The organism is Vibrio sp. R10-SF1-ISO8, assembly GCF_059833805.1.
Map to the genome: position 1 here is coordinate 113,732 of NZ_JCBDHL010000018.1, position 115,343 is coordinate 229,074.

General features: G+C 45.0%; 103 protein-coding genes, 1 tRNA gene and 1 riboswitch (1 of these 105 cut by a window edge). Of the genes, 46 read left to right on the plus strand and 58 right to left on the minus strand.

Annotated features, from left to right (window positions below):
* The first annotated feature begins 335 nt into the window (after positions 1-335).
* The 4 genes from AC6R00_RS13840 (at position 336) to AC6R00_RS13855 (ending at position 5,638) form a co-directional block, all read left to right on the plus strand.
* On the plus strand, positions 336-2,237 hold the full coding sequence (locus AC6R00_RS13840) for a PTS fructose transporter subunit IIABC (RefSeq protein ID WP_500640782.1): 1,902 nt from the start codon (positions 336-338) through the stop codon (positions 2,235-2,237).
* Positions 2,238-2,416: 179 nt separating this feature from the next.
* Positions 2,417-3,580 carry a mannose-6-phosphate isomerase, class I gene (gene manA / locus AC6R00_RS13845; RefSeq protein WP_500640906.1) on the plus strand — a complete coding sequence of 388 codons (1,164 nt, stop codon included), beginning with the start codon at positions 2,417-2,419 and terminating at the stop codon, positions 3,578-3,580.
* Positions 3,581-3,784: 204 nt separating this feature from the next.
* A complete protein-coding gene (locus AC6R00_RS13850) occupies positions 3,785-4,225 on the plus strand; it encodes a PTS sugar transporter subunit IIA (RefSeq protein WP_500640783.1) in 441 nt (146 codons plus the stop codon).
* 12 nt (positions 4,226-4,237) lie between these two features.
* A complete protein-coding gene (locus tag AC6R00_RS13855; RefSeq protein ID WP_500640784.1) occupies positions 4,238-5,638 on the plus strand; it encodes a PTS fructose transporter subunit IIBC in 1,401 nt (466 codons plus the stop codon).
* A 59-nt stretch (positions 5,639-5,697) separates the two neighbouring features.
* Here AC6R00_RS13855 and AC6R00_RS13860 read toward each other — a convergent pair.
* The 3 genes from AC6R00_RS13860 to AC6R00_RS13870 all read right to left on the minus strand — a co-directional run bounded on the left by AC6R00_RS13860 (position 5,698) and on the right by AC6R00_RS13870 (position 9,042).
* Positions 5,698-5,785, minus strand: a tRNA-Ser gene (locus AC6R00_RS13860).
* A 145-nt stretch (positions 5,786-5,930) separates the two neighbouring features.
* Positions 5,931-6,380 (minus strand): L-alanine exporter AlaE, encoded by a 450-nt coding sequence (locus AC6R00_RS13865; RefSeq protein ID WP_500640785.1) that lies wholly within the window; start codon positions 6,378-6,380, stop codon positions 5,931-5,933.
* A 223-nt stretch (positions 6,381-6,603) separates the two neighbouring features.
* Positions 6,604-9,042 (minus strand): ATP-binding protein, encoded by a 2,439-nt coding sequence (locus AC6R00_RS13870; RefSeq protein WP_500640786.1) that lies wholly within the window; start codon positions 9,040-9,042, stop codon positions 6,604-6,606.
* Positions 9,043-9,169: 127 nt separating this feature from the next.
* On the opposite strand from AC6R00_RS13870, the gene AC6R00_RS13875 reads away from it, so the two are divergent.
* On the plus strand, positions 9,170-9,739 hold the full coding sequence (locus AC6R00_RS13875) for a UPF0149 family protein (protein WP_500640787.1): 570 nt from the start codon (positions 9,170-9,172) through the stop codon (positions 9,737-9,739).
* 46 nt (positions 9,740-9,785) lie between these two features.
* On the opposite strand, the gene AC6R00_RS13880 is transcribed toward AC6R00_RS13875, so the two are convergent.
* The 19 genes from AC6R00_RS13880 to AC6R00_RS13970 form a co-directional block, all read right to left on the minus strand.
* The gene (locus AC6R00_RS13880) at positions 9,786-10,820 is read right to left on the minus strand and encodes a potassium channel family protein (RefSeq protein ID WP_272786761.1); all 1,035 of its coding nucleotides are present in this window, start codon (positions 10,818-10,820) and stop codon (positions 9,786-9,788) included.
* A gap of 101 nt (positions 10,821-10,921) precedes the next feature.
* The gene (gene nadA / locus AC6R00_RS13885; protein WP_004749750.1) at positions 10,922-11,983 is read right to left on the minus strand and encodes a quinolinate synthase NadA; all 1,062 of its coding nucleotides are present in this window, start codon (positions 11,981-11,983) and stop codon (positions 10,922-10,924) included.
* Between the two features lie 131 nt (positions 11,984-12,114).
* Positions 12,115-12,885, minus strand: a complete 771-nt coding sequence (gene ybgF / locus AC6R00_RS13890; RefSeq protein ID WP_004743340.1) for a tol-pal system protein YbgF — start codon at positions 12,883-12,885, stop codon at positions 12,115-12,117.
* Positions 12,886-12,900: 15 nt separating this feature from the next.
* The gene (pal, locus tag AC6R00_RS13895; protein ID WP_004743339.1) at positions 12,901-13,428 is read right to left on the minus strand and encodes a peptidoglycan-associated lipoprotein Pal; all 528 of its coding nucleotides are present in this window, start codon (positions 13,426-13,428) and stop codon (positions 12,901-12,903) included.
* A 34-nt stretch (positions 13,429-13,462) separates the two neighbouring features.
* Positions 13,463-14,776 (minus strand): Tol-Pal system beta propeller repeat protein TolB, encoded by a 1,314-nt coding sequence (tolB, locus tag AC6R00_RS13900; protein WP_425666843.1) that lies wholly within the window; start codon positions 14,774-14,776, stop codon positions 13,463-13,465.
* Positions 14,777-14,825: 49 nt separating this feature from the next.
* Positions 14,826-15,896: a cell envelope integrity protein TolA gene (gene tolA / locus AC6R00_RS13905; protein WP_500640788.1), complete on the minus strand. Its 1,071-nt coding sequence runs from the start codon at positions 15,894-15,896 to the stop codon at positions 14,826-14,828.
* A gap of 11 nt (positions 15,897-15,907) precedes the next feature.
* Entirely contained in the window at positions 15,908-16,351 is a 444-nt protein-coding gene (gene tolR, locus AC6R00_RS13910) for a protein TolR (RefSeq protein WP_004743336.1), read from the minus strand.
* Between the two features lie 5 nt (positions 16,352-16,356).
* Positions 16,357-17,055 (minus strand): protein TolQ, encoded by a 699-nt coding sequence (tolQ, locus tag AC6R00_RS13915; RefSeq protein ID WP_004743335.1) that lies wholly within the window; start codon positions 17,053-17,055, stop codon positions 16,357-16,359.
* Entirely contained in the window at positions 17,045-17,464 is a 420-nt protein-coding gene (gene ybgC, locus AC6R00_RS13920) for a tol-pal system-associated acyl-CoA thioesterase (RefSeq protein WP_500640789.1), read from the minus strand. Before ybgC ends, tolQ begins: the two co-directional genes overlap by 11 nt.
* A 158-nt stretch (positions 17,465-17,622) precedes the next feature.
* Positions 17,623-17,925 carry a cyd operon protein YbgE gene (gene ybgE, locus AC6R00_RS13925; protein ID WP_500640790.1) on the minus strand — a complete coding sequence of 101 codons (303 nt, stop codon included), beginning with the start codon at positions 17,923-17,925 and terminating at the stop codon, positions 17,623-17,625.
* Entirely contained in the window at positions 17,918-18,025 is a 108-nt protein-coding gene (cydX, locus tag AC6R00_RS13930; RefSeq protein ID WP_000270284.1) for a cytochrome bd-I oxidase subunit CydX, read from the minus strand. Before cydX ends, ybgE begins: the two co-directional genes overlap by 8 nt.
* Before the next feature lie 12 nt (positions 18,026-18,037).
* Positions 18,038-19,174 (minus strand): cytochrome d ubiquinol oxidase subunit II, encoded by a 1,137-nt coding sequence (gene cydB, locus AC6R00_RS13935; RefSeq protein WP_500640791.1) that lies wholly within the window; start codon positions 19,172-19,174, stop codon positions 18,038-18,040.
* Positions 19,175-19,187: 13 nt separating this feature from the next.
* Entirely contained in the window at positions 19,188-20,774 is a 1,587-nt protein-coding gene (cydA, locus tag AC6R00_RS13940) for a cytochrome ubiquinol oxidase subunit I (RefSeq protein WP_500640792.1), read from the minus strand.
* Positions 20,775-21,232: 458 nt separating this feature from the next.
* The gene (ruvB, locus tag AC6R00_RS13945) at positions 21,233-22,237 is read right to left on the minus strand and encodes a Holliday junction branch migration DNA helicase RuvB (protein WP_171322695.1); all 1,005 of its coding nucleotides are present in this window, start codon (positions 22,235-22,237) and stop codon (positions 21,233-21,235) included.
* 14 nt (positions 22,238-22,251) lie between these two features.
* Entirely contained in the window at positions 22,252-22,869 is a 618-nt protein-coding gene (gene ruvA, locus AC6R00_RS13950) for a Holliday junction branch migration protein RuvA (protein ID WP_004744293.1), read from the minus strand.
* A 78-nt stretch (positions 22,870-22,947) separates the two neighbouring features.
* Positions 22,948-24,399 (minus strand): methyl-accepting chemotaxis protein, encoded by a 1,452-nt coding sequence (locus AC6R00_RS13955; RefSeq protein WP_500640793.1) that lies wholly within the window; start codon positions 24,397-24,399, stop codon positions 22,948-22,950.
* A 138-nt stretch (positions 24,400-24,537) separates the two neighbouring features.
* On the minus strand, positions 24,538-25,059 hold the full coding sequence (ruvC, locus tag AC6R00_RS13960) for a crossover junction endodeoxyribonuclease RuvC (RefSeq protein WP_004744295.1): 522 nt from the start codon (positions 25,057-25,059) through the stop codon (positions 24,538-24,540).
* Between the two features lie 54 nt (positions 25,060-25,113).
* Positions 25,114-26,853, minus strand: a complete 1,740-nt coding sequence (locus AC6R00_RS13965; protein WP_500640794.1) for a glycoside hydrolase family 36 protein — start codon at positions 26,851-26,853, stop codon at positions 25,114-25,116.
* A 258-nt stretch (positions 26,854-27,111) separates the two neighbouring features.
* The gene (locus AC6R00_RS13970) at positions 27,112-28,083 is read right to left on the minus strand and encodes a porin (RefSeq protein WP_500640795.1); all 972 of its coding nucleotides are present in this window, start codon (positions 28,081-28,083) and stop codon (positions 27,112-27,114) included.
* 358 nt (positions 28,084-28,441) lie between these two features.
* Between AC6R00_RS13970 and AC6R00_RS13975 the strand changes: the two genes are divergently transcribed.
* Entirely contained in the window at positions 28,442-29,185 is a 744-nt protein-coding gene (locus AC6R00_RS13975; RefSeq protein WP_239855275.1) for a substrate-binding periplasmic protein, read from the plus strand.
* Positions 29,186-29,248: 63 nt separating this feature from the next.
* On the opposite strand, the gene torA is transcribed toward AC6R00_RS13975, so the two are convergent.
* From torA to torE, 3 genes are read right to left on the minus strand one after another with little or no spacing between them, the layout of a single operon-like run.
* Positions 29,249-31,711 carry a trimethylamine-N-oxide reductase TorA gene (gene torA, locus AC6R00_RS13980; RefSeq protein WP_500640796.1) on the minus strand — a complete coding sequence of 821 codons (2,463 nt, stop codon included), beginning with the start codon at positions 31,709-31,711 and terminating at the stop codon, positions 29,249-29,251.
* A 24-nt stretch (positions 31,712-31,735) separates the two neighbouring features.
* Complete coding sequence (gene torC / locus AC6R00_RS13985; RefSeq protein WP_272786751.1) at positions 31,736-32,920, minus strand: pentaheme c-type cytochrome TorC; 1,185 nt, start codon at positions 32,918-32,920, stop codon at positions 31,736-31,738.
* Positions 32,921-32,970: 50 nt separating this feature from the next.
* On the minus strand, positions 32,971-33,150 hold the full coding sequence (gene torE / locus AC6R00_RS13990) for a trimethylamine N-oxide reductase system protein TorE (RefSeq protein WP_004744302.1): 180 nt from the start codon (positions 33,148-33,150) through the stop codon (positions 32,971-32,973).
* Between the two features lie 440 nt (positions 33,151-33,590).
* Between torE and AC6R00_RS13995 the strand changes: the two genes are divergently transcribed.
* The gene (locus AC6R00_RS13995; protein WP_500640797.1) at positions 33,591-34,385 is read left to right on the plus strand and encodes an ABC transporter permease; all 795 of its coding nucleotides are present in this window, start codon (positions 33,591-33,593) and stop codon (positions 34,383-34,385) included.
* A 216-nt stretch (positions 34,386-34,601) separates the two neighbouring features.
* The gene (locus AC6R00_RS14000; RefSeq protein WP_239855279.1) at positions 34,602-34,742 is read left to right on the plus strand and encodes a hypothetical protein; all 141 of its coding nucleotides are present in this window, start codon (positions 34,602-34,604) and stop codon (positions 34,740-34,742) included.
* A 43-nt stretch (positions 34,743-34,785) separates the two neighbouring features.
* On the opposite strand, the gene focA is transcribed toward AC6R00_RS14000, so the two are convergent.
* The gene (gene focA / locus AC6R00_RS14005) at positions 34,786-35,631 is read right to left on the minus strand and encodes a formate transporter FocA (RefSeq protein ID WP_239855281.1); all 846 of its coding nucleotides are present in this window, start codon (positions 35,629-35,631) and stop codon (positions 34,786-34,788) included.
* A gap of 501 nt (positions 35,632-36,132) precedes the next feature.
* On the opposite strand from focA, the gene AC6R00_RS14010 reads away from it, so the two are divergent.
* Positions 36,133-36,366, plus strand: coding sequence for a TIGR02647 family protein (locus tag AC6R00_RS14010; protein WP_004744307.1), 234 nt, complete (start codon positions 36,133-36,135; stop codon positions 36,364-36,366).
* Here the strand turns inward: AC6R00_RS14010 and AC6R00_RS14015 are convergent.
* Positions 36,359-37,138, minus strand: a complete 780-nt coding sequence (locus tag AC6R00_RS14015; protein ID WP_500640798.1) for a substrate-binding periplasmic protein — start codon at positions 37,136-37,138, stop codon at positions 36,359-36,361. The two genes, AC6R00_RS14010 and AC6R00_RS14015, sit on opposite strands and share 8 nt — an antisense overlap.
* Positions 37,139-37,204: 66 nt before the next feature.
* Entirely contained in the window at positions 37,205-37,624 is a 420-nt protein-coding gene (locus AC6R00_RS14020; RefSeq protein ID WP_500640799.1) for a PACE efflux transporter, read from the minus strand.
* 89 nt (positions 37,625-37,713) lie between these two features.
* Between AC6R00_RS14020 and AC6R00_RS14025 the strand changes: the two genes are divergently transcribed.
* Genes AC6R00_RS14025 through AC6R00_RS14035 form a run of 3 tightly spaced genes read left to right on the plus strand, consistent with a single transcriptional unit; the run spans position 37,714 to position 40,075 of the window.
* The gene (locus AC6R00_RS14025) at positions 37,714-38,604 is read left to right on the plus strand and encodes a LysR family transcriptional regulator (RefSeq protein WP_500640800.1); all 891 of its coding nucleotides are present in this window, start codon (positions 37,714-37,716) and stop codon (positions 38,602-38,604) included.
* The gene (locus AC6R00_RS14030) at positions 38,601-39,422 is read left to right on the plus strand and encodes an NAD(P)H-binding protein (RefSeq protein ID WP_500640801.1); all 822 of its coding nucleotides are present in this window, start codon (positions 38,601-38,603) and stop codon (positions 39,420-39,422) included. The genes AC6R00_RS14025 and AC6R00_RS14030 overlap by 4 nt, the downstream gene beginning before the upstream one ends.
* Before the next feature lie 17 nt (positions 39,423-39,439).
* Positions 39,440-40,075: a YdcF family protein gene (locus tag AC6R00_RS14035; RefSeq protein ID WP_500640802.1), complete on the plus strand. Its 636-nt coding sequence runs from the start codon at positions 39,440-39,442 to the stop codon at positions 40,073-40,075.
* 79 nt (positions 40,076-40,154) lie between these two features.
* On the opposite strand, the gene clpA is transcribed toward AC6R00_RS14035, so the two are convergent.
* On the minus strand, positions 40,155-42,425 hold the full coding sequence (gene clpA / locus AC6R00_RS14040; protein WP_004744314.1) for an ATP-dependent Clp protease ATP-binding subunit ClpA: 2,271 nt from the start codon (positions 42,423-42,425) through the stop codon (positions 40,155-40,157).
* A gap of 42 nt (positions 42,426-42,467) precedes the next feature.
* On the minus strand, positions 42,468-42,788 hold the full coding sequence (gene clpS / locus AC6R00_RS14045) for an ATP-dependent Clp protease adapter ClpS (protein ID WP_004744315.1): 321 nt from the start codon (positions 42,786-42,788) through the stop codon (positions 42,468-42,470).
* Between the two features lie 464 nt (positions 42,789-43,252).
* Here clpS and cspD point away from each other — a divergent pair, with 464 nt between their 5' ends.
* Positions 43,253-43,474, plus strand: coding sequence for a cold shock domain-containing protein CspD (gene cspD / locus AC6R00_RS14050; protein WP_004744316.1), 222 nt, complete (start codon positions 43,253-43,255; stop codon positions 43,472-43,474).
* 86 nt (positions 43,475-43,560) lie between these two features.
* Here cspD and AC6R00_RS14055 read toward each other — a convergent pair whose 3' ends face one another.
* Entirely contained in the window at positions 43,561-45,786 is a 2,226-nt protein-coding gene (locus AC6R00_RS14055; protein ID WP_494505261.1) for an NADP-dependent isocitrate dehydrogenase, read from the minus strand.
* Between the two features lie 558 nt (positions 45,787-46,344).
* On the opposite strand from AC6R00_RS14055, the gene AC6R00_RS14060 reads away from it, so the two are divergent.
* Positions 46,345-47,037: a pseudouridine synthase gene (locus AC6R00_RS14060; RefSeq protein WP_500640803.1), complete on the plus strand. Its 693-nt coding sequence runs from the start codon at positions 46,345-46,347 to the stop codon at positions 47,035-47,037.
* A gap of 18 nt (positions 47,038-47,055) precedes the next feature.
* Here the strand turns inward: AC6R00_RS14060 and AC6R00_RS14065 are convergent, their stop codons facing one another.
* Positions 47,056-48,090: a GGDEF domain-containing protein gene (locus AC6R00_RS14065; RefSeq protein ID WP_500640804.1), complete on the minus strand. Its 1,035-nt coding sequence runs from the start codon at positions 48,088-48,090 to the stop codon at positions 47,056-47,058.
* Positions 48,091-48,217: 127 nt separating this feature from the next.
* Positions 48,218-49,996, minus strand: coding sequence for an aspartate--tRNA ligase (gene aspS, locus AC6R00_RS14070; RefSeq protein WP_500640805.1), 1,779 nt, complete (start codon positions 49,994-49,996; stop codon positions 48,218-48,220).
* 275 nt (positions 49,997-50,271) lie between these two features.
* Between aspS and AC6R00_RS14075 the strand changes: the two genes are divergently transcribed.
* From AC6R00_RS14075 to AC6R00_RS14100, 6 genes are all read left to right on the plus strand, one after another.
* The gene (locus tag AC6R00_RS14075; protein ID WP_500640806.1) at positions 50,272-51,138 is read left to right on the plus strand and encodes a DUF72 domain-containing protein; all 867 of its coding nucleotides are present in this window, start codon (positions 50,272-50,274) and stop codon (positions 51,136-51,138) included.
* Positions 51,139-51,246: 108 nt separating this feature from the next.
* Positions 51,247-51,984, plus strand: a complete 738-nt coding sequence (gene cmoA / locus AC6R00_RS14080) for a carboxy-S-adenosyl-L-methionine synthase CmoA (RefSeq protein WP_500640807.1) — start codon at positions 51,247-51,249, stop codon at positions 51,982-51,984.
* 120 nt (positions 51,985-52,104) lie between these two features.
* Positions 52,105-53,076: a tRNA 5-methoxyuridine(34)/uridine 5-oxyacetic acid(34) synthase CmoB gene (cmoB, locus tag AC6R00_RS14085; protein WP_500640808.1), complete on the plus strand. Its 972-nt coding sequence runs from the start codon at positions 52,105-52,107 to the stop codon at positions 53,074-53,076.
* A 227-nt stretch (positions 53,077-53,303) separates the two neighbouring features.
* A complete protein-coding gene (locus AC6R00_RS14090) occupies positions 53,304-54,047 on the plus strand; it encodes an ATP-dependent zinc protease family protein (RefSeq protein ID WP_239826190.1) in 744 nt (247 codons plus the stop codon).
* Between the two features lie 17 nt (positions 54,048-54,064).
* The gene (locus AC6R00_RS14095; RefSeq protein WP_500640809.1) at positions 54,065-55,570 is read left to right on the plus strand and encodes an inactive transglutaminase family protein; all 1,506 of its coding nucleotides are present in this window, start codon (positions 54,065-54,067) and stop codon (positions 55,568-55,570) included.
* Positions 55,571-55,572: 2 nt separating this feature from the next.
* A complete protein-coding gene (locus AC6R00_RS14100; RefSeq protein ID WP_500640810.1) occupies positions 55,573-56,562 on the plus strand; it encodes an alpha-L-glutamate ligase-like protein in 990 nt (329 codons plus the stop codon).
* 59 nt (positions 56,563-56,621) lie between these two features.
* Here AC6R00_RS14100 and AC6R00_RS14105 read toward each other — a convergent pair whose 3' ends face one another.
* The 3 genes from AC6R00_RS14105 to AC6R00_RS14115 are packed head-to-tail and all read right to left on the minus strand — an operon-like array spanning position 56,622 to position 61,326.
* Entirely contained in the window at positions 56,622-58,256 is a 1,635-nt protein-coding gene (locus tag AC6R00_RS14105; RefSeq protein ID WP_500640811.1) for a GMC family oxidoreductase, read from the minus strand.
* On the minus strand, positions 58,243-59,808 hold the full coding sequence (locus AC6R00_RS14110) for a long-chain-fatty-acid--CoA ligase (RefSeq protein ID WP_500640812.1): 1,566 nt from the start codon (positions 59,806-59,808) through the stop codon (positions 58,243-58,245). The genes AC6R00_RS14105 and AC6R00_RS14110 overlap by 14 nt, the downstream gene beginning before the upstream one ends.
* Positions 59,809-59,847: 39 nt before the next feature.
* The gene (locus tag AC6R00_RS14115; protein WP_500640813.1) at positions 59,848-61,326 is read right to left on the minus strand and encodes a coniferyl aldehyde dehydrogenase; all 1,479 of its coding nucleotides are present in this window, start codon (positions 61,324-61,326) and stop codon (positions 59,848-59,850) included.
* A 182-nt stretch (positions 61,327-61,508) separates the two neighbouring features.
* On the opposite strand from AC6R00_RS14115, the gene AC6R00_RS14120 reads away from it, so the two are divergent.
* Entirely contained in the window at positions 61,509-62,543 is a 1,035-nt protein-coding gene (locus AC6R00_RS14120; protein ID WP_500640814.1) for an AraC family transcriptional regulator, read from the plus strand.
* A gap of 45 nt (positions 62,544-62,588) precedes the next feature.
* Here AC6R00_RS14120 and mukB read toward each other — a convergent pair whose 3' ends face one another.
* The 4 genes from mukB to cmoM are packed head-to-tail and all read right to left on the minus strand — an operon-like array spanning position 62,589 to position 69,877.
* Complete coding sequence (gene mukB, locus AC6R00_RS14125; RefSeq protein ID WP_500640815.1) at positions 62,589-67,046, minus strand: chromosome partition protein MukB; 4,458 nt, start codon at positions 67,044-67,046, stop codon at positions 62,589-62,591.
* The gene (gene mukE / locus AC6R00_RS14130; protein WP_500640816.1) at positions 67,043-67,768 is read right to left on the minus strand and encodes a chromosome partition protein MukE; all 726 of its coding nucleotides are present in this window, start codon (positions 67,766-67,768) and stop codon (positions 67,043-67,045) included. Before mukE ends, mukB begins: the two co-directional genes overlap by 4 nt.
* Positions 67,749-69,083, minus strand: coding sequence for a chromosome partition protein MukF (mukF, locus tag AC6R00_RS14135; protein WP_500640817.1), 1,335 nt, complete (start codon positions 69,081-69,083; stop codon positions 67,749-67,751). Before mukF ends, mukE begins: the two co-directional genes overlap by 20 nt.
* Before the next feature lie 2 nt (positions 69,084-69,085).
* The gene (gene cmoM / locus AC6R00_RS14140; protein ID WP_239826198.1) at positions 69,086-69,877 is read right to left on the minus strand and encodes a tRNA uridine 5-oxyacetic acid(34) methyltransferase CmoM; all 792 of its coding nucleotides are present in this window, start codon (positions 69,875-69,877) and stop codon (positions 69,086-69,088) included.
* A 113-nt stretch (positions 69,878-69,990) separates the two neighbouring features.
* Here cmoM and elyC point away from each other — a divergent pair, with 113 nt between their 5' ends.
* The gene (gene elyC / locus AC6R00_RS14145) at positions 69,991-70,794 is read left to right on the plus strand and encodes an envelope biogenesis factor ElyC (RefSeq protein ID WP_004744333.1); all 804 of its coding nucleotides are present in this window, start codon (positions 69,991-69,993) and stop codon (positions 70,792-70,794) included.
* Positions 70,795-70,889: 95 nt separating this feature from the next.
* Here elyC and torR read toward each other — a convergent pair whose 3' ends face one another.
* Entirely contained in the window at positions 70,890-71,603 is a 714-nt protein-coding gene (gene torR, locus AC6R00_RS14150; RefSeq protein WP_004744334.1) for a two-component system response regulator TorR, read from the minus strand.
* Between the two features lie 237 nt (positions 71,604-71,840).
* Here torR and torD point away from each other — a divergent pair, with 237 nt between their 5' ends.
* The 5 genes from torD (at position 71,841) to AC6R00_RS14175 (ending at position 75,811) form a co-directional block, all read left to right on the plus strand.
* Positions 71,841-72,488, plus strand: coding sequence for a molecular chaperone TorD (gene torD, locus AC6R00_RS14155; protein ID WP_500640818.1), 648 nt, complete (start codon positions 71,841-71,843; stop codon positions 72,486-72,488).
* Positions 72,489-72,699: 211 nt separating this feature from the next.
* Positions 72,700-73,707, plus strand: coding sequence for an HTH-type transcriptional repressor PurR (gene purR / locus AC6R00_RS14160; RefSeq protein WP_500640819.1), 1,008 nt, complete (start codon positions 72,700-72,702; stop codon positions 73,705-73,707).
* A 144-nt stretch (positions 73,708-73,851) separates the two neighbouring features.
* A riboswitch (cyclic di-GMP riboswitch) is annotated at positions 73,852-73,938 on the plus strand.
* A 133-nt stretch (positions 73,939-74,071) separates the two neighbouring features.
* Positions 74,072-74,662, plus strand: a complete 591-nt coding sequence (locus AC6R00_RS14165; protein ID WP_500640820.1) for a TfoX/Sxy family DNA transformation protein — start codon at positions 74,072-74,074, stop codon at positions 74,660-74,662.
* Positions 74,663-74,813: 151 nt separating this feature from the next.
* Positions 74,814-75,506: a TVP38/TMEM64 family protein gene (locus tag AC6R00_RS14170; RefSeq protein WP_500640821.1), complete on the plus strand. Its 693-nt coding sequence runs from the start codon at positions 74,814-74,816 to the stop codon at positions 75,504-75,506.
* Positions 75,506-75,811 carry a putative signal transducing protein gene (locus AC6R00_RS14175; protein ID WP_500640822.1) on the plus strand — a complete coding sequence of 102 codons (306 nt, stop codon included), beginning with the start codon at positions 75,506-75,508 and terminating at the stop codon, positions 75,809-75,811. The genes AC6R00_RS14170 and AC6R00_RS14175 overlap by 1 nt, the downstream gene beginning before the upstream one ends.
* Here the strand turns inward: AC6R00_RS14175 and AC6R00_RS14180 are convergent.
* The 5 genes from AC6R00_RS14180 to topA all read right to left on the minus strand — a co-directional run bounded on the left by AC6R00_RS14180 (position 75,808) and on the right by topA (position 84,330).
* Positions 75,808-76,620: an alpha/beta fold hydrolase gene (locus tag AC6R00_RS14180; RefSeq protein ID WP_500640823.1), complete on the minus strand. Its 813-nt coding sequence runs from the start codon at positions 76,618-76,620 to the stop codon at positions 75,808-75,810. The genes AC6R00_RS14175 and AC6R00_RS14180 overlap by 4 nt on opposite strands.
* A 153-nt stretch (positions 76,621-76,773) precedes the next feature.
* Entirely contained in the window at positions 76,774-78,237 is a 1,464-nt protein-coding gene (glgA, locus tag AC6R00_RS14185) for a glycogen synthase GlgA (RefSeq protein ID WP_500640824.1), read from the minus strand.
* The gene (gene glgC, locus AC6R00_RS14190) at positions 78,227-79,444 is read right to left on the minus strand and encodes a glucose-1-phosphate adenylyltransferase (protein ID WP_500640825.1); all 1,218 of its coding nucleotides are present in this window, start codon (positions 79,442-79,444) and stop codon (positions 78,227-78,229) included. Before glgC ends, glgA begins: the two co-directional genes overlap by 11 nt.
* Before the next feature lie 387 nt (positions 79,445-79,831).
* The gene (locus AC6R00_RS14195) at positions 79,832-81,502 is read right to left on the minus strand and encodes a GGDEF domain-containing protein (protein WP_500640826.1); all 1,671 of its coding nucleotides are present in this window, start codon (positions 81,500-81,502) and stop codon (positions 79,832-79,834) included.
* Between the two features lie 194 nt (positions 81,503-81,696).
* The gene (gene topA, locus AC6R00_RS14200) at positions 81,697-84,330 is read right to left on the minus strand and encodes a type I DNA topoisomerase (RefSeq protein ID WP_500640827.1); all 2,634 of its coding nucleotides are present in this window, start codon (positions 84,328-84,330) and stop codon (positions 81,697-81,699) included.
* 408 nt (positions 84,331-84,738) lie between these two features.
* Between topA and AC6R00_RS14205 the strand changes: the two genes are divergently transcribed.
* A complete protein-coding gene (locus tag AC6R00_RS14205) occupies positions 84,739-84,987 on the plus strand; it encodes a YciN family protein (protein WP_004744345.1) in 249 nt (82 codons plus the stop codon).
* 405 nt (positions 84,988-85,392) lie between these two features.
* Here the strand turns inward: AC6R00_RS14205 and aroA are convergent, their stop codons facing one another.
* Complete coding sequence (gene aroA / locus AC6R00_RS14210; protein WP_500640828.1) at positions 85,393-86,673, minus strand: 3-phosphoshikimate 1-carboxyvinyltransferase; 1,281 nt, start codon at positions 86,671-86,673, stop codon at positions 85,393-85,395.
* A 155-nt stretch (positions 86,674-86,828) separates the two neighbouring features.
* Positions 86,829-87,284, minus strand: coding sequence for an outer membrane lipoprotein (locus AC6R00_RS14215; RefSeq protein WP_500640829.1), 456 nt, complete (start codon positions 87,282-87,284; stop codon positions 86,829-86,831).
* 20 nt (positions 87,285-87,304) lie between these two features.
* Between AC6R00_RS14215 and aat the strand changes: the two genes are divergently transcribed.
* From aat to infA, 3 genes are all read left to right on the plus strand, one after another.
* Entirely contained in the window at positions 87,305-88,027 is a 723-nt protein-coding gene (aat, locus tag AC6R00_RS14220; protein WP_500640830.1) for a leucyl/phenylalanyl-tRNA--protein transferase, read from the plus strand.
* Positions 88,024-88,722 carry an arginyltransferase gene (locus tag AC6R00_RS14225; RefSeq protein WP_500640831.1) on the plus strand — a complete coding sequence of 233 codons (699 nt, stop codon included), beginning with the start codon at positions 88,024-88,026 and terminating at the stop codon, positions 88,720-88,722. Before aat ends, AC6R00_RS14225 begins: the two co-directional genes overlap by 4 nt.
* Before the next feature lie 80 nt (positions 88,723-88,802).
* A complete protein-coding gene (infA, locus tag AC6R00_RS14230; RefSeq protein WP_001040192.1) occupies positions 88,803-89,021 on the plus strand; it encodes a translation initiation factor IF-1 in 219 nt (72 codons plus the stop codon).
* Positions 89,022-89,112: 91 nt separating this feature from the next.
* Here infA and AC6R00_RS14235 read toward each other — a convergent pair whose 3' ends face one another.
* Both AC6R00_RS14235 and cysS read right to left on the minus strand, forming a co-directional pair.
* On the minus strand, positions 89,113-89,691 hold the full coding sequence (locus AC6R00_RS14235) for a thymidine kinase (protein WP_004744350.1): 579 nt from the start codon (positions 89,689-89,691) through the stop codon (positions 89,113-89,115).
* Between the two features lie 81 nt (positions 89,692-89,772).
* Positions 89,773-91,155: a cysteine--tRNA ligase gene (gene cysS, locus AC6R00_RS14240; protein WP_239826213.1), complete on the minus strand. Its 1,383-nt coding sequence runs from the start codon at positions 91,153-91,155 to the stop codon at positions 89,773-89,775.
* A 202-nt stretch (positions 91,156-91,357) separates the two neighbouring features.
* Here cysS and AC6R00_RS14245 point away from each other — a divergent pair, with 202 nt between their 5' ends.
* The 4 genes from AC6R00_RS14245 (at position 91,358) to AC6R00_RS14260 (ending at position 94,445) form a co-directional block, all read left to right on the plus strand.
* Positions 91,358-91,852 (plus strand): peptidylprolyl isomerase, encoded by a 495-nt coding sequence (locus AC6R00_RS14245; RefSeq protein WP_500640832.1) that lies wholly within the window; start codon positions 91,358-91,360, stop codon positions 91,850-91,852.
* A 43-nt stretch (positions 91,853-91,895) separates the two neighbouring features.
* Positions 91,896-92,624, plus strand: a complete 729-nt coding sequence (lpxH, locus tag AC6R00_RS14250) for a UDP-2,3-diacylglucosamine diphosphatase (protein WP_500640833.1) — start codon at positions 91,896-91,898, stop codon at positions 92,622-92,624.
* A gap of 82 nt (positions 92,625-92,706) precedes the next feature.
* Positions 92,707-93,924 carry an EAL and HDOD domain-containing protein gene (locus AC6R00_RS14255; RefSeq protein WP_500640834.1) on the plus strand — a complete coding sequence of 406 codons (1,218 nt, stop codon included), beginning with the start codon at positions 92,707-92,709 and terminating at the stop codon, positions 93,922-93,924.
* Between the two features lie 11 nt (positions 93,925-93,935).
* Complete coding sequence (locus tag AC6R00_RS14260) at positions 93,936-94,445, plus strand: YchJ family protein (protein WP_500640835.1); 510 nt, start codon at positions 93,936-93,938, stop codon at positions 94,443-94,445.
* Between the two features lie 45 nt (positions 94,446-94,490).
* On the opposite strand, the gene AC6R00_RS14265 is transcribed toward AC6R00_RS14260, so the two are convergent.
* The gene (locus tag AC6R00_RS14265; RefSeq protein WP_004749720.1) at positions 94,491-94,772 is read right to left on the minus strand and encodes a YeaC family protein; all 282 of its coding nucleotides are present in this window, start codon (positions 94,770-94,772) and stop codon (positions 94,491-94,493) included.
* 105 nt (positions 94,773-94,877) lie between these two features.
* On the opposite strand from AC6R00_RS14265, the gene AC6R00_RS14270 reads away from it, so the two are divergent.
* Positions 94,878-95,702, plus strand: a complete 825-nt coding sequence (locus tag AC6R00_RS14270; RefSeq protein ID WP_500640836.1) for a DUF2989 domain-containing protein — start codon at positions 94,878-94,880, stop codon at positions 95,700-95,702.
* 47 nt (positions 95,703-95,749) lie between these two features.
* Here AC6R00_RS14270 and msrB read toward each other — a convergent pair whose 3' ends face one another.
* Positions 95,750-96,178 carry a peptide-methionine (R)-S-oxide reductase MsrB gene (msrB, locus tag AC6R00_RS14275; RefSeq protein WP_500640837.1) on the minus strand — a complete coding sequence of 143 codons (429 nt, stop codon included), beginning with the start codon at positions 96,176-96,178 and terminating at the stop codon, positions 95,750-95,752.
* Positions 96,179-96,489: 311 nt separating this feature from the next.
* Between msrB and gap the strand changes: the two genes are divergently transcribed.
* From gap to AC6R00_RS14325, 10 genes are all read left to right on the plus strand, one after another.
* Positions 96,490-97,485 (plus strand): type I glyceraldehyde-3-phosphate dehydrogenase, encoded by a 996-nt coding sequence (gap, locus tag AC6R00_RS14280; RefSeq protein WP_004748683.1) that lies wholly within the window; start codon positions 96,490-96,492, stop codon positions 97,483-97,485.
* A gap of 108 nt (positions 97,486-97,593) precedes the next feature.
* Positions 97,594-98,478: a D-hexose-6-phosphate mutarotase gene (locus AC6R00_RS14285; protein ID WP_500640838.1), complete on the plus strand. Its 885-nt coding sequence runs from the start codon at positions 97,594-97,596 to the stop codon at positions 98,476-98,478.
* Positions 98,479-98,722: 244 nt separating this feature from the next.
* A complete protein-coding gene (locus AC6R00_RS14290; RefSeq protein WP_500640839.1) occupies positions 98,723-100,759 on the plus strand; it encodes a methyl-accepting chemotaxis protein in 2,037 nt (678 codons plus the stop codon).
* A gap of 128 nt (positions 100,760-100,887) precedes the next feature.
* Entirely contained in the window at positions 100,888-101,715 is an 828-nt protein-coding gene (rlmA, locus tag AC6R00_RS14295; protein WP_500640840.1) for a 23S rRNA (guanine(745)-N(1))-methyltransferase, read from the plus strand.
* 75 nt (positions 101,716-101,790) lie between these two features.
* Complete coding sequence (locus AC6R00_RS14300; RefSeq protein WP_500640841.1) at positions 101,791-102,732, plus strand: ChaN family lipoprotein; 942 nt, start codon at positions 101,791-101,793, stop codon at positions 102,730-102,732.
* Between the two features lie 176 nt (positions 102,733-102,908).
* Complete coding sequence (locus AC6R00_RS14305) at positions 102,909-103,265, plus strand: hypothetical protein (RefSeq protein ID WP_500640842.1); 357 nt, start codon at positions 102,909-102,911, stop codon at positions 103,263-103,265.
* A gap of 118 nt (positions 103,266-103,383) precedes the next feature.
* Positions 103,384-105,276, plus strand: a complete 1,893-nt coding sequence (locus tag AC6R00_RS14310; RefSeq protein ID WP_500640843.1) for a BCCT family transporter — start codon at positions 103,384-103,386, stop codon at positions 105,274-105,276.
* 148 nt (positions 105,277-105,424) lie between these two features.
* The gene (locus AC6R00_RS14315) at positions 105,425-105,727 is read left to right on the plus strand and encodes a ribbon-helix-helix domain-containing protein (protein ID WP_500640907.1); all 303 of its coding nucleotides are present in this window, start codon (positions 105,425-105,427) and stop codon (positions 105,725-105,727) included.
* Between the two features lie 84 nt (positions 105,728-105,811).
* A complete protein-coding gene (locus AC6R00_RS14320; protein WP_500640844.1) occupies positions 105,812-106,207 on the plus strand; it encodes a VOC family protein in 396 nt (131 codons plus the stop codon).
* A 24-nt stretch (positions 106,208-106,231) separates the two neighbouring features.
* A complete protein-coding gene (locus AC6R00_RS14325) occupies positions 106,232-106,525 on the plus strand; it encodes a putative quinol monooxygenase (protein WP_500640845.1) in 294 nt (97 codons plus the stop codon).
* A 43-nt stretch (positions 106,526-106,568) separates the two neighbouring features.
* Here AC6R00_RS14325 and AC6R00_RS14330 read toward each other — a convergent pair whose 3' ends face one another.
* The 6 genes from AC6R00_RS14330 to vasI all read right to left on the minus strand — a co-directional run.
* Positions 106,569-108,239, minus strand: coding sequence for a mechanosensitive ion channel family protein (locus AC6R00_RS14330; RefSeq protein WP_500640846.1), 1,671 nt, complete (start codon positions 108,237-108,239; stop codon positions 106,569-106,571).
* Between the two features lie 131 nt (positions 108,240-108,370).
* A complete protein-coding gene (locus tag AC6R00_RS14335) occupies positions 108,371-108,808 on the minus strand; it encodes a YcgN family cysteine cluster protein (protein WP_004748671.1) in 438 nt (145 codons plus the stop codon).
* A gap of 124 nt (positions 108,809-108,932) precedes the next feature.
* Positions 108,933-110,189, minus strand: coding sequence for a type VI secretion system ImpA family N-terminal domain-containing protein (locus tag AC6R00_RS14340; protein WP_500640847.1), 1,257 nt, complete (start codon positions 110,187-110,189; stop codon positions 108,933-108,935).
* 59 nt (positions 110,190-110,248) lie between these two features.
* The gene (tssM, locus tag AC6R00_RS14345; protein ID WP_500640848.1) at positions 110,249-113,791 is read right to left on the minus strand and encodes a type VI secretion system membrane subunit TssM; all 3,543 of its coding nucleotides are present in this window, start codon (positions 113,789-113,791) and stop codon (positions 110,249-110,251) included.
* Between the two features lie 15 nt (positions 113,792-113,806).
* Positions 113,807-115,219 carry a type VI secretion system protein TssA gene (tssA, locus tag AC6R00_RS14350; RefSeq protein WP_500640849.1) on the minus strand — a complete coding sequence of 471 codons (1,413 nt, stop codon included), beginning with the start codon at positions 115,217-115,219 and terminating at the stop codon, positions 113,807-113,809.
* Positions 115,220-115,221: 2 nt separating this feature from the next.
* A protein-coding gene (gene vasI / locus AC6R00_RS14355) for a type VI secretion system-associated protein VasI (RefSeq protein ID WP_500640850.1) crosses the window boundary here: on the minus strand, positions 115,222-115,343 show its 3' portion. The gene runs 523 nt beyond the window's last position; 122 of the gene's 645 nt are visible here — the last part of the coding sequence; its start codon lies beyond the right edge, outside the window; the stop codon is at positions 115,222-115,224.

The following is a 115,343-nucleotide window of genomic DNA, read 5'->3' on the forward strand; positions in this document are numbered from 1 at the left end:
CGCGCATAGGTATACCGCTAGTAGAGACTTTACGCTATTGAGCAAAATCACAATTTAAGATTAATGGTACAAAAATCCAGCTATGGCAATAAATTTATAGTTATCCAACTTCTAATCGATGGAGTACATAAGCCAACAAACCTTCACAAACCATTGTTTTAAATGGGCTATACCTTCTCAATTCAGTGTTATACCTGACTCATCCGGCGATCTAAATCACACCTCGAAAATACAGTTACAATCTTCTAGTAAATGCATTTTTTCTTCACTACAGACTCTTTCTCACAGCTTCCAAAATACCCCTGATACAACAATAAAATTATTAGGGGTTCACAATGATCACCAAACTCATCAATGAGAATTTGATTGCGCTCGATCTTAAAGCGCAATCCAAAGAAGAGGTTTTTCACGAGCTAATCGAGGTACTTTATTCACAAGGTAGAATCACCGATAAGCAACAATTTCTCGCCGATATCAAGGCTCGCGAAGAGCTAGGCAATACAGGTTTTGAAGAAGGCGTTGCCCTCCCTCATGCCAAAAGTGCTGCGGTTATCGAACCTGCTGTCGTTATTGGCGTTCACCGTACAGGTATCGATTACGGCGCAGAAGATGGATTGCCATCGAAACTCTTTTTTATGATCGCCTCTCCAGATGGCGGTGACAATCATCACATCGAAGTGCTGGCAGAACTCTCTTCTAAGTTGATTGAAGAAGGCTTTATTGAGCATTTTTTAAACGCGACATCAAACCAACAAGCGTTAGAACTTCTGCTGCAGAAACAAACTCAAGACGACGTAGTTGGCGATACCTCCAATGGCTTTGTGATTGGAGTGACAGGATGTCCGGCAGGCGTTGCACACACCTACTTAGCAGCAGAAGCTCTGGAGAAAGGAGCGGCAAAGTTAGGCTACGAAATCAAAGTCGAAACGAATGGCTCTATCGGCGTAAAGAACAGCCCGACAGCAGAAGAGATTGCCCGAGCAGACGCCATTATTGTTGCCTGCGATAAACAGGTTGATATAGCGCGCTTTGCAGGGAAACGCGTTGTAAAAACCAATGTAAAAGCACCGATTAAAGATGCACAGGGCTTGATCACACAGGCGTTAGATGCGCCGACTTATCACGCTGACACTCAAACCAATGAATCTTCTGTCGCAGATAAAGCTTCTCAGGCTCGCTCTGACTTGTACCGCTTTTTGATGAATGGCGTGTCTCACATGATCCCATTTGTTGTCACTGGCGGCCTATTGATCGCGCTAGCCCTAGCAATAGGCGGTGAGCCAACTGAATCCGGTATGGCGATTCCTGCCGGCAGCATGTGGAACCAAATCCTAGAAGTGGGTGTGGTCGCCTTTACGCTAATGATCCCGATTCTTGCCGGCTATATCGCTTACGCTATTGCAGACCGCCCAGCTCTTGCTCCAGGTCTTATCGGTGGCTGGATTGCCAATAATGGCTCTTTCTATGGCGCAGAAGCCGGAACTGGATTCATCGGTGCGATTGTTGCTGGCTTACTTGTCGGCTACTTCGTTAAATGGGTCACGTCGATCAACTACCACAAGTTTATCCAACCACTTGTGCCTATCATGATCGCTCCCATCACTGGCTCGTTATTTATTGCTGGCTTGTTCATCTTTGTTATTGGCGCGCCGATTGCCGGACTGATGGATAGCTTAACTGCCCTTCTGACCTCAATGAGCACAGGAAACGTGGTATTGCTTGGCATTGTATTAGGTGGCATGGCTGGCTTTGACATGGGCGGCCCATTCAACAAAGTCGCGTTCCTATTTTCTGTCGGCATGATTGCCAGTGGTCAAACTCAGTTTATGGGTGCGATGGCTTGTGCAATCCCTGTCGCACCTCTTGGTATGGCATTGGCAACTGTTCTGGGTCGCAAATTCGAGCTGTTCGAATCTTCAGAAATTGAAGCAGGTAAAGCAGCTGGCGCGATGGGCTTAGTTGGTATCTCTGAAGGCGCGATTCCATTTGCGGCTCAAGATCCAATGTCGGTCATCCCGGCCAACGTTCTTGGCTCTATGGTCGCCGCTGTTATGGCGTTCTCGTTTGGCATCACCAACAGCGTCGCACACGGCGGTCCGGTCGTCGCGCTTCTTGGTGCAATGAACTACCCGCTTCTTGCACTCGTGAGCATGGCGGCTGGTACTGCTGTCACCGCACTGACGTGTATCACGCTTAAAAAGCTACGCAAAGAAAAGCTGGTTACCGCAGCAGCTTAACCCTTCTCCTTTAACGCCAAGTGGCTTGAGATCCTTCAAGCCACTCTTTCCCTATGGTGAATGCAATGCCAGAACTCACTACATCTGTTGCCAGTGAACAGTACACTTCAACCACAGCGGTTCCTGCTTTTGACCAGACTGAAAATCTTGACTTAGAGCCGCGCCAAGCCTTCTTTCCAATGAAGAACGTGATTCAAAACTACGCTTGGGGCAGTAAAACGTCACTGAATCAGCTGTTTGGAATCAGCAACCCAGAATCTGCTCCGCAAGCGGAAATGTGGATGGGCGCTCACCCAAATGGCTGCTCGTTGGTTACGAGCCAAAGTATTTCAGTCAAACTTTCTGAACTTATCGCCAATAACCCACAACACTACCTCGGGGAACAAACCGCCAACACATTTGGCGAGCTGCCGTATCTATTTAAGATCCTAGCGGCAGAGCAAGCTCTATCAATACAAGTCCACCCGAGCAAAGCCCAAGCACAATCTGGATATGCTAAAGAGCAACAGCTAGGGGTACCATTGAGCGCGAGCCATCGTAATTACAAAGATCCCAACCACAAACCAGAATTGGTGTACGCCCTTACCCAATACCAAGCGATGAATGGCTTTAGATCAATCGAAGAGATCATTGAGAACTTCACCCAGTTAGCCATTCCAGAGCTTAATTGGTTACTTGAAGCGCTCACCGAAGAGCCAAATTCACACGGATTGGCAAGCTTCTTCTCTGGGATACTGTCCTTACAAGGTGAACAAAAAGAGATGGCACTCACCATGTTGATGGTCAAAGCCAAGCTCTCTAGCAAACCTGTGTATGCGCTCATCACCGAACTAGAAAAACAGTACCCGAACGATGTTGGGCTATTTGCACCCTTGATGCTTAATGTCATTACCTTACAACCAGGAGAGGCGATGTATCTAGACGCGCAGACGCCTCACGCTTATTTGCATGGCACTGGGCTAGAGATCATGGCGAACTCTGACAATGTACTTCGAGCAGGTCTGACACCTAAGCATATCGATGTCAAAGAGCTTGTCTTGTGCACGCAATTTGTTTCGAAACCAAAGAGTAGCCTAAAACTTGCGCCCTCAGTTGACGCAGGAATTGAAAGCTTTGAGGTGCCAGTTGATGACTTTAAGTTCTCGATCCTTCATAACTCTAACAACCGTCACCTAACAGCGACCAGTGCTGAGATTCTTCTACCACTAGACGAACCGATGACCTTAACGCATACCAATGGAGAAACATGCCAAATAGCTATTGGGGACTCGGTGTTTGTTGCGGCGAATACAGGCAATTACACGCTCTGCTGCCAAGGACGAGTAGCACGAGCATACAGCTAAATTAATCCAATCACTTTATTGAGCCTCACCATCGTGAGGCTTTTTTCTATCTGGAGAAATAGTCATGTATCGAAATAATAATGACGCTAATCACACTTAAATTTAGCCGATACAAAAGTATAGCTATAGCCTTATTTTTGCTATTTCGACGATATCAGCAATGGATTAATTTTAACTCATCGAAAAGCATTCGTGAGTTTAAAAATGATTACACAATTAACTAATGTCAATTTAATAAAAAAACAATTATCTGCGACAAATAAACAACAAGTATTCGAAGAGCTTGCTGAACTACTGGCTGACAACCAGCGCATTAATAATCTCGATAACTTCCTAGCAGATATCAAAGCTCGCGAAGCACTGAGCGTCACATCGATGGATGGCATCGCCTACCCTCACGCGAAAAGCAGCGCTGTGTTGGAGCCTGCCATTGCTGTTGGCATCAAACCGGCTGGCATTGATTACGATGACGAAGACGGTATTAACCCGACCCTATTTTTTATGATTGCCTCACCAGATAATGGTGCTGACCATCATATCTACGTTCTTCAAGAGCTATTTGGCAAGTTCAGCGAAGAATTTATAGAAAATATTATAAAAGCAAAAGATGAACATCAGATATTAGATATTTTAATTAATTCATAAGGTAAATTAGATATGAGTACAATAACCGCTCAAGCTGCTAATAGTAGCGATCTTAAAAAAAACCTCAGTACCCTAAAGCAACACCTTCTATTTGGTACTTCACATATGTTGCCATTTATTGTCGCGGGAGGTGTCTTGCTCGCGTTGGCAGTAATGGCATCTGGTAAAGGGGCAGTACCAGCAGAGGGCTTACTCGCTGACATTTCAAACATCGGCATTAAAGGTCTCGTCCTATTCCCAATTATTCTCGGTGGTTTCATTGGTTATTCTATTGCTGATAAACCAGCACTTGCGCCTGCGATGATCTCTTCTGGCATCATGGCGGATATGGGCGGTGGTTTCTTAGGCTGTATTGTGGCAGGATTTATCGCAGGTGGCGTGGTTTTCCAACTTAAGAAAATCCCTCTTTCTGCCAATATGACCGCGCTAGGTGCCTACTTTATCTACCCTCTTATCGGCACATTAATCTCTGCGGGTATTGTTCTTTGGGGCATTGGTGAGCCAATCAAGATCTTTATGGCTTCAATGAACGAGTTCTTGGCATCAATGGCGGGCGCTTCTAAAGTTGTACTTGGTACCATTCTTGGCGGTATGACGGCGTTTGATATGGGCGGCCCAATCAACAAAGTGGCAACCCTATTTGCTCAAACTCAAGTAGACACTCAGCCATGGCTAATGGGTGGTGTGGGCATCGCAATCTGTACGCCTCCTCTAGGTATGGCGCTAGCAACGTTCCTATTCAAGAAGAAGTTCACTAAGCAAGAACAAGAAGCAGGTAAAGCAGCAGCAATCATGGGCTCTATCGGTATCTCTGAAGGTGCGATTCCATTTGCAGCAAACGACCCAATGCGCGTTCTTCCTTCAATCGTTGCCGGTGGTATCGTAGGTTGTGTATTCGGCTTCCTGACTGACGTACTACTACATGCACCATGGGGCGGTCTAATCACTGCGCCAGTTTCAAGTAACATCCCAATGTATGTAGTGGGCATTGCTCTTGGTTCATTAACAACAGCGCTAATTGTCGGCTTCTGGAAGCCAGTAGCGGCAGAGTCCGAAGACGATATCGAACAAGAAGCACCAGCTCAAACTCAAATGGCTCCACCAGTAGCAGGCGAAGGCGAATACGATATTGTTGCTGTCACTTGCTGCCCATCAGGTGTTGCGCATACCTTTATGGCAGCCAAGGCACTAGAAAAAGCAGGCGCTGCGGCAGGTATTAAGATTAAGGTAGAAACTCAAGGTCAAAACGGCATTCAGAACCGCATAACAGACCTAGACGTTGCTAATGCTAAACTGGTTATCTTAGCTCACGACATTCAAGTAAAAGATGCCCATCGTTTTGCCAACACTAACGTGGTGGAATGCTCAACAAAAGAAGCAATGAAGAAAGCGAGCGAACTTATTCAAAACTAAATGATTTGTAAAAATCAGAAACGAAAAAGCCCCAGCATTTCTGCTGGGGCTTTAGAATGTGGCGGTGAGTGAGAGATTCGAACTCTCGATACGTTGCCGTATACACACTTTCCAGGCGTGCTCCTTCAGCCACTCGGACAACTCACCGAATCAAATTGTGGTTGGTTTCGATAACCAACGAGGCGCTAATTTAATGATTCTATTAGGTTAGGTCAAGTCTAATCCCTAAAAAAACCGCACCATCGAGACTGTTTGGTTACTAACTGGCTAATTCGATCATGAATCAGTCAGTTTAGGCTTCTTGATAGTAGCCAGGAACGCGGAACCACTTACGGCACATATCTAAGAAGTAGCCGTACAAAACACCCATTCCGCATGAAACAACCGCGTTAGAGGTCACCGCAGTAATGATCTGATCAGTCGATGCACCCACAACCAATAGAATTGCTGCATACACCGGAGACTGAAACAGGACATAAGCAACAAGATCAGAGATGTTTTTCATAACGCCAGTGTCAGATAAGCGAGCGCCTTGGCGTAATACGTAGTCACGGAACAAACCGTATGGCCACGCGATGGCAATGTTAACTGGGATTGAAAGCGTTCGTGAAGCTAGAGATTGCTCGAAAGTCATACCGGACACAAAAATTTCAATGAACATTCCGGAAATAAAACAAAACACAACCATTGCAAACGTATCAGCAGCAGCGTTACGAATACAGAAAGGCCCACGAGACTTCATTCTTACCTCAACATAAATAACTAGAAATAAAACCAATAAGCAAAATGAAAAACCAGCCAAACAGCAATAAGCCAGTCAATATCGCCATTAAAACATTATTTTTACAGTTTTAGATTTCAAAGTTATTGAGAAAAGGTAAATAAACAACCAGATTTCGTAGTAAAACTAGATTATGTCGCTAAAATTCAAGCCAAAGGACGATTTTTAAACAAATTAACGTAATTTAGTTACAGTAATCTTTGACTTGTACGGCAAGTAGATCCAACTCTTCTTGTTGAGGGAACTCCCCAGCCATCAATCTAGATTCAATATTAAATAAGTTATCGTCCAGAATCGGTGTCTGAATGCCATCGAGATTTTGCTTTATCTGCGCAAACTTGTTTTTGGCATGGGGTAAGTCTTCGTTTTCTATTGCCATAAAGAACATCATCAATGGCTCTTCCAGCTCTATCTTGAGCTCATTTGAGTTCGCAGAGCTGCTTAGAAGGTGAGGCTGAAATTGATACAGCTTGTCGGAATAATTGACCAATGCGTCATCGAGTTCCGTTTCATCGATCGGCTTCGAGATAATGTAATCAACACCCGCCCCCAACATTCGCTCTCTGGTATCTCTGAACACATCAGCGGTACAACCAAAAATCAGCATATTGGCTCTCTCATCAGCCAAGCTACGAATTGCTGTTGTGGCTTCTACACCATCCATCACGGGCATGTGGTTATCCATCAAAACAAGATCAAACCCACCTTGAGCAATAGCCTCAACGCCAAGCTCTCCATTTTCAACACACTCACAAGAGAAACCTTTATTGGTCATAAACGTATTCAGAATAATCGCATTAGTTCGGTTATCTTCAACGATCAAGACTCTTAAACCGTTATAGTTGAGCTTTCTGAGCTCGCGATATTCAGCAAAAGCAGGTTGGCTAATTTCAGTGCGGATGGCGGCTTCAAAGCTCGAGCCAATTCCGAGCTCACTTTTTACCGTTACGGTGCCTCCCATTAGCTCACATAGCTGCTTTACAATCGCAAGGCCCAATCCGGTTCCACCAAAACGGCGCGTTGTAGAAGACTCAGCCTGTTCAAATGGCTTAAATATCTTGCTTTGGGCTTCACGGGCAATCCCTATACCGGTATCTCGCACGCGAATAAGCAGGTAGTTTTCTTCGCCTCGTTGTTCTTCTTTGAAATAGACTTCCACATAGCCACGAGAGGTAAACTTGACGGCATTGTTAAGAAGGTTAAACAGAATCTGTCTTAATCGCGCTTTATCACATAGGTACCAACGCTCATGGGGTACTTCAGAGTAGACCTTAAACTGCAACCCTTTCTCAGAGCAGAGCGTAAAGTAAACACTGTTGATACTGCCGATAATCGACTCTAACGGGAAAGGTGATGATTCCAGCTCTAAATGCCCTTGCTCTACTTTCGAGAAGTCGAGAATCTCATTGAGCAGCGTCATCATATGCTCGCCAGATTCATACAATGTTTTAAGATGCTTTCTCTGCTCTTCACTTAAATCGGTTTTTAAAAGTATTTGCGCGGTCCCCAGTACCCCATTCATTGGTGTACGGATCTCGTGAGATAAAGTGGCAAGGAATGCACTTTTTGCTTTCGTCGAAGCCTGAGCTTTAACCTTTTCTTCTTCAAGATAAACCGTTTTTTCATTTAAAGAGTCGATGAGGTATTTGATTTCATCTTGGCTATTGTAATCAATCTCTATTGCCCCTCCCTCTTTGGATTCATCAAGGCTACGTGCAATGACAACAATCGGAGAAATCAGAAAACGGTTAATCAAAAAATAGCCTAGCATTACACAAGCAAGCATGATCGGTACGATGACGGCTTCGACTTTAGAGACCAGATCATACACCTGTTCGGCTACCAACCGTTTGGCGTTCACAACGTCAACACTCCAGTTAAAATCACCAAAGCTGTTTTGACTGATATAGATATTTTTAGCGAGCTGGAAGTTGTGCTCTGTGATGACATCTCCGTAACCGTCACGCAGTATCACGCCTAAGTCGTACTCTTCCGCATGCAGGCGAACAAACGAAACCAAGGTTTCAAGTGAGATATCAATGGTTGCTACGCCAGCAAACTCACCATCAATGTAGTAAGGTGATGAGGCGGTGATCATCTGCACATGGGTAAAGGGGTCTATGTATACCGGAGACCAAGACACAGTTCCGCTTGGTTTTTTCACAACAGAGGTATACCAAGACTCTTTGTCGTATCCCCCTGACTCAGGGTTATCCCATGAGAGCACCCTGTCGATCTTGCCATCACTTGCTCGGTTAAAGAATAGGCTTTTATAAGGGACTTGCTGATCAATCGAGTAAGGCGTCGGCCAAAGACCACCACTCACCGCAACCCCTTCAACAAGTGAAAAAAGCTTATGCAGCAAAACCGCTTGGTGTTCTTGAGTTTCGTGGTTACTACCGATACTGACCACGGCTTGCAAGATCCCGACGGAGCTATTTATCGGCTCTTCTATCTGAACAGAGATAAGCTCAGTTCGAAGATCGAGGTTTCTTTCTAGCTGCGCTCTGGTCGGCGGTTCAACGATCAAGTAGCTGACAGTACCGATAAGGGCGACAGCCATAGCTAGATAAATAGCTAAAGCAAAAATGCTCTTCCTTTTTAGCGATGAACGAATATCCATAAATCTTTGAATTTTGACCGTTTATAAAAAATTATAGCGAATATATCTGAGCAGCAACCTTTTTCTCACTTCTGTTGGCTGTTACCATTGCGATATCACAACTCCTGATTTACATAGGATGTCTATTTTGACCCTACAAGAACTTCTGTCCTTGCCTGAGCTTGAAGGTAAGTTGATTAACGAAGCCAAGACTCATGGTTTCGTTACCGCTATGGCTGCAGCGCCTCACACGTTGACTCCTCACGAATGGCTTCCATTCCTTTGGGGTGGTGAAGAAGTTGCCCCTTTTGCAGATGGCGAACAGTTAGAGACATACATTGAGCATATCATTGCCATTTGGAATGAGTCGCGTCCTGCCCTACTGGAAAATCGTTGGCAATGGCCAGAAGGTTGCGCTCTAGATGAAGAAGAAATCGTGACAGAAGCAACGCGCGACTTCTGTGAAGGAGTTCTCCAAGGTTGGCAGCTTGCACGTGACGATTGGGAAACCATCATGCCAGAAGATAGCGAAGATAACGCCCTATTAGGCGGTGTGTTGCTATCTGTGAGCATGCTTTATGATCCTGAAACCTCAATCGCAACGCTCGCTGAACAAGGTATTGAGGGTCTTGAACAGTTTGAAGAGATCTTTAATGCAATGCCAACCATGCTATGTGGCTTGACGATGCGTGGTTCAATGCTGGCAGATCAAGAATAACAAAATAAAAAATCGCAGCTCAGGCTGCGATTTTTTGTTGTCAGGTTCACTCAATTTTTTGCCAATTAAAATCTTCAATACGCTCATCCGCAATATAGAATATCTTAGCGCTAGGTAAAATCTCCCTATCGAGTTCTGGGTTGAGTTCAATCCCTTGCCCTACATCCAATGCGATCAGCGTTGCTTGATAGTCTCGCTTCATAAACTGAAAAGCATCTTCCACTTTTATTGTTTTCTGCTCACTCGGATAAGTCGTCGAATACTGAGTCATGCCCCGTGTAGAAGCCAATAACTCCTGATGCAAAGCGCTTGAACCCGGGTCTACCGCGGCTTTAGCGAGCATTTCAGCCCCTACTGCCGGAATACACTCGGCATTTGGGCAATGCTGGCTTAGAAGGTTACTGAGAGCCTCATCTTTAAAGTAAGCGAGCAGATGGGCACTTGGGTTGATGTTGGCACTGTATAGCGCAGCTGACAACGTAATGTCGTCTTCTAGGTTATCGACGACAATACAACTGGCCCTTTCAATTGCGGCTTTTTCCATCTCTTGTGAGTCGGTATAGCTGTTTACTTTTACGAATCCAATTTCGCCAGGAAGCGGGTTTTCAATATCTGAACGACTGCATAGTACAATTGGACGTTTGCCCTCTTCTTCATGCTGTAACATGCGAATCAAATGCATGGTACGTTGCCCATTCCAACCTAATAGTACGATATGATTTTCCACACCAATTCTCCGCTTTCCTAAAATACCTGCGCGCCAATACTCGACCATCCCTGCTGCAAGTCGACCAATCAAAGCCGCAAAAAGTGATAAGCCCCCTGGGATGACAAACAAGATAACTACCCATTTTCCCATTGAAGTTTCAGGCGAATGATCACCGTAACCAACGGTTGATGCCGTCACCATCAAGAAATAGAGAAAAGTTGAGAGGTCATCGGTAAGCGCGTGCTCACTACTCGCTCTCAGTAGAATCCAAGAGGCGGCAATATAGATAACCAACAGCAAAGCTAAGTTACGATTACTAAGATTAAATATATTTGAGTTCAACCACTTTCTAAATGTTAGCCAAATAGACATAGTGCTCCTTCACTTGTTCGCTTAAGGGTATTTAAGCCTAAGAGCTAATACAAAAAAACCAGCCAATGAGGCTGGTCTTGATAACTGTGACAAATATCCGCTTAAGCGTTGCCTTTTACCTGCATGTTTAGTTGCTCAGCAAAATCTAGCATGCGGTTCAACGGGATAAGAGATTTAACACGTAGCTCTTCATCAACAAAGATTTCGTGCTCTTCACCACCATCACGTAGCGCAGCTTCAATCGCTTTTAGGCCGTTCATTGCCATCCAAGGGCAGTGTGCACAGCTACGACAAGTTGCACCTGCACCCGCAGTTGGCGCTTCTATCAGCTCTTTTTCTGGAACAAGCTGCTGCATTTTAAAGAAGATGCCTTTATCAGTCGCAACAATCATTTTCTGCTGTGGCAGCTCTTTTGCCGCCTTAATTAGCTGACTTGTCGAGCCGACAGCATCTGCTAATTCAACAACGCTAGCAGGTGACTCTGGGTGAACAAGGATGGCTGCGTCTGGATATAAACCTTTCATCTTACGCAGGGCATCCGCGGAAAACTCATCGTGAACCACACATTCACCTTGCCATAACAGCATGTCTGCGCCAGTTTGGTTAGCAATGTACGAACCTAGGTGGCGATCAGGGCCCCAAATAATTGGCGTATCTTCAGAGTCTAGGTGTTCAACGATTTCTAATGCGATGCTCGATGTTACAACCCAGTCAGCGCGTGCTTTTACTGCAGCAGAGGTGTTTGCGTACACAACAACTTTGTGATCAGGGTGGGCATCACAAAACTCAGAAAACTTGTCAGCAGGACAACCAAGATCTAGAGAACACTCCGCCTCTAGAGTTGGCATAAGAATACGCTTTTCAGGTGTCAGGATCTTAGCTGACTCACCCATAAAGCGCACACCACCGATGATCAGTGTGCTTGCAGGGTGGCGGTTACCAAACTTTGCCATTTCAAGTGAATCACCGACAAAACCGCCAGTCTCTTCTGCCAAAGCTTGGATCTCAGGATCTGTGTAATAGTGAGCAATCAATACCGCGTCTTTTTCTTTAAGCAACACTTTGATGTTGGCAATGTGTGCTTGTTTTTCTTCTTCTGTTAGCGGAATTGGTTTTGGTGGGAATGGGTAAACTGTCTCAATTGTGTCTAATATGTGGCTCATTGCTTTTGCGCTACGCTACTTCCAGTAATCCGAGTATTGTAACCTTAACGCTATTGTAGATTCCAGCGTCGACACAAAGGAAAACAAAAAAGGAGCGCTTTGCACTCCTCTTCACTACAAATTATGAACGGTTAAAGACGCTCTTTTGCCAACTTAGCTGAAGCACTATTTGGATACTCATCAACCACTTGCTGATAGTACTTTGTCGCTTGAGCTTGGTTATTATTGCGAGCTGCGATATCACCAAGTTTCACCAAAGCATCTGCACGCTTGTTGGATTCTTTATAAGTGATCACGGCGGCAAAACTCTTCACTGCTTCTTTATCTTGCTTCTTGGCAAAATAAAGTTGGCCTAGCCAATAATGCGAGTTTGGCGTGAAGCTTGAGTCCGGGAAGTCTTTCTGAAACTGCTGGAATGCAGCAATTGCACCCGTATAGTCACGCTTCTTAAGGATTAAGTCTACCGAGTTCTGATACGCAGTCTGCTCATCTACATTGGAACTAAAAGTCCCACCTGCAGGTTTCGCTGAGTCTTCCGGTGTCGTTTGAGCAACAGGCGTTGATGCTTGGCTGCGAACCTTATCTAACTCAATGAAGAGCTCTCTTTGACGCTGCAACATCTGCTGCATGTCATAAGTGCTTTTTTCTAATTGACCGCGAAGCTCACTGATTTCAAGAGCCATGTCATCGAGCTGTTGCTGCATTTGCAACTGGACGCGATTGCGGTTTTCCAATAGGCGCTCTAAGCGCTGAACATCAGTTTCGTTACCACGAACTGACGATGAAGAAGTGGCAGTATTGCTACCGCTTAGATCGGATACTGGAGCTGGTGCAGCGAGTACACTACTCGCTGCACTTGCCAGTAACGTAAGCGTAACAACGCGCTTAAGGTTACTGAACATGAGGCAATTCCTCAATTAGTACACTAGAACTGCGCGGCGGTTCTTAGCGTAAACATCTTCTGATTGACCTAGAAGAAGTGGCTTCTCTTCACCGTAGCTTACAACTTCGATTTGATCCGCTTGAACACCTAGAGCTTGTAGATATTTCGCTACAGCTTCTGCACGGCGCTCGCCTAGTGCGATGTTGTACTCTGGAGTACCACGCTCATCTGCGTGACCTTCGATCTTAACTTCTAGAGATGGATCTTTGCTTAGGTAAGCTGCGTGAGCCGCTAGCATCTCTTCGTAGTCACCCGCGATAGTAGAGTTGTCGAAAGCAAAGTAGATTGTTGAAGTTTCGCGTAGTGCTTGCTCTTTAAGCTCTTGCTCAGAAAGCTGGCCATTTGCTTCTAGTGGAGAAACAGCTGTGTTATCTGTCGTTTGAACTTGGTTAGTTTCAGTTGAACCAGTAGAGTTCGCTGCGTCATCACTTGAGCTACATGCTGTAACCGCTAGAACTGGTAGCGCAATTAGAAGCCCTTTAAGAACTTTATTAAGTTGCATTGTTATAGTTTCCTTTGTTATTGATACTTACTTGCTACAAAAACGGTGACCATGCAGGTGCACGAACTCGACCATTTGTTGCCGGTAACCTTGCTTTAAAGCGTCCATCAATGGAGACCATTGAAAGAACATTGGTCTTGTTATAGATCGAGCTATAAATGACCATACCACCATTTGGCGCAATACTTGGAGATTCATCCAACAATGTTTTGGTTAGAATCTGCATCGCTCCGGTTTCCATATCTAGCTTGGCTAGATTGAACCCTGTATTGCTGCGATTCACCATCACTAAGAAGCGGCCATCTGGTGTAATTTGCCCACCAAGGTTCTGGCTGCCTTGCCATGTTAAACGCTTGGTCGAATTACTTGCCAAATCTACTTGATAAATTTGAGGTTTTCCACCCCGATCCGAGGTAAAGATCAGAGATTTACCATCTGGATGCCAAAATGGTTCAGTATTATTCGATCTACCGCGGGTAATTTGAGTCAGTTTTCTAGTGTTCAGATCCAACGTATAAACTTGCAGGCTACCGGTTTTTGATAAAACCAAAGCGAGCTTACTGCCGTCTGGAGAGAATCTTGGCGCACCATTGTGACGAGGATATGACGTCAACTTCTCACGTTCGCCCGTGTAGATATTCATAATGAAGATCTCAGCTTGGCCGTTTTGGAAGCTCACATAAGCAAGTTTTTTACCATCGGGAGACCAAGCTGGAGACATCAATGGCTGCTTAGAACGCAGTACTAGGCGCTCATTGTAACCATCATAATCAGATACGCGTAGCTGGTATGGGAAATTGTCTTTGTCATTGACAACAACGTAAGCAATACGTGTTAAAAACGCACCTTTTTCACCAGTTAATGCTTCATAGACTAGATCTGAGATTCTGTGCGCATATTCTCTAAGTCGCTTACCCGGTACTGTCGCTCGTTTGTTAAAAATCACATGATCTTTAGACAGAACTAGCTGACCATCGCCACTTAAAGACTTACTCTGGCCTTGAGTCAACTGACCTCTCACTACGTCTACCAGCTGATAGTTAATAACGTAGTTACCCTCTGCATTTTGGGAAATTGAACCTGTCACTAGAGCATCAACACCCAACCCAGTCCAAGCATTGAAATCAACTTCCGCTTCGCTGTATGGCGTTTGTGGCATTTTACTCGTTGCTACAGGGCTAAATTTACCACTGCGCTGCAAATCTGAAGCAATCACTTTTGATACATCTTCAGGAAGTTGTGTATTGCCTTCCCATTTAAATGGCACGATCGCGATTGGTCGCGCCGAGTCAATACCATCTGTAATCACTAGTTCCAACGCCGCATTCGCCGTTTGGAACACGCTCATTACAGTGAGCACACATCCTATTACTAGTCGCTTTAACACAAGCTTTTCCTTATAACTCAGGTACTACGGTTAAATTGATATTCTTAATTTTGTTCACAACGTCTGGATCTTTAGGCAGAGGAAAACTGTTCACTTGCGCCACAGCACGCTTGGTTGCCGCGCATAAACGGCTATCACCATCCAGAACGGAAAGATTGCCAACAATTGCGTCTGCTCCCGTAGGGATCAAACGCAGGTTAACTCGACAAGACTTTCCCCGAAAACTGTCCTCCAGCAATAAATTTTGCTGAATGAGCTGAGTGTAAATTGCGCCATAACGGTCAGCCTCGCTAGAGACGTGGCTAGAACGCGCCGAGGTGTTCGCCTCAGCTTCCGTTTCTAAGCCTGCAAAGATATCGTTAAGCGCTGCTTCTTGCTCTTTACGCTCGCGTTCAATCCGCTCTAAGCGTTCTTTCTCTTTGCGCGCCTTCTCAGCCGCCTCTTTGGCCGCTTTCTCTTTCGCTATACGTTCTTTCTCAGCTTTCTCTGCCGCTTCACGTTGACGTCGCGCTTTCTCTTCCGCTTCTTTTGCCGCTTTTTCACGGGCAATACGCTCTTGCTCTGCTTTGGCAATCGCCGCTTCTTTCGCTAAGCGTTCTTGTTCAGCCTTCTTAATCGCTTGCTCTTTCGCTTTTCGCTCCGCTTCAAGTTTGGCTACGCGTTCTTTTTCTTTTTTCACACGAGCTTCTTCAGCTTTGCGCTCTTTCTCTTTAGCAATGCGTTGTTTTTCCGCTTCACGTGCCGCTTTAGCCTCTTTGGCTTGCTGCTCTTTGAGCTTACGAATGCGTTCTTCTTCGGCTTTACGGTTTTTTTCAAGCTGTTCGCTTTCACGGCGGAGCTTATCTAAACGATCTTGCTCTTTCTTCGCCGCTTCTTCACGCTTGCTACGAATCTGTTGCGCTTGCTGCCTGACAAGATCTGGATCGATGACGACTGCTTGAACCATACGCCCAGTCGGCTCCGGCTTAGACATTGTAAAGTCAGTGCCCCAAATTAAAGCCGCAATAAGAAGTCCATGCAAAGCAGCCGATATGATGATCGGCTTTTTGTAATCGTTCTTTTTAGGTTTGTTCTCTTTCATCGCAGCGACGATTATTCCTTAATATCTGTCAGCAAACCGACTTTCGGAATGCCTGCACGACTCAATTCGTCTAATACCAAAACGACTTCTGCATAAGGGGTAGCGGCATCACCACCGACTGCAACAGGTGAATCAGGCTTTAAAGACAGTTCTGCTTTAACACGAACAATCACGTCTTGTAGTGAGATACCACGTGATACCTCTTCGTCATTGACGCTAAGACCAAGGTTTCCGTCTTTGTCGATTTCAACAATGATAAAGCTTGCGTCACTGTCGCCCGCCAGTTCAGAAGCTGGCTTGGCTGTGGCAGTTTTTGGCAGTTCAACGTCGACCCCTTGTGTGACAAAAGGTGAGGTCACCATGAAAATGATCAGAAGAACCAGCATAACGTCGATATAAGGTACAACGTTAATTTCAGCAGTCATCTTGCGCTTTTTAGGTTGGTAGCCAGCCATAGCAACTATTCCTTACTTGCAGTATCGCGGCCAGCCATTGCTTGACGGTGCAAAATACTGTGGAACTCTTCTGAGAAGGTTGCGTAGTTGTGCTCTAGCTTACCCACTTTACTGCTGAATCGGTTGTATGCCATTACCGCGGGAATTGCAGCAAATAGACCCATCGCCGTTGCAACGAGTGCTTCGGCGATACCAGGAGCAACCATCGCGAGCGTCGCTTGTTTTACTTCACCTAGCGCAATGAAAGCATGCATGATGCCCCAAACGGTACCAAATAGACCAATGTAAGGACTGATTGAGCCGACAGTTGCTAGGAATGGAAGATTGGTTTCAAGCTCATCCACTTCTCGCGCCACAGCGACACGCATCGAGCGGCCAGTCCCTTCCATAATGAAATCTGGAGAGTCAGCGTTAGACTTACGTAGACGAGCAAACTCAGTGAAACCGGAGTAGAAGATCTCTTCTGTACCCGCTAAGTCGTCCTTACGCTTTTTGGCATTTTGATAAAGAATCGACAGATCAGTACCTGACCAAAACTTATCTTCGAAGGTTTCTGCATCTTTTGATGCCTGAGAAAGCACCTTACTGCGCTTAATGATCATTGCCCAAGAAACAATCGACATGCCTAAAAGGATCAGCATAACCATTTTTACTAGCAGGCTCGCCTGCAAGAAAAGGTCTAGCATCGAAATATCAGCGGTCACTATCAGTTAACTCCATAACTATTGATTGAGGCATTGCTTTTGGCCTCATTTTTATATTGTCGATACATGCTACCTTAACCATTGCCTTACACAATGACTTACCCTCAGGATTAACGATCTCCTGACAGAAAGTGAGTGAAGCTTTTTTAAGGTCAGCAATTTTTGTCCTTACAGTGAGATGATCGTCAAGGCGAGCACCCTGCAAAAAATCGATATCCATGTGTCGGACTACGAAACCGATGTTTTGTTCCAAAAGGACTTGTTGAGACACACCGATAGTGCGAAGTAGTTCAGTTCTTGCCCGTTCAAAGAATTTGAGGTAGTTGGAATGGTACACCACGCCACCAGCATCAGTGTCTTCATAATAAACCGTTACCGGCCACTCAAATGTCTTTGTCTGCTCTTGCACTATAGCGCCCAAACTTGTTTTTCTAGACGGTTACTATAACGCAACTCATTACTATCTATGCAAGACTTAATAAGTGAATTCAAAGCTTGAAACAAAAAAAAGCGCAACCCATTCAATGAGTCGCACTTTTTTTAGACAAAATGAGCGGAGTTTAGCCCTTAGATCAGACGAACTACCGTGAGGTATATAAGAATCGTCAATGAGCAGTACGGACTGAACAGCACCTGCCAATACCAATTACGAGGTTTAAAACCCAGACCAGACACCATGCTAGAGCAAATTGCCCAAATCAGCAGTGGTGAAATAATGGCATTGAAACCGCCGATTGAAGCGGAATACAGTTCTGGGTCCCACATAACCATAGCTACGTGATAAAAACCAAGAACCAGTGATAAGGCTCGGAACAGAGTCTTATCAACAGGTGCATGTAGCTTAGCTACCTGCGCAGCGAGATTACTCACTGTCTTTGTCCATCATTTCAGAGTGCTCTAACCAAAGAGCGTTGATGATGCCGAATGCACAAGCGAGTAATACACCCAGAATCCATGCGAAATACCACATAATCGTTGCTCCTTAGTAAGCTGAAACGTCGTTGTCTTCGATGTGTTTCTTATCAAGACGACCAAACATTTTGTAGTATGTCCAAGTCGTGTAGCCAAGAATCACAGGCACCATTACCGCAGCAACTAGTGTCATCAGACCAAGTGTCAGTTCACTTGCCGTTGAGTCCCACATCGTTAAGCTATGGCTAGGTACTAGGCTTGAAGGCATTACGAATGGGAACATCGCAAAACCTGCCGTTAGAATCACACCTGCGTTAGCAAGGCTTGAGAACAAGAAAGCAAATCCACCGCGCTCAATGCGAGAAGCAAATACAGCCAGTAGCGGCATTAACACACCAATAACTGGTGCTGCCCACATTGCTGGGTAAGTTTCAAAGTTCTGCATCCAAGCACCTGCCTGAATCGCCACTTCTTTGTTCAGTGGGTTAGATGCAGCCATTGTATCGATAGCGCTTGTGATGACGTAACCATCGATAGACTGAACCCAGAAGCCACCAATTACAAACAGTACTGTAGCAATCAGACCCGCGATTTGAGCCACATTACGTGCACGTAAGTGCAGTGCTTCTGTTGTCTTCATTTGAAGCCAAGTTGCACCTTGTAGAACAAATAGCATCAGGCTAAGTACACCACAAAGCAACGCAAATGGGTTGAGTAGTGCAAAGAACGAACCCTTGTATTGCGACATCAGCAGATCATTCAACTCAAATGGTACGCCTTGAAGCAGGTTACCAAATGCGACACCGAAGATGATTGGCGGAACTGTGCCACTGAAGCAAAGTGCGTAGTCCCAAGCCTTACGCCATTTTGGCTCTTCAATTTTAGAACGGTAGTCTAGTGCAAGTGGACGTAGCCAAAGCGCAGCTAAGGTCACATACATTGCTAAATAGAATCCAGAAAACGACGTTGCGTAAACTAGAGGCCATGCTGCGAACAGTGCACCACCCGCTGTGATCAACCAAACTTGGTTACCATCCCAGTGAGGAGCAATTGTGTTGAGCATAATACGACGTTCAGTGTCGCTTTTACCGATAACAGGTGACAGCGCAGCAACGCCCATATCAAAGCCATCAGTGACGGCGAAACCAACTAGCAGAACACCAATCAGAACCCACCAGATAAGTCGTAAGATTTCGTAATCAAACATAATATTCCCTCACTTAAACTTCGACTGAGCGACCAACTTTGTCTTCAACAGAGTCAGCGTTTTGTTCGAAGTGGTAGCGACCAGTTTTCAGGCTGCTAGGACCTTTGCGTGCAAATTTAAGCATTAGGTAAACTTCAGCAATCAAGAACACTGTGTACAGTGCAAGGATCGCGAATAGAGAAGTCCAAAGCTCACCAATTGTCAGCGCTGAAGCTGCAACATGCGTCGGAAGGATTTCACCTACCGCCCATGGCTGACGACCATACTCGGCAACAAACCAACCTGCTTCAATTGCAATCCAAGGAAGAGGAATACTGAATAGCGCCGCCTTGAGAATCCAAGGTTTTTGCTCGATTTTCTGGCGACATGTTTGTACGAATGCAGCACCGAATACGAATAGCATAATAAAGCCACACGCAACCATGATACGGAACGACCAGAATAGAGGCCAAACCGTTGGGATAGAATCATCCGCTGCCGCTTGAATTTGCTCTTCTGTCGCATCGACAACATTTTCAGTGTAACGCTTCAGAAGTAGGCCATAACCGAGGTCGCCTTTCACTTCATCAAACGCTGCCATGTTTTCTTCTGATTTATCACCCGCACGTAGCTTCTCTAGAAGCTCATACGCGTACATACCAGTACGAACACGTTCAACATGGTCATCACGCAGATCACGGAGACCTGTTACCTGCTCATCTAGAGAACGCGTCGCGATAATACCCATAACGTAAGGGATCTTAATCGCGTAATCGGTGTGCATTGTCTCTTGGTTAGGTAAACCAAACAGCGTAAACGCGGCAGGAGCTGGCTCTGTGTGCCATTCAGCTTCAATCGCAGCAAGTTTCACCTTCTGCACTTCACCTAGCTCGTAACCGGATTCATCACCAAGAATGATAACCGATAAGATAGCAGCCATACCGAACGAAGCCGCGATAGCAAATGAACGACGAGCGAATGCGATGTCACGACCTTTTAATAGGTAGTAAGAGCTGATGCCTAGAATGAACATTGCGCCAGTCGTGTAGCCAGATGCTACGGTATGAACGAATTTAACCTGAGCAACTGGGTTTAGAACAACCTCAGCAAAGCTCACCATTTCCATACGCATGGTTTCAAAGTTAAATTCAGCGCCAACTGGGTTTTGCATCCAGCCGTTTGCTACCAAGATCCAAAGTGCAGAGAAGTTAGAACCTAGCGCAACTAACCAAGTAACAACAAGGTGTTGACGTTTTGAGAGACGATCCCAGCCAAAGAAGAAAAGACCAACAAAGGTGGATTCTAAGAAGAAGGCAACTAGGGCTTCAATCGCCAAAGGTGCACCGAAAATATCACCTACGTAATGCGAATAGTAAGACCAGTTAGTACCAAACTGGAACTCCATGGTAAGGCCGGTAGCCACACCAAGTGCAAAGTTAATACCGAATAGCTTACCCCAGAACTTTGTCATGTCCTTATAGATTTGCTTGTTCGTCATTACGTACATTGATTCCATGATAGCCAGTAAGAAGGCCATACCTAGAGTCAACGGTACGAATAGGAAGTGATACATCGCTGTCAGTGCAAACTGCAACCGCGATAGATCAACAACATCGATCATGATTACTCCTATGTGTCGGCTGAAGACACTCTCTACATTAATGCATTGTTATTAAGCGTTGGGCAAACTTAAACAGTGTTATAAAAGATAGCCAACCTGTTGCAAAAATGTACCGTAATGGTTAGTTAATTGTTAAGCATCAGCTAATATAGCTGGCGCTAATATTACTGCTAAAAACAGGTTGTTTCAAAAGGTTTATAGCCAGAGTTCGCTTTGATTTGTATCAAGTTTTGCACGGCATTTTTGACCAAAAAACCATCACATTGATCTACATCAACAGTTTGAAGGGTGTTTTGTTACGAAGGGGTTATTGGTGACAGGCCATTAAGTATTTATGCAAAACAAGCAGTTAACAAGTCACTCAATTGCGCTACCTATTAAGTAGTAAGTAAATTACATTAGTGTGATATAGATCACCAAAAGAAAAAGCCAGCTTCTGTGAGCTGGCTACTGAAAACTTATTTTTCAATTCCGAAATGAAGATACGCGCGATCCGTGGCAATTCTTCCGCGCGGTGTCCGTTGCAGATAGCCTTGCTGAATCAAGTAAGGCTCTAGAACATCTTCTATAGTGTCTTTTTCCTCACCAATCGCAGCCGCCATGTTGTCCAAGCCGACAGGGCCGCCACCAAACTTCTCCATAATAGCTAGAAGCAATTTTCTATCCATATAGTCGAAGCCTTGCGCATCCACATCCAGCATATTGAGTGCTTTGTCTGCGACCTCCGCGCAAATATGACCATTACCTTTCACTTCTGCGTAATCTCGAACGCGGCGAAGTAAGCGGTTAGCAATTCGGGGGGTACCACGAGCACGTCTGGCCACTTCCAACGCGCCCTCAGACTCCATCGATAGACCTAAGCAGTCAGCACTACGCTGAACAATGTTTTGCAGATCTGGGATTTTGTAGTATTCCAAACGCTGAGTAATACCGAAGCGATCGCGCAGTGGTGAAGTTAACGAGCCTGCGCGCGTCGTAGCACCAATCAGAGTAAATGGCGGTAAATCGATTTTTATGGAGCGAGCCGCCGGACCTTCACCAATCATGATATCAAGTTGGTAATCTTCCATCGCCGGATAAAGTACCTCTTCAACCATAGGGCTAAGTCGGTGGATCTCGTCAATGAAAAGAACATCATTCTCTTCGAGGTTGGTTAACAGCGCCGCCAGATCGCCTGCTTTTTCAAGTACTGGGCCAGAGGTCGTACGAATATTCACGTCCATCTCGTTGGCAACAATATTAGCTAATGTTGTTTTACCCAAACCTGGAGGACCAAATATCAATAAGTGATCGAGTGCTTCATTACGTAGCTGCGCTGCTTTAATGAAGATCTCCATCTGATCACGAACATGATCTTGGCCTTTGTAGTCTTCGAGTTTCTTCGGACGTATCGCACGATCGATAACATCCTCTTCTTTATACACCGTGTTATCTGGTGCGATTAATCGATCCGCTTCAATCATTGTTCAAGCCTTTTCTATACCATCGACTTCAGCGCTTCACGAATAAGCTGCTCACTGCTCATCTCGTCCGTCTTCACCTGTGAAACCACTTTAGATGCCTGAGTCGGCTTATAGCCTAATGCAAGTAGCGCACTGATCGCTTCTTCCTCTGCATTTGACTGAGCGGGTTGCGGCGCTGAGTCTACAGGAGCAGCATCAGTAAACGGAGTAAATAGGTCACCCGCGCTCCAACCTTTTAGCCTGTCCTTCATTTCGACCACAAGGCGCTCTGCTGTTTTCTTACCGACACCTGGCAGTTTAACTAGTGTCGAAACATCTTCACGCTCAACACTGGCGACAAATTGACTCGCTGTCATACCCGAAAGAATCGCTAGACCGAGCTTAGGACCGACGCCATTGGCCTTAATCACTTCACGGAACAACGCTCGCTCTTTAACGGTATTGAAACCATACAGTAACTGGGCATCTTCTCGGACAACAAAATGAGTATAGATGATCGCTTCTTCACCGATACTCGGTAGCTCATAGAAGCAGCTCATCGGCATTTGTACTTCGTAGCCAATGCCATTAACTTCAATCAGTAGTTCAGGGGGTTGTTTCTCGATAAGAATGCCGCGCAGACGTCCAATCACGGTAGTTACTCTTTGGAAATGAATTTGCGACAGGATAATAAAGAACTGGATAGACATCCAGTCCTTTATTATTTGGAACTAGATTTTTGAGACAACTTGATCAAGTTGCGAAGTTAAGGTTCTTACTGCGTCTACCTGTGAGGTCAATTGCGCACCATTTTGCGCTACGTTTTCGGAAATTGTTTTCGTTTCAACCACGCCATTCGCCACTTCACTGCTCGCTTGGTCGAGCTCTTTCAGTGCCATCATTTGATTGGACATGATATTGGCAAGTCCGTTGACGTCTTGTGAAATGGCAGAAACTTCAGCAATCATCGACTTCATTTTCACCGCACTTGAATTAACGACGTCTTGTCCGTGTTTCACTTCCTGTTCGCTACGGTCAAGCAAGTTTCTAATCTCAATCGCCGACTGGCTACTTTTAGCGGAAAGGTCACGCACTTGCTCGGCCACCACAGCGAAGCCACGACCTTGCTCCCCTGCCCTTGCCGCTTCAATTGCAGCATTGAGCGCCAATAGGTTAGTTTGTTCGGCAACAGAGGTAATCAAATCGGCCACTTTCATGATCTCTTCATGGCTACCAATAATTTGGCTGATGGCTGAGGTAGAATCTTCAAGCAACTGCGAACTGGTCTCCGCTTGCTGGTGAACCGCGTCACTGCGCTCTCTAAGTTCATCAACAAAACGGGTTGAACCTTCAATTCCTTCGGCAAGCTGATGAACTTGCTGACTCATCTGCTCTGCCGCACTGGCCTGAGATTCACAATTGATGTTCAGGTTCGAGACCTGATCATCTAGCGTCAACGACTGAGATTCCAGTGTTTGCGACACATCTTTCAGCTGTATTGAGTTTTGATTGGCTTGCTCTAGAACATGAGAAAGATTCTGTTCGCCAAGTGTTGCCTTCTCAGCAATCGCTTCACTATCACTTTTTGCTCGCTCTGCGATTTCAATCGCTTTATCTCTTTGCTTGGCGGTGAACGCCTGCGCAATACAGATCACCACTAACGGCAATACCGTCCCGGACCAGATTTCAACGCGTTGCGCAGATTCAGATAACTCTAATACCGGAAACGAGTTACCAGAGACATGCATAAAGGTCATGATGGCGGAACACAAGATAACCGTCACACTCCAACTGATGGCTACCATTCGCGTACCAGATAAGAAGAACGCCACCACAAGTAAGGGAACCCAGTAAGTTTGGGTTGACTCTACAACACCGCCGCTTTGGTAAATGATATTAAGGGCATGCACCGACATACCAATAAAACCGAGGTTAAGCGCAACAATAGGGTTCTTCAACAGTTTTAAGCAAGCCGCCGCCGCCAGTTCAAAGCCAATCAACAGTACTGATGTCATGATTAAGCTTTCATGTCCGTGCTTAGACCATTTAAGCAGGCTATACACGCCGACGAGAAAGGCGATGAAAGTAAATAGAGAGAGTGTATCCGCCTGACGTTGTTGATTTTTCGTCCATTGAGGTTGAGCAGGCATACAGAGTTGCCGCCATACGTTGACAGGGTTCATGTTCAATCTTCCTTGATTGATATCTTGTTAGACCTCTGACCACTATATTAATGCAACATTTTTATAACAAACCCTGTAATCAGATCTGTTTTATATGTCTCAGTTTTGCACCAATTGGAAGTAAATAGTGTGGAATGGTTAACGGTAACGTCCACGTCTCGCGCTGGTCGCTTTGCCTGCTAAAGCTACCAAGGTTTTGTTGGTGTTGGCGTGACAGATTGCGACACCAAGGGCATCGGCCGCATCAGCTTGAGGCTTAGACGGGAGTTTAAGCATATGTTGAACCATATGCTGCACTTGCTCTTTATCCGCCGCACCTGTACCAACCACGGCTTGCTTAATCAGACGCGCTGCATACTCGTAAACGGGTAAATCGGCGTTGACCGCGGCTACAATTGCGCTACCGCGAGCTTGACCAAGTTTGAGCGCAGAGTCTGCATTTCGTGCCATAAAGACCTGCTCTATAGCAAATACATCAGGTTGAAACTGAGTGATGATCTCTGATACACCCGCGTAGATTTGCTTAAGGCGACCGGGCAGTTCTTTTTCTGAGGTACGAATACAGCCGCTACCAAGATATTGCAGATGGCGACCCGTTTGACGAATCACACCATAGCCTGTGATACGAGAGCCCGGGTCAATACCAAGTATGATTGACATTGTTTTCTTTATTATCGCGTTAATCTAGCTCGACATTTTAATCTAGCTAAGAGGCTATAGCGAGGTAATTATCGCTCGGCTAGACAATCCCGATTCTAATCCCACCTCTAATACTTGGGTCGGTTCATGAACTAGCTTTTCTCCTGTCCAGTAATCGTACCAATAGACAGGGAAGTTAGCGGTTAGCGTGACTTCTCTGGCAGTACTTTGATAATTGAACAAACAATGGAGATCATTTCGCTCAGTCAATTGAAGAAAAGCATGATGAAGATTCAGCGCCGTGAATCTTGCTGCCTCCTGATTGTGTCTATGTCGAATGGTTAGTTTAGCCAGCGTTTTTTTAGCAAATGGGGTGAGCTCTGTCAGCGGGTCACCAGACAATAACAATCCACCACACGCTAACAAGGCGTCTCGATGGAACTCGTAATACTTTCTCTCTGTTGCCTGATTGGCTAAAGAGACAAACGTCGCGCAGTCTGGATCGATTTGCCAAAGTTTTCGATGCTGCCAACTGCGGTAAAACGTCTCTTTTGCTATTTGTTCAAACCTTGTCGCGCAGCGTTCTACGTCATCAGACACTCGCATAGCATCCACCAGCCCCAACGATGGCCACATTGGCGCATTGCATCCAAGTACTAATGCATCCCCCGCCCCTTCAATAATGGCTTGCATGCCTAAACGATAGGCTTCGACACCTGTGACGCCGGACTGACTACGAACCCCTTTCAACGTTCCCCAGTAGTTAGCGTCAAGCTTAAACATTTCGACGCCCCACTCTTCACGCATGGTTCGGACGACACGCGTAAGGTGTTCTTGGACTTGTAGATTAGTGGTATCAAGAATGTACCATGGTGTACAGCGCCAACCTGCATAAGTGACATCTTCGGCTTTGAGCAATCTTCCATCTTCATGACGAACAAACCAATCGGGATGATTACGGAAAATCTCAGACTCAGGTTGGGCAATAAAAGGCGCAAGCCAAATAGCAGGCTTTTTACCATTTGAGCAGATTTCTCTGAGGACAGATTTGATACCAGAAGGGAATTTGTCCGAAGGCGTTAACCAGTCTCCCATAAATGCTTGGTATCCATCATCAAGCAGGACGTAGTCAAACGGCTTTAAGTGCTCGCGCATTTGTTCAACATTGGCGTGTATATTTTGCTCAGTCACTTCAGCGTAGTAGGCATACCACGAGCACCACCCTAGAGGCGAATCTTGTGTCACGCCTTTGCGGATCGGATGCTGCTCCTTTATCAAACGACTGTATTGTAGATATAGCTCAGATAAAGACTCTCCTCTTAAAACCACAACGGATTCTAAACGATTCGTTGACCAATCTTGAGGTGAGGTTTGTTCCCCATCTATGTAAGCATTGATCTTAACTCGGCCATCCTCATCGCTCACAGTGAAATACCCGGCAAAACGATGACAAGAGGTAAAACCGAACAGTGCATAGCCAAGCGAGTCTTCTACCACTAGGTAATTGTAGTAACGTTTAGGAGCTTTAGAAGCGTAGAGTCGATAGCTAGGGCTGTTGTCTGGGCAGCGACCAATATCAACTGGATCTTCGTAAGTACCAGTGGTTTGAGCCAGCATTTGAAAACCATCACCTAGCAAGGTGGCGCGACGTTCAAAATCAAAATCTGTCTGAAAAAGTAGAAACTGATCATCGACGGGATCATTGGATAAACCCCGATAAGTAAAGGTTATCTGATTATCGATAGCTTCAGCACTAAGATCGCTGTTGGGAATAGTAAGGATTCGCTCTTGGGCTAGGTGCAGGTGTTGCGACATATCACGCTCTGCTTTGTCGTTATTTTTCTCAATTAGAGCATTGGTATAATTCGATGTCTATTTGGTCATCAACGCATAACGTAACGGCGATCACGTTTCTATCATCCTTGGAGGCGAGACAACCCAATTTTTCTCATTAAGTGAAAAACGAAAAAACCCTCCAACTCCGGAGGGCGAAAAGGCAGTGGATTATGCTTTAAGCGTCCTGCTTATAAAAGCCCACCGAAGTGGGCTACAAACGTAGAGGTGAAGAGAATCTTAGAATGCGTAAGCCAGTTTTAGGAATGACTCAATGTCACCTTTCTCAAGGCCTACACCTGTTACTGAATTGTAACCTTCATCAGACACGTGGTATGCAATATCAACCAGCGCAGTAAAGTTAGAAGTGAACGCGTAAGAGCCACCGAAGTTAACCGCTTCGCGCGTATCTTCAACAGACACGTAGCCAGCCGCTAGGTATAGAGCGTCAAGCGTGTAGCCAACTGACGTGTTGTACAGCTTAACTTTCTTACCGTCAGCAAACTCTTCTTCAGCAAACGTAGCGCCAATACCTACTGCACCTAGGTTTACCGAACCGTTGATTAGGTACAGCTTATCAGTTGAACCTTCTTTTTCATCATTATCTTCATAACCAAGGTTAACCATAAACGTTTCGTTTTCGTAACCTAGGTAACCATTGTAACCACCTTGACGATCGTTACCTTCATAGTTACGGTCACCGTAGTAAGAGATACCGTATTTAACGCCTTCTTTGTCGCCTTCAAATTTTACAACTTGACGTGCGTCAGACGCATCAGATGGAGACCATAGGAACTCGATAGTTTTGTCCGCTGCACCGTCGACTGCATCTAGCGCTGTGTCGTTTGCGTAACCAATAGACGCTACACCAGCACCCGTTTTGTAGCCAACCCAAGTATCAGTGATAGTGAACGTTGAATCAGACGTACCGTAGTCGTCTTCAATGTCAAACTCACCACCAAACTTACCAACAATGTTGCCGTTTTCGTAGTCAGCGAAAATATCAAAACCCGTTACGCCACCATTGTAGAATTCTTCATCTTTCTGCTGTTCAATGTTGTTTACCGCACCGTTTTCTTTACGGTCTTCTTGGTAGTAGCCACCAATAGCGAACTCACCTGACACAGTGAACTGGTCACCTGAAAGTGCTTCTGCCGCAACTGCTGAACCGGCTACAAGAGATAGTGCTACTGCTAGTGCTGTCTTTTTCATTTCTTTGTTCCTATAGATTTTTATTTATGAGCGTCAAATGCCATCTGCACGCTCTGCAAACAAAAACTATTGGCGCTAGTAATGATTCACAAATGAATCAATAAAAAAGCCGCTCTGCGATTGTGATTAAGGGTAAATAAAAAAGCTAAATCCACCTAAGTTGCAGCAGTAGAGGCCAATTAAAATAAGGCGTTACTGAGTATTCAGGCGATAAGTCGACAAGCGTAGTTGTGCGAAAAGAGGTCATGTATAAAGTTCAAAACCTAAACGAAAAATTTTCGCTATAGGTGCATACAGACACACATTTTTAGCTTTCTATGCCTAAACTTAAGGGTGAGATGTTACTTGGACATATCAGGTGAAAAGAGACAAATCGAGCAAACTCATCCTTCTTATCTGTTGGCTTTGGTGTAGCCTCTCCTTCGCAGCGCCATTGAAAGTCGCACAAGACTTATGGCCTCCTTATGTAATGAACTCTGCCCTCGGCAGTGGTATTGCTCATGACTTAGTGATTGAAGGATTGATTTCTGCTGGCTTTGAAGTGGATTACTCGGTTAAACCTTGGACACGAGTTCTTAAAGAAACTATCAATGGTAAAAATGATGTAATCATCGCGATCTGGAAAACTGATCAGAGATCTAGGGATTACATTTTTACTGATATGTACATGCACAACAGAATGGCGGTCGTTTCACGCCAAGAAGCTAATTTCGAGTTTTCCTCTCTCCATAGCTTGGCGGGAATTCGCGTTGCGATGATCGATAACTATGCTTACGGAGCAAAGCTTGTAGATTACCAAGAACTAATTCCAGTTAGCTCGATTCATTTACCCAATAGTATTCGCCTTATCCTGACGGATAGAGCAGATGTCCTAGTCACCGACGAAGCCGTTGGTCGCTGGACAATTAAAGAAATGAGAGTTGATGCTTCGAAACTGAGTTTCAGTCCAGTCTATCTCGATACAACCCCACTCTATGCAGCCGTGAGAAAAAGCCACCCTCAAGCACAACAGATCGTCTCTGCCCTTAACGCCTATTTCAAAAATCATGGCAAACAGAAGCTTGAAGCACTTAAAATTAAGTATGGCCTCTCAGAAAATTGAAGCTCATTTCAATAGGCAAAAAAATACCAGCCGCTTGGCTGGTATTTTTAGTTCTAGTGTCGATTATGCCACTTCGATAGGGCCACCGAACGACGTCACTGGCGGAACTTTACCAGTGAACTTCTCGAAGTTCACGATACACGTGTTTGCCGATGTCGCCTGTGCTAGCTCTGAAGAACCGATGTCTTGAGTTAGCGTGTTTGGATCGCCGTAAGTACAGATAGCGCCTTCTTTCTCGTTTAGAGGACCATACCATGCACCTTCCTCGATACGGATAACACCGCGAGGGTAGCTATCAGTCACCACAGCACCTGCTAGAAGCTGACCACGGTCATTGAAGACGCGCACTAGGTCACCATCTTTGATACCCTTCGCTTTCGCATCCACAGGGTTGATGTAAACAGGTTCACGACCTTGTACCGCGTACGTTGCGCGGAACTCTTCAGATTCACACATCTGAGAGTGCAGACGCTTATCTGGGTGACAAGACTGTAGCCAGTACGGGTGTTTGTCTGAACCAGGACCACCGTGTGAACGTTCTGATTTCTCGAACCACATTGGGTGCTCTTGACAGTGCTCGTAACCGTAACGACCGATCTTACGAGAAGTGATCTCGATGAAGCCAGACGGCGTGCCTAGAGCGTTGATTTCAGGATCTTTACGGAAATCCGCATGACGTACCCAAGGTTTACCTTGACCGAAGTCTAGTACGCTTTTCTCCCAGAACTCAGCAAATTCAGGCATCTCAAACTTGCCTTCGTTGGCTTTCTTACAATCGTTATACAGGCTTTCGATCCATTCCATCTCGCTCATACCACGAGTGTACTCGTCACGACGACCAAAGCGTTGAGTTAGTTCACTCATGATCTGGAAGTCAGGCTTAGATTGGAACAATGGATCCACAAGGCGATGCATTGCGATCAAACCTTTGCTTGAGTACGAACCGTATACGTCGATGTCGTTACGCTCCCACTGAGTACAAGCAGGCAGTACGATGTCTGAGAAACGACACGTTGCAGTCCAAGCAAACTCAACAGTCACAACCGTTTGAAGTTTCTTGAATGCTTTCTTCATACGGTTACGATCTTGGTGGTGGTGCCAAGGGTTGTTACCTGAGATAACCATCATCTTAAAGTCAGGCAGTTTAACTTTACCACCGTTGTAACGGATCTCTTTACCCGGCTCCAATAGACAGTCGATCCAGCGCGCCACAGGAATAGTGCGGCTGTAACCGTTAAAGTCATTGTTGTCCCATTTAGGCTTCATACCCGTATCTAGGTTACGAGGGAAACCACCAGGGCCCGCAAAGCCCGTTGAAGGAACACCGATACTTGAGTAGTGGTGACCGTAAGAAATACCACCGCCAGGTAGACCAATTTGACCAACCATTGCAGCAACGACAGCACCTGCCCAGTATGGCTGTTCACCATGCTCTTGGCGTTGGATACACCAGCCCATTAGGATCTGAGTACGGCCGCTTACAAGCATACGTGCAAACTCACGAATCTTGTCCGCTTTCACGCCACAGATTTCCGCAGCCCATTCAGGTGTTTTCACCACTTTATCTTTGGTTTCACCCTGAACGTACTGAATGAACTCATCAAAACCTAGACAGTAAGTGTCGATAAACTTCTTGTCGTAAAGGTCTTCGTTGTAAAGAACGTGTGCCACAGCCAGCATGAAGGCAACGTCTGTCATTGGGTTAATGTACAGATGGTCGTTCTCTAGGTAACGCTGAGTCTTGTTCTTCACTGGGTCAACAGAAAGTACGTTGATCTCGCCTTTTGCTACTTTCTGTTTTAGTTGAGCTAAGTAGTCAAAAGACTCGTGAGTTTCACAGTTCCAACCTACTTGCAGGTTCTTAACTGGGTCATTTGCCCAAAGAATGATGTTGTCTGCATTTTCTAGAATTTCAGACCAAGAAGTACCTTGTGCGTATACTTCTGTTGAACCTAGTACGTATGGCAGAATCGTTTGACCAGCACCTGTCGAGTAGTCACCTACTTTAGTGATGAAGTTACCGTGCATACCAACCGCGCGCTGCATGTGCGCAGTACAGTTGTTGAAAGCACCAGTTTGGTTCCAACCCGTTTGACCTGCATGCAGTGCCCAAGGACCGTAGTCTTTTTGCACACGCTCTAGTTCACGGTAGAACAGATCTAATGCTTCATCCCAAGTAACACGGATGAAACGGTTGTCACCACGTGTCTCTGCGCTGTATTTATGTTTCTTCAGCCAATCTAGACGCACCATAGGGTAACGTACACGTGATGGGCTGTAGATAATACCTTTGATGCCGTTCAGCATCTCTGTTGGGTTTTTATCTGTTTCTAGCGGTTTGATTTCTTGAACTTTACCCGCGTAGATGTGGGCGCGGAATGCGCCCCAGTGTGAACCAGTTACCTTCCAAGTCCCTGTCGTTTCCGCAGCGCTTGCAGAAGCAGATGCTAATAAGCTTGGACCGATGACTGATGCTGCGCTCGTTGTCGCTACACCTTTTAGAAAACTTCTTCGTGTAATAGCCATTTCAAATACTCCGTCTGACGCTTATTAGTGGTGGCCTTCAGCATAATCTGAAGAGTGCTTCTGTAGGTACTTCAAGATCAGTGCTTCACTATCTGTATCTAGGTTAACGAACGCAAGCATACCGTCGAACATACCTGGCCAAGTGTTCGCATCGAAGTGCGCTTCATCTGGTTGGGTGTGACATACAGAACAGTTTGTCTTATACGCTTCTTTCGATTTTTCCCAAACTGGAGTGATGTCGTTCAACATTGACTCTTTCTTCAGCCATACTGTTGCTGCCACTTTCTCCCATGGAAGACCTGTCAGCTCATCCACTTTCTTCTCGCCAGTCGTCACAATGCTATCGTCTGTTGATGCTTCTTTAAGAAGAGACGCAACAGCAATGTTTTTACCAAAGTCTTCTTGGATTACACGACCAAAGCCTTTTGCTTTACGCCAGCCGTCGATTTCGATTGAAACAAATTCGCCTTTCTCTTCCAGTACTTTTACTGAAGAAGCTGGATTTAGAAGACCGGCTTCTTTTTGACCTTCAGCGTCAAAGTAAATAGGTAGGTGACGCACGCTCACTAGTGTTTGGCCTGCCGCATAGCTAGTGTTAGAAGCTAGAGATTCTAGATCGCCAACGATACCACCAATGCTATCCATACCAGCAGGCAGTTTGTGGGCAATACCTTTGTGACAGTCAACACAGCTCTGATCTTTTTCTGCCGCTTGCTTCATCTGGATACGAGCCGTTGGAGACATTTGCTCGAAGTCCATCGATTCATAGTTGTGACAGTTTTTACACTCTAGGGATTTGTTTGCTGAGAAACGATCCCATTCATGTTTAGCAAGCTCGATACGACGCTCTTCAAACACACCTGGTTCATCATAGTTACCAAATACTTGTGCGAATACTTCTTTAGAAGCCTGCATCTTACGTGCAATTTTGTCTGTCCAGTTATGAGGAACGTGACAGTCAGGACAAGTCGCGCGCACACCAGAGTGGTTTTTCCAGTGAACGGTTTCTTGTAGCTCAACGTATACATTGTCACGCATGGTGTGACAGCTGATACAGAACTCTTCAGTATTTGTTGCTTCTAGTGCAGTGTTGAAACCACCCCAGAAGATAACACCCGCGATAAAGCCGCCCATCGTCAGCACACCTAGGCTGATATGAACCGCTGGGCGCGTCATGGTGCGCCACAGTTTAACAATCAATGATTTCATGGTTTGCTCTCTTAAAATTTTTATAAAAATGTGGAATTGAGCTCAATGGCTTACATGCCATGGGCCCCAGGTGGTCCCATTACGAATACTTGAAGCATCCATACTAGGAATCCGTAGCCACCTACGAATGCCACACTTAAAACTGGGAAGAGAACAACCGCGATGAAGAGGAATGACTTCCACTCCAGAGAGCGTTTTTCACCACTCTCGATTTTGTTAACATCACTCATACATTTGCCTATTTTGTATCTAGTGTTTTTGGTTAGCTCTTGTCATCGAGCCAATTATTTTTCTATCTCTAAGAAGAAATGTTAGACCATACTAATCGTAGGGTTCAATCAAATCCGCCCTTTCCAGCCTTGTTATTCAACACTTTTTTGAGCTCATCCAGAGATGTGTTTGATCGTGTTTTTATATATAAATTTGCCACTAAATATGATTAATTGTTAACGGAAACAAGCCGGTAAAATTCAACCACCTTACGCAACATTTCAATGACAAAAGAAAACATCTACCACTTTAGAGGCACACATATTACGTGGTAATTCTAGTTCAAATGTAACTAATTTGTTACAACTTACGGCGATTTAGTCAATCGTGCTCGGCCTTCGAGATGGGGTGACTGAACAACAAATTCGCGTACAATATGCGGTGTTCGTGAGGGGGATATATGGATAGTGTGGTAGATATTTCTTGGTCAGTATTGGCACTGTTTTTTAGCCTACTCGTTATACCGCTGCTAATAAGCCAACACTACAAACTCAAGATCGGCAACGAAATCATTGCAAGTGTCTCTCGAATGACACTGCAATTGCTCATGGTCGGTTTCTATCTGCAATACCTTTTTCAATTGAATAGCTTAGCCATCAATGCACTTTGGCTGTTGTTAATGACATTGATCGGTGCCAGCGCTATTGTCGGTAAAGCTAGATTGCCCAAGAAAGCCCTGTTGCTGCCAGTCACAATCGCCCTAACCGCTGGGCTATTCCCTATGCTTACGATTATCTCAGTGCTTGTGATTCAACCACAACCCCTATATAGCGCCCAATATATGATCCCATTGGCAGGGATGCTGCTGGGCAACTCTATGAGTGGTAATATTGTCGCACTGCAGAACGTATTTACCGCATTAGATGAGAGAAAAAGTGAATACGAGGCCGCTATCTCACTCGGAGCCTCTCCTAAATATGCCACGCTACCTTTTGTGCAAGAGGCGATGCGACGATCACTCGCTCCTACTCTAGCCACAATGAGCACAACGGGATTAGTTACCTTGCCAGGCATGATGACTGGACAAATTTTAGGCGGAGCAAGCCCACTAGTCGCTATCAAATATCAGATTCTGATTATGGTGGCTATTCTGGTGATGATGTCTCTCTCTGTCATGCTCTCTTTACAACTGACAATCACGAAATGCATTAATAACGAAGGAAGAGTGCTGGTTAAGATCAAAGCAAACGAATGATCTTTAAGCGTCGATCCGCCACCCACAAGATCTTATCCACAGATTCTGTGGATAACCGTGGTGATACCTAGGAAACAACTGGTCTAGCCAGAGTTCAAGTAAAATCTCGATAAAAATTTTCTTTGCATTCATACGCATATAATTTAATTCGAATAGCGTAATAAAACTGTCATTCAAAGCGTCTAGGTTCAAACTAGCTAACCTAAGGAGGGCGTTATGCTAAACCTAACCAAGACTCATTGTGCGGATGTTGCAGAGATAGAACTGAGCAACGCCCAAGATTGGCTGATCGACGAACCAGAGCAGATAGTCGCGATAGAAGAGATTTTTAGTGCTGAAGTGGATAGCTGGCATTAAAAAGGCCCACGTCTAGTGAGCCTTCAAATAAGTAAAGAATGAGCTAGTCGCGCAGGTAGATGAGCCAGTACCACATGCCAACGAAGACACCACCACCGATGATATTGCCAAGTGTCACTGGGATTAGGTTATTGGTAATAAAGTCGATCATATTTAGGTCGGCGTAATCGGCAATGTTTGCACCTGTCATCTGCCAGAATTCCGCTGGGGCAAAATTCTTGATCCCAATAGCCATAGGCACTTGGAACATGTTAGCGATACAGTGTTCAAAGCCTGCGGAAACAAACATGGCAACTGGCAGGATCATCACCGCGATTTTGTCAGTTAGCGTACGGCCACTGAAAGTCATCCACACCGCGATACATACTAGAACATTACACATGACGCCAAGCGCAACCGCAGAAAGGAAGGTGTGATGTAGTTTGTGCTGAGAGATCGCCATTGCATTCAAACCGACTTGGCCATGATCGAACATGTATTGCTTAGTCAGAAGCATACAGATGACCAACAACAAGGCTCCAACTAAGTTACCGGCGTACACGACTGCCCAGTGCTTAAACAGCATCTTCCAAGAGATTTTGCCACTTGCGCGCGCGACTAAAGTTAGCACCGAGCTAGTAAACAATTCTCCGCCTGTCACGACCACTAGAATCAGCCCTAAACTAAAAGCTAACCCACCAAGTAGTCGAGTAATTCCCCAAGGTAAATCGCCGGCACCCGTGGTTACAATCGTATAGAAGACGAAAGCGATACCAATGTGGATGCCTGCTGAGATAGCTAAAAGAAAGGATTTAACCGGATCTTTGGTTGCTTTGCCTACGCCGATTTCAGCAGCACGCTCAGCCATTTGCGGTGGAAGTAGAGAATCAAACTGGTGGTTTAAGTTCATCATGGGTGAAACATTTTGCAACAAGTGGATTAATGGAGGCGGATAATTACTCGATTTTTATCCAAATTCAAGCGTTAATTAACCTTACATAGCAAAATGTTATTAGTTCAAAGAAAACTCCCACCAAACTCTAAAAATCAACGACTAAAAATCTCTAAATTAGTTTTCAGAAATGAACAAACAATTTATTTATATCAATAAGTTAATAAGCCATTCAACGTCCATTTTTTGATCTCATACGACTTTAGTCTTATTTTTCATATTAATCGCTATTATTATTCATTATCGGCATTACGACATACTCCACGTGCTACTAACCAACAAAAACAGACAAGAATCTTTGATTCTGATCTATTCACAATGCGATTGGACAACTCCTAATCAATCCTAGCGATTCCTGTAGCGAAAGTAAGGCTTAGCTAACACTTCTCAACTCGTAACATTGCCGATTTGTAACTTCATGATTAAGTTGAAATCAGTACTTTCGAAAAGGATTCAAATATGAAATTTACGCCTGAACATATGTCTGAACTAAACCTATTACTCCAGTTTGACATCAGCAGCGCTGCGACGGGTATTAAGGTTCATCATGAAGCGACTGAAGAGATGCAGGCGGCAGTTCAACGCCTTTACGAAAAAGGGTTATGTACTTTGCCTGACGGTGGGTATCTGACTGATGAAGGTATCGAAATGGCGGAACACGCTGATAAAGCACTAAGAGTCCTTTCTAGTTAGCGCGATAAGGCACAATAGGAGAATTGATGCCTTTGATTGTCGAGAGGTAACGGTTGTATCTCTCGACAATAGAGGAAAGATCAATTTTCTTTAACCCCTCATTAAATACATCGCGCCAGTTGTGTCCCTCTGGTGTGTTTTTGAATGCCAAATACAGCTCTTTGCTCTCAAGCAAGCGGCTGTTCATTTTAACCCGATTACCTAGCATATCCGCTCTAGGATCAATGCCAATGAGATAATCGAGTACATTTGAATCGATGACTGCAGCATCGAGGCGACCTTTAGCCACTTTATAAATGTTGCGAATATCGTTAGCTGATGCTTCCACCTGAATCATTCCTTCTTCAACTAGCAAGTCAAACTCAGCCGTATTCACATATCCTTGGACGACACCAATCCGATATAAGGTTAGATCTTCCAAAGAGCTCCACTCAATCGGAAACTTGATGTTCTCAACCAGCCCTAACGGCCCACTGCCAATAGAGTCTGAGAAAACAAACTCGTCTGTTTTAAAGTAATATTCTGGAAAGTAACCAACATACTTATCGCTTTTGCTGGCAAGCGCAACAGCACGTACCCAAGGTTTAAATTCGATAATAAGCTCGTAGCCCATTGCTGCAAACGCTTCGCGCGCGACGGAAACAGATAAACCATACCCTTCGAGTTCTTCTCCTGAATATGGGGGCCACTCGAGCGAAGTCATATACACTCGCTGAGTCGCCCCACTAGGAAATACGCTGATAATGAGTACTACCGCTAACAACCACTTCATGCTCACCTCTAACTTGCAGGCAGACACCACCTACATAGTTAATAATAGGCACAGTGGTTTATTTATCTAGGCGCGTTCAAAGCACCATTTGTATGGTTGAAGACGATCGTAGAGCCAGTTGAAACCGGTCGCGTAAAAGAAAAAGAACACGAGAAATCCCGCTTCTAGCATAAGTGCTTGGAAGTAAGTGATATTTAAGAACCAAGCTATCGTCGGTAAGGTAATAAAAATTAATCCGCCCTCAAAACCGACCGTATGCCAAATACGGGTTGATAGTGAGCGCTCTGCTCTAGGCGTTTGGCATAGACGGTCAAAGCCAATGTTATAAAAATAGTTCCACACTACCGTAAACAAACTCAACCCGACGCCAACCACTACCAACTCACTCGCCCCTTTGCCTGAAAACATAGACGCTATTGGAATAATGAGTGCTAAAGCAATCAGCTCGAAAAACAGTGCGTGGAAGATACGTTCTTTAGTTTGCATAATATTTTCTCTCTTTAATCACAAACAGTGGGCGTATATTCATCTATAATCAAGATACTTAAAAGTTAGATACCATTAGTAAAAACGATATGTTTAGTATTGAGCAGTTAGAGGCTTTTGTTGCCACCGTTGAAACGGGCTCCTTCTCAGCAGCCGCACGAAAGTCGGGAAAAGTTCAATCCGCCATCAGCCAGCATATTATGAATCTAGAGCTTGATTGTGGTGTTGAACTGTTTAACCGAGATGGACGCTACCCCGCGTTAACCGAAGAAGGTATAAAGCTGCTTCCTCATGCCAACGCCACACTAAAGCAGCATAAGCGATTGGTAGAGTGCTCAGCCTCACTGTTTAAAGACGAGGAATCGAGCATCAGCATTGCCATCGATGAAGGGATACCACTAGACAATTTTTCTCAGTCACTTGAGACTGTGTCATGCTCTTTTCCTAACCTTAAAGTGGAAATACTAGTTGCCTCAAGTATCGACATTATTGATCTTGTTGCAGAAAAACGAGTGACAACTGGTATTGTTTTTTCTGAGATAGAGCTTCCACCGAATATTGATTTTGAATCCGTTGGACATATCGAATTTGACCTCTACGTTGGTCAGACACATCCCCTTGCAAATCAACTCTCTGAGAACATCGACCAATTGTTGCTTCATAGGCAATTGTTGTTACGCTCTAGAAATGCCAAAGTAAGTGGATTCCAGCAAGCTCATAGTCCAGAACTGTGGTACGCAGATAGCTATTACGTCTTATTGGAATTAATCAGCAAAGGCTTTGGGTGGGGATTCTTACCTACACATATCGCTTCTGCGTATGAGGACAATGGCAAAATTACCAGAATCCCCATTCGTTATGAACAGCTATGCTGGCAAGCGAATGTCGATGTAATACAACATCAAGGCTACGGCTTTAAGCCGATACATCAACTGTTACGCAGTGAACTGCGTAAGCTACTATCAAGGGCGCAACAATGAAAACACTCTCAATTGTCGGAGGCGGTTGGCTTGGAAAGCCTTTAGCCCAGTATTTAACGTCTATTGGTCATAAAGTGTATGTGAGTAAAACTACCTCTGAGGGTGTTGCAACGCTACAACAAGACGGGCTTGATAGTTTTAAATGCGATCTCAATAGTGGTGGAGAAGAACTTGGTCGCCATCTGACACATTTCCCAAGCGAGATCGTCATTGGGTGCTTCCCTCCTGGGTTTCGTAAAGGCGGTGGACAGCAATACGTCAACCAATGGAAAGCGCTAATTGAAGCGGCTAAACAAAATGGTGTCTCTCGCGTAATCATGGTCAGTTCAACCACCGTCTACCCTAGCCTCGCCACTGACATGACCGAAGAAGACGCCTCGCTTGCTATCGCTGAGGGAAATACTGATTTTAGCGACAACGCCACGATTATGCTTCAAGCCGAGGACGCTTTGATTAGTTCAGGGATGAAGTTTGCCATTGTGCGATGTAGCGGATTGGTTGGCCCAGACCGTCACCCTTCAAGATTTGCTAGCAGACTAAAACAAGTCAGCGAGCTTGCCCCTGCCAACATGATTCACTTGCAAGATGCGATTGGTGCGGTAAGTTTTATGGCTTTGAATAATACATCTGAAGTCGTTAACGCGACGACGCCTAACACGGTGAGTAAAGCAGAGTTTTATCAAGCGGCTTTAAATAGTGTCGAGTCAACTGAACCTCTACCACCCGTTACCCAGCATCCTGACAAGAAAATTATCGCCAATAAGTTGGTAAGTCTAGGTTACCGATTCCACTACCAACACACATTAGAGTTGGTTTAACCACCAAAGGGCAAGTTATGAGCCAGCTAAAACTATATCAACACATCGAGCGACTTTGGTCTTACATGCAGCTTAATCACTCGCTAAAAAAATCTGACTGTATCTTTGTTTTGGGTAGCAACGACATAAGAGTCGCCGAACATGCCGCTCAATTGTTTCTGGAAGGATGGGCCAAAAAGCTTGTTTTCTCAGGAGGTATCGGTCGCCTTACCGAAGGTGTGTTTGAATCATCGGAAGCACAAACCTTTGCTAACGTGGCGCGCGATATGGGTGTGCCTGCGGACAGTATCCTTATCGAGGACAAGGCGACTAACACCGGCGAGAATGTACAGCTTACCTATCAGCTAATGAAGCAATCAGGTGAAGATTTTAAGTCGTTCATTTTGGTCCAGAAGCCCTATATGGAAAGGCGTACATACGCAACGTTTGCCAAACAATGGCCAGTCTCATATCAACACGTTTGCGTTACGTCGCCAAAGACTTCATTCTGTGACTACTTCAATGATGATATCGATTTAGACATGACGGTCACAGCAATGCTTGGGGATTTTGAACGTATCAAAACCTATCCTGACCTTGGATTCCAAACCGAGCAGACTGTTCCTTTAGAGATGGATGAATCATATACCATACTAAAAAGCGTATTTTGTTAGGCTCTCTCCAGATATCTAAAGTTACACAAATAAAAAACCGGAGCAGTTGCTCCGGCTTAAGTTTACCTATCTAAGATGGTTAATGAATGGCGGCTTCTTTCTCGCTTAAGTATTTAAACTTGAGCTCATCGCCTTTAAGATCAACTTTCACCGTACCACCGTCAACCAAAGAACCAAACAGTAGTTCGTTGGCTAAAGGCTTTTTAACCTGATCTTGAATTACTCTACCCATTGGGCGAGCACCCATCGCCTTGTCATAGCCTTTCAGCGCTAACCAGTGACGAGCATCATCTGATACTTCAAGCGACACACCACGTACATCAAGCTGAGCTTGCAGCTCTACGATAAACTTATCGACAACTTGGTGGATTACATGTTCATCTAAGCTGTTGAACCAGATGATGTTATCAAGACGGTTACGGAACTCAGGGGTAAATACCTTCTTGATTTCAGACATAGCATCGTGACTGTGATCTTGTTGGATCAAGCCGATCGATTTCTTCTCTGTCATCTGAACGCCCGCGTTAGTCGTCATCACGACGATAACGTTACGGAAGTCCGCTTTACGGCCGTTGTTGTCAGTCAGTGTACCGTTGTCCATCACCTGCAATAACAGATTAAAGATATCTGGGTGAGCTTTCTCAATCTCATCAAGTAACACGACAGAGTGAGGATGCTTGATAACCGCATCAGTAAGCAGACCACCTTGGTCATAACCAACATAACCAGGAGGCGCACCAATCAAGCGGCTGACAGAGTGACGCTCACCATACTCAGACATATCGAAGCGAAGTAGTTCGATGCCTAATAGCTTAGAAAGCTGCACGGTGACTTCTGTTTTACCCACCCCTGTAGGGCCTGCAAATAAGAATGAACCTACCGGTTTATTGTCCGCGCCAAGGCCCGCACGAGTCAGCTTGATCGCTTCACTGAGCACATCAATCGCATCGTCTTGACCAAACACCAACATCTTCATCTTCTCATCTAGATTTTGCAGAATCTCTTTATCTGATGATGAAACAGACTTCTCTGGGATACGAGCCATTTTAGCGACCATCGCCTCAATATCGGCTACGCCAACTGTTTTCTTACGACGACTGGCTGGTGCTAGACGACTACGCGCACCCGCTTCATCAATCACATCGATCGCTTTATCAGGTAAGTGGCGTTCATTGATGTATTTGGCAGAAAGCTCAACCGCAGCACGAAGCGCTTTATTGGTGTAACGCACTTCATGGTGAGCTTCATACTTAGGTTTCAGGCCAATTAAGATCTTAGTGGTGTCATCTAGAGATGGCTCAACGATATCAATCTTCTGGAAGCGTCGAGACAGCGCGCGCTCTTTCTCAAAGATGTTGCTGTACTCTTGATAAGTTGTCGAACCGATACAGCGTAACTTACCGCTACTCAGTAGAGGTTTAATTAAGTTGGCAGCATCAACTTGACCACCAGAAGCCGCACCGGCACCGATAATGGTGTGGATCTCGTCGATAAATAGAATCGCATCTTCTTCTTTTTCAAGCTGCTTCAAAATGGCCTTAAAGCGTTTCTCGAAATCACCACGATATTTAGTGCCCGCAAGAAGTGAACCGATATCTAACGAGTAGATAACGCTATCTGCGATAATATCTGGAACTTGACCTTCAACAATTCTCCAAGCAAGACCTTCTGCGATCGCCGTTTTACCGACACCGGCTTCACCAACAAGAAGCGGGTTATTTTTACGGCGGCGACATAATACTTGGATAGTGCGCTCTAACTCTTTGTCACGACCAATCAGTGGGTCGATCTGGCCTTGTTTAGCGAGCTGATTCAAGTTGGTTGCGAAGCTTTCTAGACGTTCTTCTGAACCAGTTTCTTCAACGCTCTCACTACCAAAGGAATCTGAAGAAGAAGGCTCGTCGCCTGAGCTAGAGGCTTTGGTAATACCATGAGAAATAAAGTTAACAATATCTAAGCGACTGATATCATTTTTCTTAAGAAGGTAAGCCGCATGAGACTCTTGTTCACTAAAAATAGCCACCAGCACATTTGCACCTGTGACTTCACTGCGTCCTGATGACTGAACATGGAACACAGCTCTTTGCAAAACGCGTTGGAAACTCAAAGTGGGTTGCGTTTCGCGAGTTTCGTCGTTTTCTGGGATAAGAGGTGTAGTTTGATCAATGAATACATCGAGTTCACCGCGAAGGGCCTCGATATCTGCCTGACACGCTTGCAGGGCCTCTCGCGCAGCATCGTTTTCTAGCAATGCTAACAGGAGGTGCTCGACGGTCATAAACTCATGTCTTTTGTCTCTAGCGCGAGCAAATGCGCCGTTCAGACTCGACTCCAATTCTTTATTCAGCATAAGTACCTCCTTTAAGAACAACTTAGGTTGCTCGAACAAGCGTTATGCTTGTTCCATTGTACAAAGCAAAGGATGCTCATTCTCTTTCGAATACATAGTAACTTGCGCTACCTTCGTCTCAGCAACTTCTGCAGTATACGTGCCACAAATTGCCTTGCCTTCATAATGCACCTTGAGCATCACTTGTGTCGCCTTGTCGATATCCATAGAAAAAAAGCGCTCTAGGATTTCAATCACAAAGTCCATCGGAGTGTAATCATCGTTATTTAACACGACGTTATACATAGATGGTGGCTTAACTTTTGTTTTTTCTAACTCCAGCAGATCGGATCCGGGAGTGACCCATTCAAAATGTTTGCTCATGACTCATCGTTGTTAATGTTTTTGTCTCTGTTAATTTTACCACTTCATGGAGCGAAAGTTTTGAATTTAGTTCTTACTATTTAGAACAAAATACTTCTAAAAAATTTTGTCCTTACTTAGAGACTAATGCAGCAATTGAGTCGCTGCAAATAAAAGATTTCACTTATCGGAAGAGCTGTATCTAATTGATTAAAAAGAAACCAAAAACCATTCACAGCGTCTATACTTGAGCTCAAATGAGTAGTTTGCAAGTTGCAAAAATGTAAATCTCAAAAGTGATTTGTTTGCAAATATGTAGACTATAATACCTTTTTCCTATTGACTGTGACCAATCATTGGCTACATTGGTCAAATAGTGACTAAAAATTTGGCAGCGGCTGAATGATAATTCACTTTCTGTTTACAAGGATTCAATGTAAGCACTTAAACAACATCAGTAACAATATGCATGAGGGATGTATAGCATGGCTACAGGTACAGTAAAATGGTTTAACAACGCCAAAGGATTTGGTTTTATTTGTCCAGAAGGAGAAGATGGTGATGTGTTCGCGCACTACTCCACCATTAAAATGGACGGTTATCGTACTCTGAAAGCTGGCCAACAAGTGAGTTTTGAAGTGGAAGAAGGACCTAAAGGCTATCACGCTAGCTCTGTGGTTCCGGTTGAGGCTCAACCAGCAAAATAACCGCTGCCCAACTTAAACAAAGTTTAAATCGTTTAAAAACTAAAAAACCCGCCATTTGGCGGGTTTAGTTATTTATGTAGCTTGGATTAGCCGTTGATAACACCATTGAGTGTCGCACTCGGACGCATCAGAGGCGCAGCCTTATCAAACTCAGGTGCGTAGTAACCACCTAGTTCACCCGCAACACCTTGTGCGCCATTTAGCTCTGCAACAATCTTCTCTTCGTTTGAAGAGAGTGCTTGTGCAATCGGAGCAAACTCAGCAGCGAGATCAGCATCCGTTGTTTGAGCTGCAAGCGCTTGTGCCCAGTATGTTGCTAGGTAGTAGTGGCTACCACGGTTATCTAGCTCACCCACACGGCGTGATGGCGACTTGTTATTGTCTAAGAAGTCACCCGTCGCTTTATCTAGTGCGTCAGCCAAAACTTGCGCTTTCGCGTTACCAGTTACTGTGCTTAGATGCTCTAGAGAAGCCGCTAGCGCTAGGAACTCGCCTAAAGAGTCCCAACGTAGGTGGTTTTCTTTTTCAACCTGCTGAACGTGCTTAGGTGCAGAGCCACCAGCGCCTGTTTCAAATAGGCCGCCACCATTCATTAGTGGCACAATCGATAGCATCTTAGCCGAAGTACCAAGCTCAAGAATTGGGAACAAGTCAGTTAGGTAGTCACGTAGTACGTTACCTGTTACTGAAATTGTATCCTGACCTTGTTTGATTCGAACAAGTGAGAACTGACACGCTTCTAGTGGTGCTAGGATCTTAATCTCTAGACCAGAAGTATCGTGGTTCGGTAAGTAGGCATTCACTTTCTTGATAAGCTGAGCATCGTGTGCGCGGTTTTCATCTAACCAGAATACTGCTGGTACACCTGTCGCACGAGCGCGAGTTACCGCTAGTTTCACCCAATCTTGAATCGGAGCGTCTTTAACCTGACACATACGGAAGATATCGCCTTCCTCAACAGATTGCTCAAGCAGCACCGCACCAGAAGCGTCAACCACTCGAACAGTGCCCGCCGTATCTAGAATGAATGTCTTGTCGTGTGAGCCGTACTCTTCTGCTTTCTGAGCCATTAGGCCCACATTCGGTACACTACCCATAGTAGTAGGATCGAACGCACCGTTTTCTTTACAGAAGTCGATAACTGCTTGATAGATACCCGCGTAGCTACGATCAGGGATCATCGCTTTGGTATCTTTCTGCTTGCCATCTGGGCCCCACATTTGACCAGATGAACGCAGCATTGCAGGCATAGAAGCGTCAACAATGATGTCACTTGGTACGTGTAGGTTGGTGATACCACGGTCTGAATCAACCATTGCTAGCGGTGGCTGAGTTTCGTATACCGCCTGTAGTGCAGCTTCGATCTCTTCTTTTTGAGCAGCAGGAAGTGCTTGAATCTTAGCGTAAACGTCACCAATACCGTTGTTGACATCGACACCTAGCTTCTCGAATACATCACCGTATTTCGCGAAAACGTCTTTGTAGTAAACCTTAACCGCGTGACCAAAGATCACTGGGTCAGATACTTTCATCATGGTCGCTTTCATATGCAGAGACAGCAGAACGTCTTGCTCTTTTGCTTCGGCAATTTGTGCTTCGAAGAACTCAACCAGTGCTTTCTTGTTCATTACTGAACAATCGATGATCTCTTTATCTTGAAGTGGGAAAGCGCCTTTAAGCTCTTTTACTGCGCCGTCGGCTGCAACAAACTCAATTTTTACCTCTGTTGCACCTTCTACTGTGTGCGATTTTTCGCTACCGAAGAAATCGTTACCAGACATGCTAGAAACATGTGACTTAGAGTCCGCAGACCATGCACCCATTGAGTGTGGGTTCTTCTTCGCATAGTTCTTTACAGATAATGGAGCACGACGGTCAGAGTTACCTTCACGTAGAACTGGGTTTACTGCACTACCTTTGATCTTGTCGTACGTCGCTTTAATCGCTTCTTCTTCGTACGTGCTTGGCTCTTCAGGGTAGTTAGGTAGGTTGTAACCTTTGTCTTGTAGCTCTTTGATCGCTGCTTTCAACTGAGGAATTGACGCTGAAATGTTTGGCAGCTTAATGATGTTTGCTTCTGGTGTTTTTGCCAGTTCGCCTAGCTCAGCTAGTGCATCACCAATGCGTTGCTCGTCTGTTAGGTGCTCTGGGAAGTTTGCAATAATACGCCCAGCTAGAGAGATATCACGAGTGTCGACATTGATTCCTGAAGAAGCAGTAAACGATTGAATAATCGGTAGTAGTGAGTAGGTTGCTAGCGCAGGTGCTTCATCAGTAATAGTGTAAATAATTGTAGGTTTTTCTGTAGGCATGAAATTTCCCTATTGTTCTAACCGGACCTGTTGAGTGTAGGTCCTATGTGTGTGTCCGCTAACAAGTTATGAATAATCCCCTCACTTGTTGCGATTTGTCCGTCTCTTTTTGTTTTCGTCACTTAGTCAGTGACATCCTTGAGAGCGATCAGGGTCTGTTAACCTTTTGAGGTTAAATTTTGTTCGAGATAAAAGCGTTTTAGTCGCGGCGAGAGGTTTGCCGCCTAATCACTCTAAGCAAAATACCTCTTAACAAAGAATAAAACGCTTTTAGCCGAACCCTTCGGGCAGCGTTTGTGGCTCCTTTCTACTGCGTTATCGGCTTATCAGGTAGAACAACTACATTTCAAAACCTCTGCCTTGTATAAAGCACCCACAAACTGCTGCAAAAGTCATCTCAAAAGGTCAACAGACCCTCAATATAATTAAACAAAATTGAAAGAATAGTCTATTATCTTGTTCGCCAATCCTGTTTTCGGGCGCGCAAATGGTAGCTTATTCCGCATCCCGTTAAAAGTTTTACCCACACTTCGTTTACATTTTTGCAAGGTAGTTAACATGTCGCCACGTTCACAACGTGACTCTAAACCCTCTTCACCACGTCGCGGGAATTCCGGTTTTAAACGTCCCTCTTCAGCGAAAGGAGTGAATAAACATTCCTCGAAAAATCGTAGAAAACCGACGAACACTAAACCCAAGATCGCACCTGAAAATCGTAAGGTCATCGTGTTCAATAAGCCTTATGACACTCTAAGCCAGTTCACTGATGGTGATGGCAGAAAAACCTTGGCCGACTTTATTACCGTCAAAGATGTTTACGCCGCAGGTAGGCTTGATAGAGATAGCGAAGGCCTATTAGTTCTAACCAATGATGGCATCTTGCAAGCCAAACTGACGCAACCTAAATCTAAATCACCAAAGACATACTGGGTGCAAGTTGACGGCGCGCCATCAGAGGCGGATTTAGACAAGCTCCGTAAAGGTGTTGAACTAAAGGATGGCATGACACTTCCGGCGAAAGTTGAAGTGATGGAAGAACCTCAAGTGTGGGAGCGTAACCCGCCAGTTCGCTTCAGAGCCAACATTCCAACCACATGGCTATCAATTACCATTATTGAAGGCCGTAACCGCCAAGTGCGCCGCATGACCGCTAATATTGGCTTCCCTACCCTTCGTCTGATTCGCTATTCGATGGGTGATGTGACGCTAGGTGACTTACAGCCAGGTGAGTGGAGACAAATTCAAGTGTAGCTGCTGTATTGACATGGTTTAGTTCAGCGGCTCCCCTTGATAGTAAGTGCATTTCTTACCTGCTTTTTTAGCAAGGTAGAGATCTTTATCGGCCAGTGACAGCGTTTTATCTAAACCTTGAGACTGAGAGAACTGTTCGATCCCAGCGCTAAAAGTGACATTTAATTCAATACCTTGAAAATAGATTTCACGTTCCATCACACAGTCTTGTAAGTGAATGATTATTCGTGATAATCCTTTCTCCCGGACACTTTTCGCATTTAAAATGACGACGAACTCCTCTCCGCCCATACGGTAGACTTGTTGATTGCCAACAAAACTAGCAAGACGCTCTACAACCTGTTTAAGCACTTCGTCCCCGGCAGCGTGTCCGTAACTGTCATTGATGACTTTAAAGTCATCAATATCGAGAGTTAGAAGAAAGCTTCCTTCTAACTGCTCTGCTCGTTGATCAAATGTCGTAACGAGCGACAAACGATTTTGAGCCCCCGTCAAAGCATCTTGATGTGCCAGAGAGTTGAGCCGTTCGACTCCTTTAACCCGACTATCTTCATAAACGTGTGAAATAGTCCAAACAAAAATATAGGCTAGTACAAAGTTAAGCATTACCGCAGATCGCACCAGAACCGACTCTTCCAATGCAAAGTGCAAAGCCACTAACTCCAAAGATAAGCAAGTTAAACTCCAGTAGAACCCCATCCTCAGCCCAAGAGCAAGATAAAATACGGTAGGTAGCACAACGGCCCAGAGATACAGTGAGCTTTCAACCCGACTGACGAGCGTTCCAAAACAGATCAAAAAAGTTAAAACAACGCAGTGGAAAACCAGGAACCAGCTAGGTTGCTCACGTCGCCAAACGTAAAACAGCATCGTAAAAGAAGCAGCGAAATAAACCAATTCTATAATACCCAACACTTTCGCTCTTGAGCCAAAGTAGAAGACATTGGTTATTCCAAACAGCAAAGCAGCTAAGCCTAATACAACACACATACCTATCAATACTTTGCGTCTAAGTTGATGTGTGGCATTGTGCTGAATTAGTGGGTTACTCATGATTTTATTGATACCTCATTGGTGTTATGTCCCTTTTAACACAGCGGCAACAAATATTCATGATATCAATAATAAAAAAGCCGCTTATTTCAAAGCGGCTTAAGTAATAGTTGATTTAGCTCGAAAGTTACTGTGCGTCTTTCTCTTTTGCAGCAGTTACCGCGATTGCTAACTCTTCAAGCGCAGCTGGGTTAGCAACACTTGGTGCGTCTGTTAGTAGACACGCAGCTGCTGTTGTTTTAGGGAACGCGATAACATCACGGATGTTCTCTGTACCACATAGCAGCATCACTAGACGGTCAAGACCAAATGCTAGACCCGCGTGAGGAGGCGTACCAAACTTCAGTGCATCCAGTAGGAAACCAAACTTAAGCTGCTGCTCTTCTGCATCGATACCTAGAATGTCGAACACAGCTGCTTGCATCTCTGCATTGTGGATACGAACCGAACCACCACCAACTTCATAGCCGTTTAGAACCATGTCGTATGCGTTTGAGTTTGCTGCTGCTGGGTTTGCTTTTAGCTCTTCTGCATTCACGCCTAGAGGTGACGTGAATGGGTGGTGCATTGCATGAAGGTTGCCTTCGTCATCTTCTTCGAACATTGGGAAGTCAACAACCCATAGCGGTGCCCATGCGTTTTCGTCTGTTAGCTCTAGATCTTTACCTAGTTTCAGACGTAGCGCACCCATTGCTTCTGCAACTGTGTTCGCTTTGTCTGCGCCGAATAGGATGATGTCACCTGTCTCAGCTTGAGTGCGATCTAGAATGCCGTTGATAACGTCTTCATTTAGGAATTTAGCCACTGGAGATTGGATACCTTCCATACCTGCAGCGCGGTCATTAACCTTCATCCAAGCAAGACCTTTCGCACCGTAGATACCTACGAACTCACCGTAGCTGTCAATTTGCTTACGAGTTAGCTTAGCACCACCTGGTACGCGGATTACTGCAACACGACCTTTTTCATCGTTTGCAGGTCCTGAGAATACTTTGAATTCTACGTCTTTTACTAGGTCAGCAACATCAACTAGCTCTAGTGGGTTACGTAGGTCTGGCTTATCGCTACCGAAACGACGGATCGCTTCAGAGAATGGCATTACTGGGAAATCACCCAGGTCTACATTCAGTAGCTCTTGCCACATATCGCGAACCATCTTCTCAGTGGTTGCACGAACTTCGTCAGCCGTCATGAATGATGTTTCGATATCGATCTGAGTGAATTCTGGCTGACGGTCAGCACGTAAGTCTTCATCACGGAAACACTTAACGATTTGGTAGTAACGGTCAAAGCCAGACATCATTAGCAGCTGTTTGAATAGCTGCGGAGACTGTGGAAGTGCGTAGAAGCTACCTTTGTGAACACGGCTTGGTACCAAGTAGTCACGTGCACCTTCAGGCGTCGCTTTAGTCAGTACTGGCGTTTCAATATCTAGGAAACCATTGTCATCTAGGAAACGACGAACAAAGCTAGAAGCTTTAGCACGCAGCTTGATGCGATCGCTCATTTCAGGGCGACGCAGGTCTAGGTAACGATACTTTAGACGCTGCTCTTCAGAGTTCTTCTGGTTGAAGTCTAGTGGTAGAACGTCTGCGCGGTTGATGATCTCAAGACCTTTAGCGATGATCTCAACTTCACCCGTTGCCATATCTTTGTTTACTTGGCTATCTGGGCGAACACGTACTTCACCAGTTAGCTTGATACAGAATTCATTACGCAGCGTGTTAGCCACTTCGTACGCATCAGCCATATCTGGATCGACAACAACCTGAACAACGCCTTCACGATCTCGCATATCGATAAAAATAAGACCGCCTAAATCACGACGACGGTTAACCCAGCCGCAAAGTTCTACAGTTTGTCCTGCAAGGGACTTGTTCAGGTGACCACAGTAATGGGTACGCATAATGAATTTCCCAATCTCTTAAAATTTGTTGATTACTATCTATCGGTGTTAAGTTTACCGATAGAGCAAAGTTCCATTTATACGCTGAAAGTGGGTCGAGATCGACTACCTAGCGTACAATTTATTGCGATTTATCATCTATTGATGCTTTTTAAACCAACAAAGGCGTAAAACAGCAGCAATATGAAAAAATTGGCGCTGATTATAGCCCTAATCTGGGTGGTTCGGCAAAACTCTCATTCAACCGATTCAAACTAGAGAATGTAGCAGCGAATATGGACAGTTTACCCATCAGGCTCGGGCTCACTATGTGGTCACACAACAATTGGCAACAGAGCTTTTATGGCAGTGGCACCAAGCCCAATGAAAGATTGGAAAAATACGCCAGTGTCTTTCACACGGTTGAAGGAAACACTACCTTTTACGCCACGCCAAACAGTGTCACGGTCAACAACTGGCGCGCGGCAACGCATGATGATTTTCGGTTTACCTTCAAACTGCCGCAAAGCATCACTCACCAGCAAATGCTGCGTGGGTGTCAGGCGGAGCTAAAAAGCTTTATGGCGATTATGGAGCCACTGCATGAGCGTATCGGTCAGTGGACAATCCAACTACCAGCGGCCTTTGGCCCCGAACACCTAGAAAACCTCAAACAATTTTGCGCTCTGTTTCCACCTCACTACCCTATCGGTATTGAAGTTCGCCATCCTGCCTTTTTTGCCAAAGGCGATGCCGAAAAAGCGCTCAATGCTTGGCTCATTGAGCAAGGCTACGATCGCATCATCATGGACAGTCGCCCTGTCTTTGCTGCTAAGCCAGATAATGAAGCCATTATCGACGCTCAGCAAAAGAAACCAAAAGTGCCCGTTCATGCCATCGCGACAGCAGACAATCCTATGATTCGTTTTATCGGCCACCCTCAGGAAGAGAAAAACTACGACTTCTTTACCCCTTGGCTAAGCAAGATTCCACAGTGGATTGAACAAGGTAAACAGCCTTATGTGATGATTCATACAGCGGATAATATCGTGGCTCCCGAACTTGCCGCTAATCTCTATAAACAGTTGCAAATTAAAGTAAAACTACCCGACTTAAATGACTTTCCTACCGCAGATGGCAACACCCAGATACAGATGTTTTAGCACATATATACCCAATACATGACAGAGGCGCGAAATTCACATAAAATACGCGCCTTTTTAATGGCTGTAGACTTGAGATGTCAGCATCTCACGTGAGAGAACTGAGTTATGAACCCTAAGAGCAATCCAGATACTATTTTTTCGGCTCCAATCGATAAAATTGGGGATTTCACCTTCGATGAACGTGTTGCGGAAGTTTTTCCAGACATGATTCAGCGCTCAGTCCCTGGCTACAGCAATATTATTTCTGCTATCGGCATGCTGGCAGAACGCTTTGTAAAGCCGCATTCCAATATCTATGACTTAGGCTGTTCTCTTGGGGCTGCGACACTTTCCATGCGTCGTCACATCAATCAAGAAGGCTGTCAGATTATCGCCGTCGATAACTCTTCAGCGATGGTAGAGCGATGCAAGCTGCACGTTAACGCTTATCGTAGCGATACGCCTGTTAATGTCGTCGAAGCAGACATTCGCGATATCGAAATCGACAATGCTTCTGTGGTCGTACTTAACTTTACTCTCCAGTTCTTATCACCAGAAGATCGCTACACCTTGCTCGAAAAGATCTACGCAGGTCTTCGCCCTGGTGGGATCTTGATTCTTTCAGAGAAGTTTGTTTTTGAAGATGAAGCATCAAATGAACTGCTGATCGATTTACATCACGACTTTAAACGAGCCAATGGCTATAGCGAACTAGAAATCAGCCAAAAGCGCAGCGCAATTGAAAATGTGATGCGTCCAGACTCTAAAAAGGAGCACAAAGAGCGCTTCGCGAAGATCGGCTTTAGCAGTTACGATGTCTGGTTCCAATGCTTTAACTTTGGTTCGATGTTCGCGATAAAATAGCGAGAAGCGAGAAGCGAGAAGCGAGAAGCGAGAAGCGAGAAGCGAGAAGCGAGAAGCGAGAGAAGTGTTGGTTAACGCTCTTCTCGTGTCAAATTATCAATTTATTATCAGTGAAAAACTATGTTTAACTTTGCCAATTTTTATCAGTTAATTGCCTCAGACACACGTCTTCAACCTTGGCTGAATGTCTTACCTCAACAGCTAACCGATTGGCAAAATGCAGAACATGGTGATTTTGGTCGCTGGTTAAAAGCGCTCAATAAAATCCCAGAAGGTCACCCAGACCAAATCGATATTAAAAATGCGGTTGTGCTTGCTAACGATACCCCTTTTCATAGCGGCGAGCTAAAAAAGCTCGAAAATCTCCTGCGCACGTTCCATCCTTGGCGCAAAGGCCCGTACACGGTTCATGGTATTCATATTGATACTGAGTGGCGCAGTGACTGGAAGTGGGATCGAGTGCTACCCCATATTTCTCCACTAAAAAACCGCAGCGTGTTGGATGTTGGCTGTGGTAATGGCTACCACATGTGGCGGATGTTAGGTGAAGGCGCTCGATTAACAGTGGGCATTGATCCTTCGCACCTGTTTTTGATCCAATTCGAAGCCATTCGTAAATTAATGGGCGGTGACCAGCGCGCACATTTGTTGCCACTTGGCATCGAGCAACTACCTAAGCTCGAAGCGTTCGATACCGTGTTTAGCATGGGTGTGCTTTACCACCGCTGTTCACCGCTTGATCATCTTATCCAGCTTAAAAATCAGTTGGTCTCTGGGGGCGAACTGGTACTTGAAACATTGGTTATTGAAGGGGATGAAACTTCAGTGCTTGTTCCAGTGGACCGTTATGCTCAAATGCGCAACGTCTACTTCTTCCCGTCAGCGAAAGCACTCAAAGTCTGGCTAGAAAATGTTGGCTTTGAAAATGTGCGGATTGTGGATGAAAACGTAACAACCACAGGCGAACAACGAACGACTGAGTGGATGACACACAATTCACTACCGGACTACTTAGATCCAAACGACCCAACAAAAACAGTCGAAGGTCACCCTGCTCCTCGCCGAGCGGTATTAGTAGCAACTAAGCCATAAAATAGTCGCGAATTGACAGAGAGTTAACTCAACTCACACGGGAAATCATTTCGCAGACACGCAATCCCCAATACAATACCAAGGATGCCTCGCATCCTTGTTTTTACGCGTATTCCTCTTTAAATTGTTTTATTGAGAATCTGACACAATTCGCTGCTTGTTTGTGACAAATTTATTACGCTAAACTTCTTATTTATCTATTGTTTTAATTACTTTCAGGTTTATCAATGTTGACAAGATTTACCCCAATCGTGGCACTTATGTTACTGTCTGGTTGTACACTTACAAATAGTGAGCAATACCACCAAGAAACGTTAGCCGCAATTCAAGCTTCAGAAACAAATCTAACCAACCAATATACAAACCTAAACTTACAGTTAAGCAATCAGTCTGACTATATAGAAAGCCTAGAAAACCAAGTTAATGAGCTTGAGAAACAACTCGTAGCATTCAAAACTGAAGCTTTAGAAGAAGTGCGCAAAAAGCCAGACCCAGTAGTCATCCCTGCTGCTGCACCTGTTGAGGCGACACCAAGCCATGAAATCGTGTTAGGTGAAGTTGAGAAAGTCACCATTGACTCAATCAAACAGTCTTTTGATGCCCGAGTCGATACAGGCGCGGCAACGTCATCACTCAACGCTGTCGATATCGAGCAATTTGAGCGCAATGGCAAAAATTGGGTTCGTTTCCACCTCTCGGATGGAGAGAAGGAACTCAACGACACAAACTGGATCGAAGCACCAATAATCCGCTTTGTAAAAATCCGTCAATCAACCAATGAAGAAGTCGAACGTCGCGCGGTTGTTGAATTGTGGGTCAAACTCGGAAAAATCCATGAAAAAGCGCAATTTACCTTGGCAGATCGCTCGCAAATGAGTCATCCTGTACTCTTAGGTCGCGAGTTTATCCGTGATATCGCAGTGGTTGATGTAAGTAAAAAGTACATACACACGGAAGTTCCTCAGAAATAATAAGGTAGCGTAGGCTTATGACGTCTAAAATCCCCTTTTATATATCGGTTGCATTGATTATTGCGGCTGGTATTGCTTTAAGCATATTTCGTCACCAAAACTACGGTGTTCCTTGGACACCAGGTGAAACCCGACAAGTCTGGGACATTGAAGCGCGAGTCGAATTCAATGGTCAAGGTAAACCGGTAAAAGCGTCATTAGCAGCGCCACATACTCAAACTGGGTTTACTCTTATTAACGAATCTTCGTCATCTCCTGGCTATGGTGTCTCTTACCTTCAAACGGACACTGGACGCCGAGCAGAGTGGTCGATCCGAAGTGCGACTGGACCACAAACTATTTATTACAAAACTCAGTTCCTCGTTGACCCTCAAGCTAATGTAGAACCGATAGCTCCTAGCGAAGAGATCAACCCTCCAACTTTTGATGGTCCAGTTGAAGCTGCCGCAATCGCTCTCATTGAGCGTGCGAATGAACGTTCTGCTGACGATATCACTTTCACTCGTGAACTGATCAAATCGCTTAACGACTCAGATAGTCAAAACGCCTCTTTGATTCTCAATCGAATGTCGAAAGTTGATGCTGTAGACAAAATTCTTGCGTACGCGAAGATCCCAAGCAAAGTGGTGGGTGTCATCGAGCTAGAAGATGGTCGCCGCCGTCAAACCATTCAGCAGATGAACCACGTATGGAATGGCAAAAACTGGATCCTATTCAATCCAAACAATGCTAACCAAGTCATCGAAGAGAACATCTTAGTGTGGGATGAGTCTAACGTATCGCTTCTTGACTTGATCGGTGGTCAAAACAGTCAAGTACACTTCTCTATGATTGCCCAAGAGGTAACGCCATCTCAGGCTACTCAAGATAAGGTTGAAGCAGATGGACTGCTTAACTTCTCTATTCATAGCCTGCCTCTTGAAGAACAAGCAATGTTTAAAACCATTATGCTTATTCCAATCGGTGCACTTATTGTTGTTTTCTTGCGAGTAATTATTGGCTTGAAAACGTCTGGTACCTTCATGCCGGTATTGATCGCTGTCGCGTTTGTCCAAACACAGCTTGTCACCGGTATCGTGGGCTTCTTATTGATTGTCGGTACAGGCTTGGTTATTCGTAGCTATCTCTCCAAGCTTAACTTGTTGCTCGTGGCGAGGATCTCTGCGGTCATTATCACCGTGATTATGATCATCTCGGTCTTTACCGTCGTTGCGTTCAAGATCGGCTTAACTGAAGGTTTATCGATTACCTTCTTCCCTATGATTATTCTTTCTTGGACCATCGAACGTATGTCGATTCTTTGGGAAGAAGAAGGGGCTAAAGAGGTTGTACTCCAAGGTGGTGGTTCGCTGCTAACCGCCGTACTGGTTTACTTAGCAATGACTAACTCATTTATACAGCACCTAACATTTAACTTTATTGGCCTACAATTGATTGTCTTAGGTGGCATTCTACTGCTAGGTACTTACACAGGTTATCGTTTAACAGAGCTTCGTCGCTTTAAACCACTTGCGGAGGACTAAACATGCTTTCACGTTTTACCTCGCAATTTACAACCCCTGGTAAGCTTCACCATAAGGGTATTATGGGGATGAACCAGCGCAACCACAGCTACATTGGGCGGTACAACGACCGCTCAAAGTATCCATTGGTTGATGACAAGCTCAAAACCAAGATCATCGCCCAACAGCATGGCGCAACCACACCAGAATTGATTGGCGTGATTAGTAGCCAAGTTGAAGTAAAAACCATCCATAAGATGGTTAAAGACTGGCCAGGTTTTGTTATCAAGCCTGCTCAAGGGAGTGGTGGTAAAGGTATTCTAGTTATCACATCGCACAAAGATGGGGTTTATACCAAACCTTCTGGTGCGACGATTAATCAAGAAGATGTTGAGCGCCATATCAGTAATGCACTCGCTGGACTTTTTTCACTTGGTGGTAAAAACGACGTTGCCGTGGTTGAAAACTTAATCAAGTTTGATGACTGCTTTGACGGCTTTAGTTATGAAGGCGTCCCTGACGTACGTATCATTGTCTTCAAAGGCTACCCTGTGATGGCGATGATGCGTTGTTCTACAGCTGCTTCAGACGGCAAAGCTAACTTGCACCAAGGCGCGGTGGGCGTTGGTATTGATATCGCCACAGGTCGTGCGGTTAGAGCTGTGCAATTTGACCAACCGATCACGCATCACCCAGATACCGGTAAAGAGCTTGCCACATTGCAAGTTCCACATTGGGAGCGCTTATTAACGTTAGCTTCTAGTGCTTGGGAAATGACCGGTCTTGGTTATATGGGTACCGATATGGTGCTCGATAAAGAAGAAGGGCCGATGGTACTTGAACTCAATGCCCGACCAGGATTAGCCATTCAAATTGCTAACGGGGCTGGCTTGTTGCCAAGGCTTCATCACATTGAAAACTTAGGTTTGGGTATTGAATATCCAAAACCTGCTGAACGTGTCGCTTATGCGGCGAGGCAATTTGGTATATTTGCCAAAGAAGTGACAAGCTAAAACCTTAATAACAAAAAACCCGCAATCTGCGGGTTTTTTTAATCGCTTAAGTTAAACAATTAAGCCAAACCCTCACAAGCGTGTTCCTTACACAAACCGTATTTCAACTTGATCTTGTCAGCCACTTTTTCGGCAATCATTATTGTCGGCGCATTGGTGTTTCCGCCAATGAGAGTAGGCATAATCGAGGCGTCTACAACTCTTAAGCTCTCTAAGCCATAAACAGAAAGATCATTGTCGACAACCGCTAATGGGTCTTGTTCCGTCCCCATTTTACAAGTTCCAACCGGGTGGTACTGAGTGTCAGCACGGTTACGAATATCTTGCTCTATCGCGTTGTCATCACTTGCGTCTATCGGATAGAACTTCTCTCCTCGCACGTCGTCAAACGCCTCGCTCTCTAACATTTGATGCTGTTTTTTCCACGCCTTAATCATCACTGACATATCGTCTGGATGACTAAAGAATGCAGGGTCAATACTTGGCGAGTCGTACGGATCTGCGCTTCTCAACTTCACCGTTCCTTTGCTCTTAGGTCTAAGCAAGGTAACATGACTGCTGAACCCATGACTTAAATGAATCTTCCTTGCATGGTCGTCAACCACAGCGACAACAAAGACAAATTCAAGATCCGGAACTTTTACGTCATCATCAGAACAAAAGAATCCAATCCCCTCAGCGTAATTACTGGTTAGCTTGCCGCTACGCTGGCGTCGCCATTCAGGCAGCGCTTTACTTAATTGAGTCGCCATTTGTAGTGAAACACCAAATGTTGACGTTTTCGCACTGCATTTGTAAGAGTGAATAAGGTCAATATGATCTTGTAGATTCTCACCAACTCCAGCCAGTTGATGAATCTGATGAATACTATGCTTTTCTAGCTCTTGCTTTGGCCCAACTCCCGAAAGCAATAGAATTTGCGGCGAACCGAATGCGCCAGCGGAAAGGATCACTTCTTTGCGGCACTTAATTTGGAATCGTTTTCCCGCCAAGCCATACTCCACTCCAATTGCTCGCTTATCCCGAAACAAGACTTTATGTGTTGTGGCTTTAGTCATTACTGTTAAGTTAGGGCGAGATAAATTAGGCGTGAGGTAAGCCTTTGCTGCGCTGCACCGTTCACCATTAACCTGCGTCACCTGTGTTGCCATCGCGCCAAACTGCTCCGCTCCATTAATATCTTTGTTACGCGGTACGCCAATAGACTCACAAGCTTGAAGATACTTCTCTAGCATCTCACTTGGACAGCGTAGATCAGCGACATTCAGCGGGCCACCTTGACCATGAAACTCGTCATTGTGAACTTCGTTGTGTTCCGCTTTTTTGAAGTAAGGTAAACACTCATCATAGCTCCAGCCTTGGTTGCCTAAGCTGGCCCACAAATCATAGTCATAGCGATGACCACGTGCATACATCATAGCGTTGATCGAGCTTGAACCACCCAAAGTCTTGCCCCGTGGCTGATAACCTTTACGTCCATTAAGTCCCATTTGAGGCTGCGTCTCAAAACCCCAATTATTGTACTTGGTTGGTAGCATCGCTACCGCGCCTACTGGGGTATGGATAAATGGGCTGGAGTCCTTACCCCCAGCTTCCAATAAGCATACGCTAACGTTGGGATCTTCCGACAGTCGGGCGGCTAGCACGCAACCAGCCGAGCCGCCACCAACAATAATGAAATCATAACTGTCCATCCACCAGTTCCTCGACACTAAGTGGGTGTAGCTCGCGTTTAAGAATCTTTCCGGTTGCCGTCATTGGCAACGAAGCTCGGACAAAGACTCGGCGCGGATACTTGTAATCTGCTAACTGCTCTTTTGCCCACGCGACCAATTGCTCTCCACGAATATCCGCACTGTCGCGCAAAACGACGTGAGCATGAATTTCCTCACCTAAAACATCATCCTGCTCACCAACGACAGCGACCATTTCAACCTCAGGGTGACACATGAGCACTTCTTCAATTTCACGCGGATAAACGTTATAGCCACCGCGAATGATCATATCTTTGACTCGGTCGACAATGAACAGATTGCCGTGCTCATCAAGTCGGCCAATATCACCAGAAAAGAACCACCCGTCTTTCAGCGCCTCTTCGGTCGCTTGGGGTCTTTGGTAGTAGCCTTTCATCACACTTGGACTCTTAATGCAGATCTCTCCAAGTTCTCCTAGTGCGAGTTTCTGACCTAGGCTATCGACTATCTTAACCATATGCCCACAAAGAGGCTGGCCGACACTACCGGGTAAGCGTTCACTATCTAAATGGTTAAAGGTTGCCACAGGCGCTGTTTCAGACAGTCCGTACCCTTCCAAGATTGGCACCTCAAATCGTGATTCAAACTGACGCAACACCTCTACCGGCAAAGAGGCACCACCTGAGGCACTGAGTCGCAAGCTATTTTTTACTTGTTCACAATGCTCTGGTAGCTGCTCTGCAACTTTAAGGAGTGCAATATACATGGTAGGGACACCAGCGAAGATAGTGACACCATGCTCGACGATTTCCTCTAGTACTGATTTTGGTTCAAATCTTGGTATCAGCACCATATCCGCGCCCGTCAATACGGCCGCATTCATCATCACGGTTTGTCCAAAACTGTGGAAAAGGGGTAAGGTGATCATTGTGGTGTCACTGTGCTCTAGTCGCAACAGATACTGTGATGACATCGCGTTGGTCATCATATTGGTATGTGACAGCTCAGCACCTTTGGGTTGGCCTGTCGTACCCGAGGTATATAAAATAACGGCCGTGTCGTCACCATTACACGAGACGGACTCAAAATCGCTCAGTTCACTTTGCAGCCATTGATTGAAGGAGTATTCACTCGTTTGGTCGTCTCCTGGCATAGCAACAAAATGCTGGCAAGTCTCGACCTGCTCAAACCCAGCTCGACCATAATCACCAATAGGTAAATCTGGAGTGCCATCAAAGCAAAGGTACGCTTTGGCATCGGAGTCTTTGAGGTGATAAGCCACCTCTCTAGACTTAAATAACACATTCAGAGGCACCACAACACAACCTGCTTTTAAGATCCCATAATAGGCAATTGGAAAGTAAAGTATGTTCGGACAAGAAAGCGCAACTTTATCGCCTTTTTCGAGCCCCAACTGCTTCAGTTGCAGCGCAACTTTATTCGACAACTGATTGAGCACTTGGTAGCTCATGGCTTGAGTACCCATCTGTAGCGCACGTTTATTTGGAAGCAGCGCAGCACTGCGCTCTAGGTTAACAGCAAGGTTATGCATCCATGTTCTCCTCTAGGCGGTTAGCCTACTGATCTGATGTTATTTAGTTTGGTTCTTTAATGTAGGGTCTGGCTTACCGACAAAAAGTCGTACCGCCAGTTTTTGAATTGGATTGCCATACGGAGGCGCAAACAACCCAATAGGGAACCACTTACGCATTTGGAAAACACTGCGTGCATGGCTAAGTTCACGAAATCCTTCTTCACCGTGATAGTTGCCAATGCCCGAGTTACCCACACCACCAAATGGCACAGAGTGATTCAGTACATGCCATCCCCAATCATTGATCGTCACACCGCCACTATGGGTACGAGTAAGCAACATTTCTCGCTGTTGCTTATCATGGCTGAATAGATAGCAAGCCAAAGGTCTTGGACGCTCGGTGATGTAAGTAATGACTTGATCTAGGTCTTGATAACCCAACACAGGAAGAAGCGGGCCGAAGATCTCTTCTTGGCAGATACGCATCTCCGCGGTTAAATGAGTCGCAATGTAGAGCGGTGTTTTACGCCCCTCTCCTTCATCTAAACATTGAGTAATGATGGCTCCCTTTTCACGAGCATCATCAAGCAATTCATGAAACCTTTGATGTTGCGCATCGTCCACCAATGCTGTGTAGTCTTGGTTGTTATTTAGCTGCTGATACATCTCTTTGTGTGCATGAGAGACCGCCGCGACAAAGTCATCGACTTTTCCTTCCGGCACAAATGCGTAATCCGGTGCAATACAGATTTGCCCGGCATTAAATCCTTTACCATGAGCCACACGTTTCGCTGCGTATTCAATATCATAATCATCAAAGACGATAACTGGAGACTTACCTCCAAGCTCCAAAGTGACCGGTGTAAGATTAGCCGCTGCGTTGGCCATGATTGCTTTACCACTGTTTGGAGAGCCGGTAAAAATTAGGTGGTCAAACGGGAGGTGGGAAATTTCCATTGCTTGAGCATGGTTCCCCTCTACGACACGGACTAAGTCGGTAGAATAGATCTCACTCAACAATTGAGACAGAACCTGAGTCGTGGCAGGGCAATTTGGCGGCATCTTAATCATACAGCGATTGCCTGCGGCTAACGCAGTGGCAAGCGGGCCTATCGAGAGGTATACGGGAAAATTCCACGGACAGATAATACCGACCACCCCTTTAGGTTGGTAACGAACTTCCAACTTGTTGCCCTTAAATAGCCACTCCGTCGGACGACGACTTGGCTTCATCCAACGCGCCAAATGACTAATAATATGATTGATTTCTAAAATCGGGGCGAGAACATCGGCCATCAACGATTCGGTGTGACTTCGTCCACCAAAATCTTGGCTCATAGCATCAGCTAAAACATCTTGGTAGCGCGAAAGCTGCTTCTTGAGCGCTTTTAAACGCTGCTTTCTTAACGCTATGCTTGGTTGGGGTTCTTTTTGGTAAGCTAATTTAAGTTCAGAAAACCAAAAAGCCAGTTCATTATCCCCTAGTTGTTGGTTTTTACCCTGCTGTTCAACCAGCTGGTTTGCCATCATGTTCATTTTTAGGTACCTCAATTATCCCATTGCCTAATTACAACATCTCATTAACATTAAACACAGGTGACAAAAAGACATAAATCGGTGAAATTCGGACATAGCTAACAGACTTTGATGTCATACTTACGCTATACATGCATGCAGCTTGTTGTACTGACATTAATAACTAGACCAAAAGGACCGCCATGGAATATAGCGCCGTATATGAGCCAGACATGCAAGCTTGTGGCATTCTTGATGTACAACTGCTCACTCGCTATTTGGAAAACCGCTTCCCCGTTGAAGAAATGCTGGAAGGCAGTGGTATTTCACTGGCACAACTCTACTCTCCAGATACTCACATTACCCTTGCGCAGAAGCTGATCATTTTCAGTAATGCGCTAAGCAAATCTAATGAGCCTGACCTGGGATTGAAAGTAGGACAGCAAGCGCGTTTCAGTGACTTTGGTGTTTTAGGCTATGCAGCATTTAGCAGCAACACTCTGCTTGATGCGATGCTGCTTGGCTTTAAGTATTTGCGCTTAGCCGGACCAGTGTTAAGAAAAAAAATGTGGATTAAACAAGACCGCGGTTACTTTCGAGCTGAGCAGTTGATTGACCTTGAAACAATTTTGCCGTTTTGTTGCGAGTATTGGTTTGCTGCAATTCAAAGTTTATGTGAAGAAGTTATGCAGCAGCCATTCCCATCGTATGTTCTTAGGTTTCCGTATCCCAAACCCTCGCACAGTGACCTATATAGTGACACATTCGGGTGCAGAGTGGAGTTTGACTGCCCCGAATTGGAATGGGAGTTTGATGCAACACGGCTGCGCGATCCTCTCCCCTCCGCCAATGCCATGACGCTGAAAATGTGCTTAAAGTCATGTGATGAGATGTTAGCGAAAGTCAGCAGTGCACCAAGTTTAAAAGAGAAAATTACCCAGATGTTTGTCGAAAGACCGGGCTGCTACCCTTCTATAGAGGTGTTATCTTCAGAACTGGGAATGTCATCACGAACTCTTCGTCGTCACCTTAAAGCTGAAGATACAAGCTACCAACATATTCTTGATCATGTTCGTTTCCAATTGGCGAAACACTACCTAGCATCAACAGGATTAAACATCGAAGAGATTTCTGAGCGTGTCGGATTCTCAGACAGCGCTAACTTTCGCCACGCGTTTCGTAAGTGGAGTGGTTACTCGCCAAAAGCGTTTCGAAACCAAATAACAGAAGTTAAATAACAAAATGCCCGCTAAAATAGCGGGCATTTTTCTAACGGCTTACGTTTACAGTTCTTCGACCAGTTGTTGAACTTCGCTATTGGCCTTTTTCTCCTGACCAAAGCCTCTCAAGCCCACCACGTGCACGTGCTCGTGATCTTTAAACACTTTACGTACTAACTTGTAGGTGGTGCCTTTTTCAGGGCTGATGTTCTCTGGTGCGGCAATCAGAAGCTGCATGTCTAGACGGTCACACAGTTCGAACAAGGTCGATATCGACTTGGCATCCAGACGAGCAGCCTCATCAAGGAACAACAGACGGCAAGGAACAATGTCTTTACTACGCAGACGACGGGATTCTTCTTCCCAGCTCTGTACCACCATAAGAAGAATCGATTGACCCGTACCGATTGCTTCACCCGTTGAGAGCGCACCGGATTCTGCTTGTAGCCAACCATCTGAACCACGGTTAACTTCAACACTTAACTCTAGATAGTTACGGTAATCAAGAAGCTCTTCACCCAGTACCTGTGGAGAACGCTGCCCCATATCAATATGTGGGTTAACACGTTGGAACAGCTTGGCCATAGCTTCCGAGAAGGTGTAGCGAGGCGATTCAAACAAGTCTTTATGCTGCTCTTGTTGCGCCGATAAGCCATTGAGAAGCACTTCGTGACTCTCACGAACCTTCACGTTTAGACGTACACCTTTCACCTGACCAAACGAGATGTTTGACAGACCTTGGTTGAGCATACGAATACGGTTTTGCTCACGCTGAATCGTCTTCTTAATAATGCTCGCCACAGACTCTGAGCTGATTGCCAATCGGTTTTCACGTTGCGTCAGCTCTTCGGTTAATCGAGCCAGCTCAACTTCCATCTCTTCAATCGCTTCAACCGGGTCATCGGTACGGATAATATCCTGACGGATACGCTCACGTAGATGTTGGTAAACGGCAATATAGAACAGAACTTTGCGCTCTGGTCGCGCGTTATCTTCAGAGAGGCGAAGCGCATCACGGAGGTCTTCGTTATCGGCCACAGCCAGACGAAGCGCACCGAGTGATTTATCTGACATCGAACGTAATTCGTTATCAGACATGTAAGCCAATTCGCGTTTATGCAGGCGACGTTCTACATCGTTCTCACGCGCCAAACGCAGCACCGAGCACCAACCCGCTTTCGCAGCCACAACAAAAGTTCGCAGTTCAACGTACTCTTTCTGAACCTTCTTCAAACGCTTAGCTAGCGACTTCATCTCAAGTTCTGTAGACGTAATCGTACGCTCATATTCACTCTTACGCGAGCGAGATGTATGTAAGCGCTCCTGAAGTTCATCGCGGCGACGCATAGCACGTTCTGCCGCACCTTCATCAGCCGTCACACCGTATTCTTGAAGCTCTTGTTTGAACTCCTGAACCGTTTCTAGTTTGGCTTGATGTGAGCTTTTCAGTGATGCCAATACTTGGTTGTATTGGTTCATTTGACCTTGTGCTTGCTTAAGCTCATCACGAGAGCGAGTACGCGCGCGTTCTGCTTCAACCAGTTTCGCTTTTAGTTGTTCACTCAGCTCACTGCTTTGGTTAAGCAAATCAACCGAGTCTGAGTAAGCAAAGTAGTGACGACGCTCAACAAGATCAGACAGGGCAAAGATCTGTTTCTTCAACTGCTGAAGTTTTTGATCAGCTGCTTGATATTCAGCTTCTAGCGCATCAAATTGCTCTGGGTCAGCGTCAAGTGCTGAGACGATCTTCTCTAGCTCAGCAATGGCTTTGCCATGATTGGTAACGAAAGACTTCGCTTCGGTCAACTTGGCAAGATTCTGTTCTAGCTCTTCAAATTGAGCCGATAGTGCGTCATCTTCAATCAGCGCCATGTTCGGCGCAATTTTATCGAGCGACGCTAAGGCTTGCTTGCTGCCGAGCAGTTGGCTGCGCTGCTGTTGCTCTTTAGCATCAAGATCAGCTAAAACGCGTACCAGCTGATTACGCTTGTCACGAATGGTAGCTAGAGCTCGTTCAGGGTCAGCTTCAAACGCCACCTGAATATGTTTCGCGACAAAGCTGTTGAACGCTTGGTACATACGCTGAAGTTTTTGCGAGTCGAATGCCGCTTTAGCATGCTCTTCAACCACTTCTTCACGTTCGTTACGCAGTAGATCTAAACGCTGTTCACGCGCAGCGCGACCAAACAAAGGAATTTCTGGTAAACGAGAGTAACGCATTTGGCGGTCGTTCATACGCACACATACTGCACCTTCAAGCTCTTCTGCATCGAACGAGCTGTCATCAAACGCATCTACATCACCTTCAATGATGTAAAGGTCTTCAGGACAGTCATCCAATTCCACCAGCTTCTCTTCGATGTCTGATAGATCAGACACGACAATCGCATGACGTGCAGGGCCGTACATAGCACTGAAATACGGCGCATCATCAATGGTGATATCGTCGTAAATTTCAGACAGTAATACGCCACCAAGCGTATCGGCTAGCCCTTTCAAACGTGGGTCATTAGAGCCACCCGGAGAAGCTAAGCGCTCAATTTCACCTTCAAGCTGCGTGCGGCGTTCTGCCAACTTATCTTTAGCTAGAGATTGCTTCTTCTCTTCTTCTAGCACAACCTGCATATGACTCATAACAGACTGGCTATCGTAGAGGTCAGCACCACTTTGCTCGCGCAGAGACTCAAGTGCATCGTGGGCAGCAATCCAAGTTGGCGCAATGGCCTCTAGCTTTTTGATTTCAGCAGAAGCGTCTTGCTCCAAGCGGCGCTGTTCGCTGCGCCGCTCACGAACCTCTTCTTGAGACATCTCTAGCGATTCAATTTGCATCGCATGACGTTCACGCTCTTGCTCAAAGGTCAGTTCGTCAATCAAGTCAACATGGTGCTGCTTTTGATATTCGCCCACCAGCTCTTGAGTCTGACGCTGCTTATGCAAGCGACGCTCAACATCACGATGCTGCGCGCGCCACTGTTGTTCATTTTGTACTAGCTGCTTCGCTTCTCGGCCTTGAGCGATGGCCGCTTTCGCTGACTGAGACGCTTGGTTACGTTCCACATTGCCAACAATGCTCTTAACCAGCTTCAATGCTGTTTCAAACTGCTCTGCCGCAGCAGATGACATATCAAGCTTGTGTTTAGTGGACAGCAATTCATTGGTGCTTTGCGCTTCGTTATCTTTAAGCTGCGCAACCAAAGCCTGCGCTGACTCCGCGGTGAGATCTTCGTTTTGCAAAAGCAGCTTAGCTTTTTCAAGTGCCTGTACCGCCTGTTGGTATTGCAGCGCGCGAGTCTGCTGCACATCCAATGCCTGTTGGTAATCAGCAAGCTGAGTTTTCAAGCTATCGACTTCTTCCTCAGAAACCGTCGCTTGTTCCTCAACCATAAGCACACGTTCTTGCGCTTCTTCTACTACCATCATCTGTTCTTCAAGACGCTCTTGCAGCTCTTCAAGATCTTCTTGGTAGCGTTCAATTTTCTCTTGCTGACGCAGTGCGTTTTGCACTAGCTGCAAGTGGTCTGAAGCCGCCTGATAGTCTTGCTCTAGCGACGACTCAGATTCAACCAGTAGCTCTAGCTCTTCTTGTACACGGTTAAGCAGGTTGTTTTGTTCTAGCAAAGTCTCACGCGAGCTAAACAGCTCAGAGCGCAGTGACAAGGTCTGCTCAAGTTTGTTACGACGATCATTAGCATGGCGCATGTAATCCGCCGCCACATAGTTAGTCGACTCTGTGATTAGATGCTTAAACAAGTCGCGGTCAGCCTGAGTGGTTTTGATCGCCTCAAGTGTCATGCGGTTTTCACGCAGCGCTGATTCCATATCTTGGAACGCTTTTTTAACACCGCCGTTTTGTGGCAAGAGGTAGTCGCGAAGTGAACGAGTAATCGCGCTTGAGATACCACCGTATAGCGATGCCTCGATCAGACGATAGAACTTAGAGCGGTCGCTAGAATTGCGTAATTTCTTCGGAATAACGCCAAACTCAAACATTTGAGAATGGTAATCGACAATCGAAGAGAAGGCTTTGAACTGCACACCTTCAATTTGACCAATAGACTCTTTTACCTCGTTGATCTGGCGAACACGAGCTTGAGTATCTGAAACGCTTTCGATCAACACATCAGTCGGTTTGATATGGCTTGGTAAGCCTTGAATCACAAACGGCTTGATGTCGACTTTCTTGTCACGACCGGCGACCTGCTGCAGCTTAACTGCAAACAACAAACGTTGATTACGTGAATTCACGACATCGAGAGCGGCATAACAAGCACCGGCTTGTAACTTACCGTACAGACCTTTATCACGAGAAGATTGGCTGCTGCCCGCTTCAGTCGTGTTACGGAAGTGAAGCAAGGTTTGATCGGGAATCAAAGCAGTAATAAACGCTGCCATGGTCGTCGACTTACCCGCACCGTTACCACCAGAAAGTGTGGTAACTAGCCCATCGATATCAAAAGTACGCGCAAAAAAGCCGTTCCAATTGACCATGGTTAGCGATTGATATTTACCTCTTTCAATCATGCTTCACCCTCTTCCATCATTTCTTGTTCAGCGTTATCGTCGCTGTCAGTTTGTTCTAGTAAGCTACCTTGGCTCGGCTCTTTAGTATGCACAACCGCTTCACCGTCACGAATTAGGCGCAGCTGCGCTTCACGCATATCGTCACCAACTCGCACGTCAGCACCAAAGCGGAAAACCGACTCACTGATACTAAATTTGCCAGTTTCACCGATGTTGATGATCATACCTAGGCGACGCAGACGGCGTAGCGACGTACGCACTTTCTCAAAAAGCTTCTCTTTGTCTAAGTCGGAACCTGTTGCACGATTGGTTACTAGCTTCATGAGCTTCGCTTCATCGGCAAGTGCCAATAGCTCTTCATACAGCTCTTGGTTGGTAAAGATACCTTCATGCGCTAAACGCTCAGGGCTAAGGTAAAGGAAACACAATACCTTACCCACCAGCATATCAAGCTCTGAAAGCACACTACGACCAATCAGTGACGTCGAACGCGGTCGCAAGTAGAAAAAGCCTTCTGGTGCTTTCACGAGTTCAGTGTTGTAGCGTTGATAGAAAGAAGACAACTCAACTTCGAAGTCTGACAACAATGCGTGGTTATCAAGATCTTCGCTTGAGATATGACGCCCTGCTCGCAGCATACTATCGAGTGCAGGGAACAGAGGATTTGAAATTGCTTTTGCCAGATTATCTGACATGTATTCATTAATATCGGTCGATGACATTTGCTTGTACCTTTGCACCAAATTCGTTGATCGCTTGCCAGTCTGGTTGAATGGCTTGGTAGTCAGACTCTGAGTAGCCTAAACGTACCGCTTGATCGATAACAATTCGTGCTAAATCAAAATGATGAGTTTGCGGATGCTGTGCTAGGTAATCACGTAGCACTAAGCCCAGATCGATTGGCGCACCTTGCTCTTTATGAACTTTAAGCATGCCTGCAATACGATCTGACAATTCATCATTGACCTGTTGGAACTCTTCGTATTCCACTTCTAGTGGTACTTGGCCGGTAACTTCATCATCTCTCAGTACCAAAGCCTCATCACGAAGGTCAGTTAAGCGCTCAGCATCTGCGTAAGTCAGGTACCAAGGCATATCGAAATACTCTTTGACGGACTGACGTAAACGAGAACTGAATGCTCGGTTCTTATCCATATCAATCGCGGTTCGAATAAATTTGTGGACGTGACGGTCATAACCGATCCAAAGATCGATCGCTTGCTGACCCCAACTGGTGATGCGATCAAGCTTCATTTGCAGACCAAATAGGGTTTCTGCGATGAACTCCAGCTCGTCATCGCCATAAACCAGTTCTTGAATATCAAGAATCTGCGTCTGTAGCTCGTCGCCCGCGGCTTGAAGCGTATCTTGCAGCTCTTTGAGGGTATTGGATGTCTCAGAAAGCAACGCTTCACAGTTGTTGATGGCGTCGCGCCAGTCTTTGTTTAACAGTTCAGCAATCTGAATCTTAACCGACTGCTGCTGCTCATCCATCACTCGTTGGTTCAGATCGATCTGATCGAAGATCTCTCCCACTGAGTACTTAAGCACACCATAGACGTTCTTACGCCAATGACCTGGCGTTCCGCCCTGACGCGCAGATTCAATCGCCTTCGACATTTCGTCAGCAACCATTGAAAGCTGGATAGAGAGCTTAAGTTTGGAGAATTCACGATGTCGGACGTAGTAGTCGGTAATCCCTATCGCAAGAGGTGACAGACGATAGATACTGGCTCCATCGGTCAATTCACTAGTAAAACGGCTAATGAGTCGTTGTTTGACCATTTCGTTAATCGCGTTGTTAGCGCGAAACGCCGACGCATCACCCGTTCCTTCAAATAATCGGGTAACAATGGTAAACGCGTCATGCAGTTCACCTTCACCCAATTCTTCATCGAACCTTTCATTACTGAGCACAGCAATAGCGATTAGAAATGCCAGTCGCTCTGTTGTCAGGTTCAATGAGAAATCATGCTGCTTAACCCAACCGACGAGTTCATCGATCGGCTGCTCAGCATTTAGAGTCATCTCACTCATTGTTAGTCCTGCTTATCTTTCTTTTGTGCCCATACATGTATGTATCGACCTAACGAGAGGTATGGCTCTTCTCTGCACAGTTGTCTTTCTAGTGCCAACACATCTTCATACTGATAATCGCCCATGTACTCCATATTACCTATGTAGTCACTAAAGCAGCGAATACCAGATTTACCACAAATTGAAAAACCAGCGTCTTCAATCCACTGGTAGACCTCTTCAGGTTTTAAGCCTTTTTGTGGCTGCAATTTAAATCTTTTGCGATGCGGCATCCCATCTAATACATGCGGAATGTTGCCACACACGACATTCTTATAGACCAAACCATGGTGGTTATAAAACATGATAGATGCCATCCCACCTGGCTTAACCTGCTCTAATACTTTCTCTAGCGCAGGTTTTGGATCAGCTAACCACTCCATGACCGCATGAAACAAGACCACATCCACTTGGGATTCTAGGTGCTGATCAAGCGATTGGACTGGCGAATGAATGAAGCGATACTGCTCAAGCAAGCCATTATTTGCAATATCCTGCTCTGCTAACAGCAGCATTTCAGAAGATAGATCACATAACGCGACATGATGTCCGAGCTTAGCTAGCTTTTGCGACATTTGTGCCAATCCACCACCTGCATCTAGCACATTGAGTTGCTGATTTGCCCCATCAACAGTATTAAGTATCTGTTGAAGATCTTCCCAAACAATGACTTGGCGAATCTCTCCTTTGTCAGAACCGTAAATATTTTTTGCAAATTTGTGGGCAATATCGTCGAAATTGCGGTCTTCAGTCACAGCAGCTTAGGTTATCATGTCTAATCGTGCTGCTATTCTGTCATAAGAAAAGCAGGAATAAAGAGGCTTTCTCTTAAATTATAATCAATTGATGTTTTTTCGGACTATTTAGTATGTTTGAGCTGAAAAAAGTTGTGTCTTCTCTACTTATGCCGCTTCCCGCGATGCTAATCATCGGTCTATTCGGCTTAATGTTGATCATGTTTACTCGTAAACAGAAGACCGGCTGCTTTGTTGTTCTATTCTCTTTCATCGGCATCTTTCTTATCGCTTTTCAACCCGTCTCTTCTCGTTTGTTGATGCCGCTTGAACGCCAATACTCTGCTTTTTTTCCGGTCGACCAATCGATCGATTACGTTATGGTTCTCGGCAGTGGTCATGTCGTGGACGATAAGATCCCACCCACTTCTGAATTAAGCCGAACCGGATTAATGCGTCTTGCCGAAGGTATTCGCATCATGCGTATTTATCCTGGCTCTAAATTGATTTTGTCTGGCTATGCGGGCGGCTCTGAAGTGAGTAATGCACGTATGATGGCGAAAGTGGCTCTCGCCCTTGGCGTCTCTAAATCTGACATTATCCTGTTAGAAACCGCCAAAGACACTTGGGAAGAAGCGAGACAAGCGGCAGCATTCGTCAATACCAAAAAACTGGTAGTGGTCACTTCAGCAAGTCACATGGAGCGGGCACTGAACGAATTCTACTCTGCAGGATTAAAGCCGTACCCAGCCCCGACCAATTACCTTGCACATGATAAAGTGACACAAGCTTGGGCTAAGTACACGCCTAAAGCGGTATATTTGGAGCAAACCGAGCGTTATTGGCACGAAACCTTAGGTCAAATTTGGCAAACGCTTAGAAACTGGGCATCAGATTATGAAGAGCAAGCGCTGCAAGCTTCTGAAAGCAAAGTTTGATACCAAGTTAAATAAGATACCAACCAGAATAAATCCTAGATAGAAAAATACCGAGGCAAGCCTCGGTATTTTTATGTCTGTTGACGCGGTGACAGTTAATCACCTGCAAACATATAGCCTTCGCCATGAACGGTGACAAAAATTTGTGGATTCTTTGGATCGAATTCCATTTTTGCTCGCATGCGACGAATCAACACGTCAATTGTGCGATCGTTTGGTGCATCAACACGATGGCTGATCATGTTCAAGATACGCTCGCGACTAAGAACTTGATTCGGATAAGAGGATAAAGCCACTAACAGTTCATATTCTGCTTTAGTCAGCTTAACTGGCTCCCCGTTACGACTCAGAGCACGGCGCTGAACGTCAAACGTCCACTCGCCAAAGCGAACGACATTATCATCTTGCTTCGCTGCGCTGTCAGAGCCTGACGAATTACGTGCAGCAGAAATTCGCCACAGCAAGTTCTTAACTCGAACCAGTAGCTCTCGTAATTCAAAAGGTTTAGTGACATAGTCATCAGCGCCCATTTCGAGGCCAACGATTTTGTCGATGCTGTCCGTGCGTCCTGTTACCAGGATAATTCCAATGTCTGACTGACTGCGAAGTTCGCGAGTTAGCATTAATCCATCTTCACCCGGCAGATTAATATCCAACATCACCAAATCAATCGCGTTGCTTTGTAGCATGTCTCGCATCTGCTCGCCGCTTTCTGCTTCACTGACTTGGTAACCTTCATTCTGAAAGTAGCCAACAAGCTTGCTGCGAGTCACTACGTCGTCTTCTACTACTAGTACATGATAACTCATCTGCACCACTTAATTTACATTGGGAATAGTTCTATCATTTATTCTATTCATAAATAGTAACATTTCTAGTATTTATCACTTTAAAAACGAGAAAGATGATTTTTTATTGATTCAAAACAAAACCTCCGCCTTTGTTAATATATGCTCATAATTCGTCTTTTATTGTCACGTAAGCCATTACCGCTATTCATTTTTATTAGTTACACTAATAGGTAGTTATTTTGGGAGTGATACCTAATGCAAGAAATCAAAGCATTCAACGAGAAACGTGCGGAAATTTATTGGTGGCTTTCAAGCCTTTACGCCAAGGAATTAACGGAAGAGAATCTGGAGCAGTACCATTCAGCTCAAATCCGCTCTTTCCTTACTGGCCTTGGCGAGAATGCCGCTCTTAAACCGTCGATTGATCGTGTCATTGATGCACTTAATCGCTTAATCGATCGCGAAGATGCGCAACTAGAGCTTGCCGCTGACTTTTGTGATCTATTTTTAAAGTCTGACCGCGACTCGGCACTGCCTTATGCTTCAATGTACATTGGAGACACAGGCCTGCTTAACGACAAGCCTGCCAAAGAGATGGAAGCATTAATGCTAGAGCATGGTGTAGCCGTTGATGAAAGCCTAAATGAGCCGGCTGATCACATTGCCATTGAGCTGGATTTTCTCGGTAACCTTATCATTCGCTCTAATGAACTTGAGCAAGAGCGTCATATTGAAGAGGCACTGATCGAACAAGAGAGCTTCATTCGTCAGCACCTTCTAAGTTGGACACCTAAGTTTTCGGCTAAGTGTCAAACGCTCGATGAATTCGGTTTTTACTCTGCGATCGCTTCTCTCACTGTGGCGTTCTTGGAGTTGGACTGCACATATTTAATCGGCGAATAGAGTCTGACAATGTGAACTGGCACAGGTCAGTTTGACGAAATATGTTTGCCCTAAGTCGGATTGCGGTCTAAAATCGTGACCGCAAACGATAAAAATGAACTATTCAAATACAAACCGCTAAATAAGAGCGGTTTTTGTGTTTCTGATACTTTCTGCCAACTTATTCTAAACTGAATATATTCTCGTGGCAGTCATCGACAGGACAAAATTTATGGCCACTATTAAAGACGTTGCTCGCCTTGCTGGTGTTTCAACAACCACTGTGTCTCACGTGATTAACAAGACACGCTTTGTTGCCGAAGCGACACAAGAAAAAGTGATGGAAGCGGTAACCGAGCTTAACTATGCACCGAGTGCCGTTGCTCGTAGTCTTAAATGCAACACTACTCGTACAATCGGTATGTTAGTGACGCAATCGACTAACCTATTTTTCTCAGAAGTTATCGACGGCGTAGAAAGCTACTGCTACCGCCAAGGTTACACCTTGATTCTGTGTAATACCGGCGGCATCTATGAGAAGCAACGCGACTACATTCGCATGCTGGCTGAAAAGCGTGTAGATGGCATCCTAGTGATGTGTTCAGATCTGACTGAAGAGCTGAGCGAAATGCTCGACCGCCACAAAGACATTCCAAAAGTGGTAATGGACTGGGGTCCAGAGAGTTCTCAAGCCGATAAGATCATCGATAACTCTGAAGAAGGCGGCTATCTAGCGACAAAATATCTGATCGAGCGCGGTCATACTGACATTGCTTGTTTAAGTGGTCACTTCGAGAAAGCGGCGTGTGTTGAGCGTATTAGTGGCTTTAAGCGTGCAATGGCTGAAGCTGATTTAACAGTAAACGAAGATTGGATTCTTGAAGGTAACTTCGAATGTGATACGGCGGTACTGGCTGCGGATAAAATTGTTGCGATGGATAAAAAGCCAACAGCCGTATTTTGTTTTAATGACACAATGGCGCTTGGCTTAATGAGCCGTCTACAACAGAAAGGCATTCAAATACCTCAAGACATCTCAGTAATCGGCTACGATAATATTGAACTAGCAGAGTACTTCTCTCCACCTCTAACAACAGTGCACCAACCAAAACGTCGCGTTGGTAAGAATGCCTTCGAAATTCTTCTTGAGCGCATTAAAGATAAAGAGCACGAAAAACGTGTGTTCGAGATGCACCCAGAAATTGTCGAGCGCAATACCGTTCGTAATCTAAATAAATAACCTTAAGTCAGACGCTTAGCTTGTAGTCGTACTATTGGCTAGGCGTATATCTCCCCTCTATTTATTGAACCAACATCACATTTATCCGATACAAACGTGATGTTCTGCGCAGATTTTATTTATTCTTAATGTGTTCGATTAATGCCACGAACAGGGCAAACCATTTCGAAAGGATGGGACGCAAAGCCTCCGGCCTTAAACAATTTATTGTCTGGTAGCGGGGTTGCCGATGGCGAATATGCAAACTGTCATACCGCTTTTACTTGCACTCGTATGACACCTTACTGACAATGTCTCTGCATAATTTTGCTAATCTCTCGGACCTGCATTGGTGGCGTATACTTATACACCGAGAAAACACAGCATGGATAAACCAATACTAAAAGACTCAATGCGTTTATTTGAGCAGTTAGGACATATTAAGTCTCGCTCAATGTTTGGTGGCTTTGGCATTTTTGCTGATGACACTATGTTCGCACTTGTCGTCAACGATAAACTACACGTACGCGCGGACGCGGCTCTCGCTAAACAGTTCAGGTCTCAAGGGCTAGAACCCTATGTTTACAAAAAACGCGGATTCCCCGTCGTGACGAAGTATTTTGCGCTTTGTGATGATTGGGCAGCTGACGCAAATAAAACGTTAAAGATTGCGAACGTCGCCTTAAAAGCAGCAAATCAAGAGAAGCAATGCCAATCGCAAGCGAAACCCAATCGTTTGAAAGATCTGCCTAACTTGCGGCTAGCAACTGAGCGCATGCTCAAGAAAGCTGGTATAGATTCGGTAGAGAATCTGGAACAAGTGGGAGCCGTACATGCGTTTAAAGCCATTCAGACTACACACTCTTCCGATGTAAACATCGAACTTCTCTGGGCTTTAGAAGGTGCCATTAAAGGGACACACTGGTCGGTTATCCCCCAAAGTCGCCGTCAGGAGCTGTTAACTCAAGTCAGCTAACCTAAAAAATAAATTTGTTTAAGAAGTCAGCCTTTGTGCTGACTTTTTTATTGGTTTTTATCTGCCATCTTGAAATTTGTGGCTTGCTTTCCCTGTCTTGTCTAGTAACACTAATAATTGATATCCATGAAATATGATGGAGCTGCACAACATGAATAAAAAGATCATCCTAGGAATTATTTTCGTCGCACTAATTGTTTTACTTGGCGTAAATTTTGGTCAGTATCTCACGCTAGAAAACGCGAAGGCGCAGCAAGCAGAGCTCTCCGCATTTATCGCAGATAACTTTACTATCGCCGCTGCTAGCTATTTTATCGCCTATGTTGCTATCACTGCTTTCTCAATTCCTGGCGCTGCGGTCGTTACCCTTTTAGGCGCTGCTCTATTTGGTTTCTGGACAAGCTTACTGTTGGTCTCTTTTGCCAGCACCATTGGGGCAACACTTGCATTTTTGAGCAGCCGATACTTATTACGTGATTGGGTACAGAGTAAGTTTGGCGACAAGCTCAATGCCATCAATCAAGGCGTTGAAAAAGATGGCGCATTTTATCTGTTCTCATTGCGATTGATTCCAGTATTCCCATTTTTCCTAATCAACTTGTTAATGGGTTTGACTCCCATCGCGACAACTCGATTCTATTTGGTTAGCCAACTAGGTATGTTGCCAGGAACCGCTGTGTACCTAAATGCCGGCACTCAACTCGCTCAAATAGATAGCTTGTCGGGTATCGTCTCTCCTACCGTTTTGGCTTCTTTCGCGCTTCTCGGATTGTTCCCTGTCATTGCAAAATGGATTATGGCTAAAATTAAGGCGTCCCCATCAACATCAAACGGAAATGCATAATGAGGATCTATTCCACATCTACGCCAACCGAAGCTCACATTGTTTGTGAGCTTCTTAAGTCTCAACAGATTGAATGTGAAGTCCGTGGCGAAGGCGTGTTTGGGCTCCAAGGGGAAATTCCCTTTGGGGAGAGCAGTGAACCCTATGTGTGGTTACTTAACTCTCATCAAGCTAAGCAAGCGAAGGGGGTTATCGAGCAATTTAACAGTGCGGAAATCGGCAGTAACTGGCTGTGCAACCAATGTGGAGAAGTGAACGAGCCTCAATTTGGCGCGTGCTGGCAATGCGGTCAAACCGCACCTTAACAAATTTTGGGTGTTTCAATTTGTTGTTGAATAAACGAAATCGAGTGATAATTGAACTCTTCAGGACGCTCAACGTTACATACATGTCCGCAATCTGCAATTTCAAGTAACTCGCTCTTGCGATGCGCAGCAACCATCTCTTTCACGGGCTGAATAAACATGTAGTCTTTCTCACCCATTAAATACAGTGTCGGAATCGGCAACTCTCGATCCTTGAAGTATTTCATTAGAGGATTAACTTCCGAGGTAAGAATAAACCAACGTTTAAACTCTTTCTGGCAGAGCTTCTTTGCTTCGCGGATAAATAAATGGCGTGATTCTCTCTGAGTACGCTGCGGCATCACAATATAGGCAAACAGGCTATATAACCACATGTAAGGGATAACGTGTTTACACATGCCACCCAGTCTAACTAAGATCTGCGAACGGACGTTAAATCGCGTTACAGCACCACCTAGTACCATCGACTTGACTCTATCGGTTGCAAGTTCCGCTAAGTTTCGGACAATAATCGTTCCAAGAGACATTCCAACAAAATGGGCAGAACGTATCTTTAAGTGGTCGAGCACTTTTAGAATGTCCATTGTCACCGCTTGAAACGTGTAACGATTCGCCATCAACTCTTTGAACAATTGATTAGACTTACCATGACCGCGAAGATCGATTAGCAACAGATTAAAGTGCTGTTTGTACGCTTTGATTTGCTTAAACCAAATTGAGGAACTTCCCCCCGCTCCATGCACAAAGACTACCCATTCATCGCTCGTAGGATGGGTAAAGGTTTTGTGGAATAGCAAGGTGTCACTCATATCGAAAAAGGTTTACTCAGCAATAGAATTGGTTACGGAGAGTACCATAAACATAGAGAGATTTACGTCAAATTACCTTAAATCTTAATTATTCTTTTATTAAAAATGTAAGTAACCATCAAAAAAGGCGCCAAAAAGACGCCTAGTTTCATATTAATTTGAGCTCAGCGCACTGTGATACAAGGATATGTATTCGTCAGCCGATTTGTTCCAACAGAAGTTTTGCTCCATCGCATACATTTGAACACGTTTGACTTCATTGGGTTGCTGCGCATGAAGCAATAAAGAGCGTTGCAACACGTTCAGCAATGCACTTGGTTGCGGTTCATTGAACACAAAACCCGTCGCGATTTCAGGCTCAGCATCATAGTCATTAACGCTGTCGCGCAACCCACCAACGCCGCGAACGATAGGGAGTGTACCGTAAGCCATGCTGTAGATCTGATTCAAACCACACGGCTCAAACTCAGACGGCATAATAAAGAAGTCCGATCCCGCCTCAACCAAATGTGCTAACTCGTTATCATACGCCTCGACAAAAGCGAGTTTGTCACTATGTAACGCCGCAATCTCTTTTAACTGTGATGCTAGAACGGGATCACCTGTACCGACAATAACCACTTGAACCTGGTACTTGAGAAAATCACTTAAGATTGGCAATAGGTAGTGGACACCTTTTTGGTGAGTCAGGCGACAAACCATGCCATATACCGCTACCTCTTGAGCTTCAAGCCCTACCCTTTGCTGTAACTCTCGTTTGCACGCTTTTTTACCTCTAACCATACTTTGGCGAGTCGCCTTGTAGTTCACTGGTAAGTGAGCATCGTTTTGAGGGTTCCAAGCGGTGTAGTCGCACCCGTTAAGTATACCGACTAAATCGTCAGAGCGCTGTTGAAACTCTGACGCCATACCATGGCTACCAAGTTCTGTTTTTAGCTCTTCAGCGTAAGTGGGACTGACAGCATTAATCTTATCTGCATTCATTACTCCTGCTCTTAGCATAGTAACGTGTGTCGCACTGACCGCCGCATCTGGTGCATAACGCGTATGCATCTCTGGCAGCGACTGCAGTTCATCGTAACTAAATACCCCCTTAAACACAGCGTTATGTACCGACAATACACTCTTGGTGTGAGTGAAAAAATCATGCGAATGATAACGGTGTTTGAGTAGATATGGGACAAATCCAGTATGCCAGTCGTTGGCATGAATAATATCTGCTTTGAATCCAAGTTTCGGTAACATATCTAGGCTAGCCGCACTGAAAAACGCAAAGCGTTCGCCGTTATCGGCATACGCTTGATTGTTTTCTGCGTACATCTCTGGCCTATCGAAATACTTCGGACAATCGATGGCATACACAGGCACACCAACGATTTCTAGCTGTTTTACACGATATTCAGTGTGAGGCCAATGCTCTAACTGAGTTTCCAGAACCACTTGGGCTTCATTGATCCCTGCCAATTTTTGGTAGGCGGGTAAAGTAATACGAACATCTTGCTGCAGTGCGAGTAGTGCTTCAGGCAGTGCCTTGGCAACGTCTGCCAAGCCACCGCTCTTGATTAACCCTTCAACTTCCGATGCTACAAATAGAATAGATAAATTCTTAGTAGCCAACTCTTGCTCCTTTAGGAATAACAACGATGCCATCTTCCGACACATGGAAGTGCTTTTTATCTTCCGATAGGTTTACACCAATTTGGGTGCCCGGTGCAATATCTGCATCCTTATCAATAATGACACGGCGTAAGACACACCCTTCACCGACTTTAACGTCTCCAAGCAAAATACACTCACTGATGTCACACGCAGACGCAATGTTACTACGGAATCCAAGCACCGACTTCTCAATGCGTGAGCCACGTACATAACTACCATTACAGACCAAGCTATCAATGATCTGCACACGACCATTTACCGAATCGGTAAAGGTTGCCGGAGGTAACGGTGGGTAGAAGGTATGAAGTGGCCACTTACGATTGTACAGTGAAAATGGCGCGTCTTTTTCAAGCAGATCCATATGCGCCTGCCAATAAGCGTCTATCGTACCGACATCACGCCAGTAGACTTCTTCTTTCTCACCAGTAATTCGGTTTGTGCTGAAATCATAAACGAACACGTCACCACGTGGGAACATCTTTGGAATAATGTCTTTACCAAAGTCATGAGAAGAGTCTGGATTATCAGCATCTTCGATTAATTCTGAAAACAGTGGCTGAGCTTCAAATACATAGTTGCCCATAGAAACAAGCGCATGCTCAGGGTCACCTGGAATCGATTTAGGATTAGCCGGTTTTTCTTCAAAGCCGATCATACGTCCTTCAGCATCAACTTCAATGACACCAAATTGAGAAGCCTCATCTAATGGCATACGTAACGCCGATACTGTCAGAGATGCCTCTTTTTCTTTATGGAAATCCAGCATCTGCTTGATGTCCATTTTATAGATATGATCCGAGCCAAAAATACACACTTGATCAGGCTCTGCTAACTCCATGAAACGTAGGTTTTGGTAGATTGCATCTGCCGTACCTTCATACCAGCGCTTACCTGTTCGCATCTGTGCAGGGATTGGATCAATGAATCGATCGGTAATGCCACTGATGTTCCAGCCTTTTTTCAGGTGGTGGAAGAGTGATTGGGATTTAAATTGAGTAAGAACGTAAACGCGCATCAAATCAGCATTTACAAAGTTGTTAAGAGCGAAGTCTATAAGACGGTAACTACCGCCAAAAGGAACCGAGGGTTTACTGCGAGATTCTGTAAGAGGACGAAGGCGTGACCCTTCTCCACCAGCAAGGATCATTCCCAAAACACCAGCCATTTAAATTTCTCCATTTTATTTATTGTGTGTGACTAGCCCATTTTTTTAAGGGGTGGACTCATCAATATTTTTTATAGATATGCCAGTCCTATTTGGCATAACATGCAGCAAGAATAACTCTGCCAACGCCTTTTGTGGCGATAGCTAAACGCTACTGTACCTTGTGCAAAAGGTTTATTATAACTTATCGTATTTCAGCAAGATTACAATTTAAAATATGCTGTACTATCGAGCTCACACTTATTACTTTTTAGCCTCCTGCGATAGCTCACAGAATCCTATGTCCAAGACACATCTCTATAACATACCGTATACAATAATGTGACCTTGCTCGCAAAGAGGTACGATGACTTACCATAACAGGCGTATTGAATTGTGAATATTTGACTAAGCGGCGTTTGATTCTTCGTGTATATAGATCGCATCTTTGGTTTCAGATTTCGCTATGTATAAAGAGCTATCAGCCAAAGCTAATGCTTGCTGCATAGTGACATTTGGTTTAATCAACGTCCCACCCACTGACAGTTGATTAATTAAATATGAATGTTTTAAATCTCTAGCTTGAGCTTGTTCGACATACTGTTTTATACGGCAAGCTATCTGTAACAAAATTTTGTTACTATCCGTGCGAACAAGAAGTAAAAACTCACCATCGTCCCATCTCGCCGCTACATCATATTCTCGAATCGCTTTGGTCAAACTCGACGCGACGGCTTTAAGTGCATCCTGATGCTTTTCATTGTCAAACACGCCACCATTAGAAGGGGACAGCCCAGCATCAATCCATATAAGCCCAAATTGGTGTTGCTCACGAGAAGAGCGAGCAAGTTCGGCACGCAGTTCGCGCTCTAATCCTCTTCGATTGTGTAGACCGGTAATGAAGTCGAATATGGCAAGTTTATCTATCTGCTCAGTGCGTGAAGTCACTAACTCCTCCAATCCCGTTCTTGCCGAAGTGAGTTCATGTTCAATCAAATCGACTACCTCATCGAGGTTTTGATTCGTTGACTTAAATCTAGAGAGTTTTCCGAGTCGTTTACTTACTTTTTCAACAGGCAAAATCCAATGATTAACGATACAAAGATAACTCATTAAGGCGCAAAGCAAAGCAACCGCCGTTAACGGTAAATAGAGGCTCGTCGCCACCCAGCTAGGAACCATGGCATCTATGCTGACAAAGGTCAGCTCGTACCACCCCAAAGCTTCAATGTAGTGAATCGCAACCACCGCTTTTCCTGACTCTTGCTCTACCATCAAAACTTCAGCTTCTTCACCTGATTTTTGACGTTGCATTAACGTTTCTATAGCTGAGTATTCTTCAGCGTTAGAAATGTAGTCGCCTAGTGTGGGTTTCGCATTTTCACTGTCCCTTAGAGGGTAATGAAACTTGTGCGAATCAACTAAGAATTGGATTCTTCGCCCTTCGTCGACGAACAATGTCTTTAAAGCATGTGAATGATGTTCATCGAAGCGTTCAAATAACAAATCGGTGTCAATGCCTGTCCCCACAATACCGAGAAAGCGGTCATCTTCGACAATGCTTTGATTGATCCAAACCCGAGTGAGGTTTAAATGAGCATCACGAGCAATGTTAACGCTTAAGTCGACGTCACTATCACGCTGCTCAAAATACCAGTTGTCTTGAACTGCAGTCGGGTCGAGATAATAGCGAAGAAAGGATTGTTTGCGTACGCTCTGTACATCGTTGTAGTGATAACCGAAGTTTTCATCGAGAACGATGAAGAAGTTTTTTGATTTTAGTTGCCAGCGAAATCGGTCAAGGGTTTCCTCAGCGACAGAGCGGTATACCTCATCATTGCTGTTCCTCCCCCATGAAGTGACATTAGGGTGCTCCGCCAACTGCCTGACAAGATTCACTTCTTTAATAATCGGCGCGAGCAATGTTTCGGCATCATGGTGAGCGGAGATTTGTGCATACTTCCACAGCAGTTCCTTAACGATACCGTCAACGACTTGTTTGGAGATGCTGTGCGCAGCAAATAGAAAGGTAGCACTGACACAGGCTAAAAAAGTCAGCAGCTTGAGTCTCTGTTTCATGATGTCCTTCCGTGGGTCATCTAAATCAATAGAAGCTACTTACTATATTGTCAAAAATGCAATTGAGAATCTTTACATTCACAATATGTATATGTAAATAATTTTATATGCCTCTCATCAAAATGAAAACGGATGATCATACGGCTCATAAAAAAAGCAGCCTATTTAAGGCTGCTTTTTGTCAGGTGACATATTTATTTTTTCTTGGCTGGCTTTTTACGCTTATCGGTAATTTCCCATTTGCCATCAACATAGAGCGCAGTGTAACCCGAAGGCTTGCCATCCACCTCTGAGCGAACGTAGTTCTCTTTCGATTTACGGCTAAAGCGCACTACCATAGGAAGACCATCAGGATCTTGCTGAGGGGCATCCGTTAGGTAATGGAACTTAGGTGAAATGCGATCTTTAAAGCGCACGAGCTCCTCAACCAAAGGCGCACGAGTTTCGCGCGATTTCGGGAAAGTGCTTGCAGCTAAGAACAAGCCTGATGCACCATCACGAAGAACGAAGTAAGCATCAGAGTTTTCGCATGGTAGTTCTGGAAGGTGTACAGGATCTTCTTTCGGCGGTGCAACTTCACCGTTTTTGAGGATCTTACGAGTGTTCTTACAATCTTCACTCGTACAATCCATATATTTGCCGAAACGACCGTTCTTAAGCACCATGTCACTGCCACACTTGTCACATTCGACAACTGGGCCATCGTAACCTTTAACTTTGTACTCACCGTGTTCAACAATGTAACCTTCACAGTTCGGGTTATTACCACAAACATGCAGTTTACGTTTGTCATCGATTAAGTACGCATCCATCGCCGTTTCGCAGATTGGGCAACGCTTTTTCGCACGTAGAGCAGCAGTCTCAACATCTTCTTCAAGAACGTTGATTACGCCATCCTCATCGCCTAGGTTGATGGTTGTTTTACAACGCTCCTTAGGAGGCAACGCATAGCCTGAACAGCCTAGGAAGACACCTGTAGAGGCGGTACGGATACCCATTTCACGTGAACAGGTCGGACACTCGATATCGGTATAGACGATATGGTTCGGCTTCATGCCGCCCTGTTCTTCGTCTCGTTCCGCTTTCTCTAAATCACCAGTAAAGTCTTTAAAGAAGTCGTCTAGTACACCTTTCCAGTTAGCATCGCCTTCTGCAATTTGGTCTAGCTTTTCTTCCATACGCGAAGTGAACTCGTAGTTCATCAGCTCATCGAAACTGCCATCTAGGCGGTCTGTTACGATTTCACCCATTTTCTCAGCATAGAAACGACGCTGTTCTACTTTCACATAACCACGATCTTGGATGGTTGAGATGATTGAAGCATAAGTCGAAGGACGGCCAATACCACGCTTTTCCAGCTCTTTAACTAAAGCAGCTTCGGTGAAACGCGCCGGCGGCTTAGTGAAGTGCTGTTTAGGATCAAGACTCATTAAGTCAATCGTATCACCCACTTGCACTGCTGGAAGAATCTGATCTTCGTTTTTACCTAAAGGACGCTGAACACGAGTCCAACCGTCGAACTTAAGGATGCGCCCTTTCGCTTTAAGCGTATACTCAGCCGCTTTTACACTCACTGTGGTTGAGTCATATTTTGCTGGTGTCATCTGACACGCCACAAACTGATTCCAGATCAGTGAGTAAAGTTTGTGAGCATCGGCTTCCATACCGTTTAGATCATCAGCCTTCACTGCCACATCAGATGGACGGATTGCTTCGTGCGCCTCTTGCGCACCTTCTTTGCTGCCGTACACATTCGGTTTCCCCGGAAGGTACGCCTCACCAAATTCACTACCGATAAAGCCACGTACAGCCTCTACCGCTTCCGAACTCAGGTTGGTCGAGTCAGTACGCATATAAGTGATGTAACCCGCTTCATACAGGCGTTGAGCGAGCATCATGGTCTTCTTCACGCCGTAGCCTAGACGCGTACTTGCCGCCTGTTGCAATGTCGACGTGATAAATGGTGCAGATGGCTTACTTGAAGTCGGGCGGTCTTCGCGCTTACAAACTTCGTAACGTGCTTTTTCAAGCACTGCTATCGCTGATTTTGTTTCAGCTTCATTGACTGGCTTAAACGCGACGCCTTCTTTCTGCGCCACCTGCAAACGGAAGTCAGTTTTATCTTGAGTCTTAGTATCTGCGTGGATATCCCAGAACTCTTCTGGAATAAACGCTTTGATTTCACGCTCACGCTCTACTAGCAACTTCACCGCGACAGACTGTACACGACCAGCAGAGAGGCCTCGTGCCACTTTTTTCCAAAGCAGTGGTGACACCATGAAGCCAACCACACGGTCCATAAAACGGCGCGCTTGCTGTGCATTAACACCATCCATGCTCAATTCGCCCGGTTTCTCGAACGCCTGCTGGATGGCATTTTTTGTAATCTCGTTGAATACAACGCGTTTGTATCGCTCTTCATCGCCACCGATGATCTCACGAAGGTGCCAAGCGATAGCCTCTCCCTCGCGATCCAAATCGGTTGCTAGATAAACGCTGTCTGCGTCTTTCGCAAGCTTTTGCAGCTCTGCCACTACTTTCTCTTTGCCTGGCAGAACCTGATAGTTCGCTTCCCAACCATGGTATGGGTCGATACCCATTTTTTTGATTAGTGACTTGCGATCTTTCTCTTTTTTGATTCGTGCTTTTTCTTCAGCACTTAAGCCCTTGGTTGATACCGCAGCAGCTTTCTGACCAGTGCTTTGGCCAGCAGTAGGTAGATCACGTACGTGACCTACACTGGACTTTACAATGAAGTCCTTACCTAAATACTTATTGATGGTCTTCGCTTTGGCTGGCGACTCCACAATAACCAGTGACTTACCCATAATTGACTCAAGTGTCCTTTATCGAGTGCGAAAATATCGCACGACATACTTAATACTTTGCTTCTTTTTTACTATTGAGCGAGATTACAAGAAGATCAATATCTTTTTTAAATTTCTATCTTGACTGCTCGACAATTCAGCGATGTTTCTACTTCTGATAATCAATTTTGGCATGCTGAACACTTCGTGCTTTTTGCCGAGTGAGAAAACGCCACATACTAAACGGCACAATATCTCTGACGCCAATGAAAGATGATGTTTTTTGCCACCAGTCACAAAACCCACTAACCTAATCGAGCATTAGCTTTTATGCCATTGATCTACCGCAATTGAAATTACGTGCGAACTGCCTACAATTCCACTCATCGCTTCTTTTATATAGAAGACAAATTTAACAAAGGTATTTCCATGAGTGACAAAAAGGCCATCTCTCAGTTTGAATTGTTAATGATCGCCAATCAAATTATCCAAGACCACGAAGATTATCTCGAAGGCATGCGCGCAGAGAGCGTAGAAGAGAAAGATGACGTGTTGGTATTTAAAGGAAACTACTTTCTCGATGATAACGGCTTACCAACAGCAAAAACGACAGCCGTGTTTAATATGTTTAAGTATCTAGCGCACCATTTATCGAAAGAGTTTACGATTGAAGGATAACTGGATAACTGGATAACTGGATAACTGGATAACTGGATAACTGGATAACTGGATAACTGGATAACTGGATAACTGGATAACTGGAAATTAGCAAGGGTTGGCATATGGTGCCAACCCTTTTTATTTTGGGACGTTTCACTGCGGATGATGGATGCGGGAACGGACTTCGTCCTACCGAAAACTAGAGAACTAGATAACTAGAGAACTAGAGAACGAGAGAACTAGAGAACGAGAGAACTAGAGAACTAGAGAACTAGAATAGTGAGCAAAAACGTATCATCTACTCTAGTTTTCGAGCAGCACAGCGATCCTTAGGGCGAAGCCCGTTCCAGATTCCCGCGGGCGCAGCCCGATCTCGCCTCTCGAAGCAAAGCGTTCTGTAGGACGAAGTCCGTTCTATGTTTCTTAAGAACTCAACCCTTCCAACTTATCGAAGTAGTCAGGGAAAGTCTTTGAGGTACACTTAGGATCGTTAATGGTCACCGGCGTGTCGCTTAGCGCAACGAGTGAAAAACACATTGCCATGCGGTGATCGTCATAAGTGTCAATCGCAGCGTGGGTAAGTTTCGCTGGCGGCGTGACAATAATGTAATCCTCACCCTCTTCAACTTCTGCACCGACTTTACGTAGCTCGGTCGCCATTGCTGCTAGTCGATCTGTCTCTTTTACACGCCAGTTATATACGTTGCGAATCGCGGTAGTACCTTCTGCAAACAGTGCAGTAGTGGCAATCGTCATCGCTGCATCTGGGATGTGGTTAAAGTCCATATCAACCGCTTTGAGCTCACCGACGCGAGAGATAACGTAGTCGTCACCCCATTCGATTTGTGCACCCATTTTCTCTAGTGCATCAGCAAATTGAATATCACCTTGGATACTCTTTTTACCAATGCCGGTCACTTTAATTTCGCCACCTTTTATCGCTGCTGCCGCTAAGAAGTAAGACGCTGAAGAAGCATCGCCTTCAACTAGGAAATCTCCTGGCGCAACATACGATTGGCCTTTACGAACCACGAACTCTTGGTAGTCATTGTTTTCTACTTCTACACCAAACTGAGACATGATATGCAGCGTGATATCAATGTATGGTTTCGAAACCAGTTCACCGATAATCTTAATCGTCACATCATCTTGCGCGAGTGGCGCTGACATTAGAAACGCCGTTAAAAACTGACTTGAGATAGAACCGTCGATTTCAACAGTACCGCCTTTGAGGCCTGTACCTAAAATCTTGAGTGGTGGGTAATCTTCGTTTTCAAGGTATTCAACCTCAGCACCTGCTTGACGCAGCGCATTGACTAGGTGACCAATTGGGCGCTCTTTCATGCGTGGTTCACCCGTCAGAACATATTCACCACCACCTAAACATAAAGCAGCGGCGAGTGGGCGCATCGCAGTACCCGCGTTACCCAAAAAGAGTTCTAACGCTTGTGGCGCATCAAATGGCTTTCCTAGGCCTTCAACTTCACATACTGTTTTATCTTCAGACAGTGAATAAGACACACCAAGTTGAGTCAGTGCATTCAGCATATGACGGATGTCGTCACTGTCGAGTAAGTTAGTAAGTCGAGTTTTACCACTTGCCAGCGCTGCAAGAAGTAAAGCTCGGTTAGAAACACTTTTTGAACCAGGTAAGTTGACCTCACCATTGACTTTATTGATTGGTTGTAACGTAAGGCTTTCCATTAAAATTGATATTCCTTGCTCACCCCGCCTTCCTAAGCGGGACGATGAAAAATTCTTCGTACTTGCAGCCTATCTAAATTCCCTTAGTAAAACCAGACCCAAATCACGAATAGCGCTGAATAATTATCTCACCCAGCCGCTGGTAACAAACCCTATCAATATTCCTTATCGACGCGGACCCCATCATCGAAATAGAGAATGCGAACTTTGTCTCCTCGCTCAAACAACATGGTGTTATCGACGTCTTGGATAACATCAATCAACTTACCCTTGTCCGTTTCAATCAGTATTTCTACCAATTTATACTCCACTGAAAACTCTTGATTGGCTTGGCTTCGCGCGATGCCTGCCCCTGCAACCGCTCCAACTGCTGTTGCCACTTCTTTGCCGCTGCCTCCACCAAACTGGTTGCCAACTAGCCCACCTACAACGGCACCTAACAGCGTTTCCCATCCAGAGCCTTTCGACTTAACAATATCTTGCTGGGTGATGTATCTCACTGTATCAACCTGACCAAACACTACTTCGTTGACCGGGCGAGCCGTATTTCTTTGGTAGGCTGCATTGGCAATCAAGGGAAAAACCAATATGATCCAAAGTAACTTCTTCATTTTCTTTCCTCATTTCATTCATGGCGATTTATCTCACTGAACTTGATCCCGACCAACTTTGGTTTCCATCCACCTTTGATGCGTTATCTGACCCCAATGGTTTACTCGCCTTTGGTGGAGACCTCAGTGCAGAAAGGCTAATACTCGCCTATCAAAATGGGATCTTCCCATGGTATGGCCCCGGAGAGCCTATTCTTTGGTGGAGCCCATCGCCACGTGCTGTCTTTGATCCTAAGACATTTCAACCGGCCAAAAGTCTCAAAAAATTTCAAAGAAAACTGGCTTACCGCGTGACGATTAACCATGCGACTGAACAAGTCATCGACTACTGCGCCTCGACCCGAAGCAAAGAAGAGACATGGCTTAATCAAGAAATGCGCAATGCCTACAAAACGTTGGCTCAACGAGGAAGTTGCCACTCGGTTGAGGTTTGGCGAGGAGATGAATTGATAGGTGGTTTATACGGAATATCAATTGGGCAAGTTTTTTGCGGTGAGTCGATGTTTAGTTTAGAAACGAACGCATCTAAGATCGCGCTGTGGTATTTTTGCCACCATTTTGAACAACATAACGGTCAGTTAATTGACTGTCAGGTGTTGAATCCTCACTTGGCGTCGCTTGGTGCAATTGAACTCGATCGTGAAGAATTCACCCAAAGACTGCTATCCTATAATAATGAACCTCTACTGAAGAACTGTTTCTCAAAACAGCAAATAACCAGTGAATCATGGGGAGAACAATGAGTTCGGATCTGCAACAAATACGCATAGGATTAACCGATTGCCACCCTTGTAGCTATCTGGCAGATAGACAAGAGCGCGTCGCTGTCGCGCTCGATCCGACTATGCATTGTGGTTCGAGCTATGAGGTGTTACTTGCCAATGGATTCAGGCGCAGTGGTGATACCATCTATAAACCGCACTGTGACCTTTGCAGCGCGTGCCAAGCTATTCGAGTGTCTATCCCTGATTTTGTTACATCTCGTAACCAGAAACGACTGTTGAACAAAGCAAAAGCTTTCTCTTGGCAGCTTAAAGAGCAGATGGATGAAAACTGGTTTGAGCTCTATTCTCGTTACATTGAAACAAGACACCGCAACGGGACTATGTACCCACCAAAACAAAAAGAGTTCGCCAGTTTTTCTCAATGTGCCTGGCTCAATACGCAATTTTTGCATATCTACGACCAAGACAAACTTATTGCCATTGCAGTCACCGACATTCTTTCCAACAGCGTGAGTGCTTTCTACACCTATTTTGACCCTGACTATGCGCTTTCTCTGGGTACACTGGCGGTATTATTTCAAATCCAATACTGCCAAGAGCAAGGTAAACAATGGCTTTACCTAGGCTATCAAATCGATGAATGCCCTGCGATGAACTATAAAGTCCGATTTCAGCGTCATCAAAGGCTAGTAAATCAGCGTTGGCAAGGGTAGAATACGCCCCAACTTTACTTAATTCATTTTTATCGGCATTATGCGCCGGTTGAAATCGTCCATTTTTAAAAGAGGATTAAATGGCTAAAGAAGACGTAATTGAGATGCAAGGCACTGTCCTTGATACTCTACCAAACACAATGTTCCGTGTTGAGCTAGAAAACGGTCACGTAGTTACTGCTCACATCTCTGGTAAAATGCGTAAGAACTACATCCGTATTCTTACTGGTGACAAAGTAACTGTAGAGATGACTCCATACGATCTATCAAAAGGTCGCATCGTCTTCCGTGCTCGTTAATCTCTGACTGCCTAGCGCATTCCGAATTATTCGAATACAGACAAAAAAGCGAAGCTCATGGCTTCGCTTTTTTGTTTCTGCTTACTAGGGTCTATTTCCCTAGCGCCTCTTTATAATGCTCGCGACAAACGGATACATAGCGGTCATTGCCGCCAATCGCGACTTGGTCACCCTCTTTAATCGCCACACCGTGTTCGTCAGTGCGAATCACCATGTTGGCTTTACGTCCGCAGTGACAAATGGTTTTTAGCTCGATCAATTTATCGGCCCAAGACAGTAGGTACTTGCTCCCTTCAAACAATTCACCGAGAAAGTCTGTGCGCAAGCCGTAACAAAGAACAGGAATATGCAGTTTATCTACGACTTCGGTCAATTGGTACACTTGCTCTTTACTCAGGAACTGACACTCATCAACCAAAATACAGTGGCGTTTTTCAACTTCATTTAACGCTGAGATCTCTTGATACAGATTAGTCTCGGCATTGAATAGCTGAGCATCTGACTGCAAACCAATACGCGAGCTAACTTTACCAATACCGTAACGGTCATCTAAGGCGGCGGTGAAAATCACTGGGTTCATGCCGCGTTCTTGATAGTTAAAAGAAGACTGAAGAAGAGTGGTTGATTTACCCGCATTCATTGCTGAGTAATAGAAGTACATCTGTGCCACTGTTTGTTACCCGTATAAAAATAATAAAATTTAAAGAAAAGGGCTGAATTAACAGCCCTTCAATATTTGTATTCGTCTCGCTTACTTACGACGCCACGTTGTGCCTTCAGGGCCATCTTCAAGAACAATACCCATTTCTGTCAGCTTATCGCGTGCCATATCTGCATTTGCCCAATCTTTGGCTGCACGAGAGTCGTTACGTAGCTTAATCAGTGCTTCGATTTCTGCCACTTCGTCGTCGCTGCCAGAATCACCTTTTAGGAAAGCTTCTGGATCTTGGTGAAGAATACCGATCACATCTGCTAGTTCACGCATTAGAGAACCTAGCGCACTTGCTGTGGCAACATCTTCTGTCTTCACGCGGTTAATTTCACGCGCCATGTCAAACAGCACAGAGTAGGCTTCCGGTGTGTTGAAATCATCGTTCATCGCTTCAGTGAAACGCTTAACGTACTCTTCACCACCAGCAGCTGGTGTTGATAGGTCAAGACCACGCAAAGAGGTGTACAGACGCTCTAGAGATGCGCGCGCTTGGTTAAGGTTCTCTTCACTGTAATTCAACTGGCTACGGTAGTGACCTGACATCAGGAAGTAACGTACAGTTTCAGGATCATAATGACCAAGCACATCACGAATGGTGAAGAAGTTACCGAGTGATTTCGACATTTTCTCGCGATCAACCATAACCATGCCACTGTGCATCCAGGTGTTCACGTAATCCGTTCCGTGCGCACAGCATGATTGAGCAATTTCATTTTCATGGTGCGGGAACTGTAGGTCTGAACCACCACCGTGAATATCGAAGTGGTTACCAAGAATCGAAGAGTTCATCGCAGAACATTCGATGTGCCAACCCGGACGGCCTGGGCCCCATGGTGATTCCCAAGTTGGTTCTCCTGGCTTAGACATCTTCCAAAGTACAAAGTCTAATGAGCTGCGCTTAGCACTTTCAATCTCGACACGCGCGCCTGCTTGTAGCTGCTCTAGATCTTGACGTGATAGTTTGCCGTAATCGTCATATTTCGCGATTTCAAACATAACGTCGCCATTGTCGGCAACGTAGGCAAAGCCACGCTCGATAAGCTTTTGAACAAGTTCGATGATCTCAGCGATGTATTCCGTTGCACGAGGCTCGATGTCAGGACGCTTCATGTTCAAAGCATCAAAATCAGCGTGCATTTCACCGATTAAGCGCTCAGTCAACGAGTCACACGTTTCGCCATTTTCATTCGCGCGCTTGATGATCTTGTCGTCGATGTCCGTGATGTTACGAACAAACGTTAAGTCATAGCCTAAGTAGCGTAAGTAACGTGAAACAACGTCAAAAGAAACAAACGTACGACCGTGACCAATATGACAGAGATCATAGATGGTTACCCCACAGACATACATGCCAACTTTGCCAGCATTGATTGGTTTGAATTCCTCTTTCTGTCTTGTGAGTGTGTTATATATCTTTAACATGATCTCTTTCTAATATTTGGGTGAAACAAAATAGTGGCTCAGTATACCAAGTCACGCTCTATTAGGTAATCCCCGATTCGAGCAAAAAGCCATCATTAACACCTATACTCAGGTCTCAACCCTTACTTTTCACGTATTAATGTCTGAAAAGTTAAGTTAGAATCTTGGGCTCAAAGCAAAAACACAGCTAAAGGATAAAATCATGATCACCCTTCACACAAATTTTGGTGACATCAAAATTCAACTAAACGAAGAGAAAGCACCCGAAACAAGTGCAAACTTCCTACAGTACTGCCGTGATGGTTTTTACGACAACACGTTATTCCACCGTGTTATCGACGGTTTCATGATTCAAGGTGGTGGCATGGAGTCTGGCCTAAAAGAGAAGCCAACTCGTGCACCAATCAAAAACGAAGCAAACAATGGCCTAAGCAACAAAGTCGGCACCCTTGCTATGGCTCGTACTATGGAGCCGCACTCTGCAAGCTCTCAATTCTTCATCAACGTTAACAACAACACTTTCCTAGATTTCCGTAGCGAAAGCCTAGACGGTTGGGGTTACTGTGTATTCGGTGAAGTGATCGAAGGTATGGACATCGTTAATAAGATCAAGGGCGTTAGCACTGGTTCTTACGGCATGCACCAAGACGTACCACTAGAAGATGTACTTATCACTGGTACAACAATCGAAGAATAATCGATAAAAGAGAGCGCGTTATGCGCTCTCTTGCTATTTTACTATGACCACACTTTTTATATCTGATTTACACCTTTCCCCTACTACTCCCGACATCACTCAATGTTTTGTTCGCTTTATGCGTGAAGAAGCGATCCATGCCGATGCCCTTTACGTCCTTGGAGATTTGTTTGAGTTTTGGATTGGCGATGATGACCGCTCGGAATTTGCTTCATCTATCCGAGCTGAATTTAAAACCCTTACAGACAAAGGCATTCCTTGTTTTTTCACCCAAGGCAATCGCGATTTTCTTGTCGGCAAACGTTTCAGCCGTCAAACAGGGGTGAAATTACTCGGTGATGAAACCGTCATAGATCTCTATGGGCGTAAAGCTATTGTCCTACATGGGGACACGCTCTGCACCCAAGACGTGAAGTATCTCGAATATCGTGCCAAAGTTCACCAACCTTGGTTGCAGTGGGTATTCAATCGTATCCCAATGTTCGTTAAAAAGAAGATTGTTAATAAGGTCCAGTCTGATATCAAAACGGATAAACAGACTAAATCACTCGATATTATGGACGTGACTCAATCTGAAGTCGAAAATGTCATGTTGCATCACGATGTTGATCTCATGATACATGGGCATACGCATCGACCAAACGTGCATTCGTTCCAGATTCTAGAAACGGACTATACTAGAATTGTGCTAGGTGACTGGTACACACAAGGCTCTGTCTTGGTGTACGATAAAGATGGGTTTGAATTGCAACAACGACCTTTTGTAGGTTAAGTCACTTATTTTTCACGTTATTTAGTTCATTCTTAACGAAGACTAATTTTCCTCAACTTGAACACGGAACGTGGTATAGATCTTGACTTACTCTTATATAGCTAGGCAACCGATACTCAATAAAGAAAGACAGACCGTTGGCTATGAACTTCTTTTTAGAGACGGACCGCAAAACACTTTTCCTGAAATCGATCCTGAACATGCGACAAGCCGCTTGCTGTCTGATCACTTTCTCTCAACACATTATGAGACTCTCGGGGATAAATTGGGGTTTGTGAACTTCCCCTATCAAAGTCTGTTAAATAAGGTGCCGACCCTATTCCCTGCAGATAACCTAGTCGTCGAGATCTTGGAAGATTGCCCTCCGACTAAAGAGCTGCTCGACGTAATAAAAGAGATGGCTGCCGCTGGATATAAAATCGCGTTAGATGATTTTATTCCAAGTAAAGAGTGGCGAGCCTTCTTACCCTATATCTCAATCATCAAGTTTGATATCCGCCAAGTTCCTATAGAAAAAGCGCGCAACTTCATTCTCCGACTAGCTGGCACCAACATTAAGTTTCTTGCAGAAAAAGTCGAAACGTACGAAGAGTTTGAGCAGTCCAAACAGGCTGGCTTTGAATATTTCCAGGGCTACTTCTTTAGCAAACCTGAAATGATAACGCGTAAGTCACTTGAACCGTCGTTTATGACAGTTATTCAGTTACTGACCGAAATTTCCAAGCAGGATATGGATTACGCTTCGATTGAGTCATTGATCAGCAAAGACGTTACCCTGTCTTATAAACTGCTAACATTCGTTAACTCGTCCTCGATAGTGCAAACCAAGATCCAGTCGTTTAAGCAAGCTTTGGTCTACTTAGGGGAAGACAAACTACGCAAGTTTATCTCTCTCGTTTCTCTTGCTTCGAGCCAAGATAGCAAACCGGACTACTTGTATGGCTTGTCTATCCAAAGGGCGAGATACTGTGAGCTACTTTCCTCACGATTAGACGCTAAGTTTGAGTCTGGCCAAGCATTTTTGACCGGCATGTTCTCTCTTCTCGATAGCTTGTTAGACAGACCGCTAGAACAAATAGTAGAGGAAATCTCAGTCGATGAGTCGATAAAACTCGCAATCACAAAGAATGAAGGCATACTAGGCGAAATTTTGATGCTGACTAAAGCATACGAACAAGCCCAATGGGAAGAAGTTCACCGCCATTGCGACTCAATAGGCGTGGATGAAATCATTTTGAGTGAATGCTATGACTCATCAGTGAAATGGACGGCAGACCTTCTTTCTGTAAAAACGAATTAATTGGAGTTTTTATGAATTCGTGTCCTTGCGGAAACCCAAAGAATTACAGTGAATGCTGCGAGCCAATCCATAACGATCATTCCAAGGCTAAAACACCTGAGCAACTTATGCGTTCTCGATACTCAGCTCACGTAAAGGGTTTGGTTGATTACGTGATCGATACCTACCACCCTAGTTGCCATGCAGAGCAAGAACGTGAAGCAATTGCCGACTCTATAGACAGCGATTGGTGTGGTTTGGAAGTCATGAACACAGAACCAGGTAAGCATGACAATGAAGGTTTTGTCACTTTTAAAGCTTACTTTAAACAGGATGAGCAAGAGTATTGTCTTGAAGAGCGCTCTCGATTTTTAAAGGAGCAAGAACTTTGGTACTACATAGACGGCGCATTCCCACAGCAGCAAGAGCCAGAGCAAGCAGGTGACCCAAGACTTTCACAACGTGTCGCTAGCCTGAAAGTTGGCCGCAATGATCCTTGTATTTGCGGTAGCGGCAAGAAATTTAAAAAGTGCTGTGGTTAAGATAAACAAAAGGCAGGATTGAATCCTGCCTTTTTACTTATTGAACTAATCGTTTGGATTTACTCGAACAATGTCTTCTTGCCCTTGCTGAAACTGCTTTTTAAGTTCAGCTTTCGACTTAAAGCTAATTTCTCCACCTTGAGCAACTGTCATATGTTGCGCTTCTGCATTATGCTTAGATTGATACAACATCACAGCTTGCATACAAGAGTCTCGCTGCTCTTGAGAAAGTGGGGTACCCTCAGGCCACTTGCCTGTTTCTACAGCAAAAAGTAGACGCTCATAAGCCTCAGGTGTGATGGCGTTAATTAACTGCTCTGCGTCCATGGTCTATCCTTAAAGTCAGTCGCGATAAACGCACCTTAACTGGCTCGCAGTCTCAGTCAAGATTACAACAAAAAATAAGTGTAACGGATCACAAGCAACGACAGTATGAAATCATTCAAGCTACTAACTCTTTTAGGATTCAGTGTTACCCTAGCCGGGTGCTTTGAAGGCAACAAAAACACTGAACAATTGTGTGAAAGCAACCCTGCGCTTCAATGTGAGCGCTTAAATATGGGTGACGGTCAATGTCGAGTTCCTAGGACTGATTTGGTATGGCATCGATTTGAAGTGTTAAAAAATCCATCAGACAACAATCGCATTAAAGAGTATGAGTATGTCGCGGCATACAAAAAGTGTTTAGAGCTGGCTTCTCAAATACAGCCACTAGACCAAAAAGGCGTCAAGCAACAGCGTTTTAACGCTCTGGTTCATTCCGGAGAAGATTTAGAGAGCATTGTCGCGATACTCAAGAAGTCAGACTCACCACAAGCTCTTTACTTTTTATGGAGCCAAGTTGGCAGTGATGAGGCTCGCCGAAGCTTTCTTCAGCTTGAAGGGACAAAAGCATTAGAAACCGCAGAAATGCAATACGCCCTCGCGACCTTTTACACCAGCCGAGACCAAGCGAAAACGCGTCAACTTCTGATCCATACCCTAGAGCTGACCAACCGAAGCAACATAAACAATGAAGTGTTTAAGTCCCTAGCCAGCACCACTTACCGATTAGGAATGAAGAAAGAGGCTTACGTCTGGACTATGGTCGCGCAAAAGTTTGAGGTTCCCATTGCTTCTGAAAGTGAACTTCAACTGCTGTATGGATTTAATAAGAGTGTTTACGACCAACTCGATGAGATTGCTGACCAGTTTGAAGATGCCATCATGAGTGGCACCTTTAACGCAGCTATGATCCCAAAATTCAAGCAATCCTAAATAAATGAAAGGATGAAACAGAGAGCGGTGATTAAATCACCGCTTTTTTATGAATTGTTGAAAATTAACGACACTGAGTTAACACAGAATCTCTCACCTGTTGTCTTCGGCCCATCAGGGAAAACGTGACCTAAATGACTATCACAGGCTGCACATCTTATCTCTGTACGCACCATTCCGTGACTTAGATCTTCTAAATAGCGAATAGCCTCACTCGATGCAGGGGCATCAAAACTCGGCCAACCACACCCAGAGTCGTATTTATTGTCAGAGCTGAAAAGAGGCGCTTGGCAACAGGTACATGAGTAAATACCTGTCTCTTTATTATGCAATAACTTACCGCTAAAAGGCGCTTCTGTCCCTTGCTCTCGACACACTCTATATTCTTCATCTGATAGCACCTCACGCCAGTGCTCATCAGGCTTCATCATTTTTTCTTTGTTTTGTTCCACAGCAACAAATCTCCATATTCTCATTTTTAATTATGACTTTTTTTTCGAAAAACTTGCACTCAATTACTTTTGTAGCACATACTTTGAAACCATAACAGGATGGTTAAACTTTCAGCATCGCTGTCGACATCTGAACTATTTTACGTCAACTGGTTAGGGAAAAAATCAGTTTTCCGTTCAAAACATCGCCAATTAAGACTAATTGTGAAAAAAAGCGACGCTTTTTTTTGACTTTAAACAAGTTAAGTCCGATTATCTGTTGCAGATTTTGACTGGATTCTGTAATTTTACTACCAGTTATCTTTAATCAGAAATTAAGTTGTGGAGCAACTATAATGACTATCAAAGTAGGTATTAACGGTTTTGGCCGTATCGGCCGTTTCGTTTTCCGTGCAGCGCAAGAGCGTAACGACATCGAAGTTGTAGGTATTAACGACCTTATCGACGTAGAGTACATGGCATACATGCTTAAGTATGACTCAACTCACGGCCGTTTCAACGGTACTGTTGAAGTTGAAGGTGGTAACCTAATCGTTAACGGTAAGACTGTACGTGTTACTGCTGAGCGTAACCCAGAAGATCTAAAATGGGATGCTATCGACGTTGACGTTGTAGCTGAAGCTACTGGTCTTTTCCTAACAGACGAGACTGCTCGTAAGCACATCACTGCTGGCGCGAAAAAAGTTGTTCTAACTGGTCCTTCAAAAGACGCTACTCCAATGTTCGTAATGGGCGTTAACCAAGACACTTACGCTGGTCAAGACATCGTTTCTAACGCTTCTTGTACTACTAACTGTCTAGCGCCTATCGCTAAAGTTCTTAACGACGAGTTCGGTATCGAATCTGGTCTTATGACTACAGTTCACGCTACTACAGCAACTCAAAAAACTGTAGACGGTCCTTCTGCTAAAGACTGGCGCGGTGGTCGTGGTGCTTCTCAGAACATCATCCCATCTTCAACTGGTGCTGCTAAAGCTGTAGGCGTTGTTCTTCCAGAACTAAACGGCAAACTAACTGGTATGGCTTTCCGCGTACCAACTGCTAACGTTTCTGTAGTTGACCTAACTGTTAACCTTAAGAACGGTGCATCTTACGAAGCTATCTGTGCAGCTATGAAAGCAGCATCTGAAGGCGCTCTTAAAGGTGTTCTAGGTTACACTGAAGATCAAGTTGTTTCTCAAGACTTCATCGGTGAAGTTCAAACTTCAGTATTCGATGCTAAAGCTGGTATCGCTCTAACTGATAACTTCGTTAAAGTTGTATCTTGGTACGACAACGAAATCGGTTACTCAAACAAAGTTCTAGACCTAATCGCACACATCTCTAAGTAATTACTACTTAAAGATTAGCGTTTAGCGCAGAATCTTGTAAAAGGCGACTTTCGAGTCGCCTTTTTTGTATCTGAATTTTGAGTCTCTAATTGAACTAGGAAACAGAACATGGACTTAACCACTCTCCCTGCCCTTACTGTTCTCTCTGATAACGTCACAATCGTAGAAATCGATCAAGTGAAAGTCGTTCGCGTAATACATGATAAAGCGACCGCTGGTATTGCCCTTCATGGTGCGCATGTCCTTTCATTTAAGCCCCAAGGTCAAGAAGACCTCATCTGGATGAGCAAGCAAGCCGTCTTTGATGGTAAAGCAGCCCTGCGTGGCGGTATTCCAGTTTGCTGGCCGTGGTTTGGTCGTATCGCTGCACCTGCTCATGGCTTTGCGCGCAATAGTGAATGGACATTACTAGAACATCGTGAGAATGAAAATGGTGTAATCATTGAGCTTGGTTTACTGCCATCCGAATCAACACTGTCAGTCTGGCCTCACCAGTTCCAAGCTCATCTACTGGTTGAGATTAGCGATGAACTTAAAGTCACCCTAGATGTCGCTAATACCGATGACCAGCCTTGGACATTCTCTGCCGCTCTACACACTTACTTAACCGTCGGTGACATCAAGCAAGCGAAAACAACGGGCATGGGTACAGAGTACATTGATAGCCTGAAAGGTGGCGATATCTGTCAAGGTGGTGATGTACTGCAACTGACTGACACCATTGACCGCGTTTACACTCAACCGTCAGAACAGATTGTCGTTGAAGATCCTGTGCTGAATCGTTCGGTAGTGGTTGAACACCAAGGCCACAATTCCGCTGTGCTGTGGAACCCGTGGGCGGAAGGTGCTCAAGGAATGGCAGATATGCAGGACGACGGTTACAAGACTTTCCTGTGTGTCGAGTCAACCCTACATGCACCTTCAATCGAACAAGGCAAAACACTGCAACCCAATGAAACTCATCAACTGATCACCAAGATTTCCACCAAGTAGATGATTTGTCGCGGGTGGCGATACCCGCGGCGTTACCATTCTGTCGAAATTTCTTCTTTCTCTACCCGGTCTTTTCGTTCTAGGCATGCAGCCTTTACATTTTCGACTCCGTTATCTTTAAAATCATTAATACGAATCAATTATAGATATTTTATAAATCGCTATAATTATTCCTGATTTTTTGCTGCTGAAAGATTCATTTTTTAATGATAACAAGAGTCTATTAAAGACAGGATAACTAGAAATGTTCGAAAAACTCAAAAATCAAAGCGTCGGTTTTCAGTTGAAACTGGTCATACTGCTTTGTTTGCTAATTTCATTCGCGGGTACAGCGACTCTCGTTTACCGCAACGCTTCCAAAGTACTGCTCGATACTACTCTGAAAGGACACCAGTCAGAAGTAGAAGCCATGGCAATGACTATCGCAGGTCAATTTGATGCCTATTTGCATACAGCTAAAGTACTCGAGTCTACCTTTAGAAATGGCTATCTCGCCGGTGTTTATGTCGAGGATTACAGCGTCGATTTTAACGGTAAGTCGATCCCCAATATTACCCAATACGGCGAGAGCTTAATTGGTGATACTAAGCTTGTAGATAGTTTTACTCGTGACACTGGAGCGGTGGCAACGATCTTTGCTCCCTTGAACGGTGATTTCATTCGCGTTGCGACTTCTTTAAAAAATCCTTCTGGGCAACGCGTTGTTGGTACTACTCTAGGTAAGAACCATCCTGGCTATAACCAATTAATGAACGGCCAGCCATACTACGCGCAAGTCAAACTGTTTGGTGAAAGCTATATCACCTACTACGCTCCGATCAAAAATGCCTCTGGACAAGTGAACGGCCTTTCTTTCATTGGGCTACCTGTCGAGCAAGCGACACAAGATCTCTATAAGTCTTTGGAGTCCATCAAATGGGGAGACACTGGATACACCATTGTGGTCGACAATCGAAAAGATAATCTTGGTAAATACTTGCTACACCCTGTCCATGACGAGAGTGCCCCGTCAATTATTGAGGTATCTGACTACAACGGCAATAAACCGTTCCACCAAATCTTTGAGCAAAAAAGTGGCTTGATTCGCTACCCTTATGAATATCAGGGCACTGTTGGGGAAAAATACCTTGTCTATACAGAGGTGCCTGGCTGGAACTGGAAATTGCTAGGCGGCACCTTCATCAAAGAGGTGACCAAGGGAAGTGACACACTGCTTAAGCTCATTATTACCATTGCCACTATTGTAGCGATCGCAACGTTCATCATCCTTACCGTTTTTCTTAATCGTAATCTAAAGCCACTGACCGTATTAAATGGCTACATGACGAGACTGGCAAAAGGAGAAGTTAGCCTTGACATCCCTTCTACTGGTAAAAAGTCAAACAACGAGATTATTAACCTCAGTAACGGGGTTGCAAATATGGCAACCCAGCTAAACACCTTAGTGGAAGAAATCCGTTCGACCAGCGATTCTGTGCAGGCTGCCTCACAAAGCGTGTCTAGCGACGCCGAGCGCAACTTAAGCCAATCTGATGTTCAACAGCAACAGGTAGAACAAGTTGCCACAGCAATCGAAGAGATGGCCTCTTCTGCACAAGCGGTTGCTCAGCAGGTGGAAGCAATTGCCGAAAATGTTCGCTTGACCAATCAAGACAGTCAATCAGGGCTCGATGTTGTTGAAACTGTCTGTATCGATGTCGCCCAACTCAACGACCAGTTAGACAACTCAGCGAAAGCGATTGAGCAGGTCAACCTTGACAGCGAAGCGATTCAAACCGTGACAAAAATGATCGATGAGATCGCCGAGCAAACCAACCTACTGGCGCTTAATGCTGCCATCGAAGCAGCACGTGCGGGCGAACAAGGCCGCGGATTTGCCGTTGTTGCTGATGAAGTACGTACTCTAGCCCATAGAACTCAAACATCAGTGAAAGACGTGGTGTCTATCATTGATAAACTTAAAGGCTCAACCAGTAATGCGGTTGATATGATGAACAAGAGCCAAGTCAATGCCAATCAAGTGTTAGACAAGGCTCAAGAAGCAGGCATAGCGCTTGAAACGATTGCGTCTCAGGTTCAGTCAATTGCAGGTCAGGCGGATACCATTGCCGCGACTTCTGAAGAGCAGGCGAATGTCTCTCAAGAGATTGCCTCTAACGCAAATTCTATCAGTGAGTTGAACCGAGAAAGTCGTGAGACAAGCGCTAAAACGACCCAAAGCGCCGATCATTTAATTAAGCAAGCTGCGTCATTGAAACAACAAGTGGACTTCTTCCACTAAGTTTCTAGCTTTTACAATCATAAGCAGCGCCGAGGCGCTGCTTTTTTGTCGAGTCAGTACTTAGCTTGCTAGTTTGGCTTTACGCTTCCTGATAAACTCCGCTTTGTTAGTTTTCACCAGAGCCCGTTATGTCTTACACCTGCCCTTTATGCCACGAAAATCTTACGCTGTCAGAGCGCACATATCGTTGTCAGAATAATCACTCCTTTGACCTAGCGAAGGAAGGGTATATCAATCTGATGCCTGTTCAGCACAAACGTTCCAAAGATCCTGGCGATAATAAAGAAATGATGCAGGCGCGTCGTCGCTTTCTAGAAAAAGATCACTATCGCCCACTCAAAGAACGTGTGGCGCAGCTATGTGCTGAGATCCTTTCTGGAACACAGCACCGACTTCTTGATATTGGCTGCGGTGAAGGTTACTACACGACAGAAGTGGCCTCCCATCTAACAAACCAATATGCGCAGTCTAAGACCTACGGATTAGATATCTCTAAAGTTGCGATTCGCTACGCCGCTAAACGCTACTCAAACTGTCACTTTTCGGTTGCTTCAAGCCATCGACTACCGTTTGAAAACGGCAGCCTAGATGCGGTACTACGTATCTACGCGCCATGCAAAGCAGAAGAACTGTCTCGCGTGGTTGCTGATTCAGGTTTTGTTGTCACTGTGACACCTGCTGGCCGCCACCTCTACCAGTTAAGAGCAGAAATCTACCCTGATGTTAGGCTTCATAGTGAAGAAGCTGAAAACATTGCCGGTTTTGAGTTAGAACAACAAGAAAAACTGTCATACATAATGCAGCTCAGTGATGGAGATGGTTACGATCTGCTCCAGATGACACCATTTGCGTGGAAAGCCTCTGACACTCTTCGTTACAAGCTAAAGTCAGCTACACTTTTTGAGTGTGAGGCTGATTTTATGATAAGCGTTTATCGAAAGAAACCGACCCAATAGATAATAATTCTCATTTTTATTGAACTCTATTCTGGCCTCCATTACTATTGCCGCACAATCTAATGGAGGCCATTTATGTTTAGGCTCATTGCCACTTCTTTAAGCTGCTTTGCTCTTACCGCTTGTTCAAGTACCACTCTTTCTCCTAAGCAACAAGCAATTAGCAGCTACTACGACTACCAGCTCTACACCCCTGAAAAACAAGTCGTTTCTATTGATTCGCTTCCAGAAGCACTGAAAACTGCCGATGTCATTCTTGTCGGTGAATGGCACACGCATGCCGGCGTACATCGATTCCAAGTCGATCTACTTAAACAATTAGTTAGTCAAGGCAGAGACGTCGCGCTTTCCATGGAGCAATTCTCACGCGATAAACAAAGCGTTGTTGATTCTTATCTAGCAAGTGAGATTGGTGAACAAGTACTGATCAAACGAGGCGCTGCTTGGCCAAACTATGAAAGTGATTACCGCCCTTTAGTTGAGTTTGCGAAAGCAAATCAGCTCGATGTCATTGCAGCGAATGCACCTAAGCCCATCGTGCGCTGCATCGGGCGGCAAGGGGTTGGCTACCTAGACAAGCTGACTTCCAGCGAACGACAGCAATTGGCTGCAACCATAGATACGTCTAACAGCGCCTATAAAGAGAAGTTCATGGCCTCTATGCACCATGGCAAGCCAGAACAAACTGAACGCCAATTTGCCGCTCAAGTGACTTGGGATGAAACCATGGCGGAAAGCATTGTTAAATACTCGGCAAGTAATCCAGGTAAGCAAGTCATCCACATCGCAGGAAAATTCCATACAGAGCAAGGATTTGGCACAAAGGCGTCGATTCTTAAGCGCAACCCGAATCTTAATGTCATCGTCATCACTCCAACAGATTCACCAGTAGAATTAGAGGGGCAAGATTACCCACTTGAAGTCTTAGCGCCACCTGTTCGCTATGTACAAATGGAAAATAGAATGGCGGCTTATAAACATCTGTCTAAGCGAAATGACACACTAGAGTGTAAATAGGCATCATTATTGCTCTTCTTACTATCACGTCCCATGAAACGAGAATGGACAGCTTGAAAGTTATAGATTAGGCACGATTTATGCTTTGTTATATTTGATTCAAATTTTAAATAATTTGCACAAGTTTTTAACTAAGCGGTCGATATATTGTCTGAGGATGATGTAAGGAGAGCATTATGACACCAGTAGGAATGGAGGCGGCAAAGCTGTCACCAACCCAGCAGGTAAAGCCTCAAGCAACGGCACCCGAATCGAATGCGGGTCAAGCCCCACTTAAGGTTGAACAAAATAAAGTCACGCTTTCAGATGAAGGAAAAGCGCTGTTGGCAGCGCTTCAAGAAATAGAAAAAGAGAGTAAAGCACCCAAGGAAGGAGATAAAACCGTTGGTGATAAAGTCGAATCGTTCGCTCACGGCGCTTTAGGTATTGACCACCCTGATAAAATTGAAGAAGAGCAAGATGGCTCATATTCGGCGGGGCAATATCTTTCCGCAGCGGCAACAGTCGGAGGCATTCTTTTAGCCATCCTTTAGTTTCTTAAAGCTTACCTCGACAATAGACGCCTTTTCTCCTCACGACAAAGGATGTCATTTGTCGTAGATAGCATACGCATTCCATAATTTTGGCTTTCAAGATTATGGATTTTACGCTGTGCGAAACACCTTTTCACTTATCGATAAGCCTACCTTTTTCGGCGCTATCGCACTGCTTGTTGCCATTGTATTCCCTTTAATTCTGTTCCCCCAACAAGGAGCAGACTGGATAGCAATTGCTAAAAGCTTTATGACCGATAAACTCGGTTTCCTCTACCTTGCTCTTGGCCTTGGGGCATTCTTCTTTATGATTTATGTCGTATTCAGCGATATGGGTCAAATCAAGCTTGGTGACCCTGATGAAAAGCCCGAGTTTGCCACTTCGTCTTGGGCGGCAATGCTATTTTGCGGGGGTATCGGCGCGAGTATTCTTTACTGGGGATGTATCGAGTGGGCCTACTATTATCAATCCCCGCCTTTTCAACTAGAGCCAGGTAGTGAAGAAGCGGTACGATGGGCAGCCACTTACGGGATTTTCCACTGGGGCCCAATAGCTTGGGCTATCTACCTCATTCCTGCACTCCCTATCGCTTACTTCTTTTATGTACGAAAACAGCCTGTGCTTAAGGTGTCTAGTGCTTTAATGCCTGTGCTAGGAGAGGAACGCACCAAAGGAGCGGCTGGCAAAATCGTCGATGTTTTGTTTATCTTCGGCCTACTAGGTGGAGCAGCAACAACATTGGGCTTAGCCGCCCCCCTTATTGGCGAAGGGTTAAACTTTCTGTTTGACATCCCGCAATCTACCTTAAGTCAGGTAGCGGTGTTGTTAGTTTGTACCGCCATTTTTGCTTACTCCTCATATGCAGGTATGGAAAAAGGCATCAAGGTACTCAGCAATATCAATTTCTGGGGCGCAATGGGGCTTTTGGCTTTTGTCCTTATCGCTGGCCCGACCATTTTCATGCTTGAGACTGGCTTAGATTCTATCGGTCGCATGTTGTCAAACTTCTTCGTGATGGCAACTTGGGCTGAACCTTTTGGTGGATACGGCAGCTTTGAAAATACTCACTTCCCACAAGATTGGACCATCTTCTACTGGTCGTGGTGGCTCGTCTTTGCACCAAGCATGGGTCTGTTTGTCGCGCGCATCTCTCGCGGTAGAACAATCAAGCAGATGGTGTCGGGTTCGATCTTCTTCGGTTCTCTGGGTTGTTTCCTTTTCTTTATGATTCTCGGTAACTATGGCCTCTCACTGCAACTCTCTGGTGAGATGGACATCGTAGGCATTCTCAATACAGAAGGTGCCACCAAGGCGATCTTCTCAATGCTCAGCGCTCTACCTATGGGCACATTAGTGATTGCCGTATTTACCATTTTGTGTGTGATCTTTACCGCCACGACTTTTGACTCCATCTCTTATATCTTGGCCTCTGTGGTCCAAAACAATGTGACCGAAGAGCCAATGCGTTGGAACCGTATGTTCTGGGCATTCACCCTATCGTTCTTGCCAACCGTATTGATGTTCCTAGGCGGTCTTAGCACATTACAAACGGCCGCTATCGTTGGCGGTTTACCTTTATTGGTGATTTCAGTGATGTTGATGATTTCAGCGGTTCGCGCCACCAGCCTAGATCTGCGCCATCAAGAGGACTACGTTGAACCGACGATTAACATTGAAGACTTACCCGAAATGGATCCTTGGTCGTCTGAAGGTATTGCTCTGGCAAGATTCGAACGCAGTCGTGACGCCGCACAAGAAGCCGCAGAATTAGAGCGTGAAGCATTCGCCGAAGTACACAAAGTGAAGAAGCGAATTCGCGCCTTTGCTCTTGAGCATGATGGTGACGAAGAGTTCGGCGATCATCATATTCCGCAAGAGCTGCAAAATGAACTGCAAGCAGCCCTAGATGCGGTAGCTAAGGCGCAAGATAAAAAACAAGAAGCCTCCGAGCAAGCACAACTTGCGCGTGGAGAGTTTAACCAAGCCGTCACGGCCGCCTCAGTTTCTTAGCCTTTGCTCAACTCTCCACGATGATAAAAGCTCACCATTGGTGAGCTTTTTTTCAACGCTCAATCTAGCTATAAACACAATCAATAATTGACGGGTGAGTAATAAAAAGACCAGAATGCTCGCTTTAAACCTAGCGTTCCCCAATGTTATGTGTGAAGTATTTTCCAATCAACCGAAAGAAAACTATCAAACTGTTGCCCGTTCAATTCGTATCGATGGTCATGCAACAAGTATCAAATTAGAGTCGAGCTTCTGGCAAATCCTTGAAGAGATGGCCACGCAGCAAGATATGACTCTGCCACGCTTTGTCAGCAATATCTATCTTGAAGCGTTAAACTACAATGGTGAGATAAATAACTTCACCTCACTGCTTAGATGTGCCTGCCTTATCTATCTACGCCAACCCAATCCAGCAATGGAAATTGTTAAGCAGCAAGCGGCTGAGCAATAAAGCAACCGACGCTGTCGTACTCTAGTACTACCAACAGCAATTTAAATCCCTTTAAGCTAGCGCAAAATAGCTAAGGGATAACTCATGCCTAAAATGATTCACAGCATGGTGAGAGTCAGCGACCTCACCCGTTCGCTCGACTTTTACCGTGCCGTACTGCAACTGGAAATCAAAGACCAATTCGTTTTTGACAGCTTTACGCTGATCTACCTTGCCAATCCAGACACTGAGTTTGAACTAGAACTGACCTATAACCACGCTCAAACGCAAGCCTACACACATGGCACTGGCTATGGGCATCTTGCAGTTAGCGTCGATGATATTGAATCGAGTCATGCGCAACTACTCTCCCAAGGTATTGAGGCGTCAGATATCAAAGCAATCAGCCATCAAGACACCCCGCTCGCGCGCTTCTTTTTTATTACCGATCCGGATGGATACAAGATCGAGTTTCTTCAACGTCAAGGAAGATACCTTTAACACAACAAAAACAGAGCAAACATAATGATCAATTTAACCGCAAAATTTCACGCAACAGCTGGACAGGAAGCAAGCTTAGAGAAGCTCCTCGTAGCTATGATAGCGCCAACACGCAGCGAACCTGGCTGTATCAAATACACACTTCTACGCGACAAGGCAAACCCAAGCGTGTTCCTTTTCCAAGAGCAGTTTGCCAGCCAAGCTGATTTCGATTTTCACTGTGAGCAACCTTATTTCAAGCAGTTGCTTGAGGACTTAACCGGACTACTTACCACAGAACCTGAGATCCATTTCTACAGCGAGCTATCAACAAGCTAAAAAAAAGAGCGCCACGATTGGCGCTCTTAACTAATCTTTTAGATTATTGCTCTGAAGATTCTTTAACCATATGCAGATGAACGTCTTGTTGAGGGAATGGAATCGAGATGCCTTCACGATCAAATCTAAGTTTTACCTCTTTAGTCACATCCCAGTACACATCCCAGTAGTCGTCTGTTTTGACCCAAGGGCGAACAATAAAGTCCACAGAAGAAGTGTTTAGTGTATGGACACGAATATTAGGCTCAGGAGTGCGCAGTACCGCTGGGTGCGTGGTGACTATTTCATTAAGAATGCTTTCCGCCTTTAGCAAATCGTCGCTATAGCCAATGCCAAACACCATATCAACACGTCTTACGCGTTCATGGGTCACATTCTTAATCACATCTCCCCATATCTTACCGTTAGGAATAATAATGATCTGGTTATCGAAGGTCTTGATCGTGGTGTTCACTAAGCTCATATGGCTAACTTTACCGTCTACACCACCAGCGAAGACAAAGTCACCAACATCAAAAGGCTTGTATATCAATAACATCATACCGGCGGCAAAGTTAGATAAGGTATCTTGCAGCGCAAAACCAATAATCACACCTGCGATACCAAAACCCGTCAAAACAGGGGCAAGGTTCAAGCCTATCTGCGACAAGCCAACTAAAATACCGATGACCCATACAATATTGCCCGACATGCCAATAAAAAAGTCTTGCATCAATTGGGACAATTTAAGGTTCTTTGACACCACTGTTTTGCTGGTAATTTTTCGCACCAGCTTAGCTATCAAGCTGGTCGAGAAGATAATCAGGACAAATATAAATAGGTGAAAAACATGCTGAGGGGCGTTATTTGCTACCCAATCCCAAAGTTTGTCAGACCAATGCGAAATGACAGAGAGGATGACTCTGCCCTCAAGCAGGTCTTGAGTGATACTTCCCGTCACCTCAAAGATTAGGCGCTTGTACTCTGCTGTATCTAGCCCTACTTGATCCGCGATAGAAATCAAAGAATTGAGGCTATCAACCGTAATGTTCATACGCTGCTGAACAATCAGTTGGCCTAGCTGTAAAGTAGCAAGTTCCGATTCTGGGCTTACGGCTAACTGACGTCCAATAACGCTGATTTGTTGGTTAAAGTATTCTACCGATGCGGACGTCAAGCGCAGTCGCTTGTTTAATGAATCTTTAAACTGAGCTTGAGCAATCGACTCGTCCTGACCAAGCTTGTTTAACCACTCAATGTTTTCCCAAGCAGATTCCATAACATTATCGAAGTAATGTTGTAGTTCTTGGAAGTCATTCAATAAGGCTAGCTTCTCTTCACTTTGTGCTGAGTCAATTTCAGCATTCAAAAGCTTAATCTTTTCTTCGAGATAGGACATGGCACCATTAACATAGGTCTGCTGCATCTTAATGTGCGCAACAAGCTTGTCTGTTGGAATAGTTCCTTTTCTTACCGCCGCTTGAAGTGCCGCTCTTAAGCTTTCATTTTTTTGGAAAAGCTTAAGCTGAAGGGCATCTTTTTCCCCACCCGTTGCGGTTTCGATCGAATCGACTAACTCGGTAAACTCACTCGTGATATTTGCAATTTCTCTTTCCTGCTTAGAAAGCTGATCGCCCTCTTGCGAAGCGTATGCGCCAGTGCCAAAAAGAAAGCCAAGAGAGATAACTAGCCCCACCGCAAATGCTCGTAGGGTTTTACAAGACATTAAGTCCATGATGACCTCAAAAGAATGAATACAAGTCTTTGTTTATTATATTGATGCTCTTAATTGTACACCACAAAATGCATATTGAGTGTTAACTAGGCGCAAATACAAAAACAGCCGCCAATGGCGACTGTTTGAATCTAAGCTCGATTTGGGTGATTGAGGATGTGGTCTTCCCAATCCACAACATCAATTTCGTATACCACTTTGTTACGAACACTCTCACCAGCGGCATGCATGGCTGACTTTGAGCCTGTAATGAGTGGGTGCCACTCTGGCAGAGGCTGCTTTTCCGCAAGCAAGCGGTAAGCACAGGTGTGCGGTAGCCAAGTGAAGTCATCGATATCATCACGAGTTAACTTGGTGCACTCCTCACCTGAGGTAAAACGATTTGGGTAATCCTTACACGAGCATGTTTTGCTATTTAGCCAACTACATGCAACGTTGGTGTAATAGATCTCGTCGCTGTCCTCATCCATCAGTTTATGAAGACAACATTTACCACAACCGTCACAAAGCGATTCCCATTCGTCTTCGGTCATCTCTTCGAGAGCTTTTTGCTGCCAAAACTGCGTCATGTGGTAACCTCAAGTGTTCAATTATCAGTGTGGAAAAGGAAAGCCGAATTTATATAGATCCTTTATCCAAAGTGCAAGTGATTCTACAAGGGGTTCCCCGATTAAAATAAGCTCAACACAGTCCTTACTCTTCAAGCATCTGATTTAACTGAGCAACTTTCCAGCTCAAATTGTTAAGGCGTCTTTTTAGCTCTTCAAATTCTTCATGTGCTTGTTGGTACTGCTTCTTCTCAATCAAGTTTTCTACGTAACCAACACGACCATAAATAGGCGACAAACTAACTGCAAATTCCTCTAACGATTTGGTTTCATTGGCGACCTGAGTCCAACGGCGCTTTTTAGCAAGCAGCGCAATATTCGCCATCTTAGTTCGAATTTCACCAAACCGAGCAACAAACTCATCGGCCTGTTCAAGCGCCAATTGTTGGTCTTGATGTAACGTCTGACCAATTTGAATGACTTGGTCATCCCCCTGATAAAGCTTCTGCAATACGTTTAACTGTTCAATAGCCTTTAAATAAGGTTGTTCAATCGACACATGCGTTTTTGCCTCAATCGATGATTGATACATAGGAACCAGTTCAGATTGAATAGAAGCTAGCTTGGAAGGCTTGGTATGCTCTACATAATTGTTGAGGTTGCTAGCTGTCAGCACTGGCACCTCTATTGACTGCTTGAATTGATACTGATTGAGTACGCTCGGATTATAGTAAAGCCACAAGCTTGTCAGACTCACGATAGCAGTCGAGACACACACCGCAGCCAAGCTCCAACGGTAGCGCTTAACTGTCACTCTGTTTTCACTTTCACGTTGCTTTTCTTGACGTTTTATCGCGGTGTGATAGCGAGTTTCAATTTGATCAATATGTTCAAACAAAACAAACCCAACCCCTTCAAAATCTACGTCAACTTCTGGTTGTTGAAGCGTTATCCAGTGGTGGATTCTTTCACATATCCTTTCACTTCGATAAAGGTCGCGTAGCTGCTCCTGAGAAGGTTTCATCTTCTTTAGTTCAGGAATTGCCTTGCTATTAAGCCAATCCAAAACCTCTTTACGCATTTTCGCCGACTTAGAGTCAGGCTTAGCTAACAAACTCAAACTGTGCATTATGAGCTCTAGGCCATTGGCATAACCGGGTAAACCCTCAATTTTAAGTTTGGCAATAGTGAGATAGCTGCTCATGAGTAAATCAACGCCCGGCCCTTTAGCAAGCAACTCGCATGCATCGTATACCTCTTGCCAGTTGGTGCCTCCAGACAAGGGGTTGAAACGACTGTTAATTTCGTCTCTGACTTTTTGGTAGCTTTCTAGGTGTCTGATTGAGTCAGAATCAGACGTAATATGGTAGATAACTTGGTCAAGCAAAACTGAATTGGGCATAGATACTTCGTCCCGATTAAAGGAGCGAGTCACCTCGCTCCTTTGATTGTTATAATGTTTTAATAAAGAGTCTTAGAGAGTTTGAACGATTTAAACAGGCGTTCAGTGAATGGGTTAGCATCTGATTCTGCGTTGATGCGATAGATCATGTCACCACCATCCACGGCAAATCGGTAATCAACCGACGTCTTACTTGCCGACATGACGTTGCCTTCTTCTAACAAACGGAAGAATGCCCAAGGCCCTTTGATATTGATGCTTCTAGGCGACAAGTTAGACTTAGTCGGCACTAAGGTCACCTTAGACACCGCAGAGTCACGCAACGTATTTGGCCAAATCAACTCCACACCTTCACGAGGACCATGACTGTATGTGAGGTACTGGCCGTCAACATTCAAAACACTTCGACGCTTATTACCACTTAACTGAAGCGGTTCAACCGAGAAATTGACGTCCAAAATCCCTTTGCGATTGAAGAATGCCTGACGAATTCTTTGTGCTTGTTCGATCTGCGCCAAGACCTCTGGGCGAATGATCGATTGAGCAGTATCGTATTCATCAACCGCAATGTTTTCTTCAATAAACACCTTCAACTGGTTGTTGTAGAAGTTATCTAGCGTCCCTTTTGGCGCAAAGAAGGACTCAAAATCTTCCAGTGCAACATCTTTCTTCGATTGCGTGTTAAACGGATAACGACTCGCCAACTTAGTGTAGTAAGGTTTATAAACATCCTCATACCAACGAACTTCTAGGTGTTTAATCGCCTCTTGCTTCACCACATACCAGCTCTCATCCGCAAGCTTAGCGACCATGCTATCGAGTGGCCTTGGTAAACCAGAAGAAATTCGTTTCAGCGTATAGATTGGGTCAGCACTGACTAACTTGACCCGAGCCTTGGTCGCATCAAGCGCTGCCATTCCCACATCCGGCGATTCTTGAATCGCTTTTAAGTATGTTTTCAACTCATCGACAGATGCGAGCACTTCATTTATGTAAGCCGGTTGGTCTCCCACTGGCTTCAACATTAAGTTCAGTTCCGCAAACGGAGATTGAATGCTTGAAGCCACTTTATACTTAGCGCTCTTTAGTAGTTCTTCACCTGCGTCACTATCAGGGTCTAGACCTGCGATGACCTGAGTATTGTTCTCTAGCGTTCTGAGTAAGCGCTGCATCGGCTCAACGTTACCGGTTAGGTTCTCTAACACCATGACCGCATCGTTAATATCACCGAAATACTTCATATCGATATCATTCAATGCCGCTCTCCACGTATTCACATAGTCGGCGACATACAAATTACGGATCTTTTCACGCAGTACTTGTTTATCTGCTTCGCTAAACTGCGCCGTTTTCGACTGACCTAATACCCAACTATCAATCAGGGCTAGCTCAGAGACTGACTCTGAACGTGGCATAAAGTAGCTTTCAAAACCTTCTTTGGTCAGCATCTGTGGAATATACAAACTGCTGTTCGCGACTCGCTCTTCAAAGACGATATCAAAGATAGGACCGACAAGATTACGAATGCTAATCGCAGGACCAAGTACCGTTTGTGCATTCAACTTAAGGTTTCGATAAACACGTTGATCGTTAGGCATAGTACTTAGCTCAGCTTGGACACTCGCAATCGTACGATCGTAAGGTTTCATCACTCGCTCTGCGAACTCATCACCTTGCTCTCTTGCACCAGCAAGATCCGTGTGGCGCATGGCATAATCTAAGTGATCTAATAACTCACCTTGCACCTGTTTTTGACCCGCAAACGCGCTCTGCCAGTACTTGCCAAAATAATCCAATACATAGTCTTTGTAGCGACCGCTCTTATCAACCATCATTCGGTAGACACGCAGAACGGCGAGTTTCTCTTCTTCATTGTCCGCCTGCTCAAGAGCAACAACAACATCAGCCATCAGCAGAGGCAAGAATCGATTCTCTAGCAAATTCAGATACGTATCTTCAACCATAGGGCCGATCGTATGCCCCTGATAAAGACCAAAATCGGAGATGTAACGAGGCTTTTCGCGGAAGAAACCAAATTCCAACGTCGCCTGTCGAATCTTATTTAACGGCTCAAGAATATCTTTCTGAGAAGCCAAAGAAAGGTTAGACGGGTACTGGGCTTTATACTCATTCACTTTGGTCAAGACGGCATCTGATTGGTTGACATTGGCCAAGTAGTAACGGTGCCAAGTACCGACTAACAGCACAGTGACCACCATACAAGCCGTGAATGAGAGCCCCATTAAACGGCGTTTATGTTTGGCAACACGGAAGTTGTCCGAAGCCAACCCTGCTTCCGGATAGATGATGTTACTAAACAGTTGTTGAGTAAAATAAACCGTCGAGTTTTTAGCATTTTGCGCTTTATTTACCGCGTGTGATAAACCGTATCGGCGTGATGCAGAATCACCAAATGCGTTGCTTGGCACCCCTTGCTGATAAACCGACGTAAAATAAGCACCACGGACCAATGCAGAAGTAGAGAATTGATCACTCGATAAAGCGTCTTGGAAAAACTCTTTAAGGATATCTTGTAAGCCAGACATCTGACGCGTAAAGCTATAGATAGCATCACGTTCTTCTTGTTCTAGCGGCTCAGCGACGGCATGCGGGAAAAGCTCGTTGATCTTTGATACAAACTGCCCGTAGTCTTTCGAAAACTCTTCTAACCAATGATCTAAATTATCAACCGATTCCAACGAGAAAGTGAAACCCAACACCTCATCGCGCTGTGACTTTGAGTAATGTTTGAAGAAAGGTTCAAATCCATACAGTAAATCAAGCTTGGTCAAAGTAATATAGACTGGCAATCGAGTTGCTAGTGTTTCCATCAGCTCACGAATACGCGCGCGCAGAAGGTTCGCGTAAGCTTTACGCTCAGATGCAGTTGATGTGGCTAGGTGAGAAACATCAAGCGCGAGAACAATACCGTTTAAAGGTCTCCGGCTGCGTGTTTTTTCTAACCAGTTAACGAAGTTTAGCCATAAACGGCGTTCTAGTTCACCATCATTGTCTTCATTGCGATTTCCCTGAGTAAGCAGTTCGCCATCAGGATCGATCAATACTGACTCGTCACCAATCCACCAATCAAAAGAGTACGGGTTCTCGCTCTTCTGCCCAGACGCACGCATAACGGACGAAAGGGCAAAGTTCTGGCCCGAGCGATTGATCAAACTCGTTTTGCCCGCATTCTCAAGACCAAGTACCAAATACCAAGGCAAGGAATAGAGGTAATTGCGTGTATTGAGACTTTGCTTCATCTCTTGCATCACATCATTAAGCTCAGCTTCCTGACGCTCTTCATATACCGTGATTGGGTCGAGTTTTAGCTGCTCTTCACGCTTTTGCTGACTTTTGAAACCTTGCAGCTTGCGCCACTGCCAAATTCCCCACCCAGATAAGGAAAGCAAGACAAATAGTGCACTCGCCATACCACGAGCCATCAGCGTTTCAAGCGGCTTGGTGCCTCTAAATTCTAGCCAAGGACCCACCCACCAGATGGCAACGTTGAGTAGTATAAATAGAGTGAACAGCAAAATAGGAAGGGCAGCTGCTATACCCGGCTTCAATTTCTTAACAATCCCAATGATACTTTTCCACATGGATAGTCCCTTTGCTTAATCTGACGCTGTATTTCGTTCTAGTTGTTCTATTAAAGACGGCTCCCAATCGGTGACGCTCGTCTGCATAATTTCTTGTTTCAATGTTTGATACTGTTCTTTGGCCATGGCATCCAAGTGATTGTGTTGCAGAAGATCTGCGCTTAACAAACGCCAGTAAAAACGGTCGCGAGGCTCAGTCGCCGCGACAAGCCCGTCATTGAGCATCGACATCGCAACCGCAATCCCGCCCTCTTTAGCAAGACTGAAGGCTTCTTCACGTTGTTCCTGCCAACTCCCTGAAACATTGCCACCTGAAGAAGTCATCTCACTACTACCTAACCAATCACGCACTGAGTCCGTCAAAAATGGTGCGCCATCTTTAAACTTGAGCTCAGAGACACTTGGAAAGCGTTCGACAAATGATTGAGTTTCTTCACGAATAGCCTGACACCAGCTCTCTTGACCGAGCGCTTTAGCAATATCGTGACTCATTAACTGACCATCAAACCAATACGGCGCAATCGTCAAACTCTGTTCGACCTTTCTCCATAATGCGAGATCGGGTTGCTTCAACTGATCTTGATACTCTTTCACTCGCTCCGTTTGCATGCCGCGAAGCAAGGTTTTGCCGTGTGTGTCATGGTCAGGCAAGGCTGTGATAGCGCCCCATAGAGCGTGCCGACGAACTCGAATTGCCAAAGCGCTTCCCGACTCTTGTTCAGACAGATACTCAGCCACTTTCAACAAGGTTTGTTTCGCCGCTTTATCACTTGAGTTATCAACGGATAGAGCAGGTGCAGTGGCTGCAGGCGTTTGTGATGAAGCAGAATGAGACGAAACAGCCTGTGCCGTGCTTTGTTGCTGCTTCTCTCGCTCTTGAGCTCGTTTGAGCTGATTGACTATCGTCAGCGCAACAGACTCAGCGACGTCAGAAGAGAGTTCATTGGCTTCTATCGTTTTCTGCCAACATTCCACGGCTTGCTGGAGCTCTTCTCTGTCTTGGCTGTCTAGACTGGCAAAGTCAAATTTATCAACGGCCATTGAGAATCGCTGACACATTTGGCTGAAGAATTTTCTGCGCGGTAAGTTGCCTCTTTTGCCTGGCGCTGGAAAGCAATCATTCCAGTAGTGCTCTATGAAGTCGCTCATCACTCCAAATGAGGTAATAAAGCGGCTAGGCGTTAGTTGGTTATGCAAACACTGAAGTAAATACACCAGCAGTTTGATGTCTTTACTCTTCTCATTTAGAAGGGTAATTGCGCTGTGCTCTACTTCTTGCCATTGAACACTGGCATGAGAAAGAGAGCCCACCTTCATCATTTGGTCTTCAACAAAGTCAAACAAAGGCTCATCTAGTAGCCTTTCGCCCACTGGAGATTCGCTACTAATCGGTCTAACTATGCTTGTTCGGTATTGGGTCAATTCCATCGCTACCACCCACACCTTGAACGTAATGGTTTTAAAGCTTGGCTTAACCCTGTGGTATCGAATTGCAATCCATCAACTACCGGTGAGTTTGAGCGCAAAGTCAGTCTTGATTCCCTAGCCATCA

Bases quoted from the DNA above. Each gene is read 5' to 3' on its own strand.
- AC6R00_RS14300 (WP_500640841.1), top strand. From the start codon at position 101,791: ATGTTTAGGCTCATTGCCACTTCTTTAAGCTGCTTTGCTCTTACCGCT.
- topA (WP_500640827.1), bottom strand. From the start codon at position 84,330: ATGGGTAAGTCACTGGTTATTGTGGAGTCGCCAGCCAAAGCGAAGACC.
- ruvC (WP_004744295.1), bottom strand. From the start codon at position 25,059: ATGTCAATCATACTTGGTATTGACCCGGGCTCTCGTATCACAGGCTAT.
- msrB (WP_500640837.1), bottom strand. From the start codon at position 96,178: ATGAGAATATGGAGATTTGTTGCTGTGGAACAAAACAAAGAAAAAATG.
- AC6R00_RS14000 (WP_239855279.1), top strand. From the start codon at position 34,602: ATGCTAAACCTAACCAAGACTCATTGTGCGGATGTTGCAGAGATAGAA.
- AC6R00_RS14180 (WP_500640823.1), bottom strand. From the start codon at position 76,620: ATGAGTGACACCTTGCTATTCCACAAAACCTTTACCCATCCTACGAGC.
- elyC (WP_004744333.1), top strand. From the start codon at position 69,991: ATGTTTGAGCTGAAAAAAGTTGTGTCTTCTCTACTTATGCCGCTTCCC.
- cydX (WP_000270284.1), bottom strand. From the start codon at position 18,025: ATGTGGTATTTCGCATGGATTCTGGGTGTATTACTCGCTTGTGCATTC.
- AC6R00_RS14110 (WP_500640812.1), bottom strand. From the start codon at position 59,808: ATGCATAACCTTGCTGTTAACCTAGAGCGCAGTGCTGCGCTGCTTCCA.
- AC6R00_RS14195 (WP_500640826.1), bottom strand. From the start codon at position 81,502: ATGAAACAGAGACTCAAGCTGCTGACTTTTTTAGCCTGTGTCAGTGCT.
- manA (WP_500640906.1), top strand. From the start codon at position 2,417: ATGAAGAACGTGATTCAAAACTACGCTTGGGGCAGTAAAACGTCACTG.
- AC6R00_RS14030 (WP_500640801.1), top strand. From the start codon at position 38,601: ATGAAAACACTCTCAATTGTCGGAGGCGGTTGGCTTGGAAAGCCTTTA.
- AC6R00_RS14320 (WP_500640844.1), top strand. From the start codon at position 105,812: ATGCCTAAAATGATTCACAGCATGGTGAGAGTCAGCGACCTCACCCGT.
- AC6R00_RS13855 (WP_500640784.1), top strand. From the start codon at position 4,238: ATGAGTACAATAACCGCTCAAGCTGCTAATAGTAGCGATCTTAAAAAA.
- torA (WP_500640796.1), bottom strand. From the start codon at position 31,711: ATGGCTATTACACGAAGAAGTTTTCTAAAAGGTGTAGCGACAACGAGC.
- mukF (WP_500640817.1), bottom strand. From the start codon at position 69,083: ATGAGTGAGATGACTCTAAATGCTGAGCAGCCGATCGATGAACTCGTC.
- clpS (WP_004744315.1), bottom strand. From the start codon at position 42,788: ATGAGCAAACATTTTGAATGGGTCACTCCCGGATCCGATCTGCTGGAG.
- AC6R00_RS14065 (WP_500640804.1), bottom strand. From the start codon at position 48,090: ATGAGTAACCCACTAATTCAGCACAATGCCACACATCAACTTAGACGC.
- AC6R00_RS14205 (WP_004744345.1), top strand. From the start codon at position 84,739: ATGAGTGACAAAAAGGCCATCTCTCAGTTTGAATTGTTAATGATCGCC.
- AC6R00_RS14330 (WP_500640846.1), bottom strand. From the start codon at position 108,239: ATGGACTTAATGTCTTGTAAAACCCTACGAGCATTTGCGGTGGGGCTA.
- AC6R00_RS14270 (WP_500640836.1), top strand. From the start codon at position 94,878: ATGAAATCATTCAAGCTACTAACTCTTTTAGGATTCAGTGTTACCCTA.
- AC6R00_RS13955 (WP_500640793.1), bottom strand. From the start codon at position 24,399: ATGAACCCTGTCAACGTATGGCGGCAACTCTGTATGCCTGCTCAACCT.
- cspD (WP_004744316.1), top strand. From the start codon at position 43,253: ATGGCTACAGGTACAGTAAAATGGTTTAACAACGCCAAAGGATTTGGT.
- ybgF (WP_004743340.1), bottom strand. From the start codon at position 12,885: ATGTTCAGTAACCTTAAGCGCGTTGTTACGCTTACGTTACTGGCAAGT.
- lpxH (WP_500640833.1), top strand. From the start codon at position 91,896: ATGACCACACTTTTTATATCTGATTTACACCTTTCCCCTACTACTCCC.
- AC6R00_RS14290 (WP_500640839.1), top strand. From the start codon at position 98,723: ATGTTCGAAAAACTCAAAAATCAAAGCGTCGGTTTTCAGTTGAAACTG.
- AC6R00_RS13880 (WP_272786761.1), bottom strand. From the start codon at position 10,820: ATGTCTATTTGGCTAACATTTAGAAAGTGGTTGAACTCAAATATATTT.
- clpA (WP_004744314.1), bottom strand. From the start codon at position 42,425: ATGCTGAATAAAGAATTGGAGTCGAGTCTGAACGGCGCATTTGCTCGC.
- AC6R00_RS14225 (WP_500640831.1), top strand. From the start codon at position 88,024: ATGAGTTCGGATCTGCAACAAATACGCATAGGATTAACCGATTGCCAC.
- AC6R00_RS13995 (WP_500640797.1), top strand. From the start codon at position 33,591: ATGGATAGTGTGGTAGATATTTCTTGGTCAGTATTGGCACTGTTTTTT.
- AC6R00_RS14305 (WP_500640842.1), top strand. From the start codon at position 102,909: ATGACACCAGTAGGAATGGAGGCGGCAAAGCTGTCACCAACCCAGCAG.
- AC6R00_RS13970 (WP_500640795.1), bottom strand. From the start codon at position 28,083: ATGAAAAAGACAGCACTAGCAGTAGCACTATCTCTTGTAGCCGGTTCA.
- gap (WP_004748683.1), top strand. From the start codon at position 96,490: ATGACTATCAAAGTAGGTATTAACGGTTTTGGCCGTATCGGCCGTTTC.
- AC6R00_RS14100 (WP_500640810.1), top strand. From the start codon at position 55,573: ATGCTTTCACGTTTTACCTCGCAATTTACAACCCCTGGTAAGCTTCAC.
- focA (WP_239855281.1), bottom strand. From the start codon at position 35,631: ATGAACTTAAACCACCAGTTTGATTCTCTACTTCCACCGCAAATGGCT.
- infA (WP_001040192.1), top strand. From the start codon at position 88,803: ATGGCTAAAGAAGACGTAATTGAGATGCAAGGCACTGTCCTTGATACT.
- aat (WP_500640830.1), top strand. From the start codon at position 87,305: ATGGCGATTTATCTCACTGAACTTGATCCCGACCAACTTTGGTTTCCA.
- cydA (WP_500640792.1), bottom strand. From the start codon at position 20,774: ATGATCGATGTTGTTGATCTATCGCGGTTGCAGTTTGCACTGACAGCG.
- AC6R00_RS14035 (WP_500640802.1), top strand. From the start codon at position 39,440: ATGAGCCAGCTAAAACTATATCAACACATCGAGCGACTTTGGTCTTAC.
- AC6R00_RS14245 (WP_500640832.1), top strand. From the start codon at position 91,358: ATGATCACCCTTCACACAAATTTTGGTGACATCAAAATTCAACTAAAC.
- cmoB (WP_500640808.1), top strand. From the start codon at position 52,105: ATGTTTAACTTTGCCAATTTTTATCAGTTAATTGCCTCAGACACACGT.
- AC6R00_RS14060 (WP_500640803.1), top strand. From the start codon at position 46,345: ATGTCGCCACGTTCACAACGTGACTCTAAACCCTCTTCACCACGTCGC.
- AC6R00_RS14010 (WP_004744307.1), top strand. From the start codon at position 36,133: ATGAAATTTACGCCTGAACATATGTCTGAACTAAACCTATTACTCCAG.
- AC6R00_RS13840 (WP_500640782.1), top strand. From the start codon at position 336: ATGATCACCAAACTCATCAATGAGAATTTGATTGCGCTCGATCTTAAA.
- AC6R00_RS13850 (WP_500640783.1), top strand. From the start codon at position 3,785: ATGATTACACAATTAACTAATGTCAATTTAATAAAAAAACAATTATCT.
- AC6R00_RS14020 (WP_500640799.1), bottom strand. From the start codon at position 37,624: ATGCAAACTAAAGAACGTATCTTCCACGCACTGTTTTTCGAGCTGATT.
- nadA (WP_004749750.1), bottom strand. From the start codon at position 11,983: ATGAGCCACATATTAGACACAATTGAGACAGTTTACCCATTCCCACCA.
- AC6R00_RS14095 (WP_500640809.1), top strand. From the start codon at position 54,065: ATGACGTCTAAAATCCCCTTTTATATATCGGTTGCATTGATTATTGCG.
- torR (WP_004744334.1), bottom strand. From the start codon at position 71,603: ATGAGTTATCATGTACTAGTAGTAGAAGACGACGTAGTGACTCGCAGC.
- AC6R00_RS14285 (WP_500640838.1), top strand. From the start codon at position 97,594: ATGGACTTAACCACTCTCCCTGCCCTTACTGTTCTCTCTGATAACGTC.
- tssA (WP_500640849.1), bottom strand. From the start codon at position 115,219: ATGGAATTGACCCAATACCGAACAAGCATAGTTAGACCGATTAGTAGC.
- cmoA (WP_500640807.1), top strand. From the start codon at position 51,247: ATGAACCCTAAGAGCAATCCAGATACTATTTTTTCGGCTCCAATCGAT.
- AC6R00_RS14340 (WP_500640847.1), bottom strand. From the start codon at position 110,189: ATGCCCAATTCAGTTTTGCTTGACCAAGTTATCTACCATATTACGTCT.
- AC6R00_RS14335 (WP_004748671.1), bottom strand. From the start codon at position 108,808: ATGACGCAGTTTTGGCAGCAAAAAGCTCTCGAAGAGATGACCGAAGAC.
- AC6R00_RS14215 (WP_500640829.1), bottom strand. From the start codon at position 87,284: ATGAAGAAGTTACTTTGGATCATATTGGTTTTTCCCTTGATTGCCAAT.
- rlmA (WP_500640840.1), top strand. From the start codon at position 100,888: ATGTCTTACACCTGCCCTTTATGCCACGAAAATCTTACGCTGTCAGAG.
- AC6R00_RS14265 (WP_004749720.1), bottom strand. From the start codon at position 94,772: ATGGACGCAGAGCAGTTAATTAACGCCATCACACCTGAGGCTTATGAG.
- glgC (WP_500640825.1), bottom strand. From the start codon at position 79,444: ATGGCTGGTGTTTTGGGAATGATCCTTGCTGGTGGAGAAGGGTCACGC.
- AC6R00_RS14175 (WP_500640822.1), top strand. From the start codon at position 75,506: ATGAGGATCTATTCCACATCTACGCCAACCGAAGCTCACATTGTTTGT.
- AC6R00_RS14325 (WP_500640845.1), top strand. From the start codon at position 106,232: ATGATCAATTTAACCGCAAAATTTCACGCAACAGCTGGACAGGAAGCA.
- aroA (WP_500640828.1), bottom strand. From the start codon at position 86,673: ATGGAAAGCCTTACGTTACAACCAATCAATAAAGTCAATGGTGAGGTC.
- AC6R00_RS14015 (WP_500640798.1), bottom strand. From the start codon at position 37,138: ATGAAGTGGTTGTTAGCGGTAGTACTCATTATCAGCGTATTTCCTAGT.
- AC6R00_RS14105 (WP_500640811.1), bottom strand. From the start codon at position 58,256: ATGGACAGTTATGATTTCATTATTGTTGGTGGCGGCTCGGCTGGTTGC.
- pal (WP_004743339.1), bottom strand. From the start codon at position 13,428: ATGCAACTTAATAAAGTTCTTAAAGGGCTTCTAATTGCGCTACCAGTT.
- tolA (WP_500640788.1), bottom strand. From the start codon at position 15,896: ATGAAAGAGAACAAACCTAAAAAGAACGATTACAAAAAGCCGATCATC.
- aspS (WP_500640805.1), bottom strand. From the start codon at position 49,996: ATGCGTACCCATTACTGTGGTCACCTGAACAAGTCCCTTGCAGGACAA.
- tolB (WP_425666843.1), bottom strand. From the start codon at position 14,776: ATGAGCGTGTTCCAAACGGCGAATGCGGCGTTGGAACTAGTGATTACA.
- AC6R00_RS14165 (WP_500640820.1), top strand. From the start codon at position 74,072: ATGGATAAACCAATACTAAAAGACTCAATGCGTTTATTTGAGCAGTTA.
- AC6R00_RS14055 (WP_494505261.1), bottom strand. From the start codon at position 45,786: ATGCCTACAGAAAAACCTACAATTATTTACACTATTACTGATGAAGCA.
- AC6R00_RS13865 (WP_500640785.1), bottom strand. From the start codon at position 6,380: ATGAAGTCTCGTGGGCCTTTCTGTATTCGTAACGCTGCTGCTGATACG.
- AC6R00_RS14090 (WP_239826190.1), top strand. From the start codon at position 53,304: ATGTTGACAAGATTTACCCCAATCGTGGCACTTATGTTACTGTCTGGT.
- cysS (WP_239826213.1), bottom strand. From the start codon at position 91,155: ATGTTAAAGATATATAACACACTCACAAGACAGAAAGAGGAATTCAAA.
- AC6R00_RS13870 (WP_500640786.1), bottom strand. From the start codon at position 9,042: ATGGATATTCGTTCATCGCTAAAAAGGAAGAGCATTTTTGCTTTAGCT.
- mukE (WP_500640816.1), bottom strand. From the start codon at position 67,768: ATGTCATCGACCGATATTAATGAATACATGTCAGATAATCTGGCAAAA.
- AC6R00_RS14115 (WP_500640813.1), bottom strand. From the start codon at position 61,326: ATGAACATGATGGCAAACCAGCTGGTTGAACAGCAGGGTAAAAACCAA.
- cydB (WP_500640791.1), bottom strand. From the start codon at position 19,174: ATGTTTGATTACGAAATCTTACGACTTATCTGGTGGGTTCTGATTGGT.
- tolR (WP_004743336.1), bottom strand. From the start codon at position 16,351: ATGGCTGGCTACCAACCTAAAAAGCGCAAGATGACTGCTGAAATTAAC.
- purR (WP_500640819.1), top strand. From the start codon at position 72,700: ATGGCCACTATTAAAGACGTTGCTCGCCTTGCTGGTGTTTCAACAACC.
- torE (WP_004744302.1), bottom strand. From the start codon at position 33,150: ATGAGTGATGTTAACAAAATCGAGAGTGGTGAAAAACGCTCTCTGGAG.
- AC6R00_RS14120 (WP_500640814.1), top strand. From the start codon at position 61,509: ATGGAATATAGCGCCGTATATGAGCCAGACATGCAAGCTTGTGGCATT.
- AC6R00_RS13965 (WP_500640794.1), bottom strand. From the start codon at position 26,853: ATGTCGCAACACCTGCACCTAGCCCAAGAGCGAATCCTTACTATTCCC.
- ruvB (WP_171322695.1), bottom strand. From the start codon at position 22,237: ATGATTGAAGCGGATCGATTAATCGCACCAGATAACACGGTGTATAAA.
- AC6R00_RS14025 (WP_500640800.1), top strand. From the start codon at position 37,714: ATGTTTAGTATTGAGCAGTTAGAGGCTTTTGTTGCCACCGTTGAAACG.
- mukB (WP_500640815.1), bottom strand. From the start codon at position 67,046: ATGATTGAAAGAGGTAAATATCAATCGCTAACCATGGTCAATTGGAAC.
- torC (WP_272786751.1), bottom strand. From the start codon at position 32,920: ATGAAATCATTGATTGTTAAACTGTGGCGCACCATGACGCGCCCAGCG.
- tssM (WP_500640848.1), bottom strand. From the start codon at position 113,791: ATGTGGAAAAGTATCATTGGGATTGTTAAGAAATTGAAGCCGGGTATA.
- AC6R00_RS14170 (WP_500640821.1), top strand. From the start codon at position 74,814: ATGAATAAAAAGATCATCCTAGGAATTATTTTCGTCGCACTAATTGTT.
- AC6R00_RS14075 (WP_500640806.1), top strand. From the start codon at position 50,272: ATGGACAGTTTACCCATCAGGCTCGGGCTCACTATGTGGTCACACAAC.
- torD (WP_500640818.1), top strand. From the start codon at position 71,841: ATGCAAGAAATCAAAGCATTCAACGAGAAACGTGCGGAAATTTATTGG.
- AC6R00_RS14315 (WP_500640907.1), top strand. From the start codon at position 105,425: ATGTGTGAAGTATTTTCCAATCAACCGAAAGAAAACTATCAAACTGTT.
- AC6R00_RS14260 (WP_500640835.1), top strand. From the start codon at position 93,936: ATGAATTCGTGTCCTTGCGGAAACCCAAAGAATTACAGTGAATGCTGC.